Below are 90,416 nucleotides of genomic sequence, written 5' to 3'. Positions count from 1 at the left end.
CGCCGCCGAGGATACTTTGGAACGGAAGAAAGGCGCGCGCCTCGGCGGCGGGCCTAGTAGCCCGCCTTGATCTTCTCGAACTCGGCGATCATCTTCTGTTTCAGCGCGATCGGGACCGGCGACTGAAACAGCGTGTTAGCGGTGAACTTTTCGATATTGTCGAAGCCGCCTGCCGCCAGCGTGGCCGGATCGGTCGCCGCCATCCCCTTGGCGTTGGAGTGGCCATAGCCCCATTGCGTAACAAGGTAGGACGACACCTCCGGCGCTGAAACCGCGTTCAGGAAATCATAGGCCTTCTGCGGGTCGCCGGTGGCGCCCTTCAGCCTGACATAGCCGCAGACCCAGGTCGACAGCCCCTCCTTGGCGTCGCGGTTCATCGCGACCGGCACGTTCTCGGCGGCGAGCGTGGTCACCGTCTCGTTCCAGGCCCAGGCCAGATCGACCTCGCCCGAGGCCATCGCCTGGCTGAGCTGGGTATTGTCGGTCCAGTAGAGCCGCACGTTCTTGTGGACCTTGCGCAGGAAGTCCGAGGCCTGCGCGAACTGGTCGTCGGTCATCGCGGACCAGTCCTTCAGCCCGATGGCGAGGCTGGCCAGCGCGTAGGCGTCATCGACGTTGTCGCCGATCGAGACGCGGCCCTTGAATTTCGGGTCGGCGAAGGCTTGCAGCGACGTGACATCCTCGGGTTTGATCTTGTCGTTGCGGTAGACGACGGCGGTGTTGCCCCACTCGAACGGCAGGAACCAGGCCACGCCCTTGTCATCGGTCATCAGGTTCTTCATCGCCCGGATGCCGGGCAGCACGTCGTTCCAGTTCGCCAGCTTCGAGGTGTCGAGCGGTTCCAGCAGCCCCGCGTCGCGCCACTTCACCACCGATTGCGAACAGGGATGCGCCAGGTCGGCCTTGAAGCCCGAGGTCAGTTTCTGGAACGCTTCGTCCTCATCGCCGAAGAAGGCGAATTGCGGCGAGGCGCCGTATTTCGTCACATAGGCCGGATGGAAGGCGGGGTCTTCGTAGCCCGCCCAGTCGAACACCGTCAGATCACCCGCCAGCGCCGGGCGCGCACCCGCGCCAAGGAGGCCCACGGCCAGCACCGCGCCCAGTTTCCCGATCGTCTTCATGCCTTACGTCTCCCTGTTGTGGCTGGTTTGCTCGCGCAGTGGCCCGGCCGTCGTGAAATGGCGCGGGAACACCGCGGCCAGCCAGTCCTTGGCGCCGTCATGCGCGGCTTCGCGCGTCATCCCGTCGCCCATCATCATGCGGAACCACAGCCCTTCCAGCATCGCGCAAAGCGCCAGAGTCAGCGGCTCGGTGGCATGGCCATAGCCGCCCTCGGTCTTCAGCGCGGCGAGCAGGCCCTGCACGGTGTTCTGATAGGCATTGTCGCGCGCGCCGCAGAGCGCCTGATAGGTCGGGCGCGATTTCGCCTCGCCCCAGAAGGCGCACCAGGCGGCGAGCTTGCGCCGGGTGCAAAGCTTGCGGTCGAAATCGGCGGCGACGATGGCCCAGAGCCGGTCGGCGGCGCGCGGCCCCGCCCGGTCGTAGGCACCCATCCAGTGGTCGGCGTATTCGTCGGCCATGAACTGGAGCGTGGCGATCAGCAGGTTTTCCTTGCTTTCAAAATGGAAGTTCACGATGCCGCGCGACAGGCCCGCGCCATCGGCGATATCGGCCATCGTGGTTTCCGAGTAGCCGCGCCGGGCCAAGCTGTCGATCGTCGCCTCGATCAACTGCCCGCGCCGCGTTTCCTTGCTGGCCTTGCGCCCGCGTGCGCCGTCTGCCTCGTCGCCTGCCTTCATCGCGATACCCTTTACCCGGCCCGGCGCGCTCATGCCCGCGCCTCGCCCGGTTTACGGCGGCACTGGGGGGCGGGGCAATGCGCGGCATCGGAGTCGCGAGTCGCGGTCGTGTCGTCTGCGCGGTGCGGCACTGTCATCTCTGCCCCTTCCGGCTGGGCTTCCTGATCCACGAATCCTACCGCATCATCAGCATATTGCAATATCCTTGCTGAATGGTCATTCAAAATATGTGGACAACCTGCTGCTTGAAATGCCATTTTCTGGGTAGCAAGATGGGAATCCGCGATGAAGCAGCACGACGTCATCCTGATTGGCGGCGGCCATAACGGGCTGGTTGCGGCGGGCTACCTGCAACGCGCGGGGCTCGACGTGCTGGTGGTGGAAAAGAATCCCTGGGTCGGCGGCGCGGCCACCAGCCGCGACACCGGCACCGGCGTGACGTTCTCCAACTGCTCCTACGTCTGCTCGCTGTTCCGCCCCGAGATCATGCGCGACCTGGAGCTGCCCAAGCACGGCTTGCAGATCATCGCCTACGAGGGTGGCGCGGTCTTCACCCGCGATGGCGACTATCTCGCCTCCTACCGCGACCATGACGCGCACCGCCGCGAGTTCGCCCGCTTCTCGGCCCGCGACGGCGAAGCCTACGAAAGCTATGCCCGCGACGTGACGCGGCAGTGCCGGTTCATCCAGCCGCTTTTGATGCGCACCGCGCCCGATCCGGTCAGCTTCCGCCCGCGCGACATTGCCGAACTGATCCACCTTGCCCGCCGGTTCGGCAATTTCAGCGCCGAGGAGATGGCGGCAACGGTGCGGTTCTGGACGATGTCGATCGCCGATTTCCTCGACGAGTACTTCGAGACCGACGTGGTGAAGGCCTATCTGGCGCTGTCGGGCATCATCGGCACCGCCTTGGGCCCGATGTCGCCCGGCACCGCCTATGTTCTGCTGCACCACTACATGGGCGAGGTCGATGGCTCGGTCGGCGCCTGGGGCTATGCGCGCGGCGGGATGGGGGCGGTGACGCAGGCGCTGGCGTCGTCGTTCCGCGCGGCGGGGGGCACGATCCGCACCGATGCCGGGGTGGCGAAGGTGCTGACGCGGAACGGTCGCGCGGCCGGCGTGGTGCTGGAGACGGGCGAGGAAATCGCGGCCGCCCGCGTGGTGTCGAACGCCGATGTGAAGCGGACCTTCCTGACGCTGGTCGATCCCGCCGACCTGCCGGAACCCTTCCTGCACCGGGTCCGCCACTTCAAGATGCGCGGATCGTCGGGCAAGCTGAACATCGCGCTCGACGGGCTGCCCGATTTCCCCGCCCTGCCGCAGGGGTCCCGCTGCACGATGGGCGACATGCACTTCACCGACAGCGTCGAGCGGATGGAGCGCGGCTATGACGACTGGAAGGCCGGGCGCTGGTCGGCCGATCCCTTCGTGGACATGATGATCCCGACCCAACTTGACCCCACGATGGCGCCACCGGGGCAGCATTTCATGTCGTGTTTCGTGCAGTACTGCCCGCCGAAGGTGGAAGGGCGCGACTGGACCGACGCCGACCGCACCGCCTTCGCCGAGACGGTGGTCAGCCAGATTTCCGAGTATTCCCCCGGCTTTCGCGACCGCATCATCGGCATGGAGGTGCGCACCCCGCGCGAACTGGAGGCCGAGGTCGGCCTGACCGAGGGCAACATCTTTCAGGGCGAGCTGACCTTCGACCAGCTTTTGTTCAACCGACCCGTGCCGGGCTATGCGCAATATCGCAGCCCGATCGCCGGGCTTTACCTCTGCGGTTCGTCTACCCATCCCGGCGGCGGGGTGATGGGCGCGCCGGGGCGCAATGCCGCGCGCGAGATCCTGCGCGACCTGCGGATGTCCCCCAAGGAAATGAGGCCCGCCCATGACGTCCTGTGATGTGATCGTCATCGGCGGCGGCCACAACGGGCTGACCGCCGCAACCGTGCTGGCCCGCGCCGGGCGCCGGGTGACGCTGTTCGAGGCGGCCGACAGGTTCGGCGGTGGTGCGCAAACGGTCGAGATCGCGCCCGGCTACCGTTCCAGCGCGCTCGCGCATCTGGTCAACCGCCTTGCGCCCGAGGTGGTCGCCGCGACGAGGCTGGATCCCGCCTGCCTTGTCGGCCCCCCGGCGCCGACCGTGATGCTGGGCGGTGGCGATCCGGTGATCCTGCGCGGCGGCTATGGCGCGCAGGTCGAGGGGGTACGCGCCGTCGAAGCCGCCGCCTTCGCCGCCCTGCGCGCCAAGCTGATCGGCCAGGCGGCGATCCTGGGCCGGATGCTGGGCCACCGGCCGCCGATGCCGGGCGACCTTGGCCTGACGGACGCGCTGCACCTCGGGCTCACTGGGGTGGCCGTGCTGCGCCGTGGTCGCGCCGAGGCGCGCGACCTGATGCGGATGCTGCTGACCAATGTCGCCGATGTGGCCGACGAATATCTGACCGACGACCGGCTGAAGGGCCTGCTGGCCTTCGACGCCACGCTGGGCGCGCATCTCGGCCCGCGTTCGCCGGGCTCGCTCCTGGGGCTGCACTACCGGCTGACCGGGTCGGCGGGCGGGGTGACGGGGGGCCAGATCGTGCCGAAAGGCGGCATGGGGTCGCTCGCCGCCGCCTTCGTGACCGCCGCCGAACGGGCGGGCGTGACACTGCGCCCCGGCGCCCGTGTGGCGCGGATCGAGGTGGTGCAGGGCCGCGCGACGGCGGTGACGCTGGAGTCAGGGGAATTCGTCAGCGCGCCGGTGATCGTCTCGGCGATCCATCCGGGCACCACGTTCCTGCGGCTGATCGACCCCGCCGAAATCGACACCGGCCTTTCGCGCGCGTTCCGGCGCTACCGCAGCAAGGGCAACGTGGCAAAGCTGCACCTCGCGCTTGACCACGTCCCGACCTTCGGCGGGCTGGCTGCGGCCGACCTGAGCGGCCGGATCGTTCTCGCCCGCGCGACAAGTCATGTTGAGTCGGCCTTCAACCCCTCGAAATATGGAGAGTTTTCGCCAGACCCGGCCATCGAGATCGTGCTGCCCTCGCTGGGTCAGCCCGAGATGGCGCCGAAGGGCTGCATCCTTTCCGCCCTGATCCAGTTCGCGCCCTACGACCTGCGCGAAGGCTGGGTCACCGGCACCCCGCGCCTGCTGGATACCGTGCTGGCGATCCTTGACCGCCATTCCCCCGGCCTGCGAGCGGGCATTGTCGCCGCCGACCTGCTGCCGCCGACCGAGATCGAGGCGCGGTTCGCCCTGCCCGGTGGGCACTGGCACCACGGCGAGATGACGCCGGATCAGTTGCTGTTCAACCGCCCCGTCCACGCCGCAGCCGGTTACGCCACCCCGCTCGATGGTCTTTACCTCGCCAGCGCGGGCAGCCACCCCGGCGGCGGAATTTCCGGCCTGCCCGGCCTTAACGCCGCCCGCCATGTCCTTGAGGTTGCACGATGATCGCCCCCCGCCGCAGCCCCGCGCAGGATCATTTCCGCACCCCCCTGATGGAAACCCCGTTCCATCCACGGCTGGCGGCACTGGCCGAGACGAACGACTGGTATGGCTGGGCCGGGATGAAATCGCTGCACTCGGTCTATGACGAGGAACTGGAATACTTCGCCATCCGCTCCACCGCCGCCCTGTTCGACATCTCGCCGATGGTGAAATACCGTGTGCAGGGGCCGGGTTCCGAGGCGATGCTGAACCGCCTGACGCTGCGCGACGTGCGCAAGCTGGCGCCGGGGCGGGTGCACTACACCGCCTGGTGCGATGACGAAGGCCATGTGCTGGACGACGGCACGCTGTTCCGGCTGGGGCCGGACGATTTCCGGCTGTGCTGTCAGGGCCGCCATCTGCCCTGGCTTCTGGACACCGCCGCGGGCTTCGACTGCACCGTGACGGATGAGTCCGACAGCGTGGCAGGCCTCGCGTTGCAGGGCCCGACCAGCTTTGCCGTGCTGGCGGCGGCGGGTTTCGCCGGGGTCGAGCGGCTGAAACCGTTTCAGCTTGCCGCCTTCCCGCATCAGGGCGGCAGCGTCACCCTCTCGCGCACCGGCTTTACCGGCGATCTGGGCTATGAGGTGTTCGTGCCCGCCGCGGCCGCGCTGTCGCTGTGGGACCGGCTCTGGACGGCGGGCCAGCCGCTGCGGCTGAAAGCGATCGGCTACGCCGCGCTGAACCGGGCCCGGATCGAGGCCGGGTTCATCGTGGCGGGCGCGGATTTCACCCCCGCCGATCAGGCGATCCGGGCCGACCGTGCCCGGATGCCGGACGAGATCGGGCTGGACTGGTTGGTGGACCTGAAAAAGTCGGCCTTCACCGGGCGCCGGGCGATCATTGCGGCACGGACCAACGGAACGCTGAAACACATCCTCGTCGGCCTCGACATCGCCGACAACACCCCGGCCGAGGGCGCGATCGTCTATCACCGGCAAAGGCGCGAAGCGGGCGTGGTCAGCGCCGCGATCTGGTCTCCCACGCTGAAGCGCAACATCGCCATTGCCAGCCTCGACCGGCCTTATGGCAGCAAGATCACCACCGACCTCTGGGTGGAAATCTACGCGATGCGGGAATTGCGCTATGCCAAGCTGATGAAGCCCGCCCGCATCGTGCCGCGCCCCTTCCTGGTGCTGCCCCGCCGCAGCGCGACCCCGCCGGGGCGGTTCTAGCGTGGATGCCTGGGTCGCCGTCGCCTCGACCGCCACCGGCGACTGGGCGGGGCGGGCGCGCTACGGCGCCGCGATGGCGCTTTACCAGCAGGGCGAGATGACCGCCGAGGTGCTGGAGGTTTACCGCATCTGTTCGCGACTGGATGCCGAGGATGCGCTGGCCGTGCTGGCGCTGCGCGGCATCGGGGCGGAGTGGTCGGCGCGCATCCGGGCCTTGCGCGCCGCCGCAGATTTCCCGCGCGAATCGTCGTGACAGCGCAACATCGGCCTGCCAGCCTTGCGCCAGATCAAGGCGCGGCAACGCGCCGTCTTGCTATTGGGCCATCATGACCTTTGCAATCGCCCCCTTGCACCTGACCGACCCGACCGCGCTTGTCGCCGCCCTGCTGGCCGACGGGTATCGGGTGATCGGCCCGCAAGCCGCCCACGGTGCCATCGTCTATGAACCGCTGACGGGGGCAGCCCTGCCGAAGGGCCTGACCGACACGCAGGAACCGGCGACCTACCGGCTGACCGAGGGCGACCCGGCGCGCTGGTTCGACTATGTCGTGGGGCCGCAAAGCTGGAAGAGGTGGCTGTTCCCGGCGCGGCAGAAGCTGTTCAGCGCCGACCGCGCCGAGGGCGGGTTCGAGGTCACGCCGCATCAGGCCGATTGGCCGAAGACCGCCTTCTTTGGCGTGCGCGCCTGCGAGATCGCGGCGATGGAGATTCAGGATCGTGTTTTCGACAACGGCAGCTTTGCCGATCCCGCTTACGGCGCGCGGCGGCGGGAAACGCTGATCATTGCCGTGCAATGCGCGCGCTCTGCTGCGACCTGTTTTTGCGCCTCGATGGACACCGGGCCGCGGGCGAAGGGCGGCTTCGACCTCGCGCTGACCGAACTGTCGACCGGCGACGGCCTGCTGCTGGAGATCGGCAGCGACAAGGGGGCCGCCATCGCCGCGACGCTGGGCCTTGCGCCAGCAACCGCAGCGCAGATCGCCGCCGCCCATGCGGTCACCGCCACCGCCGCCGGGCAGCAGACGCGCGCCATGCCGAAGGGCATCGCGCCGATCCTGCGCGACAATCCCGACCATCCGCAATGGGACGATGTCGCCAGCCGTTGCCTTGGCTGCGCCAATTGCACGCTGGCCTGCCCGACCTGTTTTTGCACCGATGTCGAGGATGTCACCGACCTCGCGGGCGACCATGCCGAACGCTGGCGCACATGGGATAGCTGCTTCAGCGTCGATTTCACCTATGTTCACGGCGGTTCGGTCCGCCGCTCCGCCAAATCCCGCTACCGCCAGTGGATGACCCACAAACTGTCCTCGTGGCAGGACCAGTTCGGGTCGTCCGGCTGCACCGGCTGCGGGCGCTGCATCGCCTGGTGCCCGGTGGGCATCGACATCACCGCCGAGGCTCTGGCCATCGCCACCCCACAGGAGGGCTGATCCATGCCGATCCACCACTTCGACGAAATCCTTGCGGCGCACCCGCTGTTCAAGACCTTCGACGCCGAGACCATCGCGCTGTTCGCGGGCTGCGCGCGCAACGAACACTTTCGCGCGGGCACCCGCATCTATACCGAGGGTGCGCCCGCCGACCGCTTCTTCATCCTCCAGCACGGCGACGTCGCGATGGAGATCGCCACCCCGGAAAGCGAGCCGCTGATCGTCGAGACGCTGCACGATGGCGAGTTGTTCGGCTGGTCTTGGCTGGTGCCGCCCTACCGCCACACCAACGATGCCGTCGCCCTGACCGAGGTGCGCGCGATCAGCCTGGACGGCGCCTGCCTGCGCGGCAAGTGCGAGACCAACCCGGCGCTCGGCTTCAAGATGTTCCAGACTTGGGTGCCGCATCTGGCCACCCGGCTCAAGTCGTTGCGGCTTCAGGTGCTCGACCTTTACGGCACGAAGGTCTGACGGGATGGACGCGCCCGACCCGATGCTGCCCCGCCGCTACCGCGTGACGCGCGCCCAAAGTGAGATTGCGGGCGTTGCCACGGTCGACCTGTCGCCGGTCGAGGGCGCGCCGATGGCCTTTGCCCCCGGCCAGTTCAATATGCTCTACGCGTTCGGGGTGGGCGAGATTCCGGTCTCGATCTCGGGCGATGCAGGCCAGCCCGGGCGGCTGACGCATACCACCCGCGACGTGGGCGCCGTTTCGGCCGCCATCGTGGCGCTGAAAGAAGGCGACATGGTCGGCGTTCGCGGCCCGTTCGGATCAAGCTGGCCGGTGGCGCCGGCGAAGGGGCGGCATGTGCTGGTGGTGGCGGGTGGCCTCGGCCTCGCCCCGGTGCGGCCGATCATCTATCATGTGCTGAACAATCGCGAGGACTACGCCGGACTGACCATCGTCTACGGCGCGCGCTCGCCGGACGAGTTGCTTTACGCCGACCAGTTGCGCGACTGGAAATCCCGGCTCGACACCACGGTCGAGGTGACGGTAGACCACGCCAAACCGGGCTGGACCGGCCGCGTCGGCGTCGTCACCACCGTCCTTGGCCGCGCCCTGGCGGGCGTCGATCCCGCCACCGTCGAGGCGTTCCTGTGCGGCCCCGACATCATGATGCGCTTCTCGGTGCAGGCGCTGGAGGCGGCGGGGGTGACGCAGGATCATTGCTGGGTTTCGCTGGAACGCAGCATGAAATGCGCCATCGGCTTTTGCGGCCACTGTCAGTTCGGCGGCGATTTCGTCTGCAAGGATGGCCCGGTGTTCCGCCACGACGCCATCGCCGCCCGCAGCGCCGTGAAGGAGCTTTGATCATGGCCAAACCGAAGCTCGCCGTCTGGAAATTCGCCTCGTGCGATGGCTGCCAGTTGACCCTGCTCGACTGCGAGGACGAGTTGCTGGAGATCGCGGGCGCGGTCGAGATCGCCCAGTTTCTTGAGGCCACCTCGGCCTCGGTCGAGGGCCCGTTCGACCTGTCGCTGGTCGAGGGCTCGATCACCACCCCGCATGACGCCGAACGCATCCGCGAGATCCGCGCGCAGTCGAAGGCGCTGATCACCATCGGCGCCTGTGCCACCGCGGGCGGCATCCAGTCCTTGCGCAACTTCGCCGATGTCGAAGAATATACTCGGATGGTCTATGCCCACCCGGACTATATCTCGACCCTCGCCACCTCCACCGCGATCTCGGACCATGTGAAGGTGGATTTTGAACTGCGCGGCTGCCCGGTGTCCAAGCATCAGTTGCTGGAGCTGATCTCCGCCACCCTCGCGGGCCGCAAGCCGCATGTGCCGAAGACCTCGCAATGCACCGAATGCAAAGCCAAGGGCACCGTCTGCGTGACGGTCGCGCAGGGCATCCCCTGCCTCGGCCCGGTGACCCAAGCCGGGTGCGGCAACCTTTGCCCCTCGGTCGGGCGCGGCTGCTATGGCTGCTTCGGGCCGAAAGAGGCGCCGAACACGGTGGCGCTGTCGGCGCATCTGGCGGCCCTCGGCCAGCAACCGCGGCAAATCCGCGACCTTTACCGCAGCTTCAACGCCGCGGCCCCCGACTTCAAGGCGGAGAGCCAGCGCCATGACTGCCAAAATCATGACTGAGCGCGTCATCCAGGTCGATGCATTGGCGCGGGTCGAGGGCGAAGGGGCGCTTTACGTCAAGGTCACCGGCGGCGCGGTCGACAAGGTCGAGTTCCGCATCTTCGAGCCGCCGCGCTTCTTCGAGGCGTTCCTCGTGGGGCGTGACGCGCACGAGGCGCCCGACATCACCAGCCGCATCTGCGGCATCTGCCCGATCGCCTATGTCATGAGCGCGTCTCAGGCGATGGAGATGGCCTTGGGCCTGACCGTCACCCCGGAAATTCACGCGCTGCGGCGCATCCTTTACTGCGGCGAGTGGATTCAAAGCCATGTGCTGCACGCGGCAATGCTGCATGCGCCCGATTTCCTCGGCCTCGACGATGCGATCCAGATCGCGCAGACCCATCCCGAGGTGGTGCGCAAGGCGCTGCGGCTGAAGAAGATCGGCAATTCGCTGATGGAGGCGGTCGGCGGGCGATCCGTCCACCCGGTCAACACCCGCGTCGGCGGCTTTTACCGCGCGCCCGAACGCGCGGCGCTGGAGGCGCTGCTGCCGGAACTGGATTGGGGCGCGCAGGCCGCGCGCGACCTGACGCTGGCCTTCGCGGCCTTCGATTTTCCCGATGACACCGGCGATTACCACTTCGTCTCGCTGATCCACCCCGAGGTCTACCCGATCGCCGAAGGCCGCATCGGGTCAAGCCGGGGGCTGGACATCGCGCCCGCCGAGTTCAACGCCCAATTCGTCGAGGAACACGTCGCCCGCTCGAACGCGCTGCAGGGCCGGATGCGCGATGGCTCGACCTATCTGGTCGGGCCGCTGGCGCGCTATGCCAACAACTTCGCCCGCCTGTCGCCCACCGCGCAAGCGACGGCCCACGACGCCGGGCTAGGCGAGGTGGAACCCAACCCGTTCAAGTCGATCCTCGTGCGCATGGTCGAGGTGCAATACGCCTGCGAGGAAGCCGCCCGCCTGATCCGCGCCTACGTGCCCCCGGTGCCGTCCTTCGTCGCGGGTCCGGCCCGCGCCGGCATCGGCCACGCCTGCACCGAGGCGCCGCGCGGCATCTGCTACCACACCTACAGTCTGGGCGACGATGGCCGCATCACCCACGCGCAGATCGTGCCGCCGACCTCGCAGAACCAGCCGCAGATTGAGGTCGACCTGCGGCGGGTGGTGACCGAAAGCCTGGATCTGGGCGAACACGCGCTGAAGGTGCGCTGTGAACAGACGATCCGCAACTACGACCCCTGCATTTCCTGCGCGACGCATTTCCTGAAACTGACGGTCGAGCGTGACTGAGGCCGGGCAGGCGGGGGTTTCACACCCCCCGCACCCCCGTGGGATATTTGACAACGGAAGAGGGGGGGGGGCGCGGCTTTGGCGGATCTGCTGATCCTCGGCATCGGCAACGCGCTGCGCTCGGATGACGGTGTGGGGCCGTTCGTGGCGGACCGGCTGGCGGCGCTTGGGCTGAACGCGCGCGTCCATGCGGGTGACGGCTGCGGCATCATCGACGCGATGGCCGAGGCGCGGCATCTGGTGCTGATCGACGCCACCCGGTCGGGCGCGCCGCCGGGAACCCGCGCCACGCTGGACGCGATCGCCAGCCCGATCCCGGCGGAGTTCTTCCACTACTCCACCCACCGCTTCGGGCTGGCGGAGGCGGTCGAAACCGCCCGCGCGCTGGGGCTTTTGCCGCCCGCGCTGACCGTGCACGGCATCGAGGGCGGCAATTTCAGCCCCGGCGAAAGCCTCAGCGCCCCGGTGGCCGACGCCGCCGAGGCGCTGATTTTCACGTTGCGCGCGGAAGTCGGGCGCTGATCAGCGCCGCTTGTTCGGCGCGGGTTTGCGCTCTTGCGACATGACCGCGTCCTGCTGCATCTCAAGCCACATCGCGTTCACGACGGCGAAACCAGCCGCCAACGGCAGACCCAGCAACCAGGCGAAGTACCACATGTTCAGGTTCCTTTCTCAATAATTGCTGTGGCTGTGTTCGGCCACGTCGGCTTCGGTGACCTTGCCCCAGAGCACGGAATAGACCCAGGCGGTGTAGGCCAGAATGATCGGCACGAAGATCACCGCCGAGACCAGCATCACGAACAGCGTCATCTGCGAGGACGAGGCGTTCCACACCGTCAGCGAGGATTTCGGATCGGTCGAGGAGGGCAGGATGAAGGGGAACATCGTGAGGCCAACCGACGAGATCACGCCGATGATGCCAAGCTTCGACCACAGCAGGGTCGACACCTCGCGGCGCGAGCGCAGGCCGAGCGCGGCCATCAGCATCCCCACCACGCCCAGCACCGGCGCCGCGATGATCCAGGGCCGCGTGTCATAGGCCGCCATCCAGCTGCCGCCCTTCGCGGCCTCGGTCAGGAACGGGTTGGAGTCGAGGTTCGCCGCCGCAGCGCCGACCAGATGATAGCCGGTGAGGCCATAGGCGAGCCAGAGCCCGGCCAGCACATAGCCCGCCGCCGCCACCAGTCCGGTCACCGACCCGATCGCCCGCGCCCGCGCCGCCACCGGCCCCTCGGCCTTCAGCGCCAGCCAGGCGGCGCCGTGGGTCGTCAGCATCGCCAGCGACACCACACCCGCCAAGAGCGCGAAGGGGTTCAGGAGGCCGAAGAACGTGCCTTCGTAGATCGACATCAGGTCGTCGTTGAAGTGGAAGGGAACACCCTCGATCACGTTGCCCATCGCCACGCCGAAGATCAGCGCGGGCACCGCGCCGCCGACGAACAGTGCCCAGTCCCAGACCTCGCGCCAGGTCGCCCCGTCGCGCTTGGAGCGGTACTTGAAGCCGACAGGCCGCAGGATCAGCGCCGCCAGCACCACGAACATCGCGAGGTAGAAGCCCGAGAAGCTGACCGCGTAGAGCGGTGGCCAGGCCGCGAAGATCGCCCCGCCGCCGAGGATGAACCAGACCTGGTTGCCTTCCCAGACCGGGCCGACGGTGTTGATCGCCACGCGGCGCTCAAGGTCGGTCTTGCCGACGAAGGGCAGCAGCGTGCCGACGCCAAGGTCGAACCCGTCGGTCAGCGCGAAACCGGTGAGCAGCACGCCCAGCAGCAGCCACCAGATGACGCGCAGCACGTCGAGAGAGATGAGGTCATGCAGGATCATGTCGGTTACTCCGCGGGGGTGGCAAAGGGAACCTTGCCGTCATGGGTGCGCAGGCGGTGTTCGTGCACGGCCATCCACTTGTTGGTCTCTTCCACGTCCTGATAGGGGCCCTTGCGGATGTATTTCACCGTCAGCCCCATCTCGACGATGAAGAGCACCGTGTAGAAGGTCGCAAAGCCCGCGATGGTCAGCAAGAGGTCGGTGACCGACAGGTGGCTGACCGACATCGCGGTGGGCAGCACGCCGTCCACCGTCCAGGGCTGGCGGCCAAACTCGGCCACGAACCAGCCCAGTTCCGCCGCGATCCAGGGCAGCGGGATCGCCAGCGGGGCAAAGATCAGCGCACCGCGCGGGAACTTCATGCCGCGGAACGAGGCGCGGTAGAAGTAGTAGGCAAAGCCCACGATGAAGAAGAGCCCAAGCCCCACCATCAGACGGAAGGCCCAGAACAGCGGCCAGACCACCGGCACCGTGTCGTTCGCCGCCGCCTTGATCTGATCTGGCGTCGCGGTGCGCGGATCGTCGACGTATTTCTTCAGCAGGAACGCATAGCCAAGGTCGGCCGAGTGATCCTCGAAGGTCTGCTTGACGTCTGCGGGCACGTTACCCTTGTCGGCGCGGTAGGTCATCAGCGCGTCGTAGGCGACCAGCCCGGACTTGATCCGCACCTCTGCTTGCGCCACCAGATCGTTGATGCCGGGGATCTGCGTGTCAAGCGACCGGGTGCCGATCAGGCCCATTACCCACGGAATCTTCACCGCCCAGTCGGTTTCATGCGTCTTCTGGTTCGGGATGCCGAAGGCGGTGAAGGCGGCCGGCGCGGGTTCCGTTTCCCACATGGCCTCGATGGCGGCCAGTTTCATCTTCTGGCTCATGCCGGCGTTGTAGCCGCTTTCGTCGCCTAGCAGGACGACCGACAGCGAGGCGGCAAGACCGAAGGCAGAGCCGACCGCGATCGACCGGCGGGCCAGCTCGATGTGGCGCCCCTTCAGCAGATACCAGGCCGACACGCCGACCACGAAGCCCGAGGCCGTCACATAGCCCGCCGAGACGGTGTGCACGAACTTGGCCTGCGCCACTTCGTTGAACAGGACGTCAAAGAAACTCGTCATCTCCATCCGCATCGAGACCGGGTTGAAGACGGCGCCGACCGGGTGCTGCATCCAGCCGTTGGCGATCAGGATCCACAGCGCCGAGAAGTTCGAGCCGATCGCGACCAGCCAGGTCACCGTCAGGTGGCCGCGCTGGCTCAGCTTGTCCCAGCCGAAGAAGAACAGCCCCACGAAGGTGGCTTCGAGGAAGAAGGCCATCAGGCCCTCGATGGCCAGCGGCGCGCCGAAGATGTCACCGACATACTGGCTGTAGTAGCTCCAGTTCATGCCGAACTGGAATTCCATCGTCAGGCCGGTGGCGACGCCCAGGACGAAGTTGATCCCGAACAGGGTGCCCCAGAACTTGACCATCTGGCGCCACACCGGGCGGTTGGTCATGACGTAGACCGTTTCCATGATCGCGACGATGAGCGACAGGCCCAGCGTCAGCGGCACGAAGAGAAAGTGGTAAAGCGCCGTCATCGCGAATTGAAAGCGTGACAGTTCGATCAGGCTGATGTCCATGTTTTCGGCTCCACCGGCGCCAGAAACATGTCCCGGCGACTCACGTTATGGCGTTCGGTATAGGCGCTTTGGCGCACTGGGCATTTGATCGGGATCAATTGCGCATCTTTGCCGCAGGTATTTCCGGGCCAAAGCCTGCGGCATCCTGGCCGGGTCAGATCAGGCGGATCACCCGGTCGGCCCAGCCCAGTTCGGCCGCGCGATGCGAGACGGTCAGAATCGCGGCCTCGGGCAGCGCGGCGCGGATGCCCGCCAGCACCTGTTGCGCGGTTTCGGGGTCCAGCCCCTCGGTCGGCTCGTCCAGCAGCAGGATGACGGGCCGCCGCAGCAGCGCCCGCGCCAGCGCCAGCCTGCGCGCCTCGCCGCCCGACAGGCCCGCGCCGCCCTCGCCCAACCGGGCCTCCAGCCCGCCCTTGTCGCGGATCGTGTCGGCCAGTGCGGCGGCCGCCAGCGCGGCCCAGGCCTCGGCCTCGGTCACCCCGTCGCGGGCGAGCGCGAGGTTGTCCCACACCGTCCCCGCCACCAGCGCGGTGCGCTGCGGCAACAGCGTCAGGCGGGCGCGCAGATCCGCCTCGGGCAGCGCGTCGAGCGCGGTTCCCGCCACCGTCACCCGCCCCGCCTGGGGCGCGATCATCCCGGCCAGCACAAAGAGCAGCGTCGATTTCCCGGTGCCGCTCGGCCCCGCGACGGCGACGGTTTCGCCGGGCGCGACCGAGAGCGAGAGCCCGGCAAAGACCGGTCGCGCCGCGCCGGGGCGGCGATAGGTCAACCCGTCCACCACCAGCCCGCCCGATGCCGCGCCGGGCGCCGGTTTCGCCGCCGCGTCAGCCGCCCCCGCGCCCTCGACCACCCGCCCGGCGGCATCCTGCATCCGGCCAAGCTCGGCCATGCCCCGCCGCAGCGCCGGTGTGATTTCGGCCAGCGCCAGCGCCACGAACATCCCCAGCGCCGCCTGCGCCGCACTGATCGTTCCCGCCGCCACCAGCCCGCCGCCCAGCGCCATCGCCCCGCCAAAGGCCGCCGCCGCCACCAGCGCGAGCGCCAGCCCGGCACCGCGGTCGACCCGGTCCAGCGCGCGCGTGGCCGCCCGCGCCTGATCATCGCGCGCCTGCACCAGGGCGCGCTGATCCGCCATCCGGCCGTGCACGATCAGCTCGGTCCGCGCGCGGACAAGGTCGATGACCTCGCGCCGCAGCGCCTGCCCCGCTTGCTCGGACGCCACCGACGGCGCCCGGCCCGCCCGCGCGGTGAGCCAGAGCACCGCGCCGCCCGCCAGCACGAAGGCCCCGGTGACCCACAGCGCCACCCCCGCCGCCACGTCGAGCCACAACAGCAGCGCCGCCAGCGCCAGCACCGCCGCCGCGCTGATCAGCGGCAAGACCAGCCGCAGCGCCACCCCATCGAGCGCATCGACATCCGCCGTCATCCGGTTCAGCGCCACCGCCCCGCGCAACCGCAGCATCGCGTCCAGCCCCGCCCGCGCCTGCCGCCGCAGCAGATCGACGCGCAGCGCGGCCAGCGCGCGCAACGTCGCGTCATGCGTCAAGAGCCGCTCGCCATAGCGGCCCGCGGTGCGGCCCAGCGCCAGCGCCCGCACCCCGGCGCTGGGACCGAAGACATTGAAGACCAGCCCCGCGCCCGCCAGACCGGCCGCGCCCGCCGCAGTGATGAACCAGCCCGACAGGCCCAGCAGCGCCGCGCCCGAGGCCAGCACCAGCACCTGCAAGGCTGCGCCCAGCGCCAGCGTGCCCGGCCGCGCCCGCGCGATCTGCCGCCAGACCTGCCCAAGCGCGCTCATACCCTGACCTCGCGCCCAAGCGCCGCGATCAGCATCGGGTCATGCGTCGCCACCACCAGCGTCACGCCGTGCGCGCTCAGCGCCATCAGCGCCGCCGTCACCGCGTCCGCCGTCTCGCGGTCAAGGTCGGCGGTGGGCTCGTCGGCCAGCAGCACCTCGGGGTTGGCGGCGAAGGCGCGCGCCAGCATCAGCCGCCGCGCCTCGCCGCCCGAGATGCCGCCGCCGGTCTCGCCCAGCCGCGTCGCCAGCCCACCGGGCAGCGTCGCCACCACGCCCTCGGCCTGCGCCGCCGCCAGCGCCGGGCCAAGGTCGGCGCCAAGCCTGCGCAGGTCGAGGTTTTCGCCCAGGGTCCGGTCGAGGAAATGCGGCGCTTGCCCGACCCAGGCCAGACGCGCGCGCCAGCCGTCGGCGGTGTCCTCGCTCAGCGCCACACCGGCCACGTTCAAGGTGCCCGACGCCAGCGGCACCAGCCCCGCCAGCGCCGCCAGCAGCGTCGATTTCCCCGCCCCGCTCGGCCCCGTCACCGCGATCCGGTCGCCCGGCGCCAGGCTCAGGTCGGGCAGCCGCACCCTCCGCGTGCCGCGCTGCACCACGGCGCTGCGGAGCGCGATCACCGCCGCCCCCGGCAGCGCCGCCGCGGCAGTCCCCGACCCCAGCGCCGCCACCGGCGCCCCGGCCTCTGCTTCGGCCAGTTCGCCCGCCACCGCCAGCGCCTGCGCCCGGTCGTGCCAGGCGGCCGCCACATCGCGCAGCGGCTGGAAATAGTCCGGCGCCAGCAGCAGCAGGAAGATGCCCTCGCCCAGGCTCAGCGGCGCGCCCCAGGTGCCGAACCGGATCGCGCCCAGCAGCGAAAAGCCGACATAGACCGCGATCATCGCCACGCCGAGCGCCGCGAACAGTTCCAGCACGGTCGAAGACAGGAAGGCGATCCGCAGCACCACCATCGCGCGGGCGCGCAAGCCTTCGGCGCGCGCCTCGAAATCGCGCGCGGTGCGTTCGCCCGCGTCGAGCAGGCGGATGTCGACCAAGGCCCCCAGCCGGTCCATCAGCAGCGTATTCAGATCGCCGATCTCGGCCATCTGCTTCTGGCTCGCCTCTTTCGCGGCGATGCCGATCAGCGCCATGAACACCGGGATCAGCGGCCCCGCGACCAGCAGCACCAGCGCCGCCGCCCAGGAAAACCACGCGGTGATGATCAGGATCAGGATCGGCAGCACCCCCGCGCGAAGCTGCGCCGGACGGTAGCGGGTGAGGTAGGGCAGCAGCATCGGCAGCTTTTGCGCCATCAGCGCACCCACCTCGGCCGAGGCCGGGCCGCCCCCCGCGCGGCGGCTTTCACGCGCCAGCACCGTCGCGCGTTCGGCGGCCACCACGCTGTCAGCAGCGTCGAAGACCACCGCCCCGGCGCGGTGATCCAACAGTGCCCGCGGCGCCGCCAACAGCACGAACGCCAGCGCGGCCTCCAGCGCGGCGGCCGCCGTCGCACGCCCGTCCGACCACCCGGCGACCAGCGCCGCGACAACCGCCGCCTGCACCGGCCAGAGCGCGCCGGTGACGATGTTGAGCAGTCCCGCCGTGCGGAAGGCGCCGCTGGCCCGCGCCTCGAGCGCGTCGAGCCGCAGCGCGTCGGGGGCCTTCAGCCGCGCCCGGCGTCCCGCCCGCGCCGGGGCGTCTTGTGCCTCTGCCCCGGCCGTCATCCCGCCTTAGCCCCTCTCGGCCGCGCGCGCTTCCAGTTGCGGACGCAGGCCGCCCAGTTGATAGCCAAAGCGCGCCGGCAGCCCGATCAGCTCGTCCACCGGGCGCGCGCCCGCCTGCGACAGCGCCCAGAGGATCGAACAGCGGTTGCCCGAGGCGCAATAGGCGAAAACCGGGCCGGGCGAGTCGGCGATGGCCGCGCGCTGAATGGCGATGATGTCTTCGGTCAGGTTGCCGTGGCTCAGCGGGTTGTCGATGAAGGTCATCCCCGCCGCCTCGACCGCGGCGCGGACGGCGGCGGACTGCCGATCCGGCGGGATCTCGGCATCGGGGCGGTTGTTGATCACGGTGACGTAGCCCGCGGCGCGGATCGCCATCACATCAGCGGGGTCGATCTGCGGCGAAACGGCGTAACTGTCGGTGATCGGGCGGATGTCCATGCGTGATCCCTCGGCTTTGCCCGGCCCCTGCCGCAGCGGGCGCGATCCTAGCCGCGCGCGGCGCCGGGGGAAAGGGACCTCACAATCCGTTGATCGGCACCTTGAGGTAGCTCACGCCGTTGTCTTCGGGTTCCGGCATCTGGCCCGCGCGCATGTTCACCTGCAACGACGGCACGATCAGCCGCGGCATCGCCAGCGTCGCGTCGCGCGCCTGCCGCAGCTTGACGAACTCGTCCTTGGCCCGCCCGGCCAGATGGACGTTGCGCGCCTTCTCTTCCGCGACCGTGGTTTCCCAGGCGAATTCGTCACGCCCCGGGGCCTTGTAGTCGTGACCGACGAAAATGCGCGTCGCGTCGGGCAGGGTCAGGATCTTCTGCACGCTTTCGAACAGGGTCTCCGCCGAACCGCCGGGGAAATCGCAGCGCGCGGTACCGAAATCGGGCATGAACAGCGTGTCGCCCACGAAGGCCGCATCGCCGATGACATAGGTCAGGCAGGCCGGCGTATGGCCCGGCGTGTGCAGCACGTCGGCGCGCATCTGGCCGATGTGCAGGCTGTCGCCTTCCTTGAACAACTGGTCGAACTGGCTGCCGTCACGCTGAAACCGGGTGCCCTCGTTGAAAATCTTCCCGAACGTCTCCTGCACCACGGTGATGCGGTCGCCGATGCCGATCCTGCCGCCCACACGCTCCTGAATGTAGGGCGCGGCGGAAAGGTGGTCGGCGTGGACGTGGGTTTCCAGAATCCAGTCGATCGTCAGCCCCTCGGCCGTTACCCAGTCGATCACGGCGTCGGCCGACCTCGTATCGGTGCGCCCCGAGGCATAGTCGAAATCCAGCACCGAATCGATCACCGCGCAATGGGTGCCAGCGGGATCGCGCACGACATAGGTGATCGTGTTGGTCGCGGTGTCGAAGAATGCCTTGACGTCGGGTGCCATGGGTTTCCCCCTCTGGGTGCTGTGCTGGGCCTCAATATGGCGCGCACCGAACATATATCAACATTGGAATATCATCCATTTCGGGTCACGCGCCGGTTTGACCTGCGTCAAGGTGGCATCCGTCCCGCGCGCCTAGAATGCCGGAACCCAAGGGAGACGTCCATGACGACCATTGCCGCCCGCAAGGCCCAGCTTCAGGCCCGCCTCGACGACCTGACGCGCCGTCTGGCCTCCATCGACAGCGAGCTTGACACCCATAATTCCAAGGACTGGGAAGAGTTGGCCGCCGAACGCGAAAGCGACGAGGTGCTGGAAGGCATGGGCAATTCCGGCAAGCAGGAAATCCGCATGATCGAGGCCGCGCTGAAGCGGATCGACGGCGGCGAATATGGCTACTGCGCGACCTGCGGCGCCGCGATCGAGAATGCCCGGCTGGACGTGCTTCCCTACACGCCGTTTTGCAGCAACTGCGCCCCCTGAGGCGACGGAGACTCCGATGACCCACACCGACCAGACCCGCTTTGATCGCGCCACCCCGGCGCCGATGCCCGCCGACCCCCGTCTCGCCCGGCTTCTGGCCGAGATGCTGGAACTGTCGGCGATCCTGCCGCCGACCAGGGCCCCCCAGGATGACGAGGCGATCGAGGCGCTGTTCGACAACCTCGCGGTCTGAGCCCTAGCGGCCAGGCCCTACCCGTTCGTGTGGCGCGCCAGTTCCGCCCGCGCGACCTGTCGGCGGTGCACCGCATCCGGCCCGTCGGCCAGCCGCAGGGTGCGCAGATGCGTCCATTGCCGCGCCAGCGGCGTATCTTGGCTGACGCCTGCCGCGCCGAACATCTGCACCGCCTGATCCGTCACCTTCAGTGCCACCGCGGGCGCCACCACCTTCACCATACTGATCCACGGCGCCGCCGCCCTGGCGTCGCCCTGGTCCATCATCCAGGCCGCCTTCAGGCACAACAGCCGCGCCTGCTCGATCTCCATCCGCGCCTCGGCGATGTGGTCGAGGTTGGCACCCAGTTGCGCCAGCGGCTTGCCGAACGCCTCGCGCACCAGTGACCGCCGACACATCAGGGCCAGCGCGAATTCCGCCTGCCCGATCGCCCGCATGCAATGGTGGATGCGCCCCGGCCCCAGCCTGCCTTGGGCGATCTCGAACCCCCGCCCCTCGCCCAGCAGCAGACTGTCCACCGGCACCCGCACATCGCGATAGCGGAAATGCATGTGCCCGTGCGGCGCGTCGTCGTGGCCGTAAACCTCCATCGCGCGCAGCTTCTCGATGCCGGGCGTGTCGGCGGGCACCACGATCATCGAATGGCGCGCGTGTTTCGGGCCGTCCCCGGCGGTGCGCACCATCACGATATGGACCGCGCAGCGCGGATCGCCCGCCCCGGTCGCCCACCACTTCTCGCCGTTCAGCACATAGCTGTCGCCCTCCCGCACGCAGGACATCGCGATGTTCGTGGCGTCGGAGGAAGCCACCTCCGGTTCCGTCATCAGATAGGCCGACCGGATGCGCCCTTCCATCAGCGGTGCCAGCCAGCGCGCCTGCAACGCCGCCGAGCCATAGCGGTGCAACACCTCCATGTTGCCGGTATCGGGCGCGTTGCAGTTGAACACCTCGGGCGCCAGATGGCTGCGCCCCATCTCCTCGGCGATCCAGGCGTAATCGACGATGGACAGCCCGGCCCCGCCGTCGCCCGACCACCACAGGTTCCACAGCCCGCGGTCGCGCGCGGTGCCCTTCAGCCCCTCCAGAATCTCGGTCTGCCGCGCGGTAAAGGCCCAGCGGTCGCCGCCCTTGCCGACCTCGGCCAGAAACTCGCCGTCCAGCGGCGCGATTTCGTCGGCCACCATCGCCCGGACCGCGGCATGGATCGGCCGCGCCCGCTCGCTCAGTCCCAGTTCCATCGCGCAGCCCCCGTGTTCCGATCGGCGGAAAGCCAAGCAGCCGCCCCGGCGCTTGTCAATCTGCCCATTGCCAAAGCTCTGTGCGCCCTTGTTAATGCAGTGATGGGAGCGGGGGCAGAGATCAGCGCGGAAATCCTCGGGCCGTGGCTTGGCGCGCATGTGCCGAGCCTCGTTCCGCCGGTTCGGCTGCGCAAATTTCCCGGCGGCCAGTCCAACCCGACCTGGCGGCTCGACCACGGCGGTGCACCCCTCGTGCTGCGCATGAAGCCGCCCGGCCCGCTGCTGGCCTCGGCGCATCAGGTCGAACGGGAATACCGCGTCATGGCGGCGCTGGCCGGAACGGCGGTGCCGGTGCCCCGGATGATCGCGCTGGCCACCGACGACGCCTCGCCGCTCGGGCGCGCCTTCTTCGTGATGGACTACCTCGACGGTCGCCTGTTCTGGGATCCCGCCCTGCCCGACCTCGCGCCCGCCGACCGCGCCCCCCTTTACATGGCGATGGCCGAAACCCTGGCCGATCTGCATGCGCTCGACCCCGCCGCCCTCGGACTGGCCGATTTCGGCCGCCCCGGCGCCTATTTCGCGCGCCAGTGCGACCGCTGGGCTCGCCAGTATCGCGCCTCGATCGCCGCCCCCGACCCGCGCGTGGATCGTCTGATCGCCTGGCTCGCCGCCCATCTGCCGCCCGACGAGGGGCCGCCCGCACTCGTGCACGGCGATTACCGGCTCGACAACATGATCTTCGCCCCCGACGCCCCCCGTGTGCTGGGCCTGCTGGACTGGGAGCTGTCCACCCTCGGCCCGCCGCTGGCCGACATCGCCTATCTGTGCATGCAGCTTCGCCTGCCGCACGATGCCGGAATGCGCGGCCTTGGCGGGCTGGACCGCGCCGCCCTCGGCCTGCCATCGGAAGACGACATCCTCGCCACCTACTGTGCCCGCCGCGGCCTGGCCGCTGTGCCGGATTTCACCTTCGGCCTCGCCTTCGCCTTCTTCCGCCTCGCCGCGATCCTGCAAGGCGTCGTGCACCGCGCCGAAACCGGCAACGCCTCCAACCCCGACACCGCCCGCGCCTACGGCCGCGCCATCCCGATCCTCGCCGACATGGCGCTCGACCTGACAGGAGACCCCCCGACATGATGCAGGCCGCAGAGTGGGAAAACCACGAGGGGACCGCGCTGATCACCCTCGACAACCCGCCGGTGAACGCGCTCGGCCATGCCCTGCGCGCAGCCCTCGCCGAAGCGGTGGACGAGGCCGAGGCCGACCCCGCCATCCGCGCCATCGTGATCCGCGCCGCCCGGCGCACCTTCCCGGCGGGCGCTGACATCCGCGAATTCGGCAAGCCGTCCGCGCCGCCCTTGCTGCCCGACCTCTGCGCCCGCGTCGAGGCCTGCACCAAGCCGGTGGTGGCCGCGATCCACGGCACCGCGCTTGGCGGCGGGCTGGAGCTTGCGCTGGCCTGTCACGCCCGCGTCGCCCTCGCCTCGGCCCGGATCGGCTTCCCCGAGGTCACGCTCGGCCTGCTGCCCGGTGCGGGCGGCACCCAGCGCGCGCCCCGCCTGATCGGCGCTGAACCGGCGTTGCGGCTGATGACCACCGGCCGCCCGATCCGCGCCGCCGAGGCGCTCGCCCTCGGTCTGGTCGATCGCGTGGTCGAGGACGACGTAACCGCCGCCGCCCTCGACCTCGCTGCCGAACTGGCCGCCGCGCTGGCCCGAACCGGCCACCCGCCGGTGGCCACCCGCAACCGCGCCGAGGGCTTCCGCGACCCCATCGCCTACGAGGCCGCCATCGCCGCCGCGCGCGCGACGGTGCAGCACCCCGACCTGCCCGCCCCCGGCCGCATCATCGACTGCGTCGAGGCGGCGCTGCTGTTGCCCTTCAACGCCGGACTCTCCTTCGAGCGTGCCGCCTTCGGGGATCTGGTCGACTCGCCCGCCGCCAAGGGCCTGCGCCACGCCTTCCTCGCCGAGCGTCGGGTCACGAAAATCCCCGAGGCGGGCGCGAAACCCCGCACCATCGGGCATGTTGGCGTCGTCGGCGGCGGGCTGATGGGCGCGGGCATCCTTGTCGCCCTGCTCGACGCGGGCCTGACCGCCACCTTGGTCGAACGCGATCGCGACGCCTTGGCCGCCGGGCTCGAACGTGTCGCCACCATCCACGAGGCCGCCGTCACCAAGGGCAAGCTCAAGCCCGAGCGGCGCGACGCCGACTGGGCCCGCCTGTCGGGGTCCACCGACCTTGCCGCGCTGGCCGCCGCCGATCTGGTGATCGAGGCGGTCCCCGAGGATGAGGCGCTCAAGGCCGACCTCTTCCGCCGTCTCGACCCGATCCTGAAACCCGGCGCGCTCTTGGCCACCAACACCTCCTATCTCGACGTCAACGTGCTGGCCCGCGTCACCTCGCGGCCCGCCGACGTGATTGGCCTGCACTTCTTCTCGCCCGCCAACATCATGCGGCTGGTCGAGGTGATCGTGGGCGCCGAAACCGCGCCCGATGCCGTCGCCACCGGCTTCGCGCTGGCGCAGCGGATGGGCAAGACGGCGGTGCGCGCCGGGGTCTGCGACGGCTTCATCGGCAACCGCATCCTGACCGCCTACCGCACCGCCGCCGACATCACCGTCGAGGATGGCGCGTCGCCCTACGACGTCGATGCCGCGATGCGCGATTTCGGCTTCCCGCTCGGCCCCTACGAACTGGCCGACCGCACCGGGCTCGACATTTCCTGGGCCCGGCGCAAGCGGCTGGCGCCCCTCCGCGACCCCGAGGCGCGCTATGTCGCCATCGCCGACCGGCTGTGCGAGGCGGGCCTGTTCGGCCAGAAGACCGGCGCGGGCTGGTACATCTACCCCGAGGGCACCCGCGGTGGGCGCCGCGACCCCAGTGTGCTCGCCCTCATCGCCGAGGAGCGCGCGCGCAAGGGCATCATCCCCCGCGCGATCCCCGACGACGAGATCGTGCGCCGCTGCCTGCTGGCGATGATCGCCGAAGGTGCGCGGATCGCCGAAGAGGGCATCGCGCTGCGCCCGTCCGACATCGACGTGGTGATGCTGGCAGGCTACGCCTTCCCGCGCTGGCGCGGCGGCCCGATGAAGGCGGCCGACCTGATCGGCCTCCTGCAGGTGCGCACCGAACTGGCCGCGCTCGCCCCCGCGGCGCCCGCGATCTGGTCGCCGCCGCCGATCCTGTCGGACCTGATCAAACATGGCCGGAGGTTTGACGACCTCAACGGCGACTAGGGCGGGCCCTGCGCGATGGCTGCGATGGGCCCGGCCAACGCGCGCAGGACCGGGCGGGCCGGGCGCGGGAGGCAGAACCGCGCGACCGCGGCACGGCCGTGCACCCCGATCCACCCCCAAGGGGCGAGCAGCAGCAGGATGCTGTGGAAGATGGCCATGTGTCGCTCCGGAAGCCGGGGTCCGTGCAGCCCCGCCCCCCATCCTCGCCGCGCCGGGTTGCGATCGGGTTAACCGGGCTCGGCAATCCGACTCGCCGCCCTCGGGCCGAGCGGTGTCTGCATCGGTGCAAAATCGGTGCAAGATCGGTGCTGTTTCGGTGCCTCGATTTTCCAGCCCCACCAAGGGCTTGGCACCCGCCCAGCCACGGGCTTCCCTCCGCCCCCGCAATCGGGCATATCAGGGCGCAAGCCACGAGGTGAGACATGCACGACATCCGCGCCATCCGCGACAACCCCGCCGCCTTCGACGCCGCGCTGGCCCGTCGGGGCCTGGCGCCGCTGTCGCCCGAGGTGCTGGCCATCGACGAGGCACGGAGGGCGAAAATCCTCGCCGCCGAGACTGCGCAGGCCGCACAGAACGCCGCCTCCAAGGCGGTCGGCGCCGCCAAGGCGGCCGGAAATGATACGGAATTCCAACGGCTTCGCGCGCTCGTGGCCGACCAGAAGGCCGAGATCACCCGAGTGACCGAGGAAGCTGCCGCCGAAGAAACGCGGCTGCGCGACCTCTTGCTGACGATCCCGAACATGCCGCGTGCCGAGGTGCCGGACGGCACCGACGAGGCGCAGAACGTCGAGTTGCGGCGCTGGGGCACCCCCCGCGCCCTCTCCTTCGCGCCCAAGGAACACTTTGAAATTCAAGGCGTCAAACCCGGCATGGATTTCGCGACGGCGGCCAAGCTCTCGGGCAGCCGCTTTGTGGTGCTGCGTGGCGCGGTGCTGCGCGTCCACCGCGCGCTCGGCCAGTTCATGCTCGACACCCACATCACCGAGCATGGGCTGACCGAGACCTGGACCCCGGTTCTGGTCAAGCAGGACGCGATGTATGGCACCAACCAGTTGCCGAAATTCGCCGAGGACAGCTATCAGACCACCAACGGCTGGTGGCTGATCCCGACCTCGGAAGTGACCCTGACCAACACCGTGGCGGGCGAGATTCTTGAGGAATCCCAACTGCCTGTGCGGATGACCGCGCTGACCCAGTGCTTCCGCTCCGAGGCCGGATCGGCCGGCAAGGACACCTCGGGCATGCTGCGCCAGCACCAGTTCGAGAAGGTCGAGATGGTCTCCATCACCACGCCCGAGGCCAGCCTCGCCGAACACGAACGGATGACCGCTTGCGCCGAGGCGATCCTGCAAAAGCTGGGCCTGCCCTACCGCACCATCGTGCTGTGCACCGGCGACATGGGCTTCGGCGCCACGAAAACGCATGACCTCGAGGTCTGGCTGCCCGGCCAGAACACCTACCGCGAGATTTCCTCGGTCTCGGTCTGCGGCGATTTCCAGGCCCGCCGGATGAATGCCCGCTACCGCCCGGCGGGTGGAAAACCCGAGTTTGTTCATACGCTTAACGGGTCCGGCCTTGCGGTCGGACGGTGTCTGATCGCGGTGCTGGAAAACGGCCAGCAGGCCGATGGCTCGGTCAATCTGCCCGTGGCGCTGCACCCCTACCTTGGCGGCAAGACCCGGATCGGCGCGGATGGCGCGCTGCTGTGATGACGCTGCCGCGGATCGCCCAGGCGCCGACCGACCCGGCCTTCGTGCAGAACCCCTACGGCTTCTACGAACGCGCCCGCGCGCTGGGCGGCCTGATCTGGTGGGAAGACTACGGGCTGCCCTGCGCGCTGTCCTACGCGGCGGTCAACGCGATCCTGCGCGATCGCAGGTTCGGTCGCGAAGTGCCTGAAGCCAAACGCAAACCCGTCCCCGACCACGTCGCGCCCTTCTACGCGGTCGAAGCCCATTCCATGCTGGAACTGGAGCCGCCGCGCCACACCCGGTTGCGCAGCCTCGTGCTGCGCGCCTTCACGTCGCGCCGGATCGCCGCGATGGCGCCCGAGATCGCGGCGCTGTCGCACGACCTGATCGACCGCTTTCCGGCGGATGACTTCGACCTGATGCCCGCCTTCGCGCGGCTGATCCCGGTGATCGTCATCGCCCGCCTGCTGGGCGTGCCCGAAAGCATGGCCGACGACCTGCTGGACTGGTCGAACGCGATGGTGGGCATGTATCAGGCTCGCCGCAGCCGTGCGATGGAGGATGCCGCCGCCGCTGCCGCGCGGGATTTCGCTGCGTTCATGCGGGGTTACGTCGAGGAACGCCGCGCCCGCCCGGCCGACGACCTGATCACCCGGCTGATCGCCGCCGAGGAGGAGGGCGAGAAACTCACGACCGACGAGTTGATCACCACCTGCATCCTGCTCTTGAACGCGGGGCATGAGGCGACGGTGCATTCGCTCGGCATCGCGGTGAAGACGCTGCTGGAACAGAAGATCCCGCCCGCCGCCCTTGCCCCCGACCGGATCGAGGCGACGCTGGAGGAGGTGTTGCGCTTTGACCCGCCGCTGCACCTCTTCACGCGCCACGCCTATGACGACGTCGAGGTGATGGGCCACACCTTCCGCAAGGGCGAGGAGGTCGCCTGCCTGCTGGCCGCCGCGAACCGCGACCCCGGCATGTTCGAGCGTCCGGCGGTGTTCGACCCCGCGCGCCTGGCCAAGCCCAACCTCAGCTTCGGCGTCGGCCTGCACTTCTGCGTCGGCGCTCCGCTCGCCCGGCTGGAACTGCAGACCGCGCTGCCGATCCTCTTCGCGCGGCGGCCGGGGCTGCGGCTGGCGGGCAAGCCAAAATATGGTAATGTCTATCATTTTCATGGGCTTGAGGCCCTGCGAGTCGATCCGGCCTGACCCGCGCCGAGCCATTTCTTCTTGGCAAAACTACTCCGGGGGCGCCCGGAACGGGCGGGGGCAGCGCCCCCCTTTTCCCGCCGTCAGAGCGGCAGCAGGGTAGTGGACTTGATCTCTTCCATCGACAGCAGCGCGGTCACGTTGTAGATGCGCACCTCGGAAATCAACGCCTGATAGAACGTGTCGTAGGCCCGCGCGTTCTTCACCCGGACCTTCAGGATATAGTCGATGTCGCCCGCCAGCCGGTGCGCCTCCAGCACCTCGGGGCGCTCGCGCAGGGCGTGCAGGAATTTCTGCTGCCAGACCGCCTCGTGTTCCGAGGTGCGGATCAGCACGAAGAAGCAGGCCTCCAGCCCCAGCGCCTCGGGGTCGAGGATCACCGTCTGCCGCATGATCACCCCCTGCTCGCGCAGCTTGCGGATGCGATTCCACACCGGCGTCTTGGAAGACCCCACCTTGCGGGCGATCTCGTCCAGCGACTGGCCTGCATCCTCCTGCAGTTCGGTGAGGATTTTCCGATCCATGTCGTCGAGGCGGACAGGCATTCCTGAAGTCTCCATTAACCGGGATCAAATTTCCCTACAGCCGCAGTATTGGAACAATCTTCCTTGTTTGCAAGCGCGTATGGCACTGTAATGGGATAAAATCCTATACTGCGGGGGCAAACACAGCATCGGACGCCGATAATGGACCATTTCCCGATCTTCCTGAATCTGACCGCGCGACGCATCGTCGTGGTCGGCGGGGCGGATGAGGCGCTGGCGAAACTGCGGCTGCTGCTCAAGACCCCCGCCGCGCTGACGGTCTTTGCGCAAAGCCCGCTGCCCGAGATCGACGCCTTTGCGGCGGCCGGGCGGCTGCGGCTGATCCGGCGCGGGTTGGCCGCGGGCGATGCCGACGGCGTCGCGCTGGTCTATGCCGCCACCGGGGACGCCGCCGAAGATGCCCGCGTCGCCGCGATCGCGCGGGCCGAAGGGGCGCTGGTCAACATCGTCGACAACCTCGCCGACAGCGACTTCCTCACCCCCGCCATCGTCGATCGTGACCCGGTAGTGGTGGCGATCGGCACCGAGGGCGCCGCCCCGGTGCTGGCCCGCGCGCTGAAGGCCGAGTTGGAAGAACGCCTGCCGCCGGTGCTGGGCGTTCTGGCCCGGATCGGCAAGGGCTTCCGGCCGCGCGCCGAGGCGCTGCCGCAGGGCCGGGCGCGGCGTGCGTTCTGGGCCGAGTTCTACGGCACCACCGGCCCGCGCGCCCATGCCGCAGGCGGCACCGCAGCGGTGGAAGCGGCGCTTGACGCCTTGCTGAACCGGCATCTGACAGCGGAACCCGCGCACGGCCGCGTCGATCTGGTCGGTGCCGGGCCGGGCGATCCGGACCTGCTGACGCTGAAGGCGCGCCGCGCGCTCGACCGGGCCGATGTGGTGATCCACGACCGGCTGGTCGCGCCCGCGATCCTCGAACTTGCCCGCCGCGAGGCGCTGATCATCGACGCCGGGAAAGAGGGCTTCGGCCCCTCGACGCCGCAGGCCGAGATCAATGCGCTGATCGTCACTCATGCCGCGCGCGGTGCCCATGTCGTGCGGCTGAAGTCGGGCGATCCCGCCATCTACGGGCGGCTGGATGAGGAAATCGACGCGCTGGAGGAAGCGGGCATCGACTGGGCGATCGTGCCCGGCATCACCGCCGCCTCGGCGGCGGCGGCTGCGGTCGGGCAAAGCCTGACGAAACGCGGCCGCAACGCCTCGCTGCGGTTCCTGACCGGGCACGACGTGCAGGGCTTCGCCGAACAGGACTGGCGCGGTCTGGCCCGCGACGGTTCGGTCGCCGCGATCTACATGGGCAAACGCGCCGCGCGGTTCCTGCAAGGGCGGCTGATGATGCACGGGGCGAAGGCGGAAACCCCGGTGACGGTGGTGGAAAACGCCTCGCGCCCCGATCAGCGGGTGCTGGAGACCACGCTGATCGCCCTGCCCGAGGCGGTCGCCACCCTCGATGGCCCCGCCGTGCTGCTTTACGGCCTCGCGGCCCGCGCCGCAGAGGCGCACCTGACCGAATTGAAGGAGGCCCTGTCATGAGCCAACGCTTCACCCCGAAAGTCGTCACCGCCAACGCGCTGCTGGAGGGCGACGTGGTCTTCCTCACCGCCGATGACCGCTGGTCGCGGGCACATTCCGAGGCCGAACTGATCGAGGACGAGGCGCACGCCCAGATGCGCCTGCTGACCGCGCAATCGCAGCGGCAGGTCGTCGTGGGCGCCTATCTGGCCGAGGCGAAGGCCGGGCCGAATGGGCCGGAGCCCTCGCATTTCCGCGAGGCGTTCCGCACCCGCGGCCCCTCGAACTACCGGCACGGCAAGCAGGAAGACCCGTCCCATGTATAAGTACACCGATTTCGACGAGGGCTTCGTGCGCGAGCGGGTGGCGCAGTTCAGCCAGCAGGTCGCCCGCCGCGTCGATGGCAGCCTGACCGAGGATGAATTTCGCCCGCTGCGCCTGATGAACGGACTTTACCTGCAACTGCACGCCTACATGCTGCGGGTGGCGATCCCCTATGGCTCGCTCAACAGCCGCCAGATGCGGCAACTCGCCTGCATCGCCGACACCTGGGACAAGGGTTACGGCCACTTCACCACCCGGCAGAACATCCAGTACAACTGGCCGAAACTGTCGGACGTGCCCGCCATGCTGGCCGCGCTGGCCGATGTGCAGATGCACGCGATCCAGACCAGCGGCAACACGATCCGCAACGTCACCGCCGACCATTTCGCCGGCGCCGCGGCGGACGAGATCGACGATCCGCGCCCGATCGCGGAACTGTTGCGGCAATGGTCGACCGACCACCCCGAGTTTCAGTTCCTGCCGCGCAAGTTCAAGATCGCCATCACCGGCAGCCCCAACGACCGCGCCGTGACGCGGGCGCATGACATCGGGCTGCGGATGATCCGCAGCGAGGCGGGCGAGGCCGGCTTCGAGGTGATCGTGGGCGGCGGCCTTGGCCGGACGCCGCTGATCGGCCACACGGTGCGCGCCTTCCTGCCGCAAGCCGACCTGCTGCCCTACGTCGAAGCGGTGCTGAGCGTCTACAACCTGCTCGGTCGGCGCGACAACAAGTACAAGGCGCGCATCAAGATCACGCTGCACGAAACCGGCGCGGCCGAACTGACGCGGATGATCGAGGAACGCTTTGCCGAACTGCGCGTCGCCTATGACGGCACCGACCAGCGGCTGCTGGCCGAGATCCGCGCGGCTTTCTCGCGGCCCGTGTTCAAGACCGCGCCGACACCCGCGCATGAGGCGGCGCTGGCGCTCGACCCCGCCTACCGGGCGTGGGCCGACACCAACCTCGTGGCCCACCGCAACCCTGACTACGCCATCGTGCAGGTCAGCCTGAAGGCGCACGGCGCGACACCGGGCGATGCCACGTCGGACCAGATGCGGGTGCTGGCCGATGTTGCGCAATTCTTCGGCCACGACGAGTTGCGCATCAGCCACGAGCAGAACGTGATCCTGCCGCATGTCCACAAGGGCGACCTGCCGACGGTTCACGCGATCCTGCGCAAGGCCGGGCTGGCGACGGCGAACATCGGCCTGATCTCGGACATCATCGCCTGCCCCGGCATGGATTATTGCAGCCTCGCCACCGCGCGCTCGATCCCGGTGGCTCAGGCCATCGCGCTTCGGTTTCAGGAGCTTGACCTCGAACACGAGGTCGGCCCGATGAAGATCAAGATCTCGGGCTGCATCAACGCCTGCGGGCATCACCACGTCGGCCACATCGGCATCCTCGGCCTCGACCGCGCGGGGGTGGAGAACTACCAGATCACGCTCGGCGGCGATGCGACCGAGACCGCCGCGATCGGCGAGAAGGCCGGGCCGGGCTTCGCCTATGACGAGGTCGTGCCCGCGCTGGAACGACTGATCCGCGCCTACCTGAACCTTCGCCTCGAACCGTCCGAAACGTTCCTGATGGCCTTCCGCCGCCTTGGCGCCGCACCGTTCAAGGCCGCCCTCTACCCCGACGAAAGAGACCGCGATGCCGCTTGAATCCGCGCTGCCCCCGGTCGAGGACCGGGTGAAGGAACTGAACGCGCGCTATCGTCACCACGCGGCAACGACGGTGCTGCAACACGCGCTGGCCGATCCGCTGGTGGGCCGGGTGGCGATGGTATCTTCCTTCGGGGCTGAATCGGTGGTGCTGCTGCACCTCGTTTCGGTGATCGACCGCACCGTGCCGGTGGTGTTCATCGACACGCGGATGCTGTTTCCCGAAACCCTCGCCTACCAGATCGAGCTGTCCGAGAAACTGGGGCTGGCTGAAGTGCGCACGATCCGCCCCGATCCGGTGGCGGTGCTGGCGCGCGACGTCGACAACCTGTTGCATCAGGTCGACCCCGACGGCTGCTGCGCCCTGCGCAAGACCGAACCGCTGGAGCGTGCGCTGCGTGGCGTCGACGCCTGGATCAACGGGCGCAAGCGCTATCAGGGCCAGACCCGCGCCGAGATCGACTTCTTCGAGGTCGAAGGCAACGGCCGGATCAAGATCAACCCGCTGGCGCACTGGGACCGCCACGACATCGAGGATTACATGGTGGAAAACCGCCTGCCCAGGCATCCGCTGGTGTCGCGCGGCTATCCCTCGATCGGCTGCCTGCCCTGCACGACGGCGGTGAAGCCCGGCGAAGACCCGCGCGCCGGGCGCTGGCGCGGCCGCGACAAGGAAGAATGCGGCATCCATTTCATCAACGGTCGCCTCGTGCGCGGCAACGGCACCCAGGAGTCCGCGGCATGACCGTGATCGTCACCGACACCGGCTTCGGCCCCGACACCTTCACCGGAACCGCCACCCCCGCGCAGGCGGGGGTCTCCTCCGGCGCGCGCGCGCTCGACCTGCCCCCGACGGCCGATGTCTCGGCGCTGACCGGTCACCTCGACGGCGTGGAATTGATCCGCATCGCCTTCCCCAGCTTTTCCGACGGGCGCGGCTTCACGCTGGCGCGGCGGTTGCGACTGATGGGCTACACCGGGCGCCTGCGCGCGGCGGGCCATGTCATCGCCGACCAGTACACGATGGCGCGGCGCGCCGGCTTCGATGAGGTGGAAATCTCCGACGACCTTGCCGCCCGGCAGCCGATCGAACAGTGGAAATTCCGCGCCGACTGGCGGGCCCATGACTATCAGTCGCGGCTACGCGCCTGATTCCCGGCTTTCCCAGCCCATCATCACGGATTAGAGAGGGCGGGGACGCGCGCGTCCCCGCAACCCGCATGACCGAACAGAGCAACGTGACCGACACCCCCGCGACCCCCGTCAAGACCCTGCCCGACGCGCAGACCGTGACCGCCGTCCGGCACTGGACGGACCGGCTGTTTTCCTTCCGGGTGACGCGGCCGCGCAGCCTGCGCTTCCGCTCGGGCGAATTCGTGATGATCGGCTTGTTGGACGACAGGGGCAAACCGCTGCTGCGCGCCTATTCCATCGCCTCGCCCGCCTGGGACGAGGAACTGGAGTTCTACTCGATCAAGGTGCCCGATGGGCCGCTGACCAGCCGCCTGCAGCACATTCAGGTCGGCGACCAGATCATCCTGCGGCCCAAACCCGTCGGCACGCTGGTGCTCGACGCGCTGCTGCCCGGCCACCGGCTCTGGTTCCTCGCCACCGGCACCGGCATCGCCCCCTTCGCCAGCCTGATGCGCGACCCCGACACCTACGAGCGCTATGACGAGGTGGTGATGATGCACACCTGCCGCACCATCGAAGAACTGGAATACGGCCGCCAACTGGTCGCCGCGCTGAAGGACGACCCGCTGATCGGCGAGATGGCCAGCGAAAAGCTGCGCTATTACCCGACGACGACGCGGGAAGAGAGCCCGCTGATGGGCCGCATCACCGACAACCTGACCTCCGGCAAGGTCTTCGCCGACCTCGGCATTCCGTCGATGGACGCGGGCCACGACCGCGCGATGGTCTGCGGCAGTCTGGCCTTCAACGTCGATGTGAAGGCGGTGCTGGAAGGCTTCGGCCTGCGCGAGGGCGCCAACAGCGAACCCCAGGAATACGTCGTCGAAAAGGCCTTCGTCGGCGAGGGAATCTGAGCCGTCAGTTCTTCTTCTTCGCGGCATCAAGCGCCAGCTTCAACCTGTCGAGCACCGATTGCATCGCCACCCCGTCGCCCTTCGACTGGGTGAAGGCCGCCATCAGCTGCACCCGGTCCGGCTCGGACACGTCGGCATCGGCGATGCGCGCCATGATCTGGTCGCGCGTCAGATCGGCCGCCGACCAGGACAGCGCGGGAACCGGATTGGCAGCGGCCGCGACCGACTCGCGCGGCGGCATCACGGCGCCGGGGCCAAGCAACCCCAGCAAGAGCACGCAGCCCGCCGCAACAAGGATGATGACCGCGGCAACCAGCACGGGTCTTTGCATTCCGGTCTCCAGAACCGCCATGGAGGGCTCCCCATGCCCCTTGTGGCAGAGCCGCGGGCCCATGGGAAGCGTCGCAAAACCACATGTGTGTGCCGGAACCTGCGCGCCGTGGGGAATCCGGTTGAAACCCCGGCGCGGCAAGTCTATTTTGCGCTCCATCGTCCGAAACAGCGCAAGGATTGCCGCCATAGCTCGCAGACCCCACAATGCCCCGCCGCAACGCGACACGGGCCCCCGCGTGAACGACCGTATCCGCTCGCCCGAAATCCGCCTGATCGGCGCCGACGGCGAGAATGTGGGCGTTGTCACCCCCTCGCGTGCGATGATGATGGCCGAGGAGGCCGGGCTTGATTTGGTCGAGATTTCGCCGAACGCGGAACCGCCGGTCTGCAAGATCATGGACTTCGGCAAGTTCAAGTACGAGCAGCAGAAGCGCGAGGCCGAAGCGCGCAAGAAGCAGCACATCATCGAGATCAAGGAAATCAAGTTCCGCCCCGGCACCGACATTCATGACTACGAGGTCAAGATGCGGTCGGTGGTGAAATTCCTCGAAGGCGGCGACAAGGTGAAGGTCACGCTGCGCTTCCGCGGCCGCGAGATGGCGCACCAGCAGCTTGGCCTCGAACTCTTGAACCGGGTGGCCGACGATGTGGCCGAGCTTGGCAAGGTCGAGAACATGCCGCGGCTGGAAGGCCGCCAGATGGTGATGATGATCGGCCCGAAGTAAGCTGACCGCTTCGGGACGACCAGGGAAGGCTCTCCGCTTCGGGGGGCCTTTTGCTTTGGCGGGGGTGCGGTGCGGCGGGGGGCTGTCTGCCCCCACGGCCTGCGGCCTCCCCCCGAGGATATCTTTGCCAATGCGAATGGGGGGGCCTCAGCCGTCGCGCTCGCGCGGTTGCGGGCGGATCGGGATTTCCTTCAAGAGCCCGCCGACGCCCATCGCGGACAGGTCGTCGGCGGTGACCTCGATGCCGCAGGCGAGGCGTTCCAGCACCCAGTCGGCGCCATTCAGGGCGGGCGAGCGGGCGCAGCCGGGCAGCCCGATCACCGGGCGCGCGCCAAGCTGGCCGAGAAATAGCAGGTTGCCGGGATCGACCGGGATGCCGAAGCGGGTGACCGTGCCGCCCGCCGCGCGCAGCCCCTCGGGGCCGGTGTCGTGCAGATCGGAGGTGGCCGAGCCGGTCAGGATCAGCACGATCCCGCCCGGCAGCGCGGGCAGCGCGGCGGCGATGGCCGCAGCGTCATGCGGGACGGCGGTGACGCCCGCAAGCTCCATCCCCAAGGCGCGGAGGCGCCGCGCGGTGACCTCGCGCGCCTTGGCGTTGAGCTTGGGGGGCTGCCCCGGCACCTCGGTCAGCAGCAGGCCCGCGGTGCGGTGCAGCACCGGGCGGACGCGCAGCGCGCCACGCGCGGCCGCTTCGGCGGCGGCAAGCCGGGCGGCGTCCACCGCGTAGGCGATGATCTTGACGGTGCCGACCAGCGTGCCCTGCGCCACCCGCGTCAGCGGCGCCAGCGTGGCGAGCGTGATCGCCGGGTCGATCCGGTTCAGCGCAAGGATCGCGGCAGCGTCAAGCTCGACCAGCCCCGGCCCGGTGGCCTTGAGGTTCACCCGGCCGGTGAAGGGGACGGTGCGGGCCAGCCCGGCGGCGGCCTCATCCGGCACCAGCGCGGCGGCAAGGCGGGCGGCGGCGGCATCCTCGCCCACGTCGCCGGGTGCTATGCGCGCGACGATCAGAAGTTCCACCCCCTCGGCGGCGAGGGCCGCGATGTCGGCGGCGCTCAGGCGCTGCCCCTTTGACAGCTTGCGCCCGTCCAGCATGCGCGAATGGGCAAGGATCGCGCCCTCGGCCTGATCAAGCGGCACCGGGCCGAACTGCATCGCCTAGCCCTTTCGCAGGGTTTCGGTGATCTGGGCGAGGATCGCGACCGCGATCTCGGCCGGGCTCTTGGCGCCGATGTCCAGACCGACGGGGGCATGGATACGGGCGATTTCCTCGGGTGTGTAGCCCGCCGCCGTCAACCGCTCCACCCGCTTGGCATGAGTGCGGCTGGACCCGAGGCAGCCGAGGTAGAACACCGGCGAACGCAGCGCGGCGCGGATCGCCGGGTCGTCGAGCTTGGCGTCATGGGTCAGCGTCACCACGGCGGTGCGGGCGTCAAGGCCGTGCGCCGCCATCGCCTCGTCCGGCCAGTCGTGCGAGATCACTTCGCCGGGAAAGCGGGCGGCGGCGCCGAACGCCTCGCGAGGGTCGATCAGCAGCGGGTCGTAGCCGGTCAGGCGCGCCATCTGCAACAGCGGTTGGGCGATGTGGACGGCGCCGACGACGATCATCCGCAGGGGCGGGTTGTGAATGGCGACGAACCAGTCGCCCTCTTCCATCCCCGATTTGTCGGCCCGGAGCCGGGCGCGGATCGCGGGTTCCAGCGGATCGCCCGCGCCATCGGTCAGCCGGTTTTCCCGGCTTGCGGTGTTGACCACATAGGCCACCGCCCGGCGCGCGGCGCGGGCGGCGACCAGCGCCTCCAGCAGCGGTAGCGGCAGGGCGGGGCCGATCGGTTCGACCAGCACGCGGATCGTGCCGCCACAGGCAAGACCCACGGCGAAGGCCTCGTTGTCGGAGACGCCGAAGGTCAGCAGGCGCGGCTTGCCGTCGGCCAGCGCGTCCAGCGCCTCGGCCACCACGGCCCCCTCGACGCAGCCGCCCGAGACCGAGCCCATGATCTGCGCGTCGCCCGAAATCGCCAGTTGGCTGCCCGCCTGTCGCGGCGCGCTGCCCCAGGTTTCCACCACCGTCGCAAGGGCGGCACCCCGCCCCTCGCGCAGCCAGGCGAGGGCGATTTCCGGGATCTGGTCATGCTGCAGGGCTGGATCGGTCATGGCTTGATTATGGCGCCGTGCCGGGGCCAGCGCCAGCCCCGGCACGGCGGGGCTGGGCTAAAGTCGCAAGTCGCGCGTTACTGCCCGGCCACCGGCAGCAGCCCGGTGATCCGGCGCACCACGATGCGGCGGTTGGCATCGTCAGGGCCCTGCGTCGGGTTCTTCATGTCGCTTTCGCCGTAGCCCTGGGTGATCAGGTTCTGCGGCGGCACGCCGAAGTATTCGGTCAGCGCCATCGCCGTGGTCTGGGCCCGTGCATCCGACAGAGCGAGGTTCATCGCCGGGTCGCCCACCGCGTCGCTGTGGCCCTCGATCAGGAAGACCTCGGCGGGGTTCTGCGCGATCATGTCGGCCATCACATGGCCGAGCACGGCCAGGGTCTGCGCCTGATCCGGGCTGACCGCGGACGAGCCCGAGGGGAAGGCGAGCGTGGTCAACTCGACCTCGGGGGCGAGGTAGCGCACCTGCGGGATGTCGCGGATCTGCGACAGATTGAAGAACCGGTTTGCAGACTGCAGCGGCGTGGTGAGGAAGGCCGCGCGCAACAGGTCCGGGCCGGTCTGCATCGTGTAGAGCACGTCGACCGGCGACTCGGGCGGCAGTTGCGCCACGATCGGCGGCGGCAGCACACGGGTGTCGTCGAACAGCAGCACCTCGCGCCCGTTGGGGTAGGTCACCGTCCGGCGCACCACGCGGCCGTTGGCGTCGCGCACCGTCAGGATGATCGAGCCGTCCGCCTGCACGATGCGGGTCGCCACCGAGCCGTCATCGAAGGTCTGCGTCGTGATGGTGTCGCCGGGCCGCCGGATCAGCACGTCATCATCATGATAGACGCCGTAATTGCCGTAGGTATCGCGGTAGATGACGCGGTCGCCCGAGTTCGACATGACGGTGTCGCCATTCGACAGCAGCGCGCCGATCGCCACCGCGCCAAGCGCGATCAGGCCGAATTGCTCGAAATCGCTCATGCCCTGGCTGCGATCCCAATGGCGGTTCCAGTTGTTGTCGCGGCTGCGCGGCCCATCGCCCTGACCGAAATGCCACTCGTGCGTGCGGTTGCCGGGGCGGAAATCATTCGCGCCGCGGTCGGCCGCCATCGGCGGGCGCCCGTTGTTGAACGGCAGAATGGGCCGACCCTGGCCATTGCCCTGTCCGTTGCCGAATTGCTGGCCCTGCCCGCCATTGTTGTTGCCGTAGCCGGTGTTGCCGTGCGGCTTCAGCGGCACGAAGGTGTTGCCCTGACCTGCGCCAGGTAGCGGGTGGAACTGGTTGCCCTGCCCGGTATTGTGGTCGTTGTTGCCCTGCGGCTGGAGCGGGACAAACGTGTTGCCCTGACCCGCGCCGGGTTTCGGGTGGAACTGGTTGCCCTGGCCGGTATTGTTGTTGCCGTTGCCGTTGCCGTTGTTGCCCTGCGGCTTCAGCGGCACGAAGGTGTTGCCCTGACCCGCGCCGGGGAGCGGGTGAAACTGGTTGCCCTGGCCGGTATTGTGGTCGTTGTTGCCGACGTTGCCTTTGTTGCCCTGCGGCTTCAGCGGCACGAAGGTGTTGCCCTGGCCGCCATTCTTGTTGCCGTTGCCGGTGTTGCCGTTGCCGGTGTTGCCGTTGCCGGTGTTGCCCTGCGGTTTCAGCGGCACGAAGGTGTTGCCCTGACCGCCATTCTTGTTGCCGTTGCCGGTGTTGCCCTGCCCACCCGTGTTGCCACTGCCGTGGGTGCTCGGCTGCGGCTTCCCGGGCGGGGGCAGAATCGTAAGCGGGCACCCCGGCGAACCGGGCGTGCAATCGTGTTGGGATTCGGCCAGCACCGGGAGCGGCCCGACCGGCGTGAATGCGATGGCAACGACAAGGGATGCAGCAAGATGGCGATGCGGACGAGACATGGCGACTCCAAACTGGCCGACGACGAATGCCGCCAACCTCTGCTTTCTATATAGTATACCCCGCCTGCAAGTTTCACCCGGGGAAAGGAAAGCGGCCCTTCAACCCCGCGTGAAAGGCGGAATATCGCCGCTGATCGCACCCCGGGAGTCGGGAGACGCCGCGGCGGGAAATTCCGCGACGCCCCCTCGACCGGGCACAAGGCAACGCCCGAACCCCGGGCGCGCCACCTTCCACGAAGGGAAGTCGCGGAAGCGGCACACGATGTCAGACTATACCGCCCAACGCGCCGCGCCTTGATCCAGATTAACTCGGGTGGCGATGGAATGCCGCGCGTCAGCCCCGAAGCGCGGCCATCAGTCGCGCCTTCTCGCCTGCGTCGGAGGCGTTCCCGATCGCCGCGGCGAGGTCTTCCAGCGCGGCGATGGTGTGCCCGGCGCGAAAGCAATCGACATGCGGCAGCATCGCCGCGATGCCGCGCGCCTTCGGTGCGAAACCGTCCCAGCGCAACAGCGGATTGATCCAGATCAGGCGGCGGGCGGACAGGCGCAACCGCTCCATCTCACGCGCGAGCGGGGCGGGATCGTCGCGATCAAGCCCGTCGGTGATCAAGAGCACGACCGCCCCCTGCCCCATCACCCGGCGCGACCAGTCGCGGTTGAAGACGTGCAGGCAGGCACCGATGCGGGTGCCGCCCTCCCAGTCCTGCGCCTCGGCCCCGGCCCCGGCGAGGGCCGCGTCGACATCGCGCGCGGCCATGTGGCGGGTGATGTTGGTCAGGCGGGTGCCGAAGGTGAAGGCATGAACGCGCGCCCAGCCCGCGCCCTTCTGGTTCGCCACGGCGTGGACGAAGTGCAACACGACGCGCGAATAGGCCGACATGCTGCCCGAGATGTCGCACAGCACGATCAGGTTCGGCCAGCGGATGCGGCGATTTTTCTGCGCAAAATCCTGCACTTCACCACCGCGCCGCAGGGCTGCGCGGAAGGTGGCGCGCCAGTCGGGCAGACGGCCCCGCGCGGCGGCGGCGGTGCGGCGCGACACCAGCGGCTTGACCGGCAGGGTGAGGCGGGCCAGCATCCGGCGCGCGGCGGCCATCTCGGCCACCGACATCTGCTCGAAGTCGAGGGTCTTCAACCGTTCGTCGCCCGAGGCGGTCAGCGAGGCGTCGATCTCGAACTCGGCGTCCTCCTCCGGGGCCTTCGCGGGGGCGGGCACGTCGCGCTGCGCGCCATCCAAGAGCGCCTCGGCCGCGCGCTTTTCGGCGGCGGCGGCGACGCGTTCGTCGTGCACGCCCCGCACGGCGGGCAGCATCAGGCTCATCATGTGTTCGAGATACTGCGGGTCGCGCCAGTAAAGCCGAAACACCTGCGCGAAGACCAGCCGATGTTCGGGACGGCTGACAAAGCAGGCGTGCAGGGTCCAGTAGAAATCGGTGCGCTCGGAAAACCCGGCCGCCTCGACGGCGCGAATCGCGTCGATCACCCGGCCGGGGCCGATCGGCAGGCCCGCCCGGCGCAGCGCGCGGGCAAAATGGGTGATGTTGTGCGTGAGCTTGCCATCCTCGGGCAGCGCGAGGTCGGGAAGGTCAGCCATGGCGCACCCGGCGGGGGCGCTGCCCCCGCGCCCCCGGGATACTTGGGAACAGAAGATCGGGGCTGACGTCAGGCATTGCTGCCCTTCCCCAGCGCGAGGACGCGGGCGACGTTCTGCTGGTGGATCGCCTCGTAGGGGGCGAAATAGCCCAGGGTTCCGGCGGCAAGCGGGGCGGCGATGACGGTGGTCAGCGGCAGGTCGGCGGGCGCGGGGTCGTCGCGCAGGTGCATCAGCCAGCGGATGTAACCGGCGGTTGCGTCGATCAGGTCGGGGCCGTAGCCGCCCGCCGCGATGCGGTCGGGCGCGCCGTGGTTGGGCAGGACCGCGCGCGGGGAAAGCGCGGCAAGGCGGGCGAGACCGGTCAGGTGAGTGGCGAAAGCTTCGGGGTCGCCGACGTAAGTCACGGTATCCTCGACCGTGTCCCCCGCCAGCAGGAGGCCCGCGTCCGGCAGCCACAGGACGGTGGCGTCATCGCTGTGGATGTTGGCGGTGATCAGGCGCACCTCGCGGCCGCCGATGTCGAGCGTCAGAGTGTCGTCGAACGTGCGGCTGGGCAGGATCAGCGGGTCGATGGCGGGGAGCCCGTGATCGGTGCCCGCCTCGATGGCGGACTTGCGGGCGGCGAGGTGGGCCGCCGTGCGGGTGTTGGCGATCACCTCGCAATCGGCGAATTCCGCCGTGCCCGCAACATGGTCGAGGTGCCAGTGGCTGAGCACCACGGTGAAGCGCCGCGCCCCCTCGGCCGCCAGCGCGGCGCGGATCGCCGCGGCATGGGCGCGCGAGACGTGGGTGTCGTAGACCAGCGCGTGATCGCCCGACAGGATCGCGTAGGACGCGATGCCGAGCGACAGCGCGCCGTCATCGACCCAGTTCGGGCCGGGCGCGAAGCGGTACCCCTCGACCCGTCCATCGTAGAAGGCGAGGATGCCCGGCGCCGGGCGCAGGATGCGCAGGTGGAGGGTCAGCGGGTCGGTCATGTCGGGGCCAGACCCTTGCGGACCTCGTCCAGCAGGCGTTTCGCCTCGGAGCCCTGGATGCGCTGGATGTCATCCTGGTATTTCAGGATCGCACCCAGGGTGTCGGCGATCACCTCGGGGCTGAGGTCGATCACGTCGAGCGCCAGCAGGCACTTGGCCCAGTCGATGGTTTCCGCCACGCCGGGGCGTTTGAACAGGTCTTCGCCGCGCAGCCGCTGGACGAAGGCCACCACCTCGCGGCTGAGGGTTTCGGCGGCCTCGGGGGCGCGGGCGTGCAGGATCTCGATCTCGCGCTCGAAGCTGGGGTAATCGACCCAGTGGTAAAGGCAGCGGCGTTTCAGCGCGTCATGCACCTCGCGCGTGCGGTTGGAGGTCAGGATGACGATCGGCGGTTCTTCCGCGCGAATCGTGCCCAGTTCCGGGATGGTGACCTGAAACTCCGACAGCGCCTCCAGCAGGAAGGCCTCGAACGGCTCGTCGGTGCGGTCCAGCTCGTCGATCAGCAGCACGGGTGGGCCGCCGATCTGCGGGCGCATCGCTTCCAGCAGCGGGCGGGCGATCAGGTATTCGTCGGAGAACAGCTCGGTCTTGAGCAGGTCGCGATCGGCGCCGCCGCCCGCCTCGGCGGTGCGGATGGCGATCATCTGCGCGGCGAAGTTCCATTCATAGACCGCCGACGAGGCATCGAGCCCCTCGTAGCACTGCAACCGGATCAGCCGCCGCCCGAGGCCCGCGGCGATTGCCTTGGCGATCTCGGTCTTGCCGACGCCCGCCTCGCCTTCGAGAAAGAGCGGCCGCCCCAGCCGCAGCGCGAGGAACACCACGGTCGCCAGCGCGCGCCCGCAGACGTAGTTCTGGCCCGCAAGCATGGCCTGCACGGCGTCGATGGATGCGATCTTCTCGGTCAAAGGTGGCTCCTCCCGCGGCGGATGCTGGGCGGCGGGCAGGCGCGCGTCAAGGCACCTCATGGTCCCACTTGACCGGCCTCGGTTTCGGCCCAGCGGCGGAACGAGGCGAGCGGCGCGCGGGCCGGGCGATCCTTCGGCCAGACGAGATAATAGCTGCCCAGCGCGCGCACCGGCCCCCCGAACGCCGGAACCAGACGGCCGTCGGCCAGTTCGCGCCCGATCAGAAAGAGCGGCAACAGGGCGAGCCCGAGCCCGTGGATCGCGCCCTGCATCATGGTGGCGAACTGGTCGAACAGCATCCCCCCCGGCCGCTGCCCCGTCACGCCGTGATGCGCCAGCCAGCGCCCCCAGTCGCCCGTGCGGCTTTCCAGTTGCAGCAGCGGCAGGGCCAGCACATCCTCGGGCCGCAGCAGCGGGCGCGGCAGCAGCGCGGGCGCGCCCACCGCCAGGATCTCCTCATCCATGAGTTTCAGGTAGTCCACCCCCGGCCAATCCTGCCGCCCATAATGGATCGCGGCATCAAAGCCAGTGGCGGCAAAGTCGAAGGGGCGCAGCCGGGTGGACAGGTTCACCGTCACTTCGGGATGCGCCTGCCCGAAGCGCGACAGCCGCGGCGCCAGCCAGTGCATCCCGAAGGCGGGCAGGATCGCCAGGTTGAGGCTGCCCCCGGTCGGGTTGGCGCGCAGCGTCAGCGAGGCCGACGACAGCAGGCCCAGCGCCCGGCGCACCTCGCGCACATAGTCCTGCGCGGCGGGGGTCAGGCGCAGGCGCTGGCGTTCGCGCACCAGCAGCGGCAGGCCAAGCTGATCCTCCAGCACCTGCAACTGGCGGCTGATCGCGCCCTGCGTTAGCGCCAGTTCGGTCGCCGCCGCCGAGGCGGTGCCCAGCCGGTCCACCGCCTCCAGCGCCAGCAGCGAGGCGATCGAGGGCAGATAGCGACGCGCAAAAGCCATGAGCTTTCCTCATGAAGTCCCGAGAGTGTTTCGATAGCCCCACGGGCGGTTTCGTGCAATATCTGATGCCGATCCGCGCGCCCCGCGCGCCTGCCCTGCCGGAGGATGCCATGACCGCGATGCCGAAGCTGAAGCCCAAGGATGCCCCCGACCTCGGTCGCTTCCACTGGGATGACGCCTTCCACCTCGATGACCAGTTGTCGGAGGAAGAACGCATGCTGCGCGACGGCGCCCGCGCCTATGCGTCCGAGAAATTGCAGCCCCGCGTCACCCAGGCCTACCGCGACGAGGCGACCGACCCCGCGATCTTCGCCGAGATGGGCGCAATGGGCCTGCTGGGCGTCACGGTGCCCGAGGAATACGGCGGGCTTGGCGCCTCTTACGTCGCCTACGGCCTGATCGCGCGCGAGGTCGAACGGGTCGATTCGGGCTACCGCAGCATGATGTCGGTGCAATCGAGCCTCGTGATGTATCCGATCTACGCTTACGGCACCGAGGCGCAGCGCCAGAAATACCTGCCGGGCCTTGCCGCGGGCACCCTGATCGGCTGCTTCGGGCTGACCGAACCGGATGCCGGGTCCGACCCGGCGGGGATGAAGACCAGAGCGGTGAAGACCGCCGATGGCTACCGGCTGACCGGCTCGAAAATGTGGATTTCCAACGCGCCGATCGCCGATGTCTTCGTGATCTGGGCGAAGTCAGACGCGCATGGCGGCAAGATCAAGGGCTTCGTGCTGGAAAAGGGCATGGCGGGCCTGTCCGCGCCGAAGATCGCCGGCAAGCTCAGCCTGCGCGCCTCGATCACCGGCGAGATCGTGATGCAGGATGTCGAGGTCGGCGAGGATGCGCTGCTGCCCGGCGTCGAGGGGCTGAAGGGGCCGTTCGGCTGCCTGAACCGCGCGCGCTACGGCATCAGTTGGGGCGTGATGGGCGCGGCCGAGGCCTGCTGGCACGCGGCGCGGCAATACGGGCTGGACCGCAGGCAGTTCGGCAAACCCTTGGCGCAGACCCAGCTTTTCCAGAAGAAACTGGCCGACATGATGACCGAAATCACGCTGGGCCTGCAAGGCGCCCTGCGCGTCGGCCGCCTGATGGACGAGGCGAAGGCCGCGCCAGAGATGATCAGCCTGATGAAGCGCAACAACTGCGGCAAGGCGCTGGACATCGCGCGGATGGCGCGCGACATGCACGGCGGCAACGGCATTTCCGACGCCTTCCCGGTGTTCCGCCACATGGCGAACCTGGAGACGGTGAACACCTACGAGGGCACGCATGACGTGCACGCGCTGATCCTGGGCCGCGCGATCACCGGGTTGCAGGCGTTCTTCTGAACGCTTGACAGGCGCCGGGCGGCATGGCTCGCTCGGCTCCTGTCAAGGAGTCCCCATGTCGTTCCAGCTCTGGCTCGCTTTCGTCGCCGCCGCCACGGTCCTGCTGATGCTGCCGGGGCCGACGATCCTGCTGGTCATTTCCTATTCGCTGACGCAGGGACGCCGCGTCGCGCTGGCGATGGCGCTGGGTGTGGCGCTGGGGGATTTCATCGCGATGAGCGCCTCGCTTCTCGGCCTCGGCGCGGTGGTGCTGGCCTCGGCCAAGCTGTTCACCGCGCTGAAATGGATCGGCGCGGCCTATCTGGTCTGGATGGGCATCCGGCTTCTGCGCTCCACCCCCAGGCTTGACGACATCGCCACACCGGAACCGAAAGCCGCGCGCGCCGTCTTTGCCCATGCCGCCACCGTCACCGCGCTGAACCCGAAATCCATCGCCTTCTTCATCGCCTTCGTGCCGCAGTTCCTGCGTCCCGCTGCACCGCTGGCGCCGCAGTTCGCCACCCTGATCGCCACCTTTGTCACCCTCGCCACGCTGAACGCGCTGCTCTACGCGCTGCTGGCCGACCGGCTGCGCGCCCGCATCCGCCGCCCCGCCGTGCTGCGCTGGATGAACCGGGCGGGCGGCACCGCGCTGATCGGCATGGGCGCGCTGACCGCCGGTCTCGCGCGCCGCTGAGGCCCGCGTCATGCCCGCGCAAGCGGGGATCTCCCCCCCGTTCACCGTCCCCTCGGCTGGCCCTTGCGCGCCCCGCCGCCGCCGGGCAGGGTGGCGCCATGCGCGTGCTGGCCGTCACCACGATGAAGAACGAGGGCGCCTTCCTGCTCGAATGGCTGGCGCACCATCGCGCTGCGGGTATCACCGACCTGCTGGTCTTCACCAATGACTGCACCGACGGCACCGACGCGATGCTGGACCGGTTGGCGGCGATGGGCTGGCTGACGCATCAGCCCAACCCCGGACCCGCGCCCGAAGGCCCGCAATGGGCGGCACTGAAGGCCGCCGACCGGCATCCGCTGGTGGCAGCGGCCGACTGGGTGCTGGTCTGCGACGTCGACGAATTCGTCACCATCCACGCCGGCGATCACACCATCCCGGCGCTGCTGGCCGCGCTGCCCGAGGCCACGGCCATCACCCTGACCTGGCGGTTCTTCGGCAATGACGGCGTGGTCGCCTACGAGGATCGCCCGGTCAGCGAAACCTTCCGCCGCGCGGCGCCCGCGGTGCTGGAATGGCCCTGGCGCGCCGCGATGTTCAAGACGCTGTTTCGCAACGACGGCAGCTACCGCAAGCTGGGCGTGCACCGCCCGCGCAGCCCCGACCCCGAGCGGCTGGCGGATCAGGTCTGGTTCGATGGCTCGGGTCGTCGCCTGGGCCCGCAGTTCCACACCGCCCGCGTGTTCTCCGACTTCGGGCAGGACAATTACGGCCTCGTGCAGCTCAACCACTACGCCTTGGGCGCGATGGAAAGCTATGTCGTCAAGGCCGATCGCGGCCGCGCCAACCGCGAGGCGGGCGCCTTCGACATGGCCTACTGGGTCGAACGCAACTTCTGCGCGGTTGAGGACGGCGCCATCGACGCCCTCGCCCCGGCCCGCGCCGCGATCCTTGCCGCGTTGCACACCGACCCGGTGCTGGGGCCGCTGCACCGCGCCGCCGTCGCCTGGCGCCGCGCCCGTTTTGCCGCCCTGATGACTGAAGAGCCCTGGCGCGCGCTGTTCGGGCGGCTGATGATGGCCTCGCCGACGCGGGTGCTCAGCCGGGCCGAAGCGGCGCTGATCCTCGCCCATGCGCGGCGAACACCCGACACTGGCGCAACAGTCGCGCCCGACTGTTGACGGTTGCGGGGACCATTCCGCAGCATTGCCCCATTGCCCGCAAAGTCCTGCCATCGCACACTGGCATCCTGCCCTCGGTGGGAGAAGGCATAGGCACGATCATGGATGAAGACCTGCGGACAGCGGACGCGGCCGAGACCACCACGCGGGATGCCTGGTTCGAGCGGATCGAGGAGATCGGCGAGGAGCTCGGCTATTTTCAGCGCCTCGGCGCGCACCACAGCGCCTTTTTCGCGGATGAAACCCCCACCCTGCTGGTGACCTTCGAAACGGTCGAGGCGATCCGCACCCGCACCTCCGAAAAGCTGCCCGCTGGACTGGCCCAGGCCCGTGCCCACGGCTGGTCGCACCTGTGCCTGATCGCCGAAGGGGAAACCTGGTATCGCGACCCTGCCATCTTCGCCTATTTCGACCGGCTGGTGGATGACGCCTTCTTCGAGGATTTCGACCATGTCGTGTTCTACGGCTCGGACATGGGCGCCTATGCGGCGGCGGCCTTTTCGGTGACCGCGCCGGGGGCGACGGTGATCGCCGTTCGCCCCACCGCCACGCTCGATCCGATGATCACCGAATGGGACAAGCGCCACAGGGCGATGCGGCGTCTCGATTTCACCAGCCGCTACGGCTACGCCCCCGACATGATCGAGGGCGCGGGCGAGGTCTTCGTGATCTACGACCCCGAAGAGGCGCTGGACGCGATGCAGGCGGCGCTGTTCACCAAGCCCTTCGTGACCAAGCTGCGCTGCCGCAACCTTGGCGCGCTGATCGAGCCGACACTGGACAAGCTCGGCATCCTGTCGGCGGTGATCGAGGCCGCCGGCAAGGGCGACTTCAACGCCGCGACCTTCTGGCGGCTTCTGCGCGCGCGCCGCGATCACGGGCCCTACCTGCGGGCGCTGCTGACGAAACTGGATGCGGCGCGGCGCCCGTTGCTGACCGCGCTCTTGTGCCGCAACGTGTCGGGGCGGATGGCGGCGCCGCGCTTCAAGCGGCGGCTGGCGGAACTGCAGGAAGAACTCGACGCGCTTGGCACCGAACTGCCCGCCCCCGCCGCGCCGCGCGCCTGATCAGAGCCCGCCCGCGCGTTCCACAAACGCCACCACCTCGGCGACGCCGCGCCCCTGCCGCAGGTTGGCCATCACATAGGGCCGCGCCCCCCGCGCCGCCCTGGTGTCGGATTCCAGCAGCACCGGATCGACCCCGACATGGGGCGCAAGGTCGATCTTGTTCACCACCAGCAGGTCGGAGCGCGTGACCCCCGGCCCCTTCTTGCGCGGAATGTCCTGCCCCGCCGCGGTGTCGATGACATAGATCGTCAGATCCGCCAATTCCGGGCTGAAGGTTGCCGCCAGATTGTCGCCGCCCGACTCGATCAGGATCACGTCCAGATCGGGGAACGCCCGGCGCAGATCGGCGACGGCGGCGAGGTTGATCGAGGCATCCTCGCGGATCGCGGTATGCGGGCAGCCGCCGGTTTCCACGCCCCGGATGCGCTCCATCGGCAGCGCCTGCACGCGCATCAGGTATTCGGCATCCTCGCGGGTGTAGATGTCGTTGGTGATCACGGCGACCGAATAGCGGTCGCGCAGAGCCCTGCACAGATGCTCGGTCAGCGTCGTCTTGCCCGCGCCAACCGGGCCGCCGATGCCAACGCGCAGCGGGCCGTGGGGGGATGTCATGTCCGGAAGATCCTCGTTTCCATCGTCTCGTGCTGCATCGCGGCGAGGTCAGAGCCGAAGGCCCCCGACCCGATCGCCTCCAACGGCGCCTCGACCGCCTGGGCCGCCAGCCGCAGGATCAGCGGGTGCAACCCCGCCAGCACCTGCTGCCCCTCGGTCTGGCCCAGCGGCACGAAGCGCACCGCCGCCTGCACCAGCGTGCCCGCGAAGGCGTGCAGGTAAAGCGCCACCACGTCTGGCGGCGCCGCTTGCAGCCCGCGCGCGGCGACGCCAACGGCCACCGGCAGCGGCATCGGCGGCCAGTCCTGCCCGGTCAGCGCATTGGTGGTGCGCGCGAAGGCCGCGCCCTGTTCGGTGGTCTCGACCCAGCGTTCGCGTGACGGGGCCAGCGCCGCGGCCAGTGCGGCCAGCGGCGCGGGGTCGCCACCATCCAGCGCGCGGGCCAGCAGGATCGCATCCGACCGCCCCGCACCCTCGGCCAGCACGTCCGTCAGCCAGCGGCTCAGGCTGGCCGCATCGGTCACATGCCCCGCGTCGATCGCCCGTTCCAGCCCGTGCGAATAGGCGAACGAGCCCACCGGAAAGGCGGGCGAGAGCCATTGCACCAGGCTCAGCAGCGCCGCCGTCACCGAAAGACCTCGGGGCCTCCCTCGTCGGCCAGGGGCTCCTCGGGTTCGTCGTCGGTGGTGTGCGAGACATGGTGGTGCACATGCGGGTGGGGGTGATCGTGCCCCGGCTCGCCCGGCCCGTGCCCGCCCGGCCCGGTGTCGTGGCCCAGGGTGCGGCCGTGGCCATAGGCGCCGCCCTCGGGGGTGAAGGGTTCTTCCGTCGCGCGCAGGGTCGCCCCCAACCCCTCCAGCATCCCGGCCAGCACATGGTCGGCGCGGATCAGCAGGCGGCCCGCTTCGATCTGGCAGGGCGTGTGGCGGTTGCCGATGTGCCAGGCGAAGCGGGCAAGGTCGCCCGTCACCTCCAGCACCGGCTCCTCGGCGGCGATCACGCCGATCAGGCGGCCGTCGTCCAGTTCGAAGGCATCGCCCGCGTCAAGGCTCGTCGTCTCGGGCAGGTCGGCCAGGAAGGCGGCGCCCTTGGCGGTATCCAGCATCCGGCGGCGCAGGAAGCGCGCATCGTAGCCCAGCGTCACGCTGTCGGCCAGCGCGCCGCCGTGACCGGCGCGGCGGATGCGGTGGGCGGGGGGCAGATCGGTCATGGCCTGTGGTCCTTCATGAAACGTGCCGGGTCAGCATAGCGCATCGGCGCGCCGCGTCAGCCCCGCGCGGTCAGCAGCGGTAACCGGTCGCGGTGATTTCCGTCACCATCGTGCCGGGGTCGATCTTGTCGAACACCACCGTGTTCGCGCCCGCCTGCGCGGCCTGATCGAGGATCGCCTTGCGCGCATAGTCCTGCCCCTGGGTCGCCAGCGCGCCATACATGCCCGGCCGGTCATTGAGGTTGACGACATATTTGCATTGCGTCACCTCGCCCGCCGAGACCACCCGCACGGGGGCCGAGGACACCGTGGACAGGTCGTTCATGCAGCCCGCCAAGGCGGTGACAAGCACCAGCGGCAACAGGGAAATGCGATGCAGAGTCATGGGCCTGCCCGAGGTTGTTCCGGTTGCCCCGATCCTGACGCGCGCGCCCGCCACCCGCAAGCCCCCGCCGACCGCATGGGCGGGCTTTGGCCGGGCGGGTCAGTACAGGAAATACCGCTGCGCCAGCGGCAGCTCCGCCGCGGGCGCACAGGTCAGCAACTCGCCGTTCGCGCGCACCTCGTAGGTTTCCGGGTTCACGTCGATCTGCGGCATCGCATCGTTCAGCCGCATGTCGGCCTTGCCGATCGTCCGCGTGCCTTCGACCGCCACCACGTCCTTGGCCAGCCCCAGCCGTTCGCGCACACCGTAGGCCTCGGCGGCGGCCGAGGTGAAGATCACCGCCGAGCGTTCGACCGACCGCCCGAAGGCGCCGAACATGGGGCGGCTGTAGACCGGCTGCGGCGTCGGAATCGAGGCGTTCGGGTCGCCCATCTGCGCCATCACGATGGTGCCGCCGATCAGCACCATCTCGGGCTTCACACCGAAGAAGGCGGGCGACCACAGCACCAGATCGGCGCGCTTGCCCGCCTCGACGCTGCCGATATGGCGCGACAGCCCGTGGGCGATGGCCGGGTTGATGGTGTATTTCGCCACATACCGTTTCACCCGGAAGTTGTCGTTGTCGCCGGTTTCCTCGGCCAGCCGCCCGCGCTGAAGCTTCATCTTGTGCGCGGTCTGCCAGGTCCGGATGATCACCTCGCCGACCCGGCCCATCGCCTGACTGTCCGACGACAGGATGGAAAACGCCCCCATGTCGTGCAGGATGTCCTCGGCGGCGATCGTCTCGCGCCGGATCCGGCTTTCGGCGAAGGCCACATCCTCGGGGATCGAGCGGTCCAGATGGTGGCACACCATCAGCATGTCGAGGTGTTCCTCGATCGTGTTCACGGTGTAGGGCATCGTCGGGTTGGTCGACGACGGGATCACGTTCGGCGCCGAGACCACCTTGATGATGTCGGGCGCATGGCCGCCCCCCGCGCCCTCGGTGTGGAAGGCGTGGATGGTGCGGCCCTTGAAGGCGGCCAGCGTGTTCTCGACAAAGCCGGATTCGTTCAGCGTGTCGGTGTGGATCATCACCTGCACATCCATCGCGTCGGCCACCGACAGGCAGCAGTCGATCGCGGCGGGGGTGGTGCCCCAGTCCTCGTGCAGCTTCAGGCAGCAGGCGCCGGCGCGCACCTGTTCCTCCAGCGCGGCGGGCAGACTGGCGTTGCCCTTGCCCGCGAAGGCGAAGTTCATCGGAAACGCATCCGCCGCCTGCATCATCCGCCCGATGTGCCACGGCCCCGGCGTGCAGGTGGTCGCCAGCGTGCCATGCGCGGGCCCGGTGCCGCCGCCGAGCATGGTGGTGATGCCGGAATGCAGCGCATCCTCGATCTGCTGCGGCGCGATGAAGTGGATATGGGCGTCCATCCCCCCCGCCGTCAGGATCCTGCCCTCGCCCGCGATGATCTCGGTGCCCGGCCCGATGATGATGTCCACCCCGGCCTGGGTGTCGGGGTTGCCGGCCTTGCCGATCCGCAGGATGCGCCCGTCGCGCAGCCCGACGTCGGCCTTGGTGATGCCGGTCCAGTCGAGGATCAGCGCGTTGGTGATGACGGTATCCGCCGCCCCCTCGGCCCGGCTCGCCTGGCTCTGGCCCATGCCGTCGCGGATCACCTTGCCGCCGCCGAACTTCACCTCGTCGCCGTAAACGGTCAGATCGCGTTCGACCTCGATGATCAGATCGGTATCGGCCAGCCGCACGCGGTCGCCGGTGGTGGGGCCGTACATGTCGGCATAGGTCGCGCGGGAAAGGCGGGCGGGCATGGGGGGCTCCTCTTCGGCGCTCAGTTTCCGGCGCTCATGTCGGTCAGTTCTTTGGTCCGCGCCTCGGTCAGACGGGTCGCGCAGGTTGCCTGCACCATCGGCTCGATCGAGCCGCCGTGGTTGGCATAGGCCTCGGCGATGCAGGCCTGGGTGCGGAACGCGATCCAGGCGCGCTGCGCGCCCAGCAGGGCAACCTCGGCGCCGCGCTCGACCTTGGGCAGGTAGGCATCAATCCGGCGCATGGCATCGCGCGCCTTGATGTAGGCCGCGTTCAGCCTGGCATCCGCCGCCCTCAGATCACGCCCGGCGCAGTCGTTCAGGTCGGCCTGCGCCACCGCAGTCGCGCAATCCTGCGCCGCGGCCACCCCCGGCGACAGCAGCAGCGCCGCCAGCACCACGGCGACCCTCACAACGCACCCATCACGGCACCGTTGAAGCCGTAGACCCGCCGCGCCCCGCCATAAGGCACCAGCCGCACCGTGCGGGTCTGCCCCGGCTCGAACCGCACCGCGGTGCCCGCCGCGATGTCCAGCCGCTTGCCCCGCGCCGCCGCCCGGTCGAAGGCCAGCCCGGCGTTGGTCTCGGCAAAATGGTAGTGGCTGCCCACCTGCACCGGCCGGTCGCCGGTATTGGCCACCGTGATCTCGACCGCCTCGGCGCCCGCGTTCAGCACGATCTCGCCCGCCGCTGGAAAAATCTCACCCGGAATCATCTGTTTCCCCATTTTCTGTCCTCAAATATCCCCGCCGGAGGCTCCCGCCACCGGCCGCAAGCCTCACCGGATCGGATGATGCACCGTCACCAGCTTCGTGCCATCCGGAAAGGTTGCCTCCACCTGCACGTCGCGGATCATCTCGGCGATCCCGTCCATGCACTGCGCCGCCGCCACCACCTGCGCCCCCGCCTCCATCAGATCGGCAACGCTGCGACCGTCGCGCGCGCCTTCCACCACGTAATCGGTGATCAGCGCGATCGCCTCGGGGTGGTTCAGCTTGACGCCCCGCGCCAGCCGCCCGCGCGCCACCATCGCGGCAACGCTGATCAACAGCTTGTCCTTTTCCCGTGGCGTCAGGTTCATCGCCTCTCCTCACATCTGCCAGACGCGGGGCAGCGGCGCGCCCCGCAACCTAGTGAGAACCGAAGCCAGCGCCCGTTTCAAGGGCTGCGCGTCCGCGGCCAGCATCCGCAGCACGCATTTGCCGCCCCAGGCCGAGGCCGCGGCCTCCACCCCCTGCACCTCGGCCAGCACCGCGCGCAGCGGGCCCAACATATCCTCGGCCCCCGGTGCGATCAGCGCCACCGTCGCCACCGCCCGCGCCCCGCCCAGACAGGCGGCGCCCCGGCAAAGCGTGGCGCCGGTCAGCCGCAGCGGCTCGACAAAGACCGGCACGCCGTCGCGCCGCACCTCGCGCCAGTCGTGCAGCCAGACCTCGGCCAGCCGCTCGCCCATCGCGGCGCGGCCCAGCACCACGGTTTCGGCCAGCACCAGCCGCGCGTCGCCCGCCAGATCGGCCACGAGGCGCCGCGACAGCGCCGAGCGGTCGAACAGGATCGTCTCCTGCGGCAGCCAGTCCAGCCTCGCGCCCGCGCCCAGCGTCAGGTCGACCGTCCCCTCGGCCCGGCCCCCGGAACTGGCATAGGCGCGCTCGGCCGTTTGCGTCGTCGCCACCGCCACCGCGCCGGGCGCAAGGCGCAGCGCATAGCTCAGCCGGTCGCCCCCGGTCAGCCCGCCCGCCGTGTTGAGGAACACCACCTCGGGCGGCGCGCCATGCACGCGCGGCAGGAAAGCCTTGGCTGAGCCCGACTGATGCAGCCCGACCAGCCGCCCGCCGGGACCAAGCGCCACCGCGGCGCGCCCGCGCGTGCGTTCCAGGATCGGGGCAAGGGCGGATGCGTCGGCCATGTCGCTTTCTACCCTCCCGCGTTGCCCCGGCGAGGCTGCGCCGCCGCGACGGCCACCGCAAGAGAGGATGCAGACCGCATCGCCCGATTTGCAGGCGCACCCGCACAGCAAGCGGGCACCGCCTGAACCGCCGCCGCCACTGGAAATCCCCCGTGCTTTTGTGTAACGCGGTGCGCATCATGACCGACACCCTCACCCTGCGCCGCCCCGACGACTGGCACCTGCACCTGCGCGATGGGGCAATGCTGCACGGCATCCTGCCCGAAAGCACGCGCCACTTTGCCCGCGCCATCGTGATGCCGAACCTCGTGCCCCCCGTGGTCACCGCCCGGCAAGCCGCCGACTATCGCGAACGCATCCTGAAGGCGCTGCCCGAGGGCGCCGCCTTCACGCCGCTGATGACGCTTTACCTGACCGAAGAGACCGACCCCGAGGACGTCATCGCCGCCTTCGCCAACGGCTTTGCCCAGGCGGTGAAGCTTTACCCGGCGGGCGCCACGACAAACTCCGCCTCGGGGGTGCACGACTTCACGCGGATCCGCCCGGTGCTGGAGGCGATGGCCGAGATCGGCATGCCGCTCTGCGTGCATGGCGAGGTCACCGACCCCGCGGTGGACATCTTCGACCGCGAGGCGGTGTTCATCGACCGCGTGCTGGAACCCTTGCGCCGCATCACCCCCGGCCTGCGCGTGGTGCTGGAGCACGTCACCACCCAGGAAGGCGTCGCCTATGTCCGCTCCGCGTCCGAGGGCCTGGGTGCGACGATCACCACGCATCACCTGATCCTCAACCGCAACCACATCCTGGTTGGCGGCATCCGCCCGCATTACTACTGCCTGCCGGTCGCCAAGCGCGAGATCCACCGCCTCGCGCTGCGCGAGGCCGCGACCTCGGGCGATCCGCGCTTCTTCCTCGGCACCGATTCCGCCCCCCATGTCGACGCGCTGAAAGAGGCCGCCTGCGGCTGCGCGGGCTGCTTCACCGCGACCAACACGCTGTCGATCCTCGCCCATGTATTCGAGGACATGGGGCGGCTCGACCGGCTGGAAGGTTTCGCCTCGCTGCACGGCCCCGCCTTCTACGGCCTGCCGGTCAACGCGGACACGGTCACGCTGCGCAAGGGAAACCCGGTCGCCTATCCCGCCAAGATCGACACCGGCGCGGGGCCCGTCACCGTCTTCGACCCCGGCTTCCCGCTACTTTGGCACGTTGAATGACCCCCCATTCATCTTGGCGATACATATCCCCGCCGGAGGCTCCCGGCGGCGCCGTCGGAGCCTCCGGCGGGGATACTTGAACCAAGATGAACGCCGCACGACAGAAGGACCGACCCCATGCTGCTGCCCTCCTCCTACCCCGCGCCCGCCGAGATCGCCCGCCTGACCGCGCGGATGCTGCTGGAGATCCGGGCGGTGCATTTCAACGCCGAAACGCCGTTCACGCTGGCGTCGGGCCTGCCGTCGCCGACCTACATCGACTGCCGCAAGCTGATCAGCCATCCGCGCATCCGATCCACCCTGATGGATTTCATGGCCTGCACGGTGCTGCGCGGCGCGGGCTTCGAGGCCTTCACCAACATCGCGGGCGGCGAGACGGCGGGCATCCCCTTCGCCGCGATGCTGGCCGAACGGCTCGGCCTGCCGATGACCTATGTTCGCAAGAAACCCAAGGGCTACGGCCGCAACGCCCGCATCGAGGGCGTGATGGGTGAAGGCGACCGGGTGCTGCTGGTCGAAGACCTCGCCACCGATGGCGGCTCCAAGATCTCGTTTGTCGAGGCGATCCGGGCCACCGGGGCAACCTGCGCACATACCTCGGTGATCTTCTTCTACGACATCTTCCCCGGCGCGCGCGAGGCGCTGGCCGAACAGGGCATCACCCTGCACGCGCTCTGCACCTGGTGGGACGTGCTGGCCGAGGCGCGCACCGCAGGCGCCTTCGACGCAGCCACGCTGGCCGAGGTCGAGCGCTTCCTGACCGCGCCGCGCGCCTGGCAGGAGGCCCGCGCCACCTGAAAATGGCGGGGGACAATATCCCCGGGCCACGAGGATAACCCGCGCCGCCGCGCCGGCCGGGAATCGCCATCCGCTGCACAAGGCGCGACATGGCCCCCCAGATCTGGTAGGGTCAATTCCATCCACAAGCCATCCACAGGGTTCAGCCGCGATTCGTCCGCAAGGCTCCACAGGGTTCTTCCCCTTGCCTCGCGCGACCGTGAACGGTTACTCAGCTTGATCAGGGACAGGGGCAGGACATGAACGACATCACGCCGATCCGGCCGGGGCTGCCGCAGGCCCTGGAACCGGAAACGGCACCGCATAACGTCGAGGCCGAGCAGCAACTGCTGGGCGCCATCCTCACCAACAACGACATCTACGACCGCATCTCGTCCCTCGTGCGGTCCGAGCATTTCTACGAGCCGGTGCACCAGCGCATCTTCGAGGTCGCCGCCGCCCGCATCCTGAAGAACGCGCTCGCCTCGCCGGTGACGATCAAGGCCTTCCTCGAGGATGACGCCGGGCTGAAGGAACTGGGCGGTGCCGCCTATCTCGCCCGCCTCGCCGGGGGCGCCATCGCCGCCTATGCGGCGCGCGACTATGCCCAGATGATCTATGATCTGGCGGTGCGGCGCGAACTGATCACGCTGGGCCGCGACATCGCCGCCCGGGCCGCCAAGATCGAGGTCGCATCCGAGCCGAAGGACCAGATCGTCGAGGCCGAACAGCGGCTGTACCAGTTGGGCGAACAGGGCGTGGCGGAACGCGGCTTCCAGTCCTTCCTCAAGGCGGTCACCGATGCGGTGAACATCGCCAACGCCGCCTACCGGCGCGAAGGCGGGCTGGCCGGAATCTCGACCGGCTTGATCGACCTCGACAAGAAGCTGGGCGGGCTGCACCCCTCGGACCTCTTGATCATCGCCGGGCGCCCCTCGATGGGCAAGACCTCGCTGGCCACCAACATCGCCTTCAACATCGCCAAGGCCTACAAGCGCGGCCGCACCGCCGAGGGGGTCGAGGGCGCGGTGCAGGGCGGCGTGGTCGGCTTCTTCAGCCTCGAAATGTCGGCCGAACAGCTTGCCGCCCGTATCCTGTCGGAAGCGTCCGAAGTGCCATCCGAACAGATCCGCCGTGGCGACATGACCGAGGCCGAGTTCCGCCGCTTCGTCGAGGCGGCGAAGGCGCTGGAGGCCTGCCCGCTTTACATCGACGACACCCCCGCCCTGCCGATCAGCCAGGTCGCCGCCCGCGCCCGGCGGCTGAAGCGCACGCAGGGGCTTGATGTGCTGATCATCGACTACCTGCAACTCCTGAAGGGCTCGTCGAAAGAGAACCGGGTGCAGGAGGTCTCCGAGATCACCCAGGGGCTGAAGGCGATCGCGAAAGAGCTGAACATCCCGGTGATCGCGCTCAGCCAGTTGTCGCGCCAGGTCGAAAGCCGCGAGGACAAGCGCCCGCAACTCAGCGACCTGCGCGAATCCGGCTCGATCGAGCAGGACGCCGACGTGGTGATGTTCGTCTACCGCGACGAATACTACCGCGAGCGCGAAAAGCCCGGCGATGACAACCTCGAAGCGATGGCCAAGTGGCAAGAGGCGATGGCGCGGGTGCACGGCAAGGCCGAGGTGATCATCGGCAAACAGCGCCACGGCCCGATCGGCACGATCGAGCTGAGCTTCGAGGGCCGCTTCACCCGCTTTGGCAACCTCGTGAAGGCCTGGCAGGCCGGGCCGCAGGAGTATTGATCCGGGCGTCTTTCCGCTTCTTTCTGGCGGAAACACTCCGGGCGGGCTGGGGGGCGTGAAGCCCCCGCCTTCAGGCGGCTTCCTCGTCCGCCTCCTCGGCCTCGGCCGACTGGCGGTTCCACATCGCGGCATAGCGGCCGCCGTGGGCCAGCAGGTCGTCGTGCTTGCCCTCTTCCACGATCACGCCCTGTTCCAGCACCACGATGCGGTCGGCGTCGGCGATGGTGGACAGCCGGTGGGCGATGGTGATCACGGTGCGGCCCTTGCCCATCGCCTTCAAGCTTTCCTGGATGTCGCGCTCGGTCTGGGTGTCCAGCGCCGAGGTCGCCTCGTCCAGCAGCAGGATCGGCGGGTTCTTCAACAGTGTGCGGGCGATCCCCACGCGCTGCTTCTCGCCGCCCGACAGCTTCAGCCCGCGCTCGCCGACCTTGGTCTGATAGCCCTCGGGCAGCGACACGATGAAGTCGTGGATCTTCGCCGCCCGCGCGGCTTCTTCGATCTCGGACGGGCTCGCCGTCGGGCGGCCATAGGCGATGTTGTACAGCACGGTATCGTTGAAGAGCACGGTATCCTGCGGCACCACGCCGATCTGGGCGTGCAGGCTGTCCTGCGTCACGTCGCGCACATCCTGCCCGTCGATCTTCAGCGACCCGCCGGTGACCTCGTAGAACCGGAACAACAGCCGCCCGATGGTGGACTTGCCCGAGCCGGAGGGCCCGACGATCGCCACCGACTGCCCGGCGCCGACCCGGATCGTGACGCCCTTCAGGATCGGTCGCGCCGACTCGTAGCCGAAGAACACGTTGTCCAGCACGACCTCGCCGCCCGTCACCTTCAGCGCCCGCGCGTCCGGCCGGTCGATGATCTCGGCGGGCTGGTCCAAGAGGTCGAACATGTCCGACATGTCGATCAACGACTGCCGGATCTCGCGGTAGACGGTGCCGAGGAAGCCAAGCGGCTGGGTGATCTGCATCATGTAGGCGTTGACCATGACGAAATCGCCGACCGTCAGCTTGCCCTGCTGCACGCCCAGCGCCGCCATCACCATCACCGCCACCAGCCCGGCGGTGATCAGCAGCGCCTGGCCGAAGTTGAGGAAGCTGAGCGATTGCCCGGTCTTCACCGCGGCGTCTTCATATTTCGCCATCGCGCCGTCGTAGCGCATCGCCTCGCGCGCCTCGGAGCCGAAGTATTTCACCGTCTCGAAGTTCAGCAGGCTGTCGATCGCCTTCTGGTTGGCGTCGGTATCCTGGGTGTTCATCTCGCGCCGGATCTGCACCCGCCATTCGGTGACGCGGATGGTGAAGATCACATAGGCCACGATCGACACCAGCACGACCAGCGCATACCAGACCGTGAACAGGCTCGCGAAGATCACCAGCACGATGATCAGTTGCAGGATCAGCGGGCCGACCGAAAAGAGCGTGAAGCGCAGCAGGAAATCGACGCCCTTCACGCCGCGCTCGATCACGCGGGACAGGCCGCCGGTCTTGCGCGTGATGTGATAGCGCATCGAAAGGCGGTGGATATGGGTGAAGGTCTCCAGCGCCAGCAGCCGCAGCGCGCGCTGGCCGACCCGCACGAACACCGCGTCACGCATTTCGCCGAAGCCGACGTTGAACAGCCGCGCGATCCCGTAGGCGACCGTCAGCCCGATCGCACCCATCGCCAGCAGCCAGGTTTCGTCATGCGACTTGCCCACCAGACTGTCGACCGCCGCCTTGTAGAAGAATGGCGTGGTCAGCGAGGCGACCTGCGCGAGCACCAGCGCGACCAGCGAGATCACCACGCGGCGCTTCACCCAGGCCTGCCCCTTGGGCCAGAGGTAGGGCAGAATCCGGCGGATCGTGCGCAGGGTGCCCTTGTCGCCGCCCCCGGTGGTGCCTGTTTCGTTAAGGCTCATGTCCGTCTCCTCGGTTGCGGGCATACCTAGGGCGGTGCGGGGAAGAACGCCAGTGCCCCGGATGCGCAGCTAGCCTGCGGCAGCGCAGGGGCCTAGTTGCTGCCGGGCACCGCGAAGACCTGGCCGGGGTAGATCAGGTCGGGATTGCGGATCTGGTCGCGGTTGGCGGCGAACACCTTCACGTAAAGGATGCCGCTGCCCAGATTGGTGCGCGCGATGCCCCAGAGCGTATAGCCCGGCTGCACCGTGATGATCGCCGCGCGCACCCCCACCGAGGGGCCGCCGATCACCCCCGCCGAGGCCAGCGCGGTGGAGGATTCGCGCTTGAACGGCGTCTCGAACCGCGAGGTGACCTTGCCCGCCGCGTCGATCTGATCGGCGCGCAGCGTGTAGACCCCCTCGTGCAGGTCCGGCAGCGTCAGCTTCCACTTGCCGTCGGCGCCGATCAGCACGGTGATGACGGGCGCATTGTCGATGTAGATGCGCACATTGGCACTGGCGCTGCCATGCCCCGACAGTTCCACCGCGCCGGTCTCGGAATAGGCAATCGCGTCGATGCCGACGTTCTGCATCGTTTCCGCCGACGCGGCGGCAGGCTGCATCACCGTGACGCTGCCCTTGTCGGCCAGCAGGACGGCAGGCGCCTCCGCTGTGCTGGCGGCGCTGCCAGCCGCCGGGGCTGCCGCTGTCGCGGGCGCGGCCTGGACCGGCTGCGGCGCCGCGGCGATGGCGCCTGGCAGCGCGGCCGTTTGCGTGGCGGCGCCCGGCGCGGGTGCGGCCTCGGCCGGTTGGGCGGCTGGCGGCATGGCGGCCGCCGTCTGGGTGCCGGTTTGCGCGGCCGTCGCGGGTGCCGGGGCAGCCGTCCCGGTCGCGCCTGTCGCGGTCGAGGCCGTTGCGTCCGGTTGCGCTGTCGCCGCGGGCACCGGCGGCGTTGTCGCTGCGGTCGCCGGGGCGGGGATTGCCGACGCCGCCGTCGTCGATGCCGGGGCTTCGGGGGCCGCCGTCGTCGCCGCGGCGGTGGCGGTGGGCGCCTGGCCAGTCGTTGCCGGGGCCGCGCTCGGCACCTCGGCGGGTTTGGCCGTGGGCGCGACGATGACGCTTTGGGTCGAGGCCACCTTGGTGCCGTCGGCCAGCGTCTCGGTCAGCGTCACGACACGCGGCTGATCGGACGGGGCAAGGCTGAACATCGCGGCGAAATGCCCGCCGCCATCGACCGGCGCGGTTGCGGCGGAGGCGTCATCCACCCTGACATCGACCGTTGCACCGCCCTCGGCCCGACCCGCGACCGTCGCGCTGCCCTCCGGGGTGACGCGCACGATATCAAAGCTGGGCACAACCGGCGCGGGCACGGCTGGCGGAGTGGCCAGGGCGGTCTGGCTCGCGATCTGGCTCGCGGTCTGATCGGCCGGAGCGGGCGCTGTTGCGGGCGCTGTTGCGGAAGGCGCCAGCGCGACCGCGGGCGCCTGCGGCGGCATCGCGGGCGGCGCGTGCCGCAACCAGATGAACGCAACCGCCGCCACCGCAAGTCCCGCCACCGCGAAAGCAGCCGCCTTGCCACCTGTCCCCAGCTCGTTCCAGCCCTTCATTCCGTCTTCCCCGCCAAGCCGACCATCCCCGGCCGACGCTTGAGTGGCCCTATGAACCCCGCTATCAGGGGCCAAAGCAACCCCTATTGAAAAAGCGATGTGCCGATGTCCCGTCCCTTGCGTTCCGTGTGCGTCTACTGTGGCTCCCGTTCCGGCACCAGCGCCGCCTACACCGCGGCGGCGCGCGACGTGGGGGCGCTGATCGCGGCGGAGGGCTGGCGGCTGGTCTACGGCGCGGGCGATGTCGGGCTGATGGGCGAGGTCGCGCGCACCGCGCAGGGTGCGGGGGCGGCCACCTTCGGCGTGATCCCCACCCACCTTCTGCGCCACGAACAGGGCAAGCGCGACCTATCGACCCTCGTCATCACCGAGACGATGCACGAGCGCAAGAAACTCATGTTCGTGAACTCCGACGCGATCGTGGTGCTGCCGGGCGGCGCAGGCACGCTGGACGAGTTCTTCGAGGTGCTGACCTGGCGCCAGCTTGACCTGCACGCCCGGCCGATCTTCCTGCTGGATACCGAAGGCTACTGGCAACCGCTGCTGGCGCTGATGGAGCACATCATCGCAAAGGGCTTCGCCCCCGCCGAAATGCGCGACTATGTCACCGCCATGCCGGACGTGGCCGCCCTTGCCCCGGCGCTGCGGGCCGCCCTGTCCTGACGCGGCGCCCGGGCCGTCAGCCGAGGTCCACCACGGTGATTTCGGGCGGCACGCCGAACCGCACCGGGATGCCGCTATAGCCCAGCCCGCCCGACACGACGAGGTGGCGCCCGGTCTCCTCGACCGGGCCGTAGGCATAGCGGTTGCCGTAGTCCGAGGGCACCACCGGCGAGTAGCCGAACAGCCGCACCTGGCCGCCGTGGGTATGCCCGCTCAGAGTCAGGGCGACACGGCTTGGCACCTGCGGAAAGATGTCGGGCTCATGCGCCAGCAGGATCACCGGCGCGTCGTCGGTCACCTGCGCCAGCGTGCCGGGCAGGTCGTCCACCCCGGTCCAGTGGCCCTTGCCGTCGGGAAACGCGATCTGGTCGCCCAGGCCCGCCAGCCAGAAGGCGCCCGCCCCGGTGCCCAGCCGGATCGCGCGGTTCTCCAGCACCGGGATGCCGTTCGCCGCCAGCGCCAGACCGGCGCGGGTCGGCCCGGCGCGGCGTTTCTGCGCCATCGGATCCTGCCACCAGTCATGGTTGCCCAGCACCGCATGCACCCCCAGCGGCGCCGACAATCCGGCCAGCACCGGGCAGGTTTCCTCGGGCGGGATCGCGCGGGTGATGAAGCGCGAATTGGCCGGCAGATCGCCCAGCACCACGGTCAGGTCGGGTTTCAGCGCGTTGGTGCGCGCCACGACGCGCGCCAGCCGACCCAGCGTCAGATAGGGCTCGCACATGTGCAGATCGGTCAGGATGGCCACGCGCAGCCGCTGCCCGTCGGGCCAGCCCTGCGGCCGGATCGCCCAGCGTTGCACGCGCAACTCCAGCGCCGGTTCCACGAAAAAGCCGTAGACCGAAGCGGCAAGGCCCGCCAGGGGCAACCCCAGCAGGCCTTTCAGAAGGGTGCGACGGTCGATCACGCCAAGGTCAAAGGCGCGAGGCCACGTTTTCCCAGTTGACGAGGTTGGTGAGGAAGTTCGTCAGATAGGCCGGGCGCTTGTTGCGGTAGTCGATGTAGTAGCTGTGTTCCCACACGTCGCAGCCCAGAAGGGCGGTCTGCCCGAAGCAGAGCGGGTTCACCCCGTTCTCGGTCTTGGTGACCTTGAGCGACCCGTCCTTGTCCTTCACCAGCCAGGCCCAGCCCGAGCCAAACTGGCCCGCACCGGCGGCGGCGAAGTCGTCCTTGAACTTCTGCACCGACCCGAAGGCCTCGGTGATCGCCTTTTCCAGCGCGCCCGGCATCGCCTTGGCGCCCGGCCCCATCATCTGCCAGAACTGGGCATGGTTCCAATGCTGGGACGCGTTGTTGAAGATGCCGTTCTGCGCCACGGCGCCGGCCTGATAGGTGCCGCGGACGATATCCTCGACCGACTTGCTTTCCCACTCGGTGCCCGCGATCAGCTTGTTGCCGTTGTCGACATAGGCCTTGTGGTGCAGGTCGTGGTGATACTCCAGCGTCTCTTTCGACATGCCATGAGCGGCCAGCGCATCATGGGCATAGGGAAGGTCGGGAAGTTCGAATGCCATCGGAGCAATCCTTTCGCGCGAGGGTGAACGTCAGGGGGAATAAGGCCCCTCGGGCGCCGAAGGTCAAGCGAAGATGGGCCCGCCGCACCCCGATGCGCGCCGGTCAGCGCTGGACGCAGTGCCCCTGCGACACGTCGAGGTTGTTGAAATCACTGACCATCAAGCGCCGGAACACGCTCTGCCCTGCTGTGCTCACGGTCGCGTCATGGACGCGCGTCAGAAAACCCCGACCTCGCTGCCCTTCGCGGCGGCGTTGGCCAAGAGGTCGAACACGTAGCGCCCGACCGAGCGGAACGAGACCAGCGTGAACTCCTCGGGCCCGCTGATCCAGAAGGCGGCGGCCACCTGGGCCACGCGGGTGCGGCGCAGTTCGCCGGGGCCGAAACTGGCGCGCGCCAGATCGACGGGGCAGAGCTTCATCAGCACCTCGCGCGCCCGCGTCCCCTTGATGCGGAACACCGCGCGGGCGTCCGACACATCCACCGCCAGCGCGTGTTCCCCCGCCAGCGCCGACGTCAGCGCGGCAAGCACCCCCGGCACCTCGGCATAGGGCAGCGTCAGCAGCACCTCGTCGGGCGACATCCAGCCCGCGCCGCGATCCGCCGCCATCTCGATCCGCCGGGGCGCGGGCACGGCAACGCCCACTGCCGCCATCACCGCCGCCTGCAGGGCGGGCGAGGCCAGCACACCGCGCAGCGTGATCATGCCGACCGGCCCGATCTCTTCCACCGTCGCGAAGCCGTCGAACCGGGTGCCGCCCAGCGCACTGGCGATGTCAGACATTCTGCTTCTCCCCGTCCTTGTCGAAGACCACCTGATCGACGATCTTTGCGACCACCGAACCGCCGCCGATCTTCGGGAATTCCACCGTCTGGCCCATCCGCTCGGGCCCGCGCCGCACCAGCCCCATCGCGACGCCGCGCTTCAACGTCGGCGAGTAATAGGTTGATGTCACACGGCCTTCGGTGTTGCGCTGGCCGTTCGCGTTGGTCCCCGGCGCCACCGCGATGGCGCCATCCGGGATCACCGATCCGTCCAGGCTTTCCAGCCCGACCAGCTTCCAGCGCTCCGGGTCGGTCATGTGCACCCGCTCCTGCCCGCGCTTGCCAAGGAAGTCCGCCTTCTTCTTTGAAATCGCCCAGCTCAGGCCCAGATCCTGCGGGATCACCGTCCCGTCGGTCTCGTCCCCGATCATGATGAAGCCCTTTTCCGCCCGCAGGATGTGCAGCGCCTCGGTGCCATAGGGCATCGCGCCGAATTCGGCGCCCGCCGTCACCACGGCGTCCCAGAACGCACGGCCCTCGCTGGCCGGAACCGCGATCTCATAGCTGAGTTCGCCCGAAAAGCTGATCCGGTAGACCCGTGCGCGGAACCCGCCCAGCGTGCCGTCCGCCCATTGCATGAACGGCAGCGTTTCCTTCGACACATCCATGCCGCCCAGCAATTCCAGCACCTTGCGGGCCTTCGGCCCAACCACGGCGACCTGCGCGAACTGCTCGGTCAGGTTGGCCACATAGACCTTCCAGTCCCACCACTCGCATTGCAGCCAATCCTCCATCCAGGCGTGGATGCGGTCGGCGCCACCACTGGTGGTGTGGCACAGCCAGGTCTGCTCGTCGATGCGCGCCACCACGCCGTCGTCGCTGAGAAAGCCGTTCTCGTTGCACATCAGGCCATAGCGGCACTTGCCGACCGGCAGCGTCGACATCACGCCGGTGTAAAGCATGTCGAGGAACCGGCCCGCGTCCGGCCCCTTCACCACCAGCTTGCCAAGGGTCGAGGCGTCCAGCAGCCCGACGTTTTCGCGCGTGTTCAAGACCTCGCGATGCACCGCGGCTTCGGTGCTTTCCCCGGCGCGCTTGTAGCAATAGGGGCGGCGCCAGAGGCCGACCGGCTCCCACTCCACCCCGTTCGCGTCATGCCATTCGTGCAGCGGCGTGCGGCGCAGCGGTTGAAACATCTCGCCGCGCGCCTCGCCCGCCAGCGCACCCAGCGGCACCGGCGTGTAGGGCGGCCGGAACGTGGTGGTGCCAACCTGCGGAATGGGCGCGTTCAGTGCATCAGCAAGCACCGCCAGGCCATTGATGTTGCTAAGTTTCCCCTGATCCGTCGCCATTCCCAGCGTGGTATAGCGCTTGGTATGTTCGACGCTCTCGTAGCCCTCGCGGGCCGCAAGCTGCACATCCGACACCTTCACGTCGTTCTGGTAGTCGAGCCACATCTTGGCCCGCAACTCCGGCCCGGCACCCTGCGGCATGATCCAGACCGGCTGCATCGGCGCCTCGGCAGCAGCTTCGGCGACCGGGTGCGGCGCCGAGGCGCCCGTGGCCCCGGCCTGCGAGGCTGCGGTGCGCCCCGCCGCATCGGCATCGGCCAGCGTGTCGCGCGCCAGCAGCGCTCCATTGGCCGCCCCCGCCGCGATCACGAAGCCCGCGCCATCGTCGCCCGTCGGCGGGCGCGTGGCGTCGGGGCGGAAACAGGCCCGTGCATCGTCCCAGACCAGCTTGCCGCCGCAATGGCTCCACAGGTGCACGACCGGCGACCAGCCGCCCGACATGGCGACCGCGTCACAGGAAATCTCTTCCAGAACAGCACCTTCGCCCGCCTGCAGGCACAGCGACACGCCGGTGACGCGCTTGCCGCCCTTCACCTTGGCGATGGCCTTGCCGGTTTCCACCCGGATGCCTGCCGCGCGCGCCGCCTGCGGCAGCGCGCCAGTCGCTTCAGGCCGCGCATCGACGATCACCGGCACCATCAGCCCCGCCGCCTTCAGCGCCAGTGCGGTGCGGTAGGCGTCGTCGTTGTTGGTCACCACCACGGTGCGGTCGCCCGGCGACACGGCGAAGTTCACCACGTAGTCACGCACCGCCCCCGCCAGCATCACGCCCGGAATGTCGTTGCCCGCGAAGGACAGCGGCCGCTCGATCGCGCCCGTCGCCGTCACGATCCGTTTCGCCCTGATGCGCCACAGCCGGTGCCGGGGCCGTCCGTCGCCGGGGGTGTGATCGGCCACATTCTCATCGGCCAGCACATAGCCGTGGTCATAGACCCCGGCCGCCATGCAGCGCAGCCGAAGCGTGACATTTTGCATCTTCTCAAGGGCTTCGACGGTGAAATTGACCCACGCCTCAGCGGGTTTGCCGTCCACCGTCATGCCATCCACCGGCGCGCGGCCGCCCCAGTGGGCGGTCTGCTCGATCAGCATCACGCGGGCCCCGGCTTCCGCAGCGGCCGTTGCGGCCTGCAACCCCGCGATGCCGCCGCCGACCACCAGCACGTCGGTGAAGAAATACGTGTATTCGTAACGGTCTGCGTCGGGTTCCTGTGGCACCTTGCCCAGCCCCGCCGACTGCCGCACGATCGGCTCGAACACATGTTTCCACGCCGCGCGCGGATACATGAAGGTCTTGTAGTAGAACCCGCCGGGCAGCATCCGGGCGGCGTAGTTGTTCAGCACGCCGATGTCGAACTCCAGGCTCGGCCAGTGGTTCTGCGAGGTCGCATAAAGCCCGTCGAACAGTTCGGTCGTGGTGGTGCGCTGGTTCGGCTCGAACCGCCCGCCCTGACCGAGATTGACCAGCGCGTTCGGCTCTTCCGCCCCGCTCGCCACCACGCCGCGCGGACGGTGGTACTTGAAGCTGCGGCCGACCAGCATCTGGTCGTTGGCCAGCAGCCCTGCCGCCAGCGTATCCCCGGCGAACCCGCGCAAGCGGTTGCCGTTGAACGAGAATTCCACCGATGTCGCGCGGTCGATCAGACGGCCGCCACGGGCCAGACGCGTGCTCATTTCCAGCCCTCCCAGCCCGGCCGTTTCGCCTTGATCTTGTCGATCAGGTCGGCCGGGGGTTCCTTCGATTGCGCGGGATAGGTGCCGAACACCTCCAGCGTGGCGGTATCGCGGGCGGCAAGGAACCATTTCCCGCAGCCATAGGCATGGCGCCAGCGTTCGAAATGGACGCCCTTGGGGTTCTTGCGCGCGAACATGTAGGACTCGAAATCGTCATCTGACGACCCCGCGCCGAAGCGCTTCAGATGCGCCTCGTAGCCGGGGGCAAGCTCGGTTTCCTCGGCCTTGACGCCGCAGTAGGGGCAGGTGAGGGTCAGCATGAGGTGACCTCCCATTTAGCGACTTTGCATAGGAGCAAGTCGCCGTAGCCCCAGATGATCGTCGAAATAAGTGTCATTGCTATCTCAACAAAAAGGACGAACGCCGCCAATCGCGGTATTGAGGCGGACAGGTCGTTCGCCATTGTGCGGGCTTTAGACACGTCATCTGACGTCATACGCATCAGAAATTCGTTGCCAGATGAACGTAATCCGAACGCATATTCGTTCTGCAATTTGGACAACCTACTTGACCAGTAGAAGTTCCAAATCAGCGCGATAGCGATACCTATCGCACCCCAGCGAGAAAACCTAGTTGCATCGTTGGCAGAAAAGACAAGCCCACCCAAGAAGATAGCCGTGGCGACGCCTGCACTGATATGAGCCCATTTTCTACATGTTTGAAGAGATGCCGTGATCTCCAGGGCAATCTTCTCAACTTCTGCAATACTCGCCATCAATGCGCCACCCCCGCCGCCACGGACTCATCAATGAACCGCCCCTCGCGGAAGCGCTCCATGCCGAACGCCGCCGCCAGCGGTCCCGGCTCGCCCTTCGCCATCAGTTCCGCCATCGCCCAGCCCGAGCCGGGAATCGCCTTGAACCCGCCGGTGCCCCAGCCGCAGTTGATGAAGCAGTTGCCGAGCGGCGTTTTCGACAGGATCGGCGAGCGGTCGCCGGTCATGTCGACGATCCCGCCCCACTGCCGCAGCATCTTCAGGCGCGAGATCATCGGGAAGGTCTCGATCAGCGCGCGCAGGGTTTCCTCGATATGCTGGAAAGACCCGCGCTGGGTGAAGTTGTTGAACCCGTCGGTGCCGCCGCCGATCACCATCTCGCCCTTGTCGGACTGGCTCATGTAGCCGTGCACCGTGTTGGCCATCACCACCACGTCCATGCAGGGCTTGATCGGCTCGGACACCAGCGCCTGCAAGGCGACCGCCTCCACCGGCAGGCGGAAGCCCGCCATCTCGGCGACCTGCCCCGAATGCCCGGCCACCACGATGCCCATCTTCTTGGCCCCGATGAAGCCCTTCGTGGTCTCCACCCCGGTGACGCGGCCAGCCTCGGAGCGAACCCCGGTCACCTCGCACTGCTGGATGATGTCCATCCCCATGCCGGAACAGGCCCGCGCATAGCCCCAGGCCACCGCATCGTGCCGCGCGGTGCCGCCGCGCGCCTGATAGAGCGCGCCCAGCACCGGATAGCGCGGCCCGTCGATGTTGATGATCGGCACCAGGTCCTTGACCTTGGGCGGCTCGATCCACGAAGTTTCGACTCCTTGCAGCGTGTTGGCATGCACCGTGCGCAGGTAGCCGCGCACCTCGTGGTGGGTCTGCGCCAGCATCAAGAGCCCGCGCGGGCTGAACATCACGTTGTAGTTCAGATCCTGGCTCAGCGTCTCGTAAAGGCTGCGCGCCTTTTCATAGATCGCGGCCGAGGGATCCTGCAGGTAGTTCGACCGGATGATGGTGGTGTTGCGGCCGGTGTTGCCGCCGCCCAGCCAGCCCTTCTCGATCACCGCGACATTGGTGATGCCGAAGTTCTTGCCAAGGTAGTAGGCCGTGGCCAGCCCATGCCCCCCGGCGCCGACGATCACGACGTCGTAGGATTTCTTGGGCACGGGCGAGCGCCACGCACGCTCCCACCCCTGATGAAAGCGGAGCGCCTCGCGGGCGATGGCAAAGACGGAATAGCGTTTCATCGGCGGATCGATTCCCCCTGGCCCCGGCCCTGCGGCCCTGCATGCGGTTCTGGAACGGGACCGGTATATATCCGCACCTGCCAGCGGCACAATCGGGGAAGAATACGACATTGCCCTGCGACACGCCGCCCGGCCCCACGCCGGGGCCATGGGGCGATTGGGCCTTTTTCGGCCCGCAAATCCGCCCTACATGGAAGGCGCAAAGGGAGACGCCGATGATCGACTGGGAGTTCTGGATCGCCGCTGGCGGCGTGACGGCGGTGGTCACGGCGGTGATGCTGCTGGCGCTGCGCGGCGGGCGCGGGGCGGAACCGGCGGCGGGCTACGATCTGCAGGTCTATCGCGACCAGTTGACCGAGGTTGATCGCGACCTGGCCCGCGGCACCCTTGGCGCCGACGAGGCCGGACGGTTGCGCACCGAAGTGGCGCGCCGCGTGCTCGACGCCGACCGCGCGCTGGCAGGCGGCGCGCCCGTGGCACGCGCGCCGCGCGCCGCAACCTGGGTCGCGGCGCTGGCGATGGTGACGGCCGGGGTCGGCGCGCTCCGGCTTTACGACCGGATCGGGGCGCCGGGCTATCCCGACCTGCCCAACACCGAACGGTTTGCCGAGGCGCAGCGGATGCGCGACGCGCGCCCCTCGCAGGCCACGGTCGAGGCTCAGGTGCCGCCAGCCCCCGCGGCGCAGGTCGAGCCGGGCTTTCTCGACCTGATGACCAAGCTGCGCGCCGCCGTGATCGCCCGGCCGGACGACCTGCGCGGCGAGCAGCTTCTGGCGCAGTATGAGGCGCGGCTGGGGAATTATCCGGCTGCCTGGAAGGCGCAGGCGCAGGTGATCCGGATCGAGGGCGCCAACGCCAGTGCCGAGGATTATGTCTCGCAGGCCGGGCTGATGATCCTCGCGACCAACGGCTTCGTCTCGCCGCAGGCGGATCAGCCGCTGGCGAAGGCGCTGCAACTTGACCCCAGGAACGGCACCGCGCGCTACTACACCGGCCTCATGTTCGCCCAGACCGGGCGGCCGGATGTGGCGTTCCAGTTCTGGGCGCCGCTGCTCGATGAAGGCCCGGCCGATGCGCCGTGGATCGCGCCGGTCCGGGCGCAGATCGCCGACGTCGCGCAGTTGGCCGGCATCAACTACACCCCGCCGCCGATTCCGGGCGCGCCCGGCCCCTCGGCGAGCGACCTGCAGGCCGCGGCGCAGATGTCGCCCGAGGCGCGCCAGCAGATGATCCGCGGCATGGTGGACCAGCTTGCCGCCCGGCTCGACGCGCAGGGCGGCAGCTCGGCGGAATGGGCGAAACTGATCCGCTCGTACGGGATGCTGGGCGAAGTGGACAAGCAGAAGGCGGCGCTGGCCAAGGCGGCGGCGCAGTTCGCCAATGCCCCCACCGATCTGGCCGTGGTGCAGGCGGCGGCGCAGACCCCGCCGCCAGACGCCGCGTCGACCGGCGCAGGGACGCCGGACGCCACGGACCTGCAGGCCGCCGGGCAGATGGCGCCCGCCGACCGGCAGGCGATGATCCAGAGCATGGTGACCAAGCTCGCCGAGCAGTTGCAGACCCAGGGCGGCACCCCGGCGCAATGGGCGCAATTGATCACCGCCTACGGCGTGCTGGGCCAGACCGGCAACGCGCGCGACATCTGGACCAAGGCGCAGAGCGTCTTTGCCGGGCATGACGCCGACCTCGCCACCGTCCGCGCCGCCGCCGAAAAAGCCGGGGTCGCCGGGTGAGCGTGTTCGAGACCATCGAGGATTTCGCCGGCGTGCTGCCGCCGGTGCGGGCGATCGCCGGGCTCGATCTGGGTGAAAAGACCATCGGCGTGGCGATCTCCGACCGGCTCTGGTCGGTCGCGACGCCGACCCAAACGATCCGGCGCACCAAGTTCACCGAGGATGCGGCGGCGCTTCTGGCCATCGCCAAAGCGCGCGAGTTGGGCGGCCTGATCCTCGGCCTGCCGCGCAACATGGATGGATCGGAAGGCCCGCGCTGCCAGTCCACCCGCGCCTTCGCCCGCAACCTGTCGCGCCTGACCGACCTGCCGATCGGCTTCTGGGATGAACGCCTGTCCACCGTCGCCGCCGAACGCGCGCTGCTGGAGGCGGATACGTCGCGCAAGCGTCGCAAAGAGGTGATCGACCACGTCGCGGCGGGCTATATCTTGCAAGGTGTGCTGGACCGCATGCAGCACCTCAGATGGGAAAGCGGCACGTGAACGACGACCTCTGGCAGCGCGACGAGATCGAAAGCCCCTGCGTCAAGATCTGCGTCGTCCACCCCGAGGCGCGGCTCTGCGTCGGCTGCCTGCGCAGCATCGACGAAATTACCCGCTGGTCGAAAATGTCTCCCGAAGATCGTCGTGCCGTGATGGCCGAACTGCCCGCCCGTGCGCCGCTGTTGCAGAAACGCCGCGGCGGCCGGGCGGCACGGCTGGCGCAATAGCCTGCGCCAGATCAAGGCGCCGGTCCGCGAAGCTGGCATCCTCCCTTCCGAAAGGGAGGGTCGATCATGCCGCAAGTCTGGGATGCCATCGTCATCGGATCGGGGCTTGGCGGCCTGACCGCCGGGGCGCTTTTCGCCCGCGCCGGGCACCGGGTTCTGGTGCTGGAACGCAACGACACCATCGGCGGCGCCGCCACCACCTACCTGCGGCACGGTCGCCGCTTTGAGGCCTCGTTGCACGAGACCACGGCCCCCGGCATGCCGGGTGACCCCAAGACCGCGATCTTCCGCGCCCTCGGGCTCGACAAGACCATCGAACTGGTGCCGATCGACATCTTCCAGCAGGTCCGCTCGCCGCTGCTGGGCGAACCGTTCAACCTGCCGCACGGGTTGGACCGCGTCACCGCCGCCCTGACCGCGCGCTTTCCCGAGGCGGAGGCGGGGATCGCCAGCTTCATGGCGCAGATCGGCCGCAGTCTGGAGGCGGTGGCGCTGTTTTCCGACCGCCACGACGGCACCTGGTGGCGCGGCCATGCCGCCGATCTGCCGCTCGACCTCTGGGCACTGGTGCGCGACATGGGCGCCTCGCTGTCCGAGGTGATGCGGCGGCATTTCGGCGACGATGATCTGGTGAAGCTCGTGCTGGCGGCGAACCTGCCCTATTACAGCGACGACCCCGACCGGTTCTGGTGGCTGGGCTTTGCCATCGCGCAGGGCGGCTATCTGGCGGGCGGCGGCCACTACATCAAGGGCGGCTCGGGGCGGCTGACCGCGCGGCTGGCCGACATCATCCGCGAGGGCGGCGGTGCGGTGCAAACCGGCCACCGCGTCACCCGCGTGCTGACCGATGCCGCCGGGCGGGCGACCGGCGTCGTGGTCGATGGCGCGACCAGTGAAATCGTCGCGACCGCGCCGGTGATCTTTGCCAATGCCGCCCCGGCGGCGGTGACGCCGATGCTGGATGCGCCGCTGCGCGACGCCTTCCTGGCGCGCTACGCCCGGCATCGCCCCTCGATCTCGGTGTTCGAGATCACCCTTGCCCTGTCGCGCCCCGGTGCGACGCTGGGGATCGACAGCTATTCCACCGTGCTGCTGCCGGGCTGGATGGAAACGCCGGGCGATTTCCGCGCCGCCGGGGCGCTGCTGGGCGCGGCGCCCGGTGGCCGGATGCCGCCGCTGATCGTGATCGACTATGGCCAGATCGACAGCGGTCTGGCCGAGGACACCCCCGCCCCGGTCAGCATCACCGGCCTGGACCGGCTGGAAAACTGGGACAGCCTGTCGCCCGCCGACTACGGCGCGCGCAAGGCGGCCTGGATCGCCGCGATCACCGCCCGGCTGGACCAGGAATGGCCCGGTTTTGCCGCCGCGGTGGTGACTGCGGACATGGCGACCGCGCGCACCATGCGCGACACCCTCGGCACGCCGGGCGGCGCGATCATGGGCTTTGCCCCCGATGCGCCGCAGGGGCTCGCCAGCCTGCCGGTCGGCGTCGAGACTTCGGTGCCGGGGCTGTGGCTCGCCTCGGCCTGGGCCGGGATGGGCGGCTTCACCGGCGCGATGAACGGCGGCGCGATGGCAGCCCGCGCGGCGCTGCGCGCCCTGGGGGAGAGTGCCTGACCGACTGGAAGCGGTGCAAACGTCGGTGCGAAATCGGTGCCTTTTCGGTGTTATTTCGGTATCACGATTTCCAAGCTTTCCCAGCGGCTTGCACGCCAAACCTGCGTTACGGCGCCGCCAGCCAGTCGCCGATCCCGCCCGGCAGTTCGGGGCGGAAATAGGCGATGGCGCGGCCCTCGGCTTCGGCGCCCGCGCCCTCGGCCCAAGGCGCCACCCCGTGCAGGGCGAGGCGGTGAATGACGTAAGCCTCGCCCGGCCGGGCCGGGATCGTCACCCGGCGGCAGGTGTCGAACACCTCGCGGCGGGCGGCATGGTAGGCGTCGGTGACGTCCACCTCGGGCCAGTCCGCCTCGGCATGGCCCGCCAGCGCGGCGGCAAAGGCGCGCCGCATGATGGTGTGGCTGCCTTCCCACACCACGACCGGCGCGGCCTCAGGGTCGCTTTCGGTGACCGGCAGGCCAAGGATGAAGCCGTGCGGCTCGCGGATCATCCGCCGCCGCGCCGGGCCGATCGGCAGCAGGCCGTCGACATGGGCGGCGTCGCGATCGCGGCGATAGCGGAAGGCGGCCGCGCTCTCCTCGGCCGAGGGCTGCGGGTAGCCGGGCCGGGTGACGGACAGTTGGCCGGCGTCGAACGGCAGCGACAGACCCAGCGCATCGGCGATGAAATCGACCGCCGCGCCGCCCAGCGGGGGCCCGCCGCCGATCCGCCCCGCACCATCGTTCGCCAGCACGTTGACCCCGGCGAACCAGGTGCCGCCGCAGCGCCACCAGTGGGAATTTTCCTCTGCCGCCAAAGCCTTGAGCGCGGCGGGGCGGGCATGGCCCAGCCAATCCTCCACCACGGGATCGGGGCCGAAGCGGACCCAGCCGGTGGCGAAGAACCCCGGCCCTACCATCCGGCCGCCTTGCGCGGCACGATCATCGGCAGCAGCGTGGCGAATTCCGGCATCGGTAAAGCCTTGTTGCCCTGTCGCCCCGGACATAGCGCGCGCCAGACGGCCGCGCCAGACTCTGGCGCTGCATCCTGTGGCGCAGATGTCGCTTTGCGTCTCGCCAGACCCGGCGACGGCGGGTAGAACCGCGCCGAGCCCGCAGCACCGGAGCCCGCGCGATGACCGACTCTCGCCTGAAGGCCGCCCTGATCCTCGGGCTGATGTCCTGCGTCGGCCCCTTCGCCATCGACATGTACCTGCCCGCGATGCCCGCGATCGGCCGAAGTCTCGGCGCACCCGTGGCGGCAACGCAGGGCACGATCACGGCCTATTTCCTCGCCTTCGGGCTGGCGCAGTTGGTCTATGGCCCCTGGGCCGATCAGGCCGGGCGCAAGCTGCCGCTGTATGCGGGCCTCGCGATCTTCATCGCCGGGTCCATCGCCTGCGCGCTGGCGCCGTCCATCGGCTGGCTGACGGCGGGGCGGTTCGTGCAGGGGCTGGGTGGGGCGGCGGTGATGGTGGTGCCGCGGGCGATCATCCGCGACCTGCATACCGGGCCGGATGCGACGCGGCTGATGGCGGCGATCATGCTGGTGATCTCGGTCTCGCCGATGCTGGCGCCGCTGGCAGGGTCGGGGCTGATCGCGGTGGCGGGCTGGCGGGCGATCTTCGCCGTTCTGTGCGGCGCAGCGGGGCTGAGCCTGCTGCTCGTCGGCTTCATCCTGCCCGAGACGCTGCCGCGCGAACGCCGGGTTCCGGCCGACCCGGCGGCGATGCTGGCTGCTGCGGCGCGGCTGCTGACCGACCGGGCGTTCCTGACGCTGACCTTCACCGGCGGTTTCGGCATGGCGAGCTTCTTCGTCTTCATCGCTTCGGCGGCCTTCGTCTACACCGGCAGCTTCGGGCTGTCACCGACCGGATTTTCGCTCGCCTTCGCGGTGAATGCAATCGGCTTCTTCGCCAGCTCGCAGCTGGCCGCGGGGCTGGGGCTGCGCTTCGGCGCCCCGCGTGTGGTCGCGGCGGCGACGGCTGGCTTCGCATTCACGACGCTGGCGCTGCTGGGCGTGGCGGCGGTTGGTGGCGCGACGCTGTGGGTCGTGATGGCGGGCCTCTTTCTGGCCAACGCCTGTCTCGGGCTGGTGATCCCGACGACGATGGTGATGGCGCTGGATGCGCATGGCGACGTGGCGGGGATGGCCTCGTCGCTGGGCGGCACGCTGCAGATGCTGGCGGGCGGCGCGATGATCGCGCTGACGGCGCCGTTCTTCGACGGCACCGCGCTGCCGATGCTGGCGGCAATCGCGCTCTGTGGCGTGCTGGCGTTCGGTCTGTCGCGGTTGGCGCGGGCTTAGGCCGCGGCGCGGCTGACTTCGGCAAGTGCGGCATCAAGCACGTCGAGGCCCGCGCCCGGCAGGGTCGCGCGTTCCGACAGGACGCGGCGCCAGAGCCGGGCGCCGGGCTGGCCGTGGAACAGGCCCAGCATATGGCGGGTGATCTGGTGCAGGCGGCCGCCTTGCGATAGGTGGCGGGCGATGTAGGGGCGCATCGCCTCGACCGCCTCGTGGGCATTGAGGCCGCGCGGGGCACCGAAAATGCGGCGGTCGGCGTCGAGCAGGATCGCGGCGGGGTCGTGATAGGCGGCGCGGCCGACCATCACCCCGTCAAGGCCATCGGCCAGCAACCCCTCCACCGCGTCGAGCGAGGTGATGCCGCCGTTGACCGAGAGATCGAGCGCCGGGAAGGCGCGTTTCATCGCGAGCACCAGCGGCGTGTCGAGCGGCGGAACCTCGCGGTTTTCCTTGGGCGACAGGCCCTGAAGCCAGGCCTTGCGGGCGTGGATGGTAAATCGTTTCACCCCGGCGGCGGCGACGGTTTCAAGGAAGGCGGGCAAAGCGTCTTCCGGGGTCTGGTCATCCACGCCGATCCGGCATTTCACCGTCACCTCAACCGGGCTGGCGGCGATCATCGCGGCAACGCAGTCGGCCACCAGCGCCGGGCGCTGCATCAGCACGGCGCCGAAGCAGCCCGATTGCACCCGGTCCGAGGGACAGCCGCAGTTCAGGTTGACCTCGTCATAACCCCAGTCGGCGGCGATTCGGGCTGCCTCGGCCAGTTCCCTGGGGTCCGAGCCGCCCAGTTGCAGCGCCACCGGATGTTCGGCCGCGTCAAAGTCCAAGAGCCGCCCCCGGTCACCGTGCGTCACGGCGGCAGAGGTGACCATTTCGGTGTAAAGCAGCGCGTGGCGGCTGAGCGTGCGGTGAAACACGCGGCAGTGCCGGTCGGTCCAGTCCATCATCGGCGCAACGGAAAGGCGGTGCGCCCGTGGGGCGTCGGGCGAAGCTTGTCCGAAACGGGGGCCGACGGCGTTCAGGGGCATCCGTGTCTCTCTCGTTCTTGCCGGGGCGGCGGGGCGAGCCTGTCTAAAGCGAATTGCATTTATCATGACTCAGAATTCGCCCCAAGACTCGGGCGAATTCTGATGTCCATACGTCAGATAAAACGCAATTCGCTCTAGCATCCCCGGCGACAGGACGAAAGCCGGAAACCCGGCGCGCCCCGGCCCCGCCGACAAAGACGCGCAGCGGTCGGCGCGCCCGCCAGATGCCGCTTGACGGGAAATCCCCGGTTGGGGCCTAGTTGGCGCGACCGGAGTCGGAACCGAAACGCCTCCAGGAACCGGGCCCGGTCGGATGGCCAAACAACGCGAACGCGCTGTCACCCGGACGTCATCTTGCCGTGTTCTGAAGAAAAAGGAGAAGGCGCATGACGCCAGAGTATGATGCCAGCCCGGCGATGTTCAGGAATAATCCGCTCGGGTTCGTTGTTGCGGTCATCCTGATCCCAGCCGCCGGGATCGGCCTCGTGATCCTGATCTACTGGTATTTCAAGGCGCATTCGATCCGGATGACGATCTCGGGGAATTCGGTGCACATCGAACGCGGGCTGTTCAGCAAGGAACACATCGACATCGACGCCCGCAAGATCCGGACCGTCACCGTCAAGCAGACCTTCTGGCAGCGCATCTTCGACGTCGGGATGATCGAGATCTTCACCGGCGGCGACGATGCCGAATGCACCCTGTTGGGGATGCCGGACCCCAACAAGGTGCGCGAACTGGTGAAAAGCCGCGCGCTCGATCCCGACCGGGCCGAGCGGTAGGCCCGGCGGGCGCCCACGCGGGCGCCGCCAGACCGCGCGGCATCAGGCGCCGAAATAGGTGCGCGCCAGCACGGCCATGATCTCGGCGTAGCCGCGCACCATCTCCAGCGGAACGCCGGTGCCGGTGAACTGGCCATCGACCCCGACCCGCTCGTACACGCCGTCCTTGGTGGCGCGGCCGCTGTTCTTCATCTTGACCACGCCGGTGATGCCGTCGACCTTGGCAAAGGGGTCCGCCGCCGCGAAGGGGTCACCGCCACCGACGCCGGGCAGCACCAAGTTGAGGTCGTATTCCTGCTGCCAGTCGCTGCCCGCGGGCGCGTCGACCAGCGGCATGTTGCCCTCGACCTTGAAGGCCTTGTCGCCGCATTTCACATCAAGCTTCAACTGCCAGGCATTGTTGGCATAGGCGTAGATCGCATCGCCCGTCCAGGCGCAGGCGGCGCTGTCCCGCTGACCCACATCCGGCACCGTGAAGCTGTCGAAGCGGACCGAGTCGATCTGGGTGTTGTAGGTCACCGCCGTGGTGCCGGTCGCGGTCTGTTGCAGGTTCTTGATCAGGTCCGCGCCCAACTGGCTTGCCGATTGCGAGGGTTTCTCGGGCTTCAGCACCAGGCTGCCCTTGAACGAGCTGTTCTGCGCCGGGGCAGATCCCGCGCGCAGGTAGTTCGCCAGCATCGTCGTGGCGTCGGTATAGCCGTCCTGCTTGGCCACCACGGTATAGCCGCCCGAGTAGCTGATGCGCGGCAGGCTCTGGCTCGGGTTGCTGGGGTTCTTGATGCTGCCGCTGCCGGTCAGCGCGCAGGCCTGGTCGATCCGGCTCAACCCGAGCCAGGCGCTGGCCCCGGCGGAACAGAGCAGAACGAAGGCGGTGGTGCCGCTGCGGTCGTCGATCGTGCTCTTGAAGTTGTCCTTCTGGTCGGCGGCGAACAGCGACGGCTGGTTGATATCCATCGTCAGGGTCACGGTTTCGGTGGCGCTGTCGGCAAGGCTGGCGCCCGCCGTTCCGGTGACACAGAGAACCGCAAGGATCGAAAGGGAGTGCTTCAACATCGCGATGCGTCCTTCATACAGGATTTTCCCCGCACGCGGTCTGCGGACGGGGGACTCAATCGGTTTTTTCGGATCTGCTGGCAGGCTGAGAAAACGGCATTCCACGGCGGAAACGGTAGGCAGCGTCCAACGGCAAATCAAGCCCAATCTTGGCGGCCTTTCGCGCCTTCCGGATGCCGCGGCGATGGCGAAGGGGTTGCCGCGCTAAGGCGCCTTCATGGTCAGAAGGGACTTGTGAACCTCGGTGGTCAACACTTCCACGCGTTCGGTGAGGGCCTTGATCTCTTCCGTCAGCTTGGTGTTCTGCTGCACCATGTCGACGAGCAGCGTCGTCTGCTTTGCCGCGGCGACCTGCCGTTCCTCGTTCATCCGTTGCAGCGCCTCGCGGTGGCGCGCATCGGCCATCGCGTTGGCCTTGTCGCGGTCCGCCTGCCTTGTCTGCGCAAGCAGGATCAGCGGCGCGGCATAGGCGGCCTGAAGGCTGAAGGCGAGGTTCAAGAGGATGAACGGGTAGATGTCGAACGACACGATGCCGACCGCGTTGATCAGGATCCAGACCGCCACCACGACGGTCTGCCCGATCAGAAACACCGGGGTGCCGAAGAAACGGGCAAACCCCTCGGCTTTCAGGGCGAACCAGTCGCCGCCGAACACCGGGTCGAGATGCGCATGTTCAAGGTGAAAGCGGTCGGGGTGCAGCGGGTCGGGCGGCGCGCCAGCTTCGGTATCGGACTGGTCCATTCGGCGTTCCCCAATGATCGGCGTCGCGAAACCATAGCCGCTCGGGCGCCCGCCCGCAAAGACTGTCTTGCCGTTGCGGCCCGGCGCGGATGCCGCTCTGCCTCGCGCCATGATCAAGCGATGCCCGGACCGGCGGCGACACGCTTTGACAGGCCCCGAGGGCCATGCAATGTGATGGTAACAGGGTGTTGCAGGACAGGATTTCACGATGCGGGACTGGTGGCGCGGCGCGGTGATCTACCAGATCTACCCGCGGTCGTTTCAGGATGACTCGGGCGACGGCATCGGCGATCTGGCGGGCATCACACGGCGGCTGGACCATGTCGCCTCGCTTGGCGTCGATGCGATCTGGCTGTCGCCGGTCTTCCCCTCGCCGATGGCCGACATGGGCTACGACGTGTCGGACTACACCGACATCGACCCGCTGTTCGGCACCCTCGCCGATTTCGATGCGCTGGTGGCCCGCGCCCATGACCTCGGCCTGAAGGTGATCATTGATCAGGTGCTGTCGCACACCTCCGACCGCCACCCCTGGTTCGCCGAAAGCCGGGCCGACAAGACCAACCCGCGCGCCGATTGGTACGTCTGGGCCGATCCGCAAGCCGACGGCACGCCGCCGAACAACTGGCCCTCGCATTTCGGCGGCCCGGCCTGGGAGTGGGACACGCGGCGGCGACAGTACTACCAGCACAACTTCCTCGCCAGTCAGCCCGACCTCAACTTCCACCAGCCCGCGGTGCAGGATGCGCTGCTCGACACGATGCGGTTCTGGCTGGAGCGTGGCGTGGACGGCTTCCGGCTCGACACCGTGAACTATTACTTCTGCGATGCCCGGCTGCGCTCCAACCCGCCGCTTGCACAGAAGGACGGGCGGCCCGCGGTCAACCCCTACGACATGCAGGACCACATCCATTCCAAGACGCAGCCGGAAAACATCGGCTTTCTCAAGCGGATGCGCGCGCTGACCAACCGCTACGGCGCACGCGCGATGGTGGGCGAGGTCGGCGAAAGCCAGCGCGCGCTGCAGGTGATGGAGGCCTATACCCGCGGCCGCGACCGCCTGCACATGGCCTATTCCTTCGAAATGCTGGGCCCGGCCTTCACCGCCGCGCATTTCCGCCAGCAGATCGAGGGGTTCTTTGCCGGGGCGCCGGATGGCTGGCCGTGGTGGAGTTTCTCCAACCACGACGTGATCCGCCACGTCTCGCGCTGGGCGCCGGATGCCGTCAGCCCCGAGGCGATGGCCCGGCTTGCCATCGCGATGCTGGTGGGGTTCGAGGGCACGATCGGGCTTTACCAAGGCGAGGAACTCGGCCAGACCGAGACAGAACTGGCCTATGAAGAGCTGACCGACCCGCCGGGGCTGAAGTTCTGGCCCGAGAACAAGGGCCGCGATGGCTGCCGCACGCCGATGGTGTGGGAGAAAGCGGCGCCGAATGCCGGGTTTTCCGCCGTGAAGCCCTGGCTGCCGGTGAAGCCGCCGCAAGCCGCGCGCGCGGTCGACGTGCAGGACGGCGACCCCGCATCGGTGCTGTCGGCCTATCGCCGGGCGCTGGCCTTTCGGCGGGCCGAGCCGGTGCTGCGCGCGGGCCGCACGATCTTCATCGACGTGCCGGAGCCGGTGCTGGCCTTCCACCGCGTGGTTCCGGACCGCGCGATCACCTGCGTCTACAACCTCTCGCCACGGCCGGTGACGCTGCGCCTGCGCGGGGCGGTCGCCGCGGTCGGGCCCGCGGCCGCGGCTAGGCTGGACGGCGGGCACCTTGAACTGGGCCCGAACGGCTACGGCTTCTTTGCCAGCCCCGCCGCGGCGCTGCCGGAGCTTGGCTCCGGGGGCGCCTGAACCGGGCACCCGCCCGGCCGGGGTCGTGGCGTGCTGGAACGTGTCGCGCCCGACGGCTCGGTGCAGCCCTGCGCAGCCCCCGGCGACCGCGCATCGCGCCGGGGGATCGTCCGATGACCGGTGCATCCCCCCGAAAGCCTGCGGACAATCTCCGCCGGAACGGGAGGTCAGCGGCCCGGTCACGGGTTCCCCCGGACAGTCGGCGGGCGGGCCCAGACCGCATCGCGGATCAGGGGCAACCACCCGCGCGACGCGCGCAGCCCGATCCGCCATCGCGCCAGCCGCGCGCCATTCCGCACCGGACCCACGGTGAAGCGGCCCGGTCACGGGTTCCCCCGGACAGTCGGCGCGCGGGCGCGGGCCGCATCGCGGATCAAGGGCACCCCCGCGCGACGCGCCGCAGTCCGATCCGCCATCGCGCCAGCCGCGCGCCATTCCGCGCCGGACCAGAAGGCCCTCAGTGGGCTGAAACGCCCCCCTTCTGCCTTGATCGCGATCGGCCCGCGCGACGGCGGGCGGTGCGGTGCCGATCCGGTTCACCGGCCCCGCCTCGACCGTCACGATGGCGCATCGTTCGCTGCGGGTCGTGGAACCGGCACCCGCCCCGGATCACGCGGCACGGCGCCGACATTTGCCGCCAACACCGCGCGCCGGTCGGGGTCTGGCAGGGCCGGTTCACCCCCCTCGCCGCTGCCGACCGAACAGGCCGTCGCCCGCGCGCGACCCTGCGATTTCGAGGCGTAGAGTGCGCGGTCGGCGTCACTGAGCAGCCGATCCGGGCGCGGCCGGGCATAAAGCGTCGAGACCGTCATGCCGATGCTGGCGGAGATGCGGCAGGACTGGCCGCGATAGTCGATCGGCTCTGACAGGCGCGCGATGATGCGCTGCGCGACCGGGCCCAGCGGATCGGTCTGCGCGATGCCCGGCAGGATCAGCACGAATTCGTCACCGCCGACGCGCGCCACAAGGTCGCCCACGCGAGTCTCGTCGCGCAGGACGCGCGCCACGATCTGCAACACCGCATCGCCCGCCGCGTGGCCGTAGGTGTCGTTGACCTGCTTGAAGAAATCGAGATCGACATGCATCAACCCGAAGGGTGTGGCACTGGCGATCAGCCGATCCACCGCCTGATCCATCGCCCGCCGGTTGGCAAGACCGGTCAGCGTGTCGGTCAGCGCCTGTTCCTCGGCGGCGGCCTTGGCCTGTTGGAGGCGGCGGTTCAGGTCGTGCAACTCCTGCATCACCGCCGATTTGGCCTCGGCCAGATAAAGCATCTCGACGGTCAGGTCGGTCGGTGCAAAATCGGATTCGGTCAGGTCATGCGCCCGAACCGCATCGGCGACCTCGATGCCGAAAGACAGGTTGACCAGGGTGCCCTGCCCGGCCGCCAGTGGCACGGCGATGCCGCGAAATCCGGTGCCGGGCAGCGCCCGCAAGTGCAGGTAGAGACGCCCGCCGGACAACCGCAGCAAATCTGCCATCCCAGCCGCCTCGCCGGGGCGGCGAATCGCGAACAGATCGAAGAACGGCAGCCCGACGGGGTCGTCGGGCAGAAGCTTGCGCAGCGTCGGGCCGATGGCGCGGATCAGGCCCGAGGGCAAGATCCACAGGAACATCGGCATCAGTCGGGCAAGGTCCGCGATCTCGATGGTCGGAAGACCGGATGGCGCTTCGGCGGGTCTCATTCCCGGGCCTCGCGCGCGGCCAGAACGAAGGGGCGGCCGGCCGCGAAGCTGGGCTCCAGAAGGTCGATGGTGATGGTTTCCACCCCATCCGCCGTTCCGGTATGATCCAGCAGCGCCAGGGCGCCGTAATCGTCGGCCATTGCCCGCAGGACACCGACCATGACATGGCCGTATCCCGGCCGCGGACCCCGACAGGCCAGGGTGAACTGGCGGTCCGACCGGGCGCGGAGTTCCAGTTGCGGCATGTCCAGATCGGGCACGGCGAGGCGGCCGCGGCCGGGAAGATCGTCGAGCGAGTGCAGGAAATCGACGAAGTTGACGCCGCCAAACCGCAACAGGCGGCGCAGCGCTTCCCGGTTCGGATGCGAGACAAGGTAGGTGCCGAGGTCTTCCAGCAACGCATCGCGCGGGCGGCGCAGTTGCCCCGCGGCGGCGTCGATCACCGCATCGGTCAGGGCATCGTCATAGTCCAGCATCGCCTCGAAATCGTCGAACCCCAGCCGAGCGGCGCCCACCACCCGGCGCCACAGCACCGGCCCGTAGGTATCGGTCAGAAAGCTCTGAATCGAGCGGTTGATGAGGCCGTGCATGGAACCGTTCCCTAACTCACTGGCGCGAGACTAGGACAAGGTCGTTAAGAATTGGCTTATCAGGGCCAGGGCCGGATCAGGATCTGATGCGCCCCAACCGTCAGCGCGTTGATCCGCGCGGGCACCAGCGGGGCCGCGCCGTCGAGCACCGCGGCCAGCAGGCTGGCGGCATCCTCGGGCGGGCTTGCGGGCGGCCCCAGATCGGCCGTCTCGAGCGTCAGGTAGCCCCGAACCGGGTCGATCATCGCGGCCTCGGCGCGCAAGGCCCCGGTTGGCGCGCGTGACAGCAGAATCGCCTGCGGGCCACCGCGGTCGGGCAGGAAGGCGCCGAAGACCAGCACACAGCCCGGCCGCCCATCCGGCAGGCTGCGGCCGCAGGCGTCGAGCCAGTCGCGCAGCGCGCCCGCGTCGGCCCGGCGCAAGAGCGTGTCGAGCAACGGGTTCGGCACGCCGACGGGCTGCACCGGACGCACCGGCAGGCGGCGGCGCAGCTCGCGGCGGAGCGTCGCGACGGTCTCGTCGCGGGTGTCGGGCGCGTCGGCGGCCGCTGCCGTCAGGCGCGCCTGCAACGCCTCCTGCCCCGGCCGGTCGGCCAGCACCGTCAGTTGCGCCAGCGCCGCCGCTCCGGCACGCCCCCAGTCGTCTTGCATCGCCGCAAGGTCGAGATCCCCCACCCCGAGCCGCCCCGAGGTGTAACGCACCAGTTGGCTGGTGGCCGAGATGCGCTGCGCATCCAGCAGCGGCGTGAAGGTCAGCGCGGTTCCGGCCACCACCGCCAGCGCCATCGTGCCGTTGCCGCGCCGGATGCGCGCGGTCCAGCCGGGGCCGCCCAGCACCGCCACCGCATAGACCACCCCGTAGCCCAGCATCGCCACCGCCACCAGCGCCGAGGCGATGCGCGGCGGGGTCCAGCCGTATTGCGCCACCCGCAGCCAGACCCCGGCCGCGCCCAGTGCCGCAAGCAGCGGCAGGATCAGCGCCAGACCCTGCGTCGCGCGCACCATTGCCGGCGCGCGCACCGCCTCGGCGTCACTTTCGCCCAGCGCGGTCGAGACCAGCAGCGCGGCACCGACCGCCATCACCAGCAGCGTCTGCGCCGAGGAAACCCCACCGAAGAAGGTGGACAGGCCGTGGATCGGCAGCGCGATCAGGAACAGCACCGACACCGCCAGCACCACCGGCACCAGAAGCCGCAAGAGCCGCAGTGCCAAGTAGGGCGACACATAGTCGGTCAGTTCATTCACCACGGCAAGGGCCAGACCCAGCGCCGCCCCGGTCAGGCCCCAGGACACCGTCGGCCGCGCGACGAGGTCGGCGATCACGCTGACCCCGGCAAGGGTCAGCAGCGCGTCGCTGAGGTAGATCAGGATCCAGATCACCGCGACGAAGATCCAGGCGGCCGCGATGCGGACGACGATGCTCCACGACTGCGCGAACAGGGTGGGGTAGTCGAGCCAGCCGCGCCCGGCCCCCGCGATCAGGTAGGGCAGCGGCAAGGTGGCGATCAGCAACGCCGCCGCCATCCGTTCCGTGCCCGACAGGAAATCGGACAGATGCGCGAACCGCAGACTGGCCCAGGTGAGCAGCAGCGCCACCGCTACCGCCAGCCCCAGTGCCGAGGCCAGCGCGCGCGGCAGCGACAGCGGCCCGATCAGCGCCAGCGTGGTGGCGAAAAACACCACCGCCAAGGCGGCGCCAAACAGGTAGCCCTGCGGATGCAGGTCCATCAGGTCGCGATGCTGCACCAGTCCCCACAGCGACAGACCCGCCGCCGCACCGATGACGGCGAGCGTGACGCGCGCCAGAAATGCCTGTCCGATCCGCTTCATGCGCGCCTTCTTTCGCCCGGTCGCCGCGAGCCTACAAAGCCCGGCGACCAAGCGCCAGTGCGCGATTGCCGCCTCAGAAGTCGGTCGGCGCGCCGCCCTCGGCCTTGCGGCGGGCGACAAAGTCCATCATCGCCTCCTTGTGGCCCAGGTCCATCGGCGGCGCCTCGAATTCGTTCAGGATCGCCTTGTAGATGCGGTGCGCGCGCTCCGGGGTCCAGACCGCGCCGTCCAGCTCCCAGGCCTCGAAGTTGCGCCAGTCCGAGGCGATCGGGGCATAGAAGGCGTTGGTATAGCGGTCCTGCGTGTGCTGGCAGCCGAAGTAGTGACCCGAGGGCCCGACCTCCTTGATCGCGTCGAAGGCGATGTCGTCCTCGGTGGTGGCAAAGGTCGAGGTCTCGAAATAGCGCTGGATCATCTGCAGCACTTCGCAATCCATCACGAACTTCTCGGGGCTGGCGATCAGGCCGCCCTCCAGCCAGCCAGCCGCGTGATAGACGAAGTTGGTGCCCGACTGCACCGCCGCCCAGAGCGAGTTGCAGGTTTCCCACATCGCCTGCCCGTCGGGCACGTTCGCCGCGCAGACCCCCGAGGACCGCAGCGGCAGCTTGTACTTGCGCGCCAGTTGCCCGGTCATCTGGGTCGCACGCATGTATTCCGGCGTGCCGAACGCGGGCGCGCCCGACTTCATGTCGACATTCGAGGTGAAGGTGCCGATCGCCACCGGGCAGCCCGGCTTGATGTATTGCAACAAGGCGATCGCCGACAGCCCTTCGGCCAGCGACAGCGCGACCGCGCCCGCCATCGTCACCGGCGCCATCGCCCCCGCCAGCGTGAACGGCGTCACGATCACCGGCTGGCCGCGCCGCGCCATCCGCATCGCGCCGTCCAGCATCGGAAAGTCGTGCTTGAGCGGCGAGACCGAGTTGATGTTGGTGTACATCCGGGGCCTGGCGTCAAACTCCTCGTGGCTCAGCCCACCGGCCAGCCGCACCATCTCCATCACGTCCTCGACGCGCTCCTTGCCCAGCGAATAGGCGTGCACCACCTTGTCGGTGGTGATCAGCTTTTCGGCCAGACAGTCCAGATGGCGGATCGCCGGGTGGATGTCGATCGGCTCCACCGGATAGCCGCCGGCCACGTGGATGCAGTTGAAATACTGCGTCAGCTTGATGAATTCCTGAAACGTCGCGAAATCGCCCGAGCGTTTGCCGCGTTCCAGATCCCAGGCGTTGGGCGGCGAGGAGACGTTGACGAACACCATGTGGTTGCCGCCCACGATGATCTCGCGCGCCGGGTTGCGCGGGGTGATGGTAAAGCTGGCGGGCGCGTGGCCCACCATCTCCATCACGAAGTCCTCGTCCATGCGGACGTTGGTGCCCTCGATCTTGCAGCCCGCACGGCGCATGATCTCCAGCGCCTCGGGGTTCAGGAATTCAATGCCGATGTCGCGCAGGATGCGCATCGCGCCGCGGTGGATCGCCTCGACCCCGCTGCCGTCCAGCGGCTCGGTCGGGCGGTCGGGGTTGACCGGGATGCGCCAGGGCATCTGGTCGATGACGGCGCTGCCCGCGCGGATCTTGTTGCCGGCGCGGCCACCCGCGCGTTTCTTTCGGCCGGTATCGTCAGACATGGCACCCTCTCCGCTTTTGCGAAGATGTGACAGCAGACGCGGCCAAGAGGCTTTCAGTTACCGACCGCTTTGCGTCGTTTTTGCGCCGGTTCAGTTTTCCGCCGCGCTCTGTGCGTCGATCCACGCGGGCAGGTGGCCGATATCGGGCAGCACTGCCTCGGCCAGCGGGGAAAGATCGGCGATGGTGGCAAGACCGGTCAGCACGCCCACCACGCGCATTCCCGCCGCGCGCCCGGCGATCAGGTCGTGGCGGCTGTCGCCCACCATCAGCACCTGATCGGGCATCAGTCCGAAGGCGGTCGCGAAGGCCAGCAGCATCCCCGGCGCGGGCTTGCCGCCATGCCCCGAGTCGAACCCGGCCACGAAGTCGAACAGCGGCTCGATCCCGGCCGAGGCCAGTTGCGCCCGCGCCGCGGATTCGGCGTCGTTGGTCGCCACGCCCAGCCGCAGCCCGCGGCCGCGCAGACTGCCCAGAAACGGCGCCAGCGGCACCGCCGGGGCCAGCGCCACCGTGGCCGACATCGTCGCCATCTGCGTGCTCAGCGCCGCCAGCGACTTGCCCGGCAACAGCGGCAGCAGCGCCAGCGCGATCTCGTCCAGCGTATGGGTGACGATCGGGCTTTCGGGATGGAACCGCCCGCCCTCGACCTCATACCCGACGGCGGCGCCAAGCGCGGCGGCGCGGGCCGCGTCGCCATCCGACAGTTCGTCCAGCAGCGCCCGCGTCCATGCGCCCCATGTGGCCTGAAAGTCAAAGAGCGTGCCATCCTTGTCGAACAGGATTCCGGTGATCATCGTGGCGCCTCCCTGCCCGTTCCGCGCGCGCACCTTCGCCGAGCGGAGCGCGCTTTGCAACCGCACGGCGGCCGGTCGGCGGATCGACCGCCCGGATTGACTGGCGCCAGGTGTTGCCCGACACCTCCGCCGGTGCCTCCCGCGTCCCGGCGTCACACCCCGATCATGGATCCGCTGACCCTCACCTCGCGCCTGCAGGAACGGTGGCTGGAGGAGGGGTCGCGCAGCGGCGAAGCGCACAACCTGGTGCACGTCCAGCGCCGGCCGCTCAGGTCCAGTGCACGGCCCCGCCACCTGGCAGCCCCTGGCGCGCCTGCATCGGCGCCGTATAGGGCAGACCGGCCGCGTCGCAGAAGGCGATCACCCAGGCGTCGTCCATCAGCAGGAAATCGAGCACGGCGGCCAGAAACCCCGGATCGCCCGCCTGGCTTCGCAGATCGCCCGGCGAGGCCCCGGTGCTGCCCAGAAACACCGGCAGCAATTCATCGTTCCCCGCCAGCCAGGCCAGCGCCTGAAGCGCCACGATCTCGGCGGCATCACGCGCGTTCACGAAAAGTTAATCCCGCTTGCGAGGGGCGTTAATCCGGCCGGAAAGGTTTTGTTAACTATTCTCACGAAGACTCCGTCTCGAACAGAACGATCAAACCCGGGCAAGGAGGCGATACCATGGCAGGACGAGTCCTTGTCGTGGATGACATATCCACCAATCGGATCGTATTGAAGGTGAAACTCGCCGACGCCTGCTATGAGGTCTTGCAGGCCGCCAACGGACTGACCGGGCTCGAGATCGCGCGGCGCGAGTTGCCCGACGTGATCCTGCTTGATCTGGACCTGCCCGACATCGACGGCATCGAGGTCTGTCGGCGGCTGCGCGCCGATCCGGCGACGCGCACGATCCCGATCGTGATGGTCACAGCCCTTGACGACGCCATGTCCCGGCGCGCCGCGCTGGCGGCGGGGGCGGATGACTTCCTGTCGAAGCCGCTCGACGATCAGGTGCTGCTGGCCCGCCTGCGCAGCCTGCTGCGTGCCCGTGAGGCCGAGGCCGAGCTGAGCCTGCGCGAGACGACGGGGCGCGAACTTGGCTTCGCCGAACCGGGGGCGGGGTTCGAGGCCCCGGCGCTGATCGCCCTGATCGCCGGGCGCAGCGAGGTGGCGCTGCGCTGGCGCGGCCTGCTGGCGCCGCATCTGCGCCACCGGGTGGTGGTGCAGAGCCGGGCCGAGGCGCTGGCCGATGGCGCACCAGCGCCCGACGTCTTCGTGATCGCCACCGACCTTGACCGCACCGGCGACGGACTGCGGCTGTTGTCGGATCTGCGCAGCCGCGCGCCGACCCGGCATTCCGGTATCTGCATCGCGCTTCCCGCGAGCGCGCCCGCGCTGGCCGCGACGGCCTTCGACATGGGGGCCAACGACCTGGTCACGCTGCCGTTCGATCCGCGGGAACTGGCGCTGCGGATCGAGACTCTGGTGCGGCGCAAGCGGCTGATGGACCGCTTGCGCGCCTCGGTGCGCGACGAGTTGCGCGCCTCGGTGCGCGATCCGCTGACCGGGCTGTTCAACCGCCGCTATGCGCTGCCCCATCTGGCCCGCGTGGCCGAGCGGGCAGAGGCGGCGGGCAAGGCTTTTGCGGTGATGGTGCTCGACCTCGACCGCTTCAAGGCGGTGAACGATCGCTGGGGCCATGCGGCGGGTGACGCGGTGCTGGTGGAAGTGGCCCGGCGGCTGGGCGACAACCTGCGCGCGATCGACCTGCTGGCCCGCATCGGCGGCGAGGAGTTTCTGGTGGTGATGCCCGATACCGGTCTGGCCGAGGCGCGCGGGGCCGCCGAACGGCTGTGCCGCGTCATCGAGCAGGCCCCCTTCGCGCTGCCTGGCGGCGCGGGGATGATTCAGGTCACGCTGTCGATCGGGCTCGCCGTCGGCGGCATCGCACCCGAGACCCCGCAAGCGTCGGTCGCGGACCTCTTGTCACGCGCTGACCTTGCCCTGCTGAGGGCCAAGGCGGAGGGGCGCAACAAGGTCACCGTCGGCATGAACGCGGCCTGACCGGGCGCGAGGTCAGTTCCCGGCGGCCGGTGGCGGTGGCGGGCCGTTGCGGTGGCCGCGGCGCGACAGGCCGTCGCTCAAGCGGTCGGCAAAGGCGGCGCGCTCGGCCGGGGTCATCGCCGCGATGCGCTCCATCAACAGCCGCTGGCCCAGCGTCAGCCACTGATCGGTGCGCGCCTTCTGCCGCGTCATCACGCCCTCCAGCACCGACGGGTCATAGGGGTCGGCCTTCAACGCCGTGACCAGGTCCTGAAAATCCGCGCGCATCTGATCCCGCTCGGCGCGGAAACCTTTCGCCTCGGCCATGAAGGCGCGCATCATGGCGTGGCGATCGTCAGGCGAAAGCGCGTCGGTGAACGGCCCGAAGGCCAGATCGCGCACCGGCTCGTGCGGGCCGTGGATCGCGCGCGACAGGGCCAGCCCGCCAAGGCTGCCGACGATGACGAGGTTGAGCCCCAGCGACACGACCAGCGCAAGGCGGGCCCAGGTCCGGGGCGGACGCACATCGGGGCCGGGGGTCGTATCGGTCATCGCTCAGCCCTCCGTCAGAACGCTGTCGATCGCGGGGATCAGGTCCAGCCCGTCCAGCGTCGTGGTGTCGCCCAGCACGCTTTGGGTGATGCTGCGCGTCAGCGGTGCCAGTTGCGCGGGCGGGCTGAACCCGAGCCAGAGCCCGGCCAGCGTCGCGCTCAGCAACCCGGCCACCGCACCGCGTCCGCCGATCGCCACCGAAAGCCCGTGCCACAATCCGGCACGCCGCCGCGGTGCCACTGGCGCAGGCCGCGCCGCCTGTTGCGCCGCCGTCTGCACCATCGCCGCATCCGCCACGATCCGCGCCATCAGCGCGTCGGGCAGCGCGGGCGCCTCGGCCCGGCCCGCTGCGAAGAAGGCATCCAGCCCGTCAAAATCGTCGCTTGTGTCAGTCATCGCAATACCCCAGTTCCCCGCGCCGCCCGGCCAGAGCCGCCGCCAGCGCCCGCTTGCCCCGGGCGGTCAGACTTTCGACCGCCTCGACCCCGATGTCCATCACTTCGGCGATCTCGGGGTTGGACAGCCCCTCGAGATGGCGCAGCACCACCGCCTGCCGCTGCCGCTCGGGCAGCGAGTTCAGCGCCTCCTGCAACGCCGCCGCCCGGTCGGTCTCGATCATCGCCTCGACCACGCCCGCCCGGTCGTCTTCGACCTCGGGCACCGAGTCGAGATCAACCGGGCGGCGGCGCCGCAACCGGTCGGTGCACAGGTTGGTGGCTACCCGGTAGGTCCAGGTGGACACCTGCGCCTCGCCCGGCCGCCACGCCGTCGCGATGCGCCAGAGCCGCAGCATGGTTTCCTGCGCCACGTCCTCGGCCTCGGTCCGGTCGCCCAGCAGCCGCGCCGCCAGCCGCAACACCCGCGGCGCCAGCCGCAGCGTCAAGAGCCGCGCGGCCTCGCCGTC

The 90,416-nt window shown here is 69.0% G+C and carries 89 protein-coding genes; 39 read left to right on the top strand and 50 right to left on the bottom strand.

Going from position 1 to position 90,416, the window contains the following annotated elements; all coding sequences use genetic code 11:
• Positions 1 to 53: 53 nt before the first annotated feature.
• Together AC11WY_RS08175 and AC11WY_RS08170 are read right to left on the bottom strand one after the other, a co-directional pair.
• Positions 54 to 1,121: an extracellular solute-binding protein gene (locus AC11WY_RS08175; protein ID WP_482924299.1), complete on the bottom strand. Its 1,068-nt coding sequence runs from the start codon at positions 1,119 to 1,121 to the stop codon at positions 54 to 56.
• A gap of 3 nt (positions 1,122 to 1,124) precedes the next feature.
• The gene (locus tag AC11WY_RS08170) at positions 1,125 to 1,832 is read right to left on the bottom strand and encodes a TetR family transcriptional regulator C-terminal domain-containing protein (RefSeq protein WP_482924297.1); all 708 of its coding nucleotides are present in this window, start codon (positions 1,830 to 1,832) and stop codon (positions 1,125 to 1,127) included.
• Between the two features lie 252 nt (positions 1,833 to 2,084).
• On the opposite strand from AC11WY_RS08170, the gene AC11WY_RS08165 reads away from it, so the two are divergent.
• The 10 genes from AC11WY_RS08165 (at position 2,085) to AC11WY_RS08120 (ending at position 11,786) form a co-directional block, all read left to right on the top strand.
• Positions 2,085 to 3,704 (top strand): phytoene desaturase family protein, encoded by a 1,620-nt coding sequence (locus AC11WY_RS08165; protein ID WP_482924295.1) that lies wholly within the window; start codon positions 2,085 to 2,087, stop codon positions 3,702 to 3,704.
• Positions 3,691 to 5,241 carry a phytoene desaturase family protein gene (locus AC11WY_RS08160; protein ID WP_482924293.1) on the top strand — a complete coding sequence of 517 codons (1,551 nt, stop codon included), beginning with the start codon at positions 3,691 to 3,693 and terminating at the stop codon, positions 5,239 to 5,241. Before AC11WY_RS08165 ends, AC11WY_RS08160 begins: the two co-directional genes overlap by 14 nt.
• Positions 5,238 to 6,452 carry an aminomethyl transferase family protein gene (locus AC11WY_RS08155; RefSeq protein ID WP_482924292.1) on the top strand — a complete coding sequence of 405 codons (1,215 nt, stop codon included), beginning with the start codon at positions 5,238 to 5,240 and terminating at the stop codon, positions 6,450 to 6,452. The genes AC11WY_RS08160 and AC11WY_RS08155 overlap by 4 nt, the downstream gene beginning before the upstream one ends.
• A 1-nt stretch (position 6,453) precedes the next feature.
• Positions 6,454 to 6,705 (top strand): hypothetical protein, encoded by a 252-nt coding sequence (locus tag AC11WY_RS08150; RefSeq protein WP_482924290.1) that lies wholly within the window; start codon positions 6,454 to 6,456, stop codon positions 6,703 to 6,705.
• A gap of 73 nt (positions 6,706 to 6,778) precedes the next feature.
• Positions 6,779 to 7,885: a 4Fe-4S dicluster domain-containing protein gene (locus AC11WY_RS08145; protein WP_482924288.1), complete on the top strand. Its 1,107-nt coding sequence runs from the start codon at positions 6,779 to 6,781 to the stop codon at positions 7,883 to 7,885.
• A 3-nt stretch (positions 7,886 to 7,888) separates the two neighbouring features.
• Entirely contained in the window at positions 7,889 to 8,356 is a 468-nt protein-coding gene (locus AC11WY_RS08140) for a cyclic nucleotide-binding domain-containing protein (RefSeq protein WP_482924286.1), read from the top strand.
• A 4-nt stretch (positions 8,357 to 8,360) separates the two neighbouring features.
• Positions 8,361 to 9,197 carry an FAD/NAD(P)-binding protein gene (locus AC11WY_RS08135; protein ID WP_482924285.1) on the top strand — a complete coding sequence of 279 codons (837 nt, stop codon included), beginning with the start codon at positions 8,361 to 8,363 and terminating at the stop codon, positions 9,195 to 9,197.
• Positions 9,198 to 9,199: 2 nt separating this feature from the next.
• Positions 9,200 to 9,982: an NADH-quinone oxidoreductase subunit B family protein gene (locus AC11WY_RS08130; RefSeq protein ID WP_482924283.1), complete on the top strand. Its 783-nt coding sequence runs from the start codon at positions 9,200 to 9,202 to the stop codon at positions 9,980 to 9,982.
• The gene (locus AC11WY_RS08125) at positions 9,960 to 11,264 is read left to right on the top strand and encodes a Ni/Fe hydrogenase subunit alpha (protein WP_482924281.1); all 1,305 of its coding nucleotides are present in this window, start codon (positions 9,960 to 9,962) and stop codon (positions 11,262 to 11,264) included. Before AC11WY_RS08130 ends, AC11WY_RS08125 begins: the two co-directional genes overlap by 23 nt.
• A 78-nt stretch (positions 11,265 to 11,342) precedes the next feature.
• Complete coding sequence (locus AC11WY_RS08120) at positions 11,343 to 11,786, top strand: hydrogenase maturation protease (RefSeq protein ID WP_482924280.1); 444 nt, start codon at positions 11,343 to 11,345, stop codon at positions 11,784 to 11,786.
• Here the strand turns inward: AC11WY_RS08120 and cydX are convergent, their stop codons facing one another.
• From cydX to AC11WY_RS08085, 7 genes are all read right to left on the bottom strand, one after another.
• Positions 11,787 to 11,921 carry a cytochrome bd-I oxidase subunit CydX gene (gene cydX, locus AC11WY_RS08115; protein WP_482924278.1) on the bottom strand — a complete coding sequence of 45 codons (135 nt, stop codon included), beginning with the start codon at positions 11,919 to 11,921 and terminating at the stop codon, positions 11,787 to 11,789.
• Positions 11,922 to 11,936: 15 nt separating this feature from the next.
• Positions 11,937 to 13,088 carry a cytochrome d ubiquinol oxidase subunit II gene (gene cydB / locus AC11WY_RS08110; RefSeq protein WP_482924276.1) on the bottom strand — a complete coding sequence of 384 codons (1,152 nt, stop codon included), beginning with the start codon at positions 13,086 to 13,088 and terminating at the stop codon, positions 11,937 to 11,939.
• 5 nt (positions 13,089 to 13,093) lie between these two features.
• Positions 13,094 to 14,704, bottom strand: a complete 1,611-nt coding sequence (locus AC11WY_RS08105; RefSeq protein ID WP_482924274.1) for a cytochrome ubiquinol oxidase subunit I — start codon at positions 14,702 to 14,704, stop codon at positions 13,094 to 13,096.
• A gap of 154 nt (positions 14,705 to 14,858) precedes the next feature.
• Positions 14,859 to 16,502: a thiol reductant ABC exporter subunit CydC gene (gene cydC / locus AC11WY_RS08100; protein WP_482924273.1), complete on the bottom strand. Its 1,644-nt coding sequence runs from the start codon at positions 16,500 to 16,502 to the stop codon at positions 14,859 to 14,861.
• Complete coding sequence (locus tag AC11WY_RS08095) at positions 16,499 to 18,199, bottom strand: ABC transporter ATP-binding protein/permease (RefSeq protein WP_482924271.1); 1,701 nt, start codon at positions 18,197 to 18,199, stop codon at positions 16,499 to 16,501. The genes cydC and AC11WY_RS08095 overlap by 4 nt, the downstream gene beginning before the upstream one ends.
• 6 nt (positions 18,200 to 18,205) lie before the next feature.
• Positions 18,206 to 18,637 carry a protein tyrosine phosphatase family protein gene (locus AC11WY_RS08090; RefSeq protein WP_482924269.1) on the bottom strand — a complete coding sequence of 144 codons (432 nt, stop codon included), beginning with the start codon at positions 18,635 to 18,637 and terminating at the stop codon, positions 18,206 to 18,208.
• A 79-nt stretch (positions 18,638 to 18,716) separates the two neighbouring features.
• Positions 18,717 to 19,577 carry an MBL fold metallo-hydrolase gene (locus AC11WY_RS08085; RefSeq protein ID WP_482924267.1) on the bottom strand — a complete coding sequence of 287 codons (861 nt, stop codon included), beginning with the start codon at positions 19,575 to 19,577 and terminating at the stop codon, positions 18,717 to 18,719.
• A gap of 162 nt (positions 19,578 to 19,739) precedes the next feature.
• On the opposite strand from AC11WY_RS08085, the gene AC11WY_RS08080 reads away from it, so the two are divergent.
• Positions 19,740 to 20,057 carry a TraR/DksA family transcriptional regulator gene (locus tag AC11WY_RS08080; RefSeq protein WP_482924265.1) on the top strand — a complete coding sequence of 106 codons (318 nt, stop codon included), beginning with the start codon at positions 19,740 to 19,742 and terminating at the stop codon, positions 20,055 to 20,057.
• A gap of 16 nt (positions 20,058 to 20,073) precedes the next feature.
• The gene (locus tag AC11WY_RS08075; protein WP_482924264.1) at positions 20,074 to 20,250 is read left to right on the top strand and encodes a hypothetical protein; all 177 of its coding nucleotides are present in this window, start codon (positions 20,074 to 20,076) and stop codon (positions 20,248 to 20,250) included.
• 17 nt (positions 20,251 to 20,267) lie between these two features.
• Here AC11WY_RS08075 and AC11WY_RS08070 read toward each other — a convergent pair whose 3' ends face one another.
• A complete protein-coding gene (locus AC11WY_RS08070) occupies positions 20,268 to 21,488 on the bottom strand; it encodes an acyl-CoA dehydrogenase family protein (protein WP_482924262.1) in 1,221 nt (406 codons plus the stop codon).
• Positions 21,489 to 21,590: 102 nt separating this feature from the next.
• On the opposite strand from AC11WY_RS08070, the gene AC11WY_RS08065 reads away from it, so the two are divergent.
• The 4 genes from AC11WY_RS08065 (at position 21,591) to AC11WY_RS08050 (ending at position 27,632) form a co-directional block, all read left to right on the top strand.
• Positions 21,591 to 22,628, top strand: coding sequence for a phosphotransferase family protein (locus AC11WY_RS08065; RefSeq protein ID WP_482924260.1), 1,038 nt, complete (start codon positions 21,591 to 21,593; stop codon positions 22,626 to 22,628).
• Entirely contained in the window at positions 22,625 to 24,730 is a 2,106-nt protein-coding gene (locus AC11WY_RS08060; protein WP_482924258.1) for a 3-hydroxyacyl-CoA dehydrogenase NAD-binding domain-containing protein, read from the top strand. Before AC11WY_RS08065 ends, AC11WY_RS08060 begins: the two co-directional genes overlap by 4 nt.
• Positions 24,731 to 25,152: 422 nt before the next feature.
• Entirely contained in the window at positions 25,153 to 26,442 is a 1,290-nt protein-coding gene (gene serS / locus AC11WY_RS08055; protein WP_482924256.1) for a serine--tRNA ligase, read from the top strand.
• Positions 26,442 to 27,632, top strand: coding sequence for a cytochrome P450 (locus AC11WY_RS08050; protein ID WP_482924254.1), 1,191 nt, complete (start codon positions 26,442 to 26,444; stop codon positions 27,630 to 27,632). The genes serS and AC11WY_RS08050 overlap by 1 nt, the downstream gene beginning before the upstream one ends.
• Before the next feature lie 83 nt (positions 27,633 to 27,715).
• On the opposite strand, the gene AC11WY_RS08045 is transcribed toward AC11WY_RS08050, so the two are convergent.
• Positions 27,716 to 28,177: an Lrp/AsnC family transcriptional regulator gene (locus AC11WY_RS08045; RefSeq protein ID WP_482924252.1), complete on the bottom strand. Its 462-nt coding sequence runs from the start codon at positions 28,175 to 28,177 to the stop codon at positions 27,716 to 27,718.
• 141 nt (positions 28,178 to 28,318) lie between these two features.
• Here AC11WY_RS08045 and cysG point away from each other — a divergent pair, with 141 nt between their 5' ends.
• From cysG to AC11WY_RS08015, 6 genes are all read left to right on the top strand, one after another.
• Positions 28,319 to 29,707: a siroheme synthase CysG gene (gene cysG, locus AC11WY_RS08040; protein ID WP_482924251.1), complete on the top strand. Its 1,389-nt coding sequence runs from the start codon at positions 28,319 to 28,321 to the stop codon at positions 29,705 to 29,707.
• Positions 29,704 to 30,012 (top strand): DUF2849 domain-containing protein, encoded by a 309-nt coding sequence (locus tag AC11WY_RS08035; RefSeq protein ID WP_482924250.1) that lies wholly within the window; start codon positions 29,704 to 29,706, stop codon positions 30,010 to 30,012. Before cysG ends, AC11WY_RS08035 begins: the two co-directional genes overlap by 4 nt.
• Positions 30,005 to 31,675 (top strand): nitrite/sulfite reductase, encoded by a 1,671-nt coding sequence (locus AC11WY_RS08030; protein WP_482924249.1) that lies wholly within the window; start codon positions 30,005 to 30,007, stop codon positions 31,673 to 31,675. The genes AC11WY_RS08035 and AC11WY_RS08030 overlap by 8 nt, the downstream gene beginning before the upstream one ends.
• Complete coding sequence (locus AC11WY_RS08025; protein WP_482924248.1) at positions 31,665 to 32,420, top strand: phosphoadenylyl-sulfate reductase; 756 nt, start codon at positions 31,665 to 31,667, stop codon at positions 32,418 to 32,420. Before AC11WY_RS08030 ends, AC11WY_RS08025 begins: the two co-directional genes overlap by 11 nt.
• Positions 32,417 to 32,827 (top strand): DUF934 domain-containing protein, encoded by a 411-nt coding sequence (locus tag AC11WY_RS08020; protein ID WP_482924247.1) that lies wholly within the window; start codon positions 32,417 to 32,419, stop codon positions 32,825 to 32,827. The genes AC11WY_RS08025 and AC11WY_RS08020 overlap by 4 nt, the downstream gene beginning before the upstream one ends.
• 68 nt (positions 32,828 to 32,895) lie before the next feature.
• The gene (locus AC11WY_RS08015; RefSeq protein WP_482924246.1) at positions 32,896 to 33,723 is read left to right on the top strand and encodes a ferredoxin--NADP reductase; all 828 of its coding nucleotides are present in this window, start codon (positions 32,896 to 32,898) and stop codon (positions 33,721 to 33,723) included.
• 4 nt (positions 33,724 to 33,727) lie between these two features.
• Here the strand turns inward: AC11WY_RS08015 and AC11WY_RS08010 are convergent, their stop codons facing one another.
• Positions 33,728 to 34,054 carry a hypothetical protein gene (locus AC11WY_RS08010; RefSeq protein WP_482924244.1) on the bottom strand — a complete coding sequence of 109 codons (327 nt, stop codon included), beginning with the start codon at positions 34,052 to 34,054 and terminating at the stop codon, positions 33,728 to 33,730.
• 238 nt (positions 34,055 to 34,292) lie between these two features.
• Between AC11WY_RS08010 and infC the strand changes: the two genes are divergently transcribed.
• A complete protein-coding gene (gene infC / locus AC11WY_RS08005; RefSeq protein WP_482924242.1) occupies positions 34,293 to 34,781 on the top strand; it encodes a translation initiation factor IF-3 in 489 nt (162 codons plus the stop codon).
• Between the two features lie 147 nt (positions 34,782 to 34,928).
• Here the strand turns inward: infC and AC11WY_RS08000 are convergent, their stop codons facing one another.
• From AC11WY_RS08000 to AC11WY_RS07970, 7 genes are all read right to left on the bottom strand, one after another.
• Positions 34,929 to 35,933, bottom strand: a complete 1,005-nt coding sequence (locus AC11WY_RS08000; RefSeq protein WP_482924240.1) for a molybdopterin-binding domain-containing protein — start codon at positions 35,931 to 35,933, stop codon at positions 34,929 to 34,931.
• Between the two features lie 3 nt (positions 35,934 to 35,936).
• Positions 35,937 to 36,932 (bottom strand): XdhC family protein, encoded by a 996-nt coding sequence (locus AC11WY_RS07995; protein ID WP_482924238.1) that lies wholly within the window; start codon positions 36,930 to 36,932, stop codon positions 35,937 to 35,939.
• Positions 36,933 to 37,009: 77 nt separating this feature from the next.
• Positions 37,010 to 38,566 (bottom strand): OmpA family protein, encoded by a 1,557-nt coding sequence (locus AC11WY_RS07990; protein ID WP_482924236.1) that lies wholly within the window; start codon positions 38,564 to 38,566, stop codon positions 37,010 to 37,012.
• A gap of 577 nt (positions 38,567 to 39,143) precedes the next feature.
• On the bottom strand, positions 39,144 to 40,403 hold the full coding sequence (locus AC11WY_RS07985; protein WP_482924234.1) for a vWA domain-containing protein: 1,260 nt from the start codon (positions 40,401 to 40,403) through the stop codon (positions 39,144 to 39,146).
• 68 nt (positions 40,404 to 40,471) lie between these two features.
• The gene (locus AC11WY_RS07980) at positions 40,472 to 41,380 is read right to left on the bottom strand and encodes an MBL fold metallo-hydrolase (protein ID WP_482924233.1); all 909 of its coding nucleotides are present in this window, start codon (positions 41,378 to 41,380) and stop codon (positions 40,472 to 40,474) included.
• Positions 41,377 to 42,249: an AAA family ATPase gene (locus AC11WY_RS07975; RefSeq protein ID WP_482924305.1), complete on the bottom strand. Its 873-nt coding sequence runs from the start codon at positions 42,247 to 42,249 to the stop codon at positions 41,377 to 41,379. The genes AC11WY_RS07980 and AC11WY_RS07975 overlap by 4 nt, the downstream gene beginning before the upstream one ends.
• Positions 42,250 to 42,344: 95 nt before the next feature.
• The gene (locus AC11WY_RS07970; RefSeq protein WP_482924231.1) at positions 42,345 to 43,241 is read right to left on the bottom strand and encodes a LysR family transcriptional regulator; all 897 of its coding nucleotides are present in this window, start codon (positions 43,239 to 43,241) and stop codon (positions 42,345 to 42,347) included.
• A 119-nt stretch (positions 43,242 to 43,360) separates the two neighbouring features.
• Between AC11WY_RS07970 and AC11WY_RS07965 the strand changes: the two genes are divergently transcribed.
• The 4 genes from AC11WY_RS07965 to AC11WY_RS07950 all read left to right on the top strand — a co-directional run bounded on the left by AC11WY_RS07965 (position 43,361) and on the right by AC11WY_RS07950 (position 47,475).
• A complete protein-coding gene (locus AC11WY_RS07965) occupies positions 43,361 to 44,572 on the top strand; it encodes an acyl-CoA dehydrogenase (RefSeq protein ID WP_482924303.1) in 1,212 nt (403 codons plus the stop codon).
• 55 nt (positions 44,573 to 44,627) lie between these two features.
• On the top strand, positions 44,628 to 45,248 hold the full coding sequence (locus AC11WY_RS07960) for a LysE family translocator (RefSeq protein ID WP_482924229.1): 621 nt from the start codon (positions 44,628 to 44,630) through the stop codon (positions 45,246 to 45,248).
• 98 nt (positions 45,249 to 45,346) lie between these two features.
• The gene (locus tag AC11WY_RS07955; RefSeq protein WP_482924227.1) at positions 45,347 to 46,408 is read left to right on the top strand and encodes a glycosyltransferase family 2 protein; all 1,062 of its coding nucleotides are present in this window, start codon (positions 45,347 to 45,349) and stop codon (positions 46,406 to 46,408) included.
• A 101-nt stretch (positions 46,409 to 46,509) separates the two neighbouring features.
• Positions 46,510 to 47,475 (top strand): phosphoadenosine phosphosulfate reductase, encoded by a 966-nt coding sequence (locus tag AC11WY_RS07950; RefSeq protein WP_482924225.1) that lies wholly within the window; start codon positions 46,510 to 46,512, stop codon positions 47,473 to 47,475.
• Here the strand turns inward: AC11WY_RS07950 and ureG are convergent, their stop codons facing one another.
• The 9 genes from ureG to AC11WY_RS07905 form a co-directional block, all read right to left on the bottom strand.
• On the bottom strand, positions 47,476 to 48,087 hold the full coding sequence (gene ureG, locus AC11WY_RS07945; RefSeq protein WP_482924223.1) for an urease accessory protein UreG: 612 nt from the start codon (positions 48,085 to 48,087) through the stop codon (positions 47,476 to 47,478).
• Positions 48,084 to 48,716 carry an urease accessory protein UreF gene (locus AC11WY_RS07940; protein ID WP_482924221.1) on the bottom strand — a complete coding sequence of 211 codons (633 nt, stop codon included), beginning with the start codon at positions 48,714 to 48,716 and terminating at the stop codon, positions 48,084 to 48,086. Before AC11WY_RS07940 ends, ureG begins: the two co-directional genes overlap by 4 nt.
• Entirely contained in the window at positions 48,713 to 49,297 is a 585-nt protein-coding gene (gene ureE, locus AC11WY_RS07935) for an urease accessory protein UreE (RefSeq protein ID WP_482924219.1), read from the bottom strand. The genes AC11WY_RS07940 and ureE overlap by 4 nt, the downstream gene beginning before the upstream one ends.
• Positions 49,298 to 49,367: 70 nt before the next feature.
• Positions 49,368 to 49,682, bottom strand: coding sequence for a hypothetical protein (locus AC11WY_RS07930; RefSeq protein WP_482924217.1), 315 nt, complete (start codon positions 49,680 to 49,682; stop codon positions 49,368 to 49,370).
• Between the two features lie 99 nt (positions 49,683 to 49,781).
• A complete protein-coding gene (ureC, locus tag AC11WY_RS07925) occupies positions 49,782 to 51,491 on the bottom strand; it encodes an urease subunit alpha (RefSeq protein WP_482924215.1) in 1,710 nt (569 codons plus the stop codon).
• A 20-nt stretch (positions 51,492 to 51,511) separates the two neighbouring features.
• Positions 51,512 to 51,901: a lysozyme inhibitor LprI family protein gene (locus AC11WY_RS07920; protein ID WP_482924213.1), complete on the bottom strand. Its 390-nt coding sequence runs from the start codon at positions 51,899 to 51,901 to the stop codon at positions 51,512 to 51,514.
• Entirely contained in the window at positions 51,898 to 52,203 is a 306-nt protein-coding gene (locus AC11WY_RS07915; RefSeq protein WP_482924301.1) for an urease subunit beta, read from the bottom strand. The genes AC11WY_RS07920 and AC11WY_RS07915 overlap by 4 nt, the downstream gene beginning before the upstream one ends.
• 63 nt (positions 52,204 to 52,266) lie before the next feature.
• Positions 52,267 to 52,569 carry an urease subunit gamma gene (locus AC11WY_RS07910; protein ID WP_482924211.1) on the bottom strand — a complete coding sequence of 101 codons (303 nt, stop codon included), beginning with the start codon at positions 52,567 to 52,569 and terminating at the stop codon, positions 52,267 to 52,269.
• A gap of 9 nt (positions 52,570 to 52,578) precedes the next feature.
• Positions 52,579 to 53,394 carry an urease accessory protein UreD gene (locus AC11WY_RS07905; protein WP_482924209.1) on the bottom strand — a complete coding sequence of 272 codons (816 nt, stop codon included), beginning with the start codon at positions 53,392 to 53,394 and terminating at the stop codon, positions 52,579 to 52,581.
• 179 nt (positions 53,395 to 53,573) lie between these two features.
• Between AC11WY_RS07905 and pyrC the strand changes: the two genes are divergently transcribed.
• From pyrC to AC11WY_RS07890, 3 genes are all read left to right on the top strand, one after another.
• Positions 53,574 to 54,611 (top strand): dihydroorotase, encoded by a 1,038-nt coding sequence (pyrC, locus tag AC11WY_RS07900; RefSeq protein ID WP_482924207.1) that lies wholly within the window; start codon positions 53,574 to 53,576, stop codon positions 54,609 to 54,611.
• A 117-nt stretch (positions 54,612 to 54,728) separates the two neighbouring features.
• Complete coding sequence (locus tag AC11WY_RS07895) at positions 54,729 to 55,409, top strand: orotate phosphoribosyltransferase (RefSeq protein WP_482924205.1); 681 nt, start codon at positions 54,729 to 54,731, stop codon at positions 55,407 to 55,409.
• Positions 55,410 to 55,648: 239 nt separating this feature from the next.
• Entirely contained in the window at positions 55,649 to 57,136 is a 1,488-nt protein-coding gene (locus tag AC11WY_RS07890; RefSeq protein WP_482924203.1) for a replicative DNA helicase, read from the top strand.
• A 70-nt stretch (positions 57,137 to 57,206) separates the two neighbouring features.
• Here AC11WY_RS07890 and AC11WY_RS07885 read toward each other — a convergent pair whose 3' ends face one another.
• Together AC11WY_RS07885 and AC11WY_RS07880 are read right to left on the bottom strand one after the other, a co-directional pair.
• The gene (locus AC11WY_RS07885) at positions 57,207 to 59,039 is read right to left on the bottom strand and encodes an ABCB family ABC transporter ATP-binding protein/permease (RefSeq protein WP_482924201.1); all 1,833 of its coding nucleotides are present in this window, start codon (positions 59,037 to 59,039) and stop codon (positions 57,207 to 57,209) included.
• Between the two features lie 92 nt (positions 59,040 to 59,131).
• Positions 59,132 to 60,625, bottom strand: a complete 1,494-nt coding sequence (locus AC11WY_RS07880; RefSeq protein ID WP_482924199.1) for a LysM peptidoglycan-binding domain-containing protein — start codon at positions 60,623 to 60,625, stop codon at positions 59,132 to 59,134.
• Between the two features lie 105 nt (positions 60,626 to 60,730).
• On the opposite strand from AC11WY_RS07880, the gene AC11WY_RS07875 reads away from it, so the two are divergent.
• Positions 60,731 to 61,288: an LOG family protein gene (locus tag AC11WY_RS07875; protein WP_482924197.1), complete on the top strand. Its 558-nt coding sequence runs from the start codon at positions 60,731 to 60,733 to the stop codon at positions 61,286 to 61,288.
• Positions 61,289 to 61,304: 16 nt separating this feature from the next.
• Here the strand turns inward: AC11WY_RS07875 and AC11WY_RS07870 are convergent, their stop codons facing one another.
• From AC11WY_RS07870 to AC11WY_RS07840, 7 genes are all read right to left on the bottom strand, one after another.
• Positions 61,305 to 62,195, bottom strand: a complete 891-nt coding sequence (locus AC11WY_RS07870) for a metallophosphoesterase (RefSeq protein WP_482924195.1) — start codon at positions 62,193 to 62,195, stop codon at positions 61,305 to 61,307.
• A gap of 7 nt (positions 62,196 to 62,202) precedes the next feature.
• Complete coding sequence (locus AC11WY_RS07865) at positions 62,203 to 62,802, bottom strand: superoxide dismutase (RefSeq protein ID WP_482924193.1); 600 nt, start codon at positions 62,800 to 62,802, stop codon at positions 62,203 to 62,205.
• Positions 62,803 to 63,018: 216 nt separating this feature from the next.
• On the bottom strand, positions 63,019 to 63,585 hold the full coding sequence (locus AC11WY_RS07860; RefSeq protein ID WP_482924191.1) for a sarcosine oxidase subunit gamma: 567 nt from the start codon (positions 63,583 to 63,585) through the stop codon (positions 63,019 to 63,021).
• On the bottom strand, positions 63,578 to 66,589 hold the full coding sequence (locus tag AC11WY_RS07855) for a sarcosine oxidase subunit alpha family protein (RefSeq protein WP_482924189.1): 3,012 nt from the start codon (positions 66,587 to 66,589) through the stop codon (positions 63,578 to 63,580). Before AC11WY_RS07855 ends, AC11WY_RS07860 begins: the two co-directional genes overlap by 8 nt.
• On the bottom strand, positions 66,586 to 66,909 hold the full coding sequence (locus AC11WY_RS07850; protein WP_482924187.1) for a sarcosine oxidase subunit delta: 324 nt from the start codon (positions 66,907 to 66,909) through the stop codon (positions 66,586 to 66,588). Before AC11WY_RS07850 ends, AC11WY_RS07855 begins: the two co-directional genes overlap by 4 nt.
• The gene (locus tag AC11WY_RS07845; protein WP_482924186.1) at positions 66,903 to 67,364 is read right to left on the bottom strand and encodes a hypothetical protein; all 462 of its coding nucleotides are present in this window, start codon (positions 67,362 to 67,364) and stop codon (positions 66,903 to 66,905) included. The genes AC11WY_RS07850 and AC11WY_RS07845 overlap by 7 nt, the downstream gene beginning before the upstream one ends.
• A complete protein-coding gene (locus AC11WY_RS07840; RefSeq protein ID WP_482924184.1) occupies positions 67,364 to 68,611 on the bottom strand; it encodes a sarcosine oxidase subunit beta family protein in 1,248 nt (415 codons plus the stop codon). Before AC11WY_RS07840 ends, AC11WY_RS07845 begins: the two co-directional genes overlap by 1 nt.
• A 215-nt stretch (positions 68,612 to 68,826) precedes the next feature.
• Between AC11WY_RS07840 and ccmI the strand changes: the two genes are divergently transcribed.
• The 4 genes from ccmI to AC11WY_RS07820 all read left to right on the top strand — a co-directional run bounded on the left by ccmI (position 68,827) and on the right by AC11WY_RS07820 (position 72,673).
• Positions 68,827 to 70,344, top strand: coding sequence for a c-type cytochrome biogenesis protein CcmI (gene ccmI / locus AC11WY_RS07835; protein ID WP_482924182.1), 1,518 nt, complete (start codon positions 68,827 to 68,829; stop codon positions 70,342 to 70,344).
• On the top strand, positions 70,341 to 70,826 hold the full coding sequence (gene ruvX / locus AC11WY_RS07830; RefSeq protein WP_482924180.1) for a Holliday junction resolvase RuvX: 486 nt from the start codon (positions 70,341 to 70,343) through the stop codon (positions 70,824 to 70,826). Before ccmI ends, ruvX begins: the two co-directional genes overlap by 4 nt.
• Entirely contained in the window at positions 70,808 to 71,053 is a 246-nt protein-coding gene (locus AC11WY_RS07825) for a DUF1289 domain-containing protein (protein WP_482924178.1), read from the top strand. The genes ruvX and AC11WY_RS07825 overlap by 19 nt, the downstream gene beginning before the upstream one ends.
• 66 nt (positions 71,054 to 71,119) lie before the next feature.
• Positions 71,120 to 72,673, top strand: coding sequence for a phytoene desaturase family protein (locus tag AC11WY_RS07820; RefSeq protein WP_482924176.1), 1,554 nt, complete (start codon positions 71,120 to 71,122; stop codon positions 72,671 to 72,673).
• 106 nt (positions 72,674 to 72,779) lie between these two features.
• Here AC11WY_RS07820 and AC11WY_RS07815 read toward each other — a convergent pair whose 3' ends face one another.
• Positions 72,780 to 73,658, bottom strand: coding sequence for a hypothetical protein (locus AC11WY_RS07815; RefSeq protein WP_482924174.1), 879 nt, complete (start codon positions 73,656 to 73,658; stop codon positions 72,780 to 72,782).
• A 128-nt stretch (positions 73,659 to 73,786) separates the two neighbouring features.
• Here AC11WY_RS07815 and AC11WY_RS07810 point away from each other — a divergent pair, with 128 nt between their 5' ends.
• Entirely contained in the window at positions 73,787 to 74,959 is a 1,173-nt protein-coding gene (locus AC11WY_RS07810; protein WP_482924172.1) for a multidrug effflux MFS transporter, read from the top strand.
• Here the strand turns inward: AC11WY_RS07810 and dusA are convergent.
• On the bottom strand, positions 74,956 to 75,984 hold the full coding sequence (dusA, locus tag AC11WY_RS07805) for a tRNA dihydrouridine(20/20a) synthase DusA (RefSeq protein ID WP_482924170.1): 1,029 nt from the start codon (positions 75,982 to 75,984) through the stop codon (positions 74,956 to 74,958). The genes AC11WY_RS07810 and dusA overlap by 4 nt on opposite strands.
• Before the next feature lie 386 nt (positions 75,985 to 76,370).
• Here dusA and AC11WY_RS07800 point away from each other — a divergent pair, with 386 nt between their 5' ends.
• Positions 76,371 to 76,766, top strand: a complete 396-nt coding sequence (locus AC11WY_RS07800; protein ID WP_482924169.1) for a PH domain-containing protein — start codon at positions 76,371 to 76,373, stop codon at positions 76,764 to 76,766.
• Between the two features lie 42 nt (positions 76,767 to 76,808).
• Here AC11WY_RS07800 and AC11WY_RS07795 read toward each other — a convergent pair whose 3' ends face one another.
• Positions 76,809 to 77,819, bottom strand: a complete 1,011-nt coding sequence (locus AC11WY_RS07795) for a hypothetical protein (protein WP_482924167.1) — start codon at positions 77,817 to 77,819, stop codon at positions 76,809 to 76,811.
• A 204-nt stretch (positions 77,820 to 78,023) separates the two neighbouring features.
• Positions 78,024 to 78,560 (bottom strand): DUF1003 domain-containing protein, encoded by a 537-nt coding sequence (locus AC11WY_RS07790; RefSeq protein ID WP_482924166.1) that lies wholly within the window; start codon positions 78,558 to 78,560, stop codon positions 78,024 to 78,026.
• 208 nt (positions 78,561 to 78,768) lie between these two features.
• Between AC11WY_RS07790 and AC11WY_RS07785 the strand changes: the two genes are divergently transcribed.
• Positions 78,769 to 80,403: an alpha-glucosidase gene (locus AC11WY_RS07785; RefSeq protein WP_482924164.1), complete on the top strand. Its 1,635-nt coding sequence runs from the start codon at positions 78,769 to 78,771 to the stop codon at positions 80,401 to 80,403.
• Between the two features lie 557 nt (positions 80,404 to 80,960).
• On the opposite strand, the gene AC11WY_RS07780 is transcribed toward AC11WY_RS07785, so the two are convergent.
• The 6 genes from AC11WY_RS07780 to AC11WY_RS07755 form a co-directional block, all read right to left on the bottom strand.
• On the bottom strand, positions 80,961 to 82,088 hold the full coding sequence (locus tag AC11WY_RS07780; protein ID WP_482924162.1) for a GGDEF domain-containing protein: 1,128 nt from the start codon (positions 82,086 to 82,088) through the stop codon (positions 80,961 to 80,963).
• Entirely contained in the window at positions 82,085 to 82,678 is a 594-nt protein-coding gene (locus AC11WY_RS07775; RefSeq protein WP_482924160.1) for a heme NO-binding domain-containing protein, read from the bottom strand. The genes AC11WY_RS07780 and AC11WY_RS07775 overlap by 4 nt, the downstream gene beginning before the upstream one ends.
• A 59-nt stretch (positions 82,679 to 82,737) precedes the next feature.
• Positions 82,738 to 84,507, bottom strand: coding sequence for a DUF4153 domain-containing protein (locus AC11WY_RS07770; protein WP_482924158.1), 1,770 nt, complete (start codon positions 84,505 to 84,507; stop codon positions 82,738 to 82,740).
• Between the two features lie 73 nt (positions 84,508 to 84,580).
• Positions 84,581 to 86,137 carry a trimethylamine methyltransferase family protein gene (locus AC11WY_RS07765; RefSeq protein ID WP_482924157.1) on the bottom strand — a complete coding sequence of 519 codons (1,557 nt, stop codon included), beginning with the start codon at positions 86,135 to 86,137 and terminating at the stop codon, positions 84,581 to 84,583.
• A 90-nt stretch (positions 86,138 to 86,227) separates the two neighbouring features.
• A complete protein-coding gene (locus tag AC11WY_RS07760) occupies positions 86,228 to 86,932 on the bottom strand; it encodes an HAD family hydrolase (RefSeq protein WP_482924155.1) in 705 nt (234 codons plus the stop codon).
• Between the two features lie 268 nt (positions 86,933 to 87,200).
• Complete coding sequence (locus AC11WY_RS07755; RefSeq protein WP_482924153.1) at positions 87,201 to 87,482, bottom strand: DUF3572 domain-containing protein; 282 nt, start codon at positions 87,480 to 87,482, stop codon at positions 87,201 to 87,203.
• A 116-nt stretch (positions 87,483 to 87,598) separates the two neighbouring features.
• Between AC11WY_RS07755 and AC11WY_RS07750 the strand changes: the two genes are divergently transcribed.
• Positions 87,599 to 88,981 carry a diguanylate cyclase gene (locus AC11WY_RS07750; protein ID WP_482924151.1) on the top strand — a complete coding sequence of 461 codons (1,383 nt, stop codon included), beginning with the start codon at positions 87,599 to 87,601 and terminating at the stop codon, positions 88,979 to 88,981.
• Positions 88,982 to 88,993: 12 nt separating this feature from the next.
• Here the strand turns inward: AC11WY_RS07750 and AC11WY_RS07745 are convergent, their stop codons facing one another.
• The 3 genes from AC11WY_RS07745 to AC11WY_RS07735 form a co-directional block, all read right to left on the bottom strand.
• Positions 88,994 to 89,512: a periplasmic heavy metal sensor gene (locus AC11WY_RS07745; RefSeq protein WP_482924150.1), complete on the bottom strand. Its 519-nt coding sequence runs from the start codon at positions 89,510 to 89,512 to the stop codon at positions 88,994 to 88,996.
• A 3-nt stretch (positions 89,513 to 89,515) separates the two neighbouring features.
• Positions 89,516 to 89,908 (bottom strand): dihydroorotate dehydrogenase, encoded by a 393-nt coding sequence (locus AC11WY_RS07740; protein ID WP_482924148.1) that lies wholly within the window; start codon positions 89,906 to 89,908, stop codon positions 89,516 to 89,518.
• A partial coding sequence (locus AC11WY_RS07735; protein WP_482924146.1) for an RNA polymerase sigma factor occupies positions 89,901 to 90,416 on the bottom strand: 516 nt, incomplete at its 5' end. The genes AC11WY_RS07740 and AC11WY_RS07735, both read right to left, overlap by 8 nt.

It is taken from the genome of Solirhodobacter sp., from assembly GCF_964715405.1.
Note: the sequence above shows the minus strand (reverse complement) of the source record. Positions and strands in the feature narration are given on the sequence as shown.

Excerpts from the sequence above, each read along its gene's own strand:
- AC11WY_RS08175 (WP_482924299.1), bottom strand. The coding sequence starts at position 1,121 with ATGAAGACGATCGGGAAACTGGGCGCGGTGCTGGCCGTGGGCCTCCTT.
- AC11WY_RS08170 (WP_482924297.1), bottom strand. The coding sequence starts at position 1,832 with ATGAGCGCGCCGGGCCGGGTAAAGGGTATCGCGATGAAGGCAGGCGAC.
- AC11WY_RS08165 (WP_482924295.1), top strand. The coding sequence starts at position 2,085 with ATGAAGCAGCACGACGTCATCCTGATTGGCGGCGGCCATAACGGGCTG.
- AC11WY_RS08160 (WP_482924293.1), top strand. The coding sequence starts at position 3,691 with ATGACGTCCTGTGATGTGATCGTCATCGGCGGCGGCCACAACGGGCTG.
- AC11WY_RS08155 (WP_482924292.1), top strand. The coding sequence starts at position 5,238 with ATGATCGCCCCCCGCCGCAGCCCCGCGCAGGATCATTTCCGCACCCCC.
- AC11WY_RS08145 (WP_482924288.1), top strand. The coding sequence starts at position 6,779 with ATGACCTTTGCAATCGCCCCCTTGCACCTGACCGACCCGACCGCGCTT.
- AC11WY_RS08140 (WP_482924286.1), top strand. The coding sequence starts at position 7,889 with ATGCCGATCCACCACTTCGACGAAATCCTTGCGGCGCACCCGCTGTTC.
- AC11WY_RS08135 (WP_482924285.1), top strand. The coding sequence starts at position 8,361 with ATGGACGCGCCCGACCCGATGCTGCCCCGCCGCTACCGCGTGACGCGC.
- AC11WY_RS08130 (WP_482924283.1), top strand. The coding sequence starts at position 9,200 with ATGGCCAAACCGAAGCTCGCCGTCTGGAAATTCGCCTCGTGCGATGGC.
- AC11WY_RS08125 (WP_482924281.1), top strand. The coding sequence starts at position 9,960 with ATGACTGCCAAAATCATGACTGAGCGCGTCATCCAGGTCGATGCATTG.
- cydX (WP_482924278.1), bottom strand. The coding sequence starts at position 11,921 with ATGTGGTACTTCGCCTGGTTGCTGGGTCTGCCGTTGGCGGCTGGTTTC.
- cydB (WP_482924276.1), bottom strand. The coding sequence starts at position 13,088 with ATGATCCTGCATGACCTCATCTCTCTCGACGTGCTGCGCGTCATCTGG.
- AC11WY_RS08105 (WP_482924274.1), bottom strand. The coding sequence starts at position 14,704 with ATGGACATCAGCCTGATCGAACTGTCACGCTTTCAATTCGCGATGACG.
- cydC (WP_482924273.1), bottom strand. The coding sequence starts at position 16,502 with ATGAGCGCGCTTGGGCAGGTCTGGCGGCAGATCGCGCGGGCGCGGCCG.
- AC11WY_RS08095 (WP_482924271.1), bottom strand. The coding sequence starts at position 18,199 with ATGACGGCCGGGGCAGAGGCACAAGACGCCCCGGCGCGGGCGGGACGC.
- AC11WY_RS08090 (WP_482924269.1), bottom strand. The coding sequence starts at position 18,637 with ATGGACATCCGCCCGATCACCGACAGTTACGCCGTTTCGCCGCAGATC.
- AC11WY_RS08085 (WP_482924267.1), bottom strand. The coding sequence starts at position 19,577 with ATGGCACCCGACGTCAAGGCATTCTTCGACACCGCGACCAACACGATC.
- AC11WY_RS08080 (WP_482924265.1), top strand. The coding sequence starts at position 19,740 with ATGACGACCATTGCCGCCCGCAAGGCCCAGCTTCAGGCCCGCCTCGAC.
- AC11WY_RS08075 (WP_482924264.1), top strand. The coding sequence starts at position 20,074 with ATGACCCACACCGACCAGACCCGCTTTGATCGCGCCACCCCGGCGCCG.
- AC11WY_RS08070 (WP_482924262.1), bottom strand. The coding sequence starts at position 21,488 with ATGGAACTGGGACTGAGCGAGCGGGCGCGGCCGATCCATGCCGCGGTC.
- AC11WY_RS08065 (WP_482924260.1), top strand. The coding sequence starts at position 21,591 with ATGGGAGCGGGGGCAGAGATCAGCGCGGAAATCCTCGGGCCGTGGCTT.
- AC11WY_RS08060 (WP_482924258.1), top strand. The coding sequence starts at position 22,625 with ATGATGCAGGCCGCAGAGTGGGAAAACCACGAGGGGACCGCGCTGATC.
- serS (WP_482924256.1), top strand. The coding sequence starts at position 25,153 with ATGCACGACATCCGCGCCATCCGCGACAACCCCGCCGCCTTCGACGCC.
- AC11WY_RS08050 (WP_482924254.1), top strand. The coding sequence starts at position 26,442 with ATGACGCTGCCGCGGATCGCCCAGGCGCCGACCGACCCGGCCTTCGTG.
- AC11WY_RS08045 (WP_482924252.1), bottom strand. The coding sequence starts at position 28,177 with ATGCCTGTCCGCCTCGACGACATGGATCGGAAAATCCTCACCGAACTG.
- cysG (WP_482924251.1), top strand. The coding sequence starts at position 28,319 with ATGGACCATTTCCCGATCTTCCTGAATCTGACCGCGCGACGCATCGTC.
- AC11WY_RS08035 (WP_482924250.1), top strand. The coding sequence starts at position 29,704 with ATGAGCCAACGCTTCACCCCGAAAGTCGTCACCGCCAACGCGCTGCTG.
- AC11WY_RS08030 (WP_482924249.1), top strand. The coding sequence starts at position 30,005 with ATGTATAAGTACACCGATTTCGACGAGGGCTTCGTGCGCGAGCGGGTG.
- AC11WY_RS08025 (WP_482924248.1), top strand. The coding sequence starts at position 31,665 with ATGCCGCTTGAATCCGCGCTGCCCCCGGTCGAGGACCGGGTGAAGGAA.
- AC11WY_RS08020 (WP_482924247.1), top strand. The coding sequence starts at position 32,417 with ATGACCGTGATCGTCACCGACACCGGCTTCGGCCCCGACACCTTCACC.
- AC11WY_RS08015 (WP_482924246.1), top strand. The coding sequence starts at position 32,896 with ATGACCGAACAGAGCAACGTGACCGACACCCCCGCGACCCCCGTCAAG.
- AC11WY_RS08010 (WP_482924244.1), bottom strand. The coding sequence starts at position 34,054 with ATGCAAAGACCCGTGCTGGTTGCCGCGGTCATCATCCTTGTTGCGGCG.
- AC11WY_RS08000 (WP_482924240.1), bottom strand. The coding sequence starts at position 35,933 with ATGCAGTTCGGCCCGGTGCCGCTTGATCAGGCCGAGGGCGCGATCCTT.
- AC11WY_RS07995 (WP_482924238.1), bottom strand. The coding sequence starts at position 36,932 with ATGACCGATCCAGCCCTGCAGCATGACCAGATCCCGGAAATCGCCCTC.
- AC11WY_RS07985 (WP_482924234.1), bottom strand. The coding sequence starts at position 40,403 with ATGGCTGACCTTCCCGACCTCGCGCTGCCCGAGGATGGCAAGCTCACG.
- AC11WY_RS07980 (WP_482924233.1), bottom strand. The coding sequence starts at position 41,380 with ATGACCGACCCGCTGACCCTCCACCTGCGCATCCTGCGCCCGGCGCCG.
- AC11WY_RS07975 (WP_482924305.1), bottom strand. The coding sequence starts at position 42,249 with ATGCTTGCGGGCCAGAACTACGTCTGCGGGCGCGCGCTGGCGACCGTG.
- AC11WY_RS07970 (WP_482924231.1), bottom strand. The coding sequence starts at position 43,241 with ATGGCTTTTGCGCGTCGCTATCTGCCCTCGATCGCCTCGCTGCTGGCG.
- AC11WY_RS07965 (WP_482924303.1), top strand. The coding sequence starts at position 43,361 with ATGCCGAAGCTGAAGCCCAAGGATGCCCCCGACCTCGGTCGCTTCCAC.
- AC11WY_RS07960 (WP_482924229.1), top strand. The coding sequence starts at position 44,628 with ATGTCGTTCCAGCTCTGGCTCGCTTTCGTCGCCGCCGCCACGGTCCTG.
- AC11WY_RS07955 (WP_482924227.1), top strand. The coding sequence starts at position 45,347 with ATGCGCGTGCTGGCCGTCACCACGATGAAGAACGAGGGCGCCTTCCTG.
- AC11WY_RS07950 (WP_482924225.1), top strand. The coding sequence starts at position 46,510 with ATGGATGAAGACCTGCGGACAGCGGACGCGGCCGAGACCACCACGCGG.
- ureG (WP_482924223.1), bottom strand. The coding sequence starts at position 48,087 with ATGACATCCCCCCACGGCCCGCTGCGCGTTGGCATCGGCGGCCCGGTT.
- ureE (WP_482924219.1), bottom strand. The coding sequence starts at position 49,297 with ATGACCGATCTGCCCCCCGCCCACCGCATCCGCCGCGCCGGTCACGGC.
- AC11WY_RS07930 (WP_482924217.1), bottom strand. The coding sequence starts at position 49,682 with ATGACTCTGCATCGCATTTCCCTGTTGCCGCTGGTGCTTGTCACCGCC.
- ureC (WP_482924215.1), bottom strand. The coding sequence starts at position 51,491 with ATGCCCGCCCGCCTTTCCCGCGCGACCTATGCCGACATGTACGGCCCC.
- AC11WY_RS07915 (WP_482924301.1), bottom strand. The coding sequence starts at position 52,203 with ATGATTCCGGGTGAGATTTTTCCAGCGGCGGGCGAGATCGTGCTGAAC.
- AC11WY_RS07910 (WP_482924211.1), bottom strand. The coding sequence starts at position 52,569 with ATGAACCTGACGCCACGGGAAAAGGACAAGCTGTTGATCAGCGTTGCC.
- AC11WY_RS07905 (WP_482924209.1), bottom strand. The coding sequence starts at position 53,394 with ATGGCCGACGCATCCGCCCTTGCCCCGATCCTGGAACGCACGCGCGGG.
- pyrC (WP_482924207.1), top strand. The coding sequence starts at position 53,574 with ATGACCGACACCCTCACCCTGCGCCGCCCCGACGACTGGCACCTGCAC.
- AC11WY_RS07895 (WP_482924205.1), top strand. The coding sequence starts at position 54,729 with ATGCTGCTGCCCTCCTCCTACCCCGCGCCCGCCGAGATCGCCCGCCTG.
- AC11WY_RS07890 (WP_482924203.1), top strand. The coding sequence starts at position 55,649 with ATGAACGACATCACGCCGATCCGGCCGGGGCTGCCGCAGGCCCTGGAA.
- AC11WY_RS07885 (WP_482924201.1), bottom strand. The coding sequence starts at position 59,039 with ATGAGCCTTAACGAAACAGGCACCACCGGGGGCGGCGACAAGGGCACC.
- AC11WY_RS07880 (WP_482924199.1), bottom strand. The coding sequence starts at position 60,625 with ATGAAGGGCTGGAACGAGCTGGGGACAGGTGGCAAGGCGGCTGCTTTC.
- AC11WY_RS07875 (WP_482924197.1), top strand. The coding sequence starts at position 60,731 with ATGTCCCGTCCCTTGCGTTCCGTGTGCGTCTACTGTGGCTCCCGTTCC.
- AC11WY_RS07865 (WP_482924193.1), bottom strand. The coding sequence starts at position 62,802 with ATGGCATTCGAACTTCCCGACCTTCCCTATGCCCATGATGCGCTGGCC.
- AC11WY_RS07860 (WP_482924191.1), bottom strand. The coding sequence starts at position 63,585 with ATGTCTGACATCGCCAGTGCGCTGGGCGGCACCCGGTTCGACGGCTTC.
- AC11WY_RS07855 (WP_482924189.1), bottom strand. The coding sequence starts at position 66,589 with ATGAGCACGCGTCTGGCCCGTGGCGGCCGTCTGATCGACCGCGCGACA.
- AC11WY_RS07850 (WP_482924187.1), bottom strand. The coding sequence starts at position 66,909 with ATGCTGACCCTCACCTGCCCCTACTGCGGCGTCAAGGCCGAGGAAACC.
- AC11WY_RS07845 (WP_482924186.1), bottom strand. The coding sequence starts at position 67,364 with ATGGCGAGTATTGCAGAAGTTGAGAAGATTGCCCTGGAGATCACGGCA.
- AC11WY_RS07840 (WP_482924184.1), bottom strand. The coding sequence starts at position 68,611 with ATGAAACGCTATTCCGTCTTTGCCATCGCCCGCGAGGCGCTCCGCTTT.
- ccmI (WP_482924182.1), top strand. The coding sequence starts at position 68,827 with ATGATCGACTGGGAGTTCTGGATCGCCGCTGGCGGCGTGACGGCGGTG.
- AC11WY_RS07825 (WP_482924178.1), top strand. The coding sequence starts at position 70,808 with ATGGGAAAGCGGCACGTGAACGACGACCTCTGGCAGCGCGACGAGATC.
- AC11WY_RS07820 (WP_482924176.1), top strand. The coding sequence starts at position 71,120 with ATGCCGCAAGTCTGGGATGCCATCGTCATCGGATCGGGGCTTGGCGGC.
- AC11WY_RS07815 (WP_482924174.1), bottom strand. The coding sequence starts at position 73,658 with ATGTCCGGGGCGACAGGGCAACAAGGCTTTACCGATGCCGGAATTCGC.
- AC11WY_RS07810 (WP_482924172.1), top strand. The coding sequence starts at position 73,787 with ATGACCGACTCTCGCCTGAAGGCCGCCCTGATCCTCGGGCTGATGTCC.
- dusA (WP_482924170.1), bottom strand. The coding sequence starts at position 75,984 with ATGCCCCTGAACGCCGTCGGCCCCCGTTTCGGACAAGCTTCGCCCGAC.
- AC11WY_RS07800 (WP_482924169.1), top strand. The coding sequence starts at position 76,371 with ATGACGCCAGAGTATGATGCCAGCCCGGCGATGTTCAGGAATAATCCG.
- AC11WY_RS07795 (WP_482924167.1), bottom strand. The coding sequence starts at position 77,819 with ATGTTGAAGCACTCCCTTTCGATCCTTGCGGTTCTCTGTGTCACCGGA.
- AC11WY_RS07790 (WP_482924166.1), bottom strand. The coding sequence starts at position 78,560 with ATGGACCAGTCCGATACCGAAGCTGGCGCGCCGCCCGACCCGCTGCAC.
- AC11WY_RS07785 (WP_482924164.1), top strand. The coding sequence starts at position 78,769 with ATGCGGGACTGGTGGCGCGGCGCGGTGATCTACCAGATCTACCCGCGG.
- AC11WY_RS07780 (WP_482924162.1), bottom strand. The coding sequence starts at position 82,088 with ATGAGACCCGCCGAAGCGCCATCCGGTCTTCCGACCATCGAGATCGCG.
- AC11WY_RS07775 (WP_482924160.1), bottom strand. The coding sequence starts at position 82,678 with ATGCACGGCCTCATCAACCGCTCGATTCAGAGCTTTCTGACCGATACC.
- AC11WY_RS07770 (WP_482924158.1), bottom strand. The coding sequence starts at position 84,507 with ATGAAGCGGATCGGACAGGCATTTCTGGCGCGCGTCACGCTCGCCGTC.
- AC11WY_RS07765 (WP_482924157.1), bottom strand. The coding sequence starts at position 86,137 with ATGTCTGACGATACCGGCCGAAAGAAACGCGCGGGTGGCCGCGCCGGC.
- AC11WY_RS07760 (WP_482924155.1), bottom strand. The coding sequence starts at position 86,932 with ATGATCACCGGAATCCTGTTCGACAAGGATGGCACGCTCTTTGACTTT.
- AC11WY_RS07750 (WP_482924151.1), top strand. The coding sequence starts at position 87,599 with ATGGCAGGACGAGTCCTTGTCGTGGATGACATATCCACCAATCGGATC.
- AC11WY_RS07745 (WP_482924150.1), bottom strand. The coding sequence starts at position 89,512 with ATGACCGATACGACCCCCGGCCCCGATGTGCGTCCGCCCCGGACCTGG.
- AC11WY_RS07740 (WP_482924148.1), bottom strand. The coding sequence starts at position 89,908 with ATGACTGACACAAGCGACGATTTTGACGGGCTGGATGCCTTCTTCGCA.